Origin of the sequence: Azospirillum baldaniorum (assembly GCF_003119195.2) — a bacterium.
Lineage (GTDB): Bacteria > Pseudomonadota > Alphaproteobacteria > Azospirillales > Azospirillaceae > Azospirillum > Azospirillum baldaniorum.
On the sequence record NZ_CP022253.1, the window covers coordinates 1,745,001 to 1,856,740 of the forward strand.

General features: G+C 66.9%; 109 protein-coding genes, 4 tRNA genes, 2 rRNA genes and 1 pseudogene (2 of these 116 cut by a window edge). 59 read left to right on the forward strand and 57 right to left on the reverse strand.

The genetic code is table 11. The features are described from left to right. The 3 genes from Sp245p_RS08190 to Sp245p_RS08200 all read left to right on the forward strand — a co-directional run. Positions 1-2,643: ribosomal RNA gene (locus tag Sp245p_RS08190) — 23S ribosomal RNA — on the forward strand; it begins 105 nt to the left of the window's first position. A 128-nt stretch (positions 2,644-2,771) separates the two neighbouring features. Beyond that, positions 2,772-2,887, forward strand: a 5S ribosomal RNA gene (rrf, locus tag Sp245p_RS08195). Between the two features lie 244 nt (positions 2,888-3,131). After that, positions 3,132-3,422, forward strand: a complete 291-nt coding sequence (locus tag Sp245p_RS08200) for a YkgJ family cysteine cluster protein (RefSeq protein WP_041811076.1) — start codon at positions 3,132-3,134, stop codon at positions 3,420-3,422. Here the strand turns inward: Sp245p_RS08200 and Sp245p_RS08205 are convergent. Further along, complete coding sequence (locus Sp245p_RS08205; RefSeq protein ID WP_014240497.1) at positions 3,394-4,194, reverse strand: hypothetical protein; 801 nt, start codon at positions 4,192-4,194, stop codon at positions 3,394-3,396. The genes Sp245p_RS08200 and Sp245p_RS08205 overlap by 29 nt on opposite strands. Positions 4,195-4,289: 95 nt before the next feature. On the opposite strand from Sp245p_RS08205, the gene Sp245p_RS08210 reads away from it, so the two are divergent. The 9 genes and pseudogenes from Sp245p_RS08210 (at position 4,290) to Sp245p_RS08250 (ending at position 12,357) form a co-directional block, all read left to right on the forward strand. Then, complete coding sequence (locus tag Sp245p_RS08210) at positions 4,290-5,060, forward strand: SDR family oxidoreductase (RefSeq protein ID WP_014240496.1); 771 nt, start codon at positions 4,290-4,292, stop codon at positions 5,058-5,060. Positions 5,061-5,461: 401 nt separating this feature from the next. Next, entirely contained in the window at positions 5,462-7,456 is a 1,995-nt protein-coding gene (uvrC, locus tag Sp245p_RS08215; RefSeq protein WP_014240494.1) for an excinuclease ABC subunit UvrC, read from the forward strand. Positions 7,457-7,504: 48 nt separating this feature from the next. Beyond that, a complete protein-coding gene (pgsA, locus tag Sp245p_RS08220; RefSeq protein ID WP_109071245.1) occupies positions 7,505-8,116 on the forward strand; it encodes a CDP-diacylglycerol--glycerol-3-phosphate 3-phosphatidyltransferase in 612 nt (203 codons plus the stop codon). A 165-nt stretch (positions 8,117-8,281) separates the two neighbouring features. Beyond that, a complete protein-coding gene (gene mobB, locus Sp245p_RS08225; protein ID WP_014240492.1) occupies positions 8,282-8,809 on the forward strand; it encodes a molybdopterin-guanine dinucleotide biosynthesis protein B in 528 nt (175 codons plus the stop codon). Positions 8,810-8,883: 74 nt separating this feature from the next. Further along, positions 8,884-10,151 (forward strand): annotated as a pseudogene (gene moeA / locus Sp245p_RS08230) (molybdopterin molybdotransferase MoeA). Further along, positions 10,151-10,402, forward strand: a complete 252-nt coding sequence (gene moaD / locus Sp245p_RS08235; RefSeq protein ID WP_014240490.1) for a molybdopterin converting factor subunit 1 — start codon at positions 10,151-10,153, stop codon at positions 10,400-10,402. Before moeA ends, moaD begins: the two are co-directional and overlap by 1 nt. Before the next feature lie 16 nt (positions 10,403-10,418). Then, positions 10,419-10,877 carry a molybdenum cofactor biosynthesis protein MoaE gene (locus tag Sp245p_RS08240; protein WP_014240489.1) on the forward strand — a complete coding sequence of 153 codons (459 nt, stop codon included), beginning with the start codon at positions 10,419-10,421 and terminating at the stop codon, positions 10,875-10,877. A gap of 89 nt (positions 10,878-10,966) precedes the next feature. Beyond that, positions 10,967-11,647: an MORN repeat-containing protein gene (locus tag Sp245p_RS08245; protein WP_014240488.1), complete on the forward strand. Its 681-nt coding sequence runs from the start codon at positions 10,967-10,969 to the stop codon at positions 11,645-11,647. A 74-nt stretch (positions 11,648-11,721) separates the two neighbouring features. Continuing rightward, the gene (locus Sp245p_RS08250; RefSeq protein ID WP_014240487.1) at positions 11,722-12,357 is read left to right on the forward strand and encodes a LysE family translocator; all 636 of its coding nucleotides are present in this window, start codon (positions 11,722-11,724) and stop codon (positions 12,355-12,357) included. 21 nt (positions 12,358-12,378) lie between these two features. Here Sp245p_RS08250 and Sp245p_RS08255 read toward each other — a convergent pair whose 3' ends face one another. Beyond that, a complete protein-coding gene (locus Sp245p_RS08255; protein WP_014240486.1) occupies positions 12,379-13,533 on the reverse strand; it encodes an alpha/beta fold hydrolase in 1,155 nt (384 codons plus the stop codon). A gap of 223 nt (positions 13,534-13,756) precedes the next feature. On the opposite strand from Sp245p_RS08255, the gene Sp245p_RS08260 reads away from it, so the two are divergent. Further along, on the forward strand, positions 13,757-14,227 hold the full coding sequence (locus tag Sp245p_RS08260) for a hypothetical protein (protein ID WP_041811075.1): 471 nt from the start codon (positions 13,757-13,759) through the stop codon (positions 14,225-14,227). On the opposite strand, the gene Sp245p_RS08265 is transcribed toward Sp245p_RS08260, so the two are convergent. Continuing rightward, positions 14,205-14,780: a GNAT family N-acetyltransferase gene (locus tag Sp245p_RS08265; RefSeq protein ID WP_014240484.1), complete on the reverse strand. Its 576-nt coding sequence runs from the start codon at positions 14,778-14,780 to the stop codon at positions 14,205-14,207. The genes Sp245p_RS08260 and Sp245p_RS08265 overlap by 23 nt on opposite strands. Before the next feature lie 321 nt (positions 14,781-15,101). Here Sp245p_RS08265 and Sp245p_RS34855 point away from each other — a divergent pair, with 321 nt between their 5' ends. Beyond that, positions 15,102-15,272 carry a hypothetical protein gene (locus Sp245p_RS34855; RefSeq protein ID WP_014240483.1) on the forward strand — a complete coding sequence of 57 codons (171 nt, stop codon included), beginning with the start codon at positions 15,102-15,104 and terminating at the stop codon, positions 15,270-15,272. Positions 15,273-15,381: 109 nt separating this feature from the next. On the opposite strand, the gene Sp245p_RS08270 is transcribed toward Sp245p_RS34855, so the two are convergent. Further along, complete coding sequence (locus tag Sp245p_RS08270) at positions 15,382-16,728, reverse strand: globin-coupled sensor protein (RefSeq protein ID WP_014240482.1); 1,347 nt, start codon at positions 16,726-16,728, stop codon at positions 15,382-15,384. A gap of 230 nt (positions 16,729-16,958) precedes the next feature. Continuing rightward, positions 16,959-17,849: an RNA polymerase sigma factor RpoH gene (rpoH, locus tag Sp245p_RS08275; RefSeq protein ID WP_014240481.1), complete on the reverse strand. Its 891-nt coding sequence runs from the start codon at positions 17,847-17,849 to the stop codon at positions 16,959-16,961. A 525-nt stretch (positions 17,850-18,374) separates the two neighbouring features. Between rpoH and Sp245p_RS08280 the strand changes: the two genes are divergently transcribed. Then, the gene (locus tag Sp245p_RS08280; RefSeq protein ID WP_109138452.1) at positions 18,375-18,899 is read left to right on the forward strand and encodes a GNAT family N-acetyltransferase; all 525 of its coding nucleotides are present in this window, start codon (positions 18,375-18,377) and stop codon (positions 18,897-18,899) included. 212 nt (positions 18,900-19,111) lie between these two features. Here the strand turns inward: Sp245p_RS08280 and Sp245p_RS08285 are convergent, their stop codons facing one another. Both Sp245p_RS08285 and Sp245p_RS08290 read right to left on the reverse strand, forming a co-directional pair. Then, a complete protein-coding gene (locus Sp245p_RS08285; protein ID WP_014240479.1) occupies positions 19,112-19,522 on the reverse strand; it encodes a Ros/MucR family transcriptional regulator in 411 nt (136 codons plus the stop codon). 68 nt (positions 19,523-19,590) lie between these two features. Beyond that, positions 19,591-19,917, reverse strand: coding sequence for an HU family DNA-binding protein (locus tag Sp245p_RS08290; RefSeq protein WP_275042728.1), 327 nt, complete (start codon positions 19,915-19,917; stop codon positions 19,591-19,593). Between the two features lie 321 nt (positions 19,918-20,238). Between Sp245p_RS08290 and Sp245p_RS08295 the strand changes: the two genes are divergently transcribed. Then, entirely contained in the window at positions 20,239-21,228 is a 990-nt protein-coding gene (locus tag Sp245p_RS08295) for a TerC family protein (RefSeq protein WP_014240477.1), read from the forward strand. Positions 21,229-21,234: 6 nt separating this feature from the next. Here Sp245p_RS08295 and Sp245p_RS08300 read toward each other — a convergent pair whose 3' ends face one another. Further along, positions 21,235-21,702, reverse strand: coding sequence for an HAD family hydrolase (locus tag Sp245p_RS08300; protein ID WP_014240476.1), 468 nt, complete (start codon positions 21,700-21,702; stop codon positions 21,235-21,237). 202 nt (positions 21,703-21,904) lie between these two features. Between Sp245p_RS08300 and Sp245p_RS08305 the strand changes: the two genes are divergently transcribed. Continuing rightward, complete coding sequence (locus Sp245p_RS08305) at positions 21,905-23,011, forward strand: polysaccharide pyruvyl transferase family protein (RefSeq protein ID WP_198421063.1); 1,107 nt, start codon at positions 21,905-21,907, stop codon at positions 23,009-23,011. A gap of 15 nt (positions 23,012-23,026) precedes the next feature. Next, positions 23,027-24,451: an FAD-dependent oxidoreductase gene (locus Sp245p_RS08310; RefSeq protein WP_041811073.1), complete on the forward strand. Its 1,425-nt coding sequence runs from the start codon at positions 23,027-23,029 to the stop codon at positions 24,449-24,451. 13 nt (positions 24,452-24,464) lie between these two features. Here Sp245p_RS08310 and Sp245p_RS08315 read toward each other — a convergent pair whose 3' ends face one another. The 3 genes from Sp245p_RS08315 to Sp245p_RS08325 all read right to left on the reverse strand — a co-directional run bounded on the left by Sp245p_RS08315 (position 24,465) and on the right by Sp245p_RS08325 (position 28,285). Next, positions 24,465-25,691: a ferredoxin reductase family protein gene (locus tag Sp245p_RS08315; protein WP_244439290.1), complete on the reverse strand. Its 1,227-nt coding sequence runs from the start codon at positions 25,689-25,691 to the stop codon at positions 24,465-24,467. Positions 25,692-25,949: 258 nt separating this feature from the next. Further along, entirely contained in the window at positions 25,950-26,969 is a 1,020-nt protein-coding gene (locus Sp245p_RS08320; RefSeq protein ID WP_014240472.1) for a hypothetical protein, read from the reverse strand. Positions 26,970-27,004: 35 nt separating this feature from the next. After that, on the reverse strand, positions 27,005-28,285 hold the full coding sequence (locus Sp245p_RS08325) for an NAD(P)/FAD-dependent oxidoreductase (RefSeq protein ID WP_014240471.1): 1,281 nt from the start codon (positions 28,283-28,285) through the stop codon (positions 27,005-27,007). Between the two features lie 165 nt (positions 28,286-28,450). On the opposite strand from Sp245p_RS08325, the gene Sp245p_RS08330 reads away from it, so the two are divergent. From Sp245p_RS08330 to Sp245p_RS08365, 8 genes are all read left to right on the forward strand, one after another. Beyond that, on the forward strand, positions 28,451-29,794 hold the full coding sequence (locus tag Sp245p_RS08330; RefSeq protein ID WP_014240470.1) for a glutamine synthetase family protein: 1,344 nt from the start codon (positions 28,451-28,453) through the stop codon (positions 29,792-29,794). Between the two features lie 219 nt (positions 29,795-30,013). Further along, on the forward strand, positions 30,014-31,114 hold the full coding sequence (locus tag Sp245p_RS08335) for an extracellular solute-binding protein (protein ID WP_014240469.1): 1,101 nt from the start codon (positions 30,014-30,016) through the stop codon (positions 31,112-31,114). A gap of 99 nt (positions 31,115-31,213) precedes the next feature. Beyond that, complete coding sequence (locus Sp245p_RS08340) at positions 31,214-32,377, forward strand: ABC transporter ATP-binding protein (protein WP_014240468.1); 1,164 nt, start codon at positions 31,214-31,216, stop codon at positions 32,375-32,377. After that, positions 32,374-33,297 (forward strand): ABC transporter permease subunit, encoded by a 924-nt coding sequence (locus Sp245p_RS08345; protein ID WP_014240467.1) that lies wholly within the window; start codon positions 32,374-32,376, stop codon positions 33,295-33,297. The genes Sp245p_RS08340 and Sp245p_RS08345 overlap by 4 nt, the downstream gene beginning before the upstream one ends. Further along, complete coding sequence (locus Sp245p_RS08350; protein WP_014240466.1) at positions 33,294-34,127, forward strand: ABC transporter permease subunit; 834 nt, start codon at positions 33,294-33,296, stop codon at positions 34,125-34,127. Before Sp245p_RS08345 ends, Sp245p_RS08350 begins: the two co-directional genes overlap by 4 nt. A 400-nt stretch (positions 34,128-34,527) precedes the next feature. Further along, positions 34,528-35,544: an agmatine deiminase family protein gene (locus tag Sp245p_RS08355; protein ID WP_014240464.1), complete on the forward strand. Its 1,017-nt coding sequence runs from the start codon at positions 34,528-34,530 to the stop codon at positions 35,542-35,544. A 147-nt stretch (positions 35,545-35,691) separates the two neighbouring features. Further along, positions 35,692-35,961, forward strand: coding sequence for a hypothetical protein (locus Sp245p_RS08360; RefSeq protein WP_041811071.1), 270 nt, complete (start codon positions 35,692-35,694; stop codon positions 35,959-35,961). A 143-nt stretch (positions 35,962-36,104) separates the two neighbouring features. Further along, positions 36,105-36,899, forward strand: coding sequence for a PP2C family protein-serine/threonine phosphatase (locus Sp245p_RS08365; RefSeq protein ID WP_014240462.1), 795 nt, complete (start codon positions 36,105-36,107; stop codon positions 36,897-36,899). 24 nt (positions 36,900-36,923) lie between these two features. Here Sp245p_RS08365 and Sp245p_RS08370 read toward each other — a convergent pair whose 3' ends face one another. After that, positions 36,924-37,598, reverse strand: coding sequence for a DUF4384 domain-containing protein (locus Sp245p_RS08370; RefSeq protein WP_041811069.1), 675 nt, complete (start codon positions 37,596-37,598; stop codon positions 36,924-36,926). A 420-nt stretch (positions 37,599-38,018) separates the two neighbouring features. On the opposite strand from Sp245p_RS08370, the gene Sp245p_RS08375 reads away from it, so the two are divergent. Next, on the forward strand, positions 38,019-39,200 hold the full coding sequence (locus tag Sp245p_RS08375; protein WP_014240460.1) for a lysozyme inhibitor LprI family protein: 1,182 nt from the start codon (positions 38,019-38,021) through the stop codon (positions 39,198-39,200). Between the two features lie 35 nt (positions 39,201-39,235). On the opposite strand, the gene Sp245p_RS08380 is transcribed toward Sp245p_RS08375, so the two are convergent. The 8 genes from Sp245p_RS08380 to Sp245p_RS08415 all read right to left on the reverse strand — a co-directional run bounded on the left by Sp245p_RS08380 (position 39,236) and on the right by Sp245p_RS08415 (position 47,384). Next, positions 39,236-40,036 carry an MBL fold metallo-hydrolase gene (locus Sp245p_RS08380; RefSeq protein WP_014240459.1) on the reverse strand — a complete coding sequence of 267 codons (801 nt, stop codon included), beginning with the start codon at positions 40,034-40,036 and terminating at the stop codon, positions 39,236-39,238. Further along, the gene (locus Sp245p_RS08385) at positions 40,033-40,830 is read right to left on the reverse strand and encodes a TatD family hydrolase (protein ID WP_014240458.1); all 798 of its coding nucleotides are present in this window, start codon (positions 40,828-40,830) and stop codon (positions 40,033-40,035) included. Before Sp245p_RS08385 ends, Sp245p_RS08380 begins: the two co-directional genes overlap by 4 nt. Positions 40,831-40,836: 6 nt before the next feature. Further along, the gene (metG, locus tag Sp245p_RS08390) at positions 40,837-42,387 is read right to left on the reverse strand and encodes a methionine--tRNA ligase (protein WP_014240457.1); all 1,551 of its coding nucleotides are present in this window, start codon (positions 42,385-42,387) and stop codon (positions 40,837-40,839) included. A gap of 76 nt (positions 42,388-42,463) precedes the next feature. Further along, positions 42,464-43,582, reverse strand: coding sequence for a DNA polymerase III subunit delta' (locus tag Sp245p_RS08395; protein ID WP_014240456.1), 1,119 nt, complete (start codon positions 43,580-43,582; stop codon positions 42,464-42,466). A 1-nt stretch (position 43,583) separates the two neighbouring features. Beyond that, complete coding sequence (gene tmk / locus Sp245p_RS08400) at positions 43,584-44,216, reverse strand: dTMP kinase (RefSeq protein ID WP_014240455.1); 633 nt, start codon at positions 44,214-44,216, stop codon at positions 43,584-43,586. A 70-nt stretch (positions 44,217-44,286) separates the two neighbouring features. Further along, positions 44,287-45,453, reverse strand: a complete 1,167-nt coding sequence (locus Sp245p_RS08405) for a D-alanyl-D-alanine carboxypeptidase family protein (protein ID WP_014240454.1) — start codon at positions 45,451-45,453, stop codon at positions 44,287-44,289. Positions 45,454-45,542: 89 nt separating this feature from the next. Continuing rightward, the gene (locus Sp245p_RS08410) at positions 45,543-46,487 is read right to left on the reverse strand and encodes a septal ring lytic transglycosylase RlpA family protein (RefSeq protein ID WP_109138454.1); all 945 of its coding nucleotides are present in this window, start codon (positions 46,485-46,487) and stop codon (positions 45,543-45,545) included. A gap of 72 nt (positions 46,488-46,559) precedes the next feature. Then, positions 46,560-47,384, reverse strand: a complete 825-nt coding sequence (locus Sp245p_RS08415; protein WP_244439397.1) for a YdcF family protein — start codon at positions 47,382-47,384, stop codon at positions 46,560-46,562. A 169-nt stretch (positions 47,385-47,553) separates the two neighbouring features. On the opposite strand from Sp245p_RS08415, the gene Sp245p_RS08420 reads away from it, so the two are divergent. Next, positions 47,554-49,512 (forward strand): methyl-accepting chemotaxis protein, encoded by a 1,959-nt coding sequence (locus Sp245p_RS08420; RefSeq protein ID WP_014240452.1) that lies wholly within the window; start codon positions 47,554-47,556, stop codon positions 49,510-49,512. A 94-nt stretch (positions 49,513-49,606) separates the two neighbouring features. Here Sp245p_RS08420 and Sp245p_RS08425 read toward each other — a convergent pair whose 3' ends face one another. From Sp245p_RS08425 to Sp245p_RS08445, 5 genes are all read right to left on the reverse strand, one after another. Then, entirely contained in the window at positions 49,607-52,258 is a 2,652-nt protein-coding gene (locus tag Sp245p_RS08425; RefSeq protein ID WP_014240451.1) for a valine--tRNA ligase, read from the reverse strand. Positions 52,259-52,314: 56 nt separating this feature from the next. Next, the gene (locus Sp245p_RS36240) at positions 52,315-53,004 is read right to left on the reverse strand and encodes a DUF2497 domain-containing protein (RefSeq protein ID WP_014240449.1); all 690 of its coding nucleotides are present in this window, start codon (positions 53,002-53,004) and stop codon (positions 52,315-52,317) included. Positions 53,005-53,145: 141 nt separating this feature from the next. Further along, entirely contained in the window at positions 53,146-54,504 is a 1,359-nt protein-coding gene (locus tag Sp245p_RS08435; protein WP_236778072.1) for a TolC family outer membrane protein, read from the reverse strand. Between the two features lie 35 nt (positions 54,505-54,539). After that, positions 54,540-54,866, reverse strand: coding sequence for a rhodanese-like domain-containing protein (locus Sp245p_RS08440; RefSeq protein WP_014240448.1), 327 nt, complete (start codon positions 54,864-54,866; stop codon positions 54,540-54,542). 110 nt (positions 54,867-54,976) lie between these two features. Next, a complete protein-coding gene (locus Sp245p_RS08445) occupies positions 54,977-55,633 on the reverse strand; it encodes a protein-L-isoaspartate O-methyltransferase family protein (RefSeq protein ID WP_014240447.1) in 657 nt (218 codons plus the stop codon). 217 nt (positions 55,634-55,850) lie between these two features. On the opposite strand from Sp245p_RS08445, the gene Sp245p_RS08450 reads away from it, so the two are divergent. From Sp245p_RS08450 to Sp245p_RS08460, 3 genes are all read left to right on the forward strand, one after another. Continuing rightward, positions 55,851-55,924, forward strand: a tRNA-Cys gene (locus Sp245p_RS08450). Between the two features lie 219 nt (positions 55,925-56,143). After that, a tRNA-Asn gene (locus Sp245p_RS08455) sits at positions 56,144-56,219 on the forward strand. 210 nt (positions 56,220-56,429) lie between these two features. Beyond that, positions 56,430-56,660 (forward strand): hypothetical protein, encoded by a 231-nt coding sequence (locus tag Sp245p_RS08460; protein WP_014240445.1) that lies wholly within the window; start codon positions 56,430-56,432, stop codon positions 56,658-56,660. Positions 56,661-56,728: 68 nt separating this feature from the next. Here Sp245p_RS08460 and Sp245p_RS08465 read toward each other — a convergent pair whose 3' ends face one another. Together Sp245p_RS08465 and Sp245p_RS34860 are read right to left on the reverse strand one after the other, a co-directional pair. Continuing rightward, entirely contained in the window at positions 56,729-56,968 is a 240-nt protein-coding gene (locus Sp245p_RS08465; RefSeq protein WP_014240444.1) for a hypothetical protein, read from the reverse strand. A 128-nt stretch (positions 56,969-57,096) separates the two neighbouring features. Beyond that, entirely contained in the window at positions 57,097-57,273 is a 177-nt protein-coding gene (locus Sp245p_RS34860) for a hypothetical protein (protein WP_014240443.1), read from the reverse strand. 188 nt (positions 57,274-57,461) lie between these two features. Between Sp245p_RS34860 and Sp245p_RS08470 the strand changes: the two genes are divergently transcribed. From Sp245p_RS08470 to Sp245p_RS08505, 8 genes are all read left to right on the forward strand, one after another. Further along, positions 57,462-58,472, forward strand: a complete 1,011-nt coding sequence (locus Sp245p_RS08470; RefSeq protein WP_014240442.1) for a S1C family serine protease — start codon at positions 57,462-57,464, stop codon at positions 58,470-58,472. A gap of 88 nt (positions 58,473-58,560) precedes the next feature. Further along, positions 58,561-59,169 carry an NUDIX domain-containing protein gene (locus Sp245p_RS08475; protein WP_014240441.1) on the forward strand — a complete coding sequence of 203 codons (609 nt, stop codon included), beginning with the start codon at positions 58,561-58,563 and terminating at the stop codon, positions 59,167-59,169. A 128-nt stretch (positions 59,170-59,297) separates the two neighbouring features. Further along, complete coding sequence (locus Sp245p_RS08480) at positions 59,298-60,302, forward strand: cysteine synthase A (protein WP_014240440.1); 1,005 nt, start codon at positions 59,298-59,300, stop codon at positions 60,300-60,302. A gap of 16 nt (positions 60,303-60,318) precedes the next feature. Next, on the forward strand, positions 60,319-61,026 hold the full coding sequence (locus tag Sp245p_RS08485) for an alanyl-tRNA editing protein (protein ID WP_014240439.1): 708 nt from the start codon (positions 60,319-60,321) through the stop codon (positions 61,024-61,026). Positions 61,027-61,042: 16 nt separating this feature from the next. Then, positions 61,043-61,945 carry a 3-mercaptopyruvate sulfurtransferase gene (sseA, locus tag Sp245p_RS08490; RefSeq protein ID WP_014240438.1) on the forward strand — a complete coding sequence of 301 codons (903 nt, stop codon included), beginning with the start codon at positions 61,043-61,045 and terminating at the stop codon, positions 61,943-61,945. Beyond that, positions 61,942-62,376: a GNAT family acetyltransferase gene (locus Sp245p_RS08495; RefSeq protein ID WP_014240437.1), complete on the forward strand. Its 435-nt coding sequence runs from the start codon at positions 61,942-61,944 to the stop codon at positions 62,374-62,376. Before sseA ends, Sp245p_RS08495 begins: the two co-directional genes overlap by 4 nt. After that, on the forward strand, positions 62,352-62,993 hold the full coding sequence (locus Sp245p_RS08500) for a GNAT family N-acetyltransferase (RefSeq protein WP_041811059.1): 642 nt from the start codon (positions 62,352-62,354) through the stop codon (positions 62,991-62,993). Before Sp245p_RS08495 ends, Sp245p_RS08500 begins: the two co-directional genes overlap by 25 nt. Positions 62,994-63,045: 52 nt before the next feature. Continuing rightward, positions 63,046-63,999 carry a DMT family transporter gene (locus Sp245p_RS08505; protein ID WP_014240435.1) on the forward strand — a complete coding sequence of 318 codons (954 nt, stop codon included), beginning with the start codon at positions 63,046-63,048 and terminating at the stop codon, positions 63,997-63,999. Here the strand turns inward: Sp245p_RS08505 and Sp245p_RS08510 are convergent. The 5 genes from Sp245p_RS08510 to Sp245p_RS08530 all read right to left on the reverse strand — a co-directional run bounded on the left by Sp245p_RS08510 (position 63,935) and on the right by Sp245p_RS08530 (position 69,491). Further along, positions 63,935-65,020: a pyridoxal phosphate-dependent aminotransferase gene (locus Sp245p_RS08510; protein ID WP_041811058.1), complete on the reverse strand. Its 1,086-nt coding sequence runs from the start codon at positions 65,018-65,020 to the stop codon at positions 63,935-63,937. The genes Sp245p_RS08505 and Sp245p_RS08510 overlap by 65 nt on opposite strands. 141 nt (positions 65,021-65,161) lie before the next feature. Further along, on the reverse strand, positions 65,162-65,938 hold the full coding sequence (locus Sp245p_RS08515) for an amino acid ABC transporter ATP-binding protein (RefSeq protein WP_014240433.1): 777 nt from the start codon (positions 65,936-65,938) through the stop codon (positions 65,162-65,164). A 22-nt stretch (positions 65,939-65,960) separates the two neighbouring features. After that, a complete protein-coding gene (locus Sp245p_RS08520; protein ID WP_014240432.1) occupies positions 65,961-67,064 on the reverse strand; it encodes an amino acid ABC transporter permease in 1,104 nt (367 codons plus the stop codon). Between the two features lie 5 nt (positions 67,065-67,069). After that, on the reverse strand, positions 67,070-68,269 hold the full coding sequence (locus Sp245p_RS08525; RefSeq protein ID WP_014240431.1) for an amino acid ABC transporter permease: 1,200 nt from the start codon (positions 68,267-68,269) through the stop codon (positions 67,070-67,072). 199 nt (positions 68,270-68,468) lie between these two features. Next, on the reverse strand, positions 68,469-69,491 hold the full coding sequence (locus tag Sp245p_RS08530; protein ID WP_014240430.1) for an amino acid ABC transporter substrate-binding protein: 1,023 nt from the start codon (positions 69,489-69,491) through the stop codon (positions 68,469-68,471). Between the two features lie 241 nt (positions 69,492-69,732). Between Sp245p_RS08530 and metC the strand changes: the two genes are divergently transcribed. Next, a complete protein-coding gene (gene metC, locus Sp245p_RS08535) occupies positions 69,733-70,911 on the forward strand; it encodes a cystathionine beta-lyase (RefSeq protein WP_041811056.1) in 1,179 nt (392 codons plus the stop codon). A 43-nt stretch (positions 70,912-70,954) separates the two neighbouring features. After that, a complete protein-coding gene (hisI, locus tag Sp245p_RS08540) occupies positions 70,955-71,389 on the forward strand; it encodes a phosphoribosyl-AMP cyclohydrolase (protein ID WP_014240428.1) in 435 nt (144 codons plus the stop codon). Between the two features lie 332 nt (positions 71,390-71,721). Here the strand turns inward: hisI and Sp245p_RS08545 are convergent, their stop codons facing one another. The 4 genes from Sp245p_RS08545 to Sp245p_RS08560 all read right to left on the reverse strand — a co-directional run bounded on the left by Sp245p_RS08545 (position 71,722) and on the right by Sp245p_RS08560 (position 72,920). Continuing rightward, on the reverse strand, positions 71,722-71,964 hold the full coding sequence (locus Sp245p_RS08545) for a DUF6460 domain-containing protein (protein WP_236778071.1): 243 nt from the start codon (positions 71,962-71,964) through the stop codon (positions 71,722-71,724). A 445-nt stretch (positions 71,965-72,409) separates the two neighbouring features. Further along, positions 72,410-72,486: transfer RNA gene (locus Sp245p_RS08550), tRNA-Arg, on the reverse strand. A gap of 10 nt (positions 72,487-72,496) precedes the next feature. Continuing rightward, complete coding sequence (locus Sp245p_RS08555; RefSeq protein WP_014240426.1) at positions 72,497-72,793, reverse strand: ETC complex I subunit; 297 nt, start codon at positions 72,791-72,793, stop codon at positions 72,497-72,499. Between the two features lie 49 nt (positions 72,794-72,842). Continuing rightward, positions 72,843-72,920, reverse strand: a tRNA-Pro gene (locus tag Sp245p_RS08560). Between the two features lie 79 nt (positions 72,921-72,999). Between Sp245p_RS08560 and Sp245p_RS08565 the strand changes: the two genes are divergently transcribed. Beyond that, positions 73,000-73,536: a hypothetical protein gene (locus Sp245p_RS08565; protein WP_014240425.1), complete on the forward strand. Its 537-nt coding sequence runs from the start codon at positions 73,000-73,002 to the stop codon at positions 73,534-73,536. Between the two features lie 124 nt (positions 73,537-73,660). On the opposite strand, the gene Sp245p_RS08570 is transcribed toward Sp245p_RS08565, so the two are convergent. From Sp245p_RS08570 to Sp245p_RS08585, 4 genes are all read right to left on the reverse strand, one after another. Then, complete coding sequence (locus Sp245p_RS08570) at positions 73,661-74,101, reverse strand: DUF192 domain-containing protein (RefSeq protein ID WP_244439287.1); 441 nt, start codon at positions 74,099-74,101, stop codon at positions 73,661-73,663. Between the two features lie 124 nt (positions 74,102-74,225). Next, on the reverse strand, positions 74,226-74,780 hold the full coding sequence (locus Sp245p_RS08575) for a hypothetical protein (RefSeq protein ID WP_014240423.1): 555 nt from the start codon (positions 74,778-74,780) through the stop codon (positions 74,226-74,228). Further along, on the reverse strand, positions 74,777-75,334 hold the full coding sequence (locus tag Sp245p_RS08580; protein ID WP_014240422.1) for a hypothetical protein: 558 nt from the start codon (positions 75,332-75,334) through the stop codon (positions 74,777-74,779). The genes Sp245p_RS08575 and Sp245p_RS08580 overlap by 4 nt, the downstream gene beginning before the upstream one ends. Positions 75,335-75,484: 150 nt before the next feature. Next, positions 75,485-76,648, reverse strand: a complete 1,164-nt coding sequence (locus tag Sp245p_RS08585) for an acetoin utilization protein AcuC (RefSeq protein WP_109138456.1) — start codon at positions 76,646-76,648, stop codon at positions 75,485-75,487. A 128-nt stretch (positions 76,649-76,776) separates the two neighbouring features. Here Sp245p_RS08585 and Sp245p_RS08590 point away from each other — a divergent pair, with 128 nt between their 5' ends. Together Sp245p_RS08590 and Sp245p_RS08595 are read left to right on the forward strand one after the other, a co-directional pair. Further along, complete coding sequence (locus Sp245p_RS08590) at positions 76,777-77,535, forward strand: DUF1194 domain-containing protein (RefSeq protein WP_014240419.1); 759 nt, start codon at positions 76,777-76,779, stop codon at positions 77,533-77,535. Positions 77,536-77,614: 79 nt separating this feature from the next. Further along, the gene (locus Sp245p_RS08595) at positions 77,615-78,439 is read left to right on the forward strand and encodes a universal stress protein (RefSeq protein WP_109138457.1); all 825 of its coding nucleotides are present in this window, start codon (positions 77,615-77,617) and stop codon (positions 78,437-78,439) included. Between the two features lie 62 nt (positions 78,440-78,501). On the opposite strand, the gene Sp245p_RS08600 is transcribed toward Sp245p_RS08595, so the two are convergent. The 4 genes from Sp245p_RS08600 to Sp245p_RS08615 form a co-directional block, all read right to left on the reverse strand. After that, positions 78,502-79,974, reverse strand: coding sequence for a sodium:proton antiporter (locus Sp245p_RS08600; RefSeq protein WP_109138458.1), 1,473 nt, complete (start codon positions 79,972-79,974; stop codon positions 78,502-78,504). 113 nt (positions 79,975-80,087) lie between these two features. Next, positions 80,088-80,468: a DUF1850 domain-containing protein gene (locus Sp245p_RS08605; protein WP_014240418.1), complete on the reverse strand. Its 381-nt coding sequence runs from the start codon at positions 80,466-80,468 to the stop codon at positions 80,088-80,090. Between the two features lie 24 nt (positions 80,469-80,492). Beyond that, on the reverse strand, positions 80,493-82,589 hold the full coding sequence (locus Sp245p_RS08610; RefSeq protein ID WP_014240417.1) for a TRAP transporter permease: 2,097 nt from the start codon (positions 82,587-82,589) through the stop codon (positions 80,493-80,495). Positions 82,590-82,620: 31 nt separating this feature from the next. Then, positions 82,621-83,559 (reverse strand): TAXI family TRAP transporter solute-binding subunit, encoded by a 939-nt coding sequence (locus tag Sp245p_RS08615; protein WP_014240416.1) that lies wholly within the window; start codon positions 83,557-83,559, stop codon positions 82,621-82,623. 318 nt (positions 83,560-83,877) lie between these two features. Here Sp245p_RS08615 and Sp245p_RS08620 point away from each other — a divergent pair, with 318 nt between their 5' ends. The 8 genes from Sp245p_RS08620 to Sp245p_RS08655 all read left to right on the forward strand — a co-directional run bounded on the left by Sp245p_RS08620 (position 83,878) and on the right by Sp245p_RS08655 (position 92,578). Next, positions 83,878-84,375 (forward strand): (2Fe-2S)-binding protein, encoded by a 498-nt coding sequence (locus Sp245p_RS08620; protein WP_041811053.1) that lies wholly within the window; start codon positions 83,878-83,880, stop codon positions 84,373-84,375. Between the two features lie 37 nt (positions 84,376-84,412). After that, positions 84,413-86,803, forward strand: coding sequence for a xanthine dehydrogenase family protein molybdopterin-binding subunit (locus Sp245p_RS08625; protein WP_014240414.1), 2,391 nt, complete (start codon positions 84,413-84,415; stop codon positions 86,801-86,803). A 15-nt stretch (positions 86,804-86,818) separates the two neighbouring features. Further along, on the forward strand, positions 86,819-87,613 hold the full coding sequence (locus Sp245p_RS08630) for an FAD binding domain-containing protein (protein WP_014240413.1): 795 nt from the start codon (positions 86,819-86,821) through the stop codon (positions 87,611-87,613). Positions 87,614-87,783: 170 nt separating this feature from the next. Continuing rightward, positions 87,784-88,707, forward strand: coding sequence for an AAA family ATPase (locus tag Sp245p_RS08635; protein WP_109138459.1), 924 nt, complete (start codon positions 87,784-87,786; stop codon positions 88,705-88,707). A gap of 21 nt (positions 88,708-88,728) precedes the next feature. Next, a complete protein-coding gene (locus Sp245p_RS08640; RefSeq protein ID WP_014240412.1) occupies positions 88,729-89,928 on the forward strand; it encodes a vWA domain-containing protein in 1,200 nt (399 codons plus the stop codon). Beyond that, positions 89,925-90,239, forward strand: coding sequence for an XdhC family protein (locus Sp245p_RS08645; protein WP_014240411.1), 315 nt, complete (start codon positions 89,925-89,927; stop codon positions 90,237-90,239). Before Sp245p_RS08640 ends, Sp245p_RS08645 begins: the two co-directional genes overlap by 4 nt. Next, positions 90,236-90,952, forward strand: coding sequence for an XdhC family protein (locus Sp245p_RS08650; RefSeq protein WP_014240410.1), 717 nt, complete (start codon positions 90,236-90,238; stop codon positions 90,950-90,952). The genes Sp245p_RS08645 and Sp245p_RS08650 overlap by 4 nt, the downstream gene beginning before the upstream one ends. 15 nt (positions 90,953-90,967) lie before the next feature. After that, a complete protein-coding gene (locus Sp245p_RS08655; protein ID WP_014240409.1) occupies positions 90,968-92,578 on the forward strand; it encodes an NTP transferase domain-containing protein in 1,611 nt (536 codons plus the stop codon). 3 nt (positions 92,579-92,581) lie between these two features. Here the strand turns inward: Sp245p_RS08655 and Sp245p_RS08660 are convergent, their stop codons facing one another. Then, positions 92,582-93,295, reverse strand: coding sequence for a type 1 glutamine amidotransferase (locus tag Sp245p_RS08660; protein WP_014240408.1), 714 nt, complete (start codon positions 93,293-93,295; stop codon positions 92,582-92,584). A 155-nt stretch (positions 93,296-93,450) separates the two neighbouring features. Between Sp245p_RS08660 and Sp245p_RS08665 the strand changes: the two genes are divergently transcribed. Then, positions 93,451-94,986 (forward strand): bifunctional metallophosphatase/5'-nucleotidase, encoded by a 1,536-nt coding sequence (locus Sp245p_RS08665; protein ID WP_109138460.1) that lies wholly within the window; start codon positions 93,451-93,453, stop codon positions 94,984-94,986. A 79-nt stretch (positions 94,987-95,065) separates the two neighbouring features. Here the strand turns inward: Sp245p_RS08665 and Sp245p_RS08670 are convergent, their stop codons facing one another. Continuing rightward, entirely contained in the window at positions 95,066-95,632 is a 567-nt protein-coding gene (locus Sp245p_RS08670) for a phasin family protein (protein WP_014240407.1), read from the reverse strand. 365 nt (positions 95,633-95,997) lie between these two features. Here Sp245p_RS08670 and ald point away from each other — a divergent pair, with 365 nt between their 5' ends. After that, the gene (gene ald / locus Sp245p_RS08675; protein WP_014240405.1) at positions 95,998-97,116 is read left to right on the forward strand and encodes an alanine dehydrogenase; all 1,119 of its coding nucleotides are present in this window, start codon (positions 95,998-96,000) and stop codon (positions 97,114-97,116) included. Between the two features lie 51 nt (positions 97,117-97,167). Here the strand turns inward: ald and Sp245p_RS08680 are convergent, their stop codons facing one another. From Sp245p_RS08680 to Sp245p_RS08715, 8 genes are all read right to left on the reverse strand, one after another. Then, complete coding sequence (locus Sp245p_RS08680; protein WP_041811052.1) at positions 97,168-97,845, reverse strand: L-2-amino-thiazoline-4-carboxylic acid hydrolase; 678 nt, start codon at positions 97,843-97,845, stop codon at positions 97,168-97,170. A 39-nt stretch (positions 97,846-97,884) separates the two neighbouring features. Beyond that, the gene (locus tag Sp245p_RS08685) at positions 97,885-98,868 is read right to left on the reverse strand and encodes a branched-chain amino acid ABC transporter permease (protein ID WP_014240402.1); all 984 of its coding nucleotides are present in this window, start codon (positions 98,866-98,868) and stop codon (positions 97,885-97,887) included. Between the two features lie 3 nt (positions 98,869-98,871). Then, on the reverse strand, positions 98,872-99,759 hold the full coding sequence (locus Sp245p_RS08690; RefSeq protein ID WP_109138461.1) for a branched-chain amino acid ABC transporter permease: 888 nt from the start codon (positions 99,757-99,759) through the stop codon (positions 98,872-98,874). Between the two features lie 94 nt (positions 99,760-99,853). Beyond that, entirely contained in the window at positions 99,854-101,068 is a 1,215-nt protein-coding gene (locus Sp245p_RS08695) for an ABC transporter substrate-binding protein (protein WP_038527750.1), read from the reverse strand. 43 nt (positions 101,069-101,111) lie between these two features. Next, positions 101,112-101,834 (reverse strand): ABC transporter ATP-binding protein, encoded by a 723-nt coding sequence (locus Sp245p_RS08700; RefSeq protein WP_038527748.1) that lies wholly within the window; start codon positions 101,832-101,834, stop codon positions 101,112-101,114. Continuing rightward, complete coding sequence (locus Sp245p_RS08705; RefSeq protein ID WP_014240399.1) at positions 101,827-102,582, reverse strand: ABC transporter ATP-binding protein; 756 nt, start codon at positions 102,580-102,582, stop codon at positions 101,827-101,829. Before Sp245p_RS08705 ends, Sp245p_RS08700 begins: the two co-directional genes overlap by 8 nt. A 331-nt stretch (positions 102,583-102,913) precedes the next feature. After that, on the reverse strand, positions 102,914-103,387 hold the full coding sequence (locus tag Sp245p_RS08710) for a MarR family winged helix-turn-helix transcriptional regulator (RefSeq protein WP_014240398.1): 474 nt from the start codon (positions 103,385-103,387) through the stop codon (positions 102,914-102,916). 408 nt (positions 103,388-103,795) lie between these two features. Further along, on the reverse strand, positions 103,796-104,872 hold the full coding sequence (locus Sp245p_RS08715) for an enoyl-CoA hydratase/isomerase family protein (protein ID WP_014240396.1): 1,077 nt from the start codon (positions 104,870-104,872) through the stop codon (positions 103,796-103,798). Between the two features lie 167 nt (positions 104,873-105,039). Between Sp245p_RS08715 and Sp245p_RS08720 the strand changes: the two genes are divergently transcribed. The 5 genes from Sp245p_RS08720 (at position 105,040) to Sp245p_RS08740 (ending at position 109,546) form a co-directional block, all read left to right on the forward strand. Then, a complete protein-coding gene (locus Sp245p_RS08720) occupies positions 105,040-106,020 on the forward strand; it encodes a diacylglycerol/lipid kinase family protein (RefSeq protein WP_014240395.1) in 981 nt (326 codons plus the stop codon). Between the two features lie 25 nt (positions 106,021-106,045). Beyond that, positions 106,046-106,894, forward strand: a complete 849-nt coding sequence (locus Sp245p_RS08725) for a metallophosphoesterase family protein (RefSeq protein WP_014240394.1) — start codon at positions 106,046-106,048, stop codon at positions 106,892-106,894. 63 nt (positions 106,895-106,957) lie between these two features. Continuing rightward, the gene (gene hemB, locus Sp245p_RS08730) at positions 106,958-107,971 is read left to right on the forward strand and encodes a porphobilinogen synthase (protein ID WP_014240393.1); all 1,014 of its coding nucleotides are present in this window, start codon (positions 106,958-106,960) and stop codon (positions 107,969-107,971) included. Positions 107,972-108,062: 91 nt separating this feature from the next. After that, complete coding sequence (locus tag Sp245p_RS08735) at positions 108,063-108,614, forward strand: YbhB/YbcL family Raf kinase inhibitor-like protein (protein ID WP_014240392.1); 552 nt, start codon at positions 108,063-108,065, stop codon at positions 108,612-108,614. Between the two features lie 65 nt (positions 108,615-108,679). Further along, a complete protein-coding gene (locus Sp245p_RS08740) occupies positions 108,680-109,546 on the forward strand; it encodes a helix-turn-helix transcriptional regulator (RefSeq protein ID WP_014240391.1) in 867 nt (288 codons plus the stop codon). Here the strand turns inward: Sp245p_RS08740 and Sp245p_RS08745 are convergent, their stop codons facing one another. The 3 genes from Sp245p_RS08745 to dapA form a co-directional block, all read right to left on the reverse strand. Further along, positions 109,547-110,575, reverse strand: a complete 1,029-nt coding sequence (locus Sp245p_RS08745) for a class I SAM-dependent methyltransferase (RefSeq protein ID WP_109138462.1) — start codon at positions 110,573-110,575, stop codon at positions 109,547-109,549. Between the two features lie 28 nt (positions 110,576-110,603). Beyond that, complete coding sequence (smpB, locus tag Sp245p_RS08750) at positions 110,604-111,050, reverse strand: SsrA-binding protein SmpB (protein ID WP_035673712.1); 447 nt, start codon at positions 111,048-111,050, stop codon at positions 110,604-110,606. A gap of 66 nt (positions 111,051-111,116) precedes the next feature. Next, positions 111,117-111,740, reverse strand: partial view of a 4-hydroxy-tetrahydrodipicolinate synthase gene (gene dapA / locus Sp245p_RS08755; protein WP_014240389.1) — the 3' portion only. 252 nt of this gene lie beyond the right edge of the window; only the last 624 of its 876 coding nucleotides appear in the window; its start codon lies beyond the right edge, outside the window; its stop codon occupies positions 111,117-111,119.

Sequence of the window (111,740 nt, forward strand, 5' to 3'; positions counted from 1 at the left end):
CGTGGATTTCCGAATGGGGCAACCCACCGCGCAAGCGGTATCCCATGCTGAATTCATAGGCATGGGAGGCGAACCCGGCGAACTGAAACATCTAAGTAGCCGGAGGAAAGGACATCAACCGAGACTCCGCTAGTAGTGGCGAGCGAACGCGGACCAGGCCAGTGGTTGGACCGACATAACCGGAAGCGTCTGGAAAGGCGCACCAGAGCGGGTGATAGTCCCGTACGGGTAAACCAGGTTCAATCCTCGAGTAGGGCGGGGCACGTGAAACCCTGTCCGAACATGGGGGGACCACCCTCCAAGCCTAAGTACTCCTCAGTGACCGATAGTGCACCAGTACCGTGAGGGAAAGGTGAAAAGCACCCCGACGAGGGGAGTGAAACAGTTCCTGAAACCGGATGCCTACAAGCAGTCGGAGCGGCCTTGCGCCGTGACGGCGTACCTTTTGTATAATGGGTCAGCGACTTACAGTAAGCAGCGAGCTTAAGGCGATAGCCGGAGGCGCAGCGAAAGCGAGTCTGAACAGGGCGCTTGAGTTGCTTGCTGTAGACCCGAAACCCGGTGATCTAGCCATGGGCAGGTTGAAGGTGCGGTAACACGCACTGGAGGACCGAACTCACGCCTGTTGAAAAAGTCGGAGATGACCTGTGGCTAGGGGTGAAAGGCCAATCAAACCGGGAAATAGCTGGTTCTCCGCGAAAGCTATTTAGGTAGCGCGTCGGGCGATTGCCCACGGGGGTAGAGCACTGGATGGGCTAGGGGGCCTCGCGGCTTACCAAACCTAACCAAACTCCGAATACCGTGGAGCACAGCCCGGCAGACAGACGGTGGGTGCTAAGGTCCATCGTCGAGAGGGAAACAGCCCAGACCGCCAGCTAAGGTCCCCAAATCACGGCTAAGTGGGAAAGGATGTGGGAAGGCCATGACAACCAGGAGGTTGGCTTAGAAGCAGCCATCCTTTAAAGAAAGCGTAATAGCTCACTGGTCTAGTTAAGCCGGCCTGCGCCGAAAATGTATCGGGGCTCAAGCCGTGTACCGAAGCTGCGGATGTGATCTTTAGATCACGTGGTAGCGGAGCGTTCCGTAAGCCTGCGAAGGGTCCCCGCGAGGGTGCCTGGAGGTATCGGAAGTGAGAATGCTGACATGAGTAGCGACAAACAGTGTGAGAAACACTGTCGCCGAAAGTCCAAGGGTTCCTGCGCAAGGTTAATCCACGCAGGGTGAGCCGGCCCCTAAGGCGAGGCCGAAAGGCGTAGTCGATGGGAACCACGTTAATATTCGTGGGCCAGCGGGTGTGTGACGAATGGGAAAGCGTGTCGGGCCTTATCGGATTGGCCCGGCTGGGGACCCGTTCCAGGAAACAGCCCCCGCATCAGACCGTACCCCAAACCGACACAGGTGGACTGGTAGAGTATACCCAGGCGCTTGAGAGAATGGTGTTGAAGGAACTCGGCAAATTGCCCTCGTAACTTCGGAAGAAGAGGGCCCCGTTGTGGCGCAAGCCATGGCGGGGGGCACAGACCAGGGGGTGGCGACTGTTTACTAAAAACACAGGGCTCTGCGAAGCCGTACAAGGCGACGTATAGGGTCTGACGCCTGCCCGGTGCCGGAAGGTTAAGAGGAGGGGTTCACGCTCCGAATTGAAGCCCCGGTAAACGGCGGCCGTAACTATAACGGTCCTAAGGTAGCGAAATTCCTTGTCGGGTAAGTTCCGACCTGCACGAATGGCGTAACGACTTCCCCGCTGTCTCCAACACCAACTCAGCGAAATTGAACTCTCCGTGAAGATGCGGAGTACCCGCGGTCAGACGGAAAGACCCCGTGCACCTTTACTACAGCTTTGCAGTGGTGCTAGGGATCTCATGTGTAGGATAGGTGGGAGGCTAGGAAGCCCGGGCGCCAGCTCGGGTGGAGCCATCCTTGAAATACCACCCTTGAGGTCTCTGGCATCTAACCGCGCTCCGTTCATCCGGAGCCGGGACCCTGCATGGCGGGTAGTTTGACTGGGGCGGTCGCCTCCCAAAGTGTAACGGAGGCGCGCGATGGTGGGCTCAGAGCGGTCGGAAATCGCTCGACGAGTGCAATGGCATAAGCCCGCCTGACTGCAAGACAGACAAGTCGAGCAGAGACGAAAGTCGGCCATAGTGATCCGGTGGTTCCATGTGGACGGGCCATCGCTCAACGGATAAAAGGTACGCCGGGGATAACAGGCTGATGACTCCCAAGAGTCCATATCGACGGAGTCGTTTGGCACCTCGATGTCGGCTCATCACATCCTGGGGCTGGAGCAGGTCCCAAGGGTTCGGCTGTTCGCCGATTAAAGTGGTACGTGAGCTGGGTTTAGAACGTCGTGAGACAGTTCGGTCCCTATCTGCCGTGGGTGTCGGAGTTTTGCGAGGATCTGTCCCTAGTACGAGAGGACCGGGATGGACATACCTCTGGTGCACCGGTTGTCACGCCAGTGGCATGGCCGGGTAGCTAAGTATGGACGGGATAACCGCTGAAAGCATCTAAGCGGGAAACCCACCTCTAAACCAGAACTCCCTTGAGAGCCGTGACAGACCATCACGTCGATAGGAGGCATGTGGACGGGCGGCAACGCCTGAAGCTGAGCCTTACTAATCGCTCGATCGGCTTGATCCTTCCCAGCAGGATGCCCGCGCGCAGCGGCAAGCCCTGGGCGCACGAGCCAACACCGCAAGAATGCAAAACGTCCTCGCTTAACGAAACCTCTGCCGTCCCGTCCGGATGGTTCGCGTGTGCCTTGGTGACCTGGTGGTCATGGCGAGGCTCCCAACACCCGATCCCATTCCGAACTCGGCCGTGAAACGCCTCAGCGCCGATGGTACTGCGTCTTAAGACGTGGGAGAGTAGGTCGCCGCCAGGTCACCACGGCACACGCCAAACCAACACGGACGTGGACGCAGAAGGTTCCACACACACTTGACAATCGGCTTCATGAACGACCAAGCCGGCGCTTTCCCCTGGGGGAAGCGCCGGTTTTTCGTTGTTCCTGTTGTGCCAAAGATGTCGACGCGGGCCCCCTCCCTAACCCTCCCCCGCCACCGCCGGGGGAGGGGACAATAGGACGGGAAGTGGGGAAGGTGGGCGGGGAAGAATGGGAAAATGCTATGCTGAGCGAGGATGGCGTACCGGATTGCGAAAGCTGCGGGGCCTGTTGCGCCTATTCCTGGGAGTGGCCAACCTTCATCGGCGATTGGGATGGCGACGGCATCATGGAGCACCTGAAGGAGGACGGACGCATGCGGTGCAACGGCAATCGCTGTGCGGCGCTGATGGGGACCCTCGGCGAGTCCGTCTTTTGCAGCGTCTATGAGCATCGTCCCCTGGTGTGCCGTGAATTCACGGCGGGGAGCGACGCCTGCCACACCGTCAGGTCCCAGTTGGGATTGCGAGATTGAGCCAAGCGCCGACCCGGTGACGCAGGCTGCGCCGGTGGTCCTCCTCCGGAGCCGGAGCGATGTCCCAGTCCCAGATGCGGTCGGGGTGAGGAAGATCGAACCCCCAAAGCGAGTCCTCGCGCTCCTGAATCACGCCGTCCTCCATCCAGAGACTTTCCGTATCAGTGAAAAGCGTAGCCTGTTCGGCGACGCTGGCAAGCCAGGAACGATGGCTGTGCGCCAGGGATCGGGCGAAGCGTTCCCGCTCGGCCTCCGGCGTGTCCGGTGCCTTGCGGTCGATGGCGTCCAAGGGCAGAAGCGGGAGTTGCGACAGGAGATTGCAGGACAGGGCGAAGGCGAATCGCTCCCCCGGCAGGTCGGGTGGCGACGGCGGGGGAAGTTGTGAGCCATCGGAGAGAGCGGTATCCAGCGGCCCCAACGCTCCGGTAACGTCGAGGGTGAGCAGGCGGACGTTGGCATGGCGTCGCGCCTGCAGACGAGCGCTGTGGGTGTGAACCATGTCGACCAGCACCACCTCTCCGAATCGTTCGGCCAGCAGCGGCAGCGGAACCTCGATCAGCAAGCCGGACCCCGCCACCAGCGCGCGGCCGCCCGGCGGCGACCGCTCGGCGGCCTCCTGGACGAAGCGGCGGCAGGCATCGACGTGGGGAGCCCAGGCCCGCCGCTGGCGCCGGTGGCGCGCGCCGAGGGCCACCGCTTCCGCCAGATAGCCGTAGCGCCGGGCCAAGGGCGGGCAGGGCGTGGTCAGATACTCGAAGGCTTCCCTCAGCATGGCCGCGTCCCGCTCCGCGTGTCTTTCATCGCTCCGGTCCTTGACCCGAAGGGAACCCCCTTGACCGGAACGGGCGGCAGGGTACCTATGGCGGCATGGTGGAGATCAAGAGGAAATCGGCCCTGGTCACCGGGGCGGGAAAGCGGATCGGACGCGCCATCGCGCTCGATCTCGCGGCGCGTGGCTGGCGCGTGGGCGTGCATTTCGGGCATTCCCGCAGCGAGGCCGACGCGGTGGTGACGCAGATCGTCGGGCAGGGCGGCGTCGCCGTCGCGCTTCAGGCCGATCTGGAGCGCGAACTGGATGTTCAGGCGCTGGTGCCCGAGGCGGTTGAACGGCTGGGTCCACTGTCGCTTCTGGTCAACAACGCTTCCCGTTTCGAACGGGATGAGGTGCAGGACGTGACCCGGGAGTCCTGGGACCGGCATATGGAGGCGAATCTTCGTGCTCCCTTTGTGCTGAGCCAGAGGTTCGCGGCGCAGGTGCCGAAGGATTACGAGGGGCTGATCGTCAACGTGATCGATCAGCGGGTGTGGAACCTCACCCCGCATTTCATCTCCTACACCCTGTCGAAGGCCGGGTTGTGGACGCTGACGCAGACCCTGGCCATGGCGCTCGCCCCGCTCATTCGTGTCAACGCGATCGGACCGGGGCCGACGTTGAAGAACGTTCGGCAGACGGAGGAAGAGTTCGCTGCGCAGCGTGACGCGACCCCGCTCAAGCGTGGCCCTTCCCCCGAGGAGATCTGCGCAGCTTTGCGCTTCCTGATCGATGCGCCGTCGGTCACCGGGCAAATGGTCGCGCTCGACGGTGGCGAGCATTTGGGATGGGCGCAGCCGTCCTTGGGATTCGTGCCAACGGAATAGGCGGTTCGGCCAGGGCCCTTCTGGCTGTTCAGCGACCAATCCCATGGACGCGCGGGCACCCCGGCAAGAGGACCGCGCGTTGTACACATCCGGCCCCATCGGCGCAAGGGGCTGTTTGCGCGATCCGGAAATTTAGCGGCACAGCGCCAAAGTGCCGACTTGACTCGAGGCGTCTTTAATAAAAACAATGAGTTACAAGAAATGCCTAATTTTTGGGCATATCTTTGAAACCCCTTGGGCCGCCTTGGTTCCATTGGGGTAACTCGTGGGTTATCGACACACTTATCCACAGGAGTCGTGGATATCCCGATGAGCGACCACCGATGGGGTGAGTCGTTCGTCTTAACCATTCAGGACAGGGGGTGGTTGACCCATCCCCAGGACCCGACGACATTCGAGACATGGCCGACACCGCAGACACCCCCACGGACCTCATCCTTCCGGACACGGACGACGATATGGCCGCCGACGCTCCAGGCGTGGATGCCGACGGCGCGGATGCCCAAGGCGCCGCGGCCGCCACGTCGCGACCACGCCGGCGTCCCGCCGATCTCGCCCGGGGGGCCGAGGTGATCCGTGATCATCTGAAGACCCTGCCGCAGACGCCCGGGGTCTACCGCATGCTGGCGGGCGACGGGGCCGTGCTCTATGTCGGCAAGGCCAAGAACCTGAAGCGGCGGGTGTTCAATTACACCCAGGTCAACCGCCTGCCCGTGCGGCTGCAGCGCATGGTGTCGGAGACGGAGACCATGGAGTTCGTCACGACCCACACCGAGGTCGAGGCGCTGCTCCTCGAATCGAACCTGATCAAGCGGCTGATGCCGCGCTACAACGTGCTGCTGCGGGACGACAAGACCTTCCCGCACATCATGATCACCAAGGACCATGATTATCCGCAGCTGACCAAGCACCGGGGCGCCCGCTCGCGCGATGCCGACTATTTCGGTCCCTTCGCCTCGGCGGGGGCGGTCAACCGGACGATCACCGCGCTCCAGCGCGCCTTCCTGCTGCGCAACTGCGCCGACACGGTCTTCGCCGCGCGCACCCGGCCCTGCCTGCAATACCAGATCAAGCGCTGCACCGCGCCCTGCGTGGAGCGGGTCAGCCCGGCGGAGTACCAGGCGCAGGTCGATCAGGCGCGCGCCTTCCTGTCCGGCAAAAGCCGGGACATCCAAACGGAGTTCGTCGCCAAGATGACCGAGGCGGCGGAGAATCTCGACTACGAGACCGCCGCCCGCTACCGCGACCGTATCCGCGCGCTGACCGCGGTGCAGGCGCACCAGGACATCAACGTCGAAGGGGTGGTCGAGGACGCCGACGTGATCGCCGCCTACGCGGAGGGCGGAATGACCTGCGTGCAGGTGTTCTTCTTCCGCGGCGGGCGCAACTACGGCAACCGCGCCTATTTCCCCAGCCACGACAAGAGTGCCGAGACTCCGGAGGTGCTGGCCGCCTTCATCGCGCAGTTCTACGAGAACAAGGCGGCCCCCGGCCTCGTCCTGGTCAACCACGACCTGCCGGAGCAGGAACTGCTGACCGAGGCCCTGGCGCTGCGCGCCGGCCACCGGGTGGAACTGGCCGCGCCCAAGCGGGGCGACAAGCGGCGCATCGTCGAGCACGCCCTGACCAACGCGCGGGAGGCCCATGGGCGGCGGTTGGCCGAAAGTTCGTCGCAGGCGCGGCTGCTCGACGGGGTGGCGACGGTCTTCGGGCTGGACGGCCCGCCGCAGCGCATCGAGGTCTACGACAACTCCCACGTCCAGGGCGCCCACGCCATCGGCGCCATGATCGTCGCCGGGCCGGAGGGCTTCATCAAGAACGCCTACCGCAAGTTCAACATCAAGACCGAGGGCGCCGCCGGCGACGACTTCGCGATGATGCGCGAGGTCATGGCCCGCCGCTTCGGCCGGGCGATCAAGGAGGACCCGGAACGGACGCAGGGCACCTGGCCCGATCTGGTGCTGATCGACGGCGGCATCGGGCAGCTCAACATGGCGCTGGGCGTGCTGGCCGATCTGGGGATCGACGACGTGACGCTGGTCGGCATCGCCAAGGGGCCGGACCGCGACGCCGGGCGGGAGCGCTTCTTCATGCCGGACCGCGCGCCGTTCCAGTTGGAAATGCGCGATCCCGTGCTCTATTTCCTGCAACGGCTGCGGGACGAGGCGCACCGCTTCGCCATCGGCACCCATCGGGCGAAGCGCACCAAGGCATTGGGGAAATCGATGATCGATGAGATTCCCGGGATTGGACCCGGCCGGAAGAAGGCCCTGCTTCACCATTTCGGGAGCGCCGTCGCCGTCTCCCGCGCCGGACTGGCGGATTTGGAGTCGGTCGAAGGGATCAGCAAGACGGTGGCGAAAAAGATATACGATCATTTCCATTCAGACGGTTAGAATGACGCCGCCCGCCGCGCGTTTCCCCCGATTCCAGAGTTGCGACCGATGCTGACCAGCCTGCCGAACCTGCTCACCCTGTCGCGCATCGCGGTGATCCCCGTCGTGGTCGGGTTGTTCTACGTGCCGGAGGCGTGGGCCGCCTACACGGCCTGCGCCCTGTTCGCCGCGGCCTGCATCACCGACTGGTTCGACGGCTATCTGGCCCGCGCCTGGGAGCAGGAAAGCGTCATCGGCAAGTTCCTCGACCCCATCGCGGACAAGCTGCTGGTCGCCGCGACGCTGATCATGCTGGTCGCCTTCGCCCGGCTGTCCGGGCTGTCGGTGCTGGCCGCCGTGGTCATCCTGCTGCGCGAGGTCCTGGTGTCCGGCCTGCGGGAGTATCTGGCCGGGCTGAACGTCGGGGTGCCGGTCACCTGGATGGCCAAGTGGAAGACGACGATCCAGATGGTGGCGATCGGCTTCCTGATCGTCGGCGATTACGGTCCGGTCCACATCCCGGTCACGCTGATCGGCACGCTGGGCCTGTGGGTGGCGGCGATCCTCACCTTCGTCACCGGCTGGGATTACATGCGCGCCGGGCTGAAGCACATGATGGCCCACCAGCCGGCCAAGCCCCGGAAGGGCGCCCCGGGCAATCCGGCCCGCACGCCGGGCTGAGCCGCGTTTCGGGGCCGAGTCGCTTTTTATCGCAAACGGCTTTCCGGCTGGCGGCAGAGCGGACCACAAATCCGGTTTGTCCGTTCGCATGCCCGTGTGTTTCTGCTATGTGACCGGGGAACGCCCGCACAGCGATGGGCGGCAAGGCGGAGGATAGGGGCTTCCATGAAGATGTTCGGCCTGACGGGGTGGAGCGGCAGCGGCAAGACGACGCTGATCGTTCGCCTGATCCCGGCGCTGATCCGGCGTGGCCTGACCGTTTCGACCATGAAGCACGCGCACAAGGGCTTCGACATCGATCACCCCGGCAAGGACAGCCACAACCATCGCGAGGCCGGCGCCACCGAGGTCCTGGTCAGCTCGCCCCGCCGCTGGGCGCTGATGCACGAGATCCGCAACGACGAGCCGGAACTGTCCCTGGCGGAACTGCTGCCGAAGTTGTCGCCGGTCGACCTGCTGCTGATCGAAGGCTTCAAGCGCGAGCCGCACGAGAAGATCGAGGTGTGGCGCGCCTCGGTGGGCAAGTCGCTGATCGCGCGCGACGATCCGAGCATCGTCGCGATCGCCAGCGACGGGCCGGTGCCGGACGCCGGGGTGCCCGTCTTCGACCTGAACGACGAGGAGGCCATCGCGTCCTTCATCATTGAGCGTTGCGCGCTCGACCGGTGCAGGGCAACGGGGCAGGCTGTCTGAGACGGCGGATGGCCTGAAGCAGGGTGGTCCGGCATAAGGTTGTCGGACGGCGGTGTGCGGGGTGGAGTGGAGCGATGGCTCAGCTTAGCGACGATTGCTTCGCCTTCGGCGGGGAGATGATGGCGGTGGACCGGGCGCTGGAGCTTCTCTCCGGCCGCCTCCATCCCGTCACGGAGACCCATCGGATCGGTCTTGCCGACGCGCTGGGCCATGTGCTGGCCGAGGACGTCGTCGCTCCGTTCAACGTGCCGCCCCACGACAATTCGGCGGTGGACGGCTACGCCGTCTTCTTCGACGACCTGACGCCCGACGCGGCCACACTGCTGCCGGTCACGGCGCGCGTCGCCGCCGGCCATGCGCTGGACCGTCCGGGACGGCGCGGCGAGGCGGTGCGCATCTTCACCGGCGCCCCGATGCCCGAGGGCTTCGACACGGTGCTGATGCAGGAGGACTGCAAGGCCGGGGAGGGCACCGTCGTCATTCCCCCGGCATCCGCCGCGGCGCCAACCGCCGCCGCGCCGGGGAGGACATGGCGCAGGGCAGCACCGTTCTGACCGCCGGACGCCGGCTGCGGGCGGAGGATATCGGCCTGCTCGCCTCGCTGGGGCGGCGGGAGGTGACGGTGCGCACCGCTCTGCGCGTCGCCGTCTTCTCCACCGGGGACGAGGTGCGGGAGCCGGGCGTGCCGCTGGAGCCGGGCTGCATCTACGACGCCAACCGCTTTGCCCTGATCGCCGCGCTGTGCCAGCTCGGCTGCGGCGTGACCGACCTCGGCATCCTGCCCGACCGGCTCGACGCCGTTCGCGGCGCGTTGGAGGCCGCGGCGGGGACGCACGACGTCCTCATCACCTCCGGCGGCATGTCCACCGGGGAGGAGGACCACGTCAAGGCGGCGGTGGAGGCTCTGGGCGGCCTGCATTTCTGGCGGCTGGCGATCAAGCCGGGGCGTCCGGTGGCTCTGGGGACGGTCAAGGGCGCAACCAAGGGGGCGGCCGTCTTCGTCGGCCTGCCGGGCAACCCGGTGGCGGTCATGGTCACCTTCCTGCGCATTGCCCGCCCGATCCTGCTCCGGCTGATGGGGGCGGCCGACGAGGCGCCCGCCTTGTTCCCGCTGCGCGCGGGCTTTACCTACAAGAAGAAGGCGGGGCGGCGCGAGTATGTGCGGGCCACGCTCGCCCGCGCCGCCGACGGGGTTTTGACCGCGGTTAAGCACCCGCGCGACGGGGCGGGCATCCTGTCGTCGATGGTCGAGTCCGACGGGCTCGTCGAACTGCCGGAAGAGATCACCCGCGTCGAGCCGGGGATGATCGTGGATTTCCTGCCTTTCAGTGAGGTTCGGTGATGAAGATCCTCTATTTCGCCTGGCTGCGCACCAAGATCGGCGTGGCGACCGAGACGGTGGACTTGCCGGCGGAGGTCCGGGACGTCGGCGCCCTGGTGGAGTGGCTGAAGACCCGCAGCCCGAAGCACGCCGACGCGCTCGCCAACAGCACGGTGGTCAAGGTCGCGGTGAACCAGGAGCATGTGCCCTATGACCACCCGGTCGGCCCCGGCGACGAGGTGGCCCTGTTCCCGCCGGTGACCGGCGGTTGAGGAAGGAAACTTTGCCGTGACGGTGAAGGTGCAGAGCGAGGATTTCGACGTCGGGGCGGAGCTGGCCGCGATGACCGGCGGCAAGACCGGCATCGGCGGGGTGACCCTGTTCGTCGGGCTGGTGCGCGACATGGCCGGCGGCGAGTCCGTCAGCGCCATGACGCTGGAGCATTATCCCGGCATGACCGAGCGGCAGTTGGAGGCGATCGAGGCGGAAGCGCGGGCGCGTTGGCCGCTGGACGACGCGCTGATCATCCACCGTTACGGGCGGCTGGAACCGGGCGACCGGATCGTGCTGGTCGCCACCGCCAGCGCCCACCGCGAGGCGGCCTTTGAAAGCTGCCACTTTCTGATCGACTGGCTGAAGACCAAGGCGCCCTTCTGGAAGATGGAGGCCACCCCGGAGGGCGAGCGCTGGGTGGAGGCCAAGGAATCCGACGACACGGCGGCGGCCCGCTGGACGAAACCGGCGTGAAGTGAGAGGCAGCGCACAGACGGCGCCCTCCTCACGGTGATTGCATCCGCTCCCGCGCAAGGCTGTGCGTGCATGCGGAGCGTCCGATCATGCGAACCCGGTTCCTGCTCACCGGACTGGTGGCCCTGTCGTTGGGCGTTTTCCTGTCGTGCCCGGTTCAAGGGAAGGAGCGGCAAACGGCGGAGCGGGTTCTGACCGATCCGGTCAGCGGCTGCCGCGTCCGCGATCCTGATCCCAGTCGGGGAAAGTCCGTCCGCTGGACCGGCGCCTGCCGCAACGGTTTCGCCCATGGAGCCGGCGTTCTTGAAACGTTCAATGGCGCGGAACCGGCGGACTGGATCGAGGCGGTCTTCGTCGATGGCTGGGCCGAGGGCCCGGGACGCAGTGGGCGTGAAGATGGGACGATCTTCCAGGGCCGTTTCCGGCATGGCCTCGCCACCGGCCCGGGAACGCTGACACTGCCGGACGGTCACCGCTACGTCGGCGGATTCGCGTTCGGGCGTCCGACCGGGCAGGGGGAGTTCATCGCCTCCATGGGGTTGCGCTACCGTGCGCGGGTCGACCGGGACGGGCGGGTGTGGCCCGGCGCGCTTCTCGGCTCGAAGCCTGCCGAGCCCATCCAGTCGGCCGAGCGGCCGGAACCGCGGGGCAAGGCGGCGCCGGGCAGCCTGGAGGAGTGGCTGCGCACACCGCCGTGGGACTACCGCGATCCGGCTGGCCGCGATCCGGGGCAGCCCAATCGGGACCGGCCCGGTCGGGATCGGCGTTGACCAGCTTTGCACAGGCGGCGTTTGCCAGACGCGCCGCCCCGTGGTGACATCGTGGCCCCCTTCGGATGACGGCGATGAACTGGCAGACCCTCGGATTCTTCTTCGCGACGGCCTTCGTGCTGTCGATGACTCCCGGCCCCAACATGCTGCTGGCGATGAGCCTCGGCCTGCGCTACGGCGTCCGCCGCGCGGCCTGGGGCGGGCTCGGCATGTGCGTGGCGCTGACGACGATGGCCACCCTCTCGGTGCTCGGCCTCGGCGCCCTGCTGGCGGCGTCGGAGCCGGCCTTCCAGGCGGTGAAGTGGGCGGGCGTGGCCTATCTGACCTGGCTCGGCATCGCCGCGTGGCGGGCGCCGGTTCCGGACGGCTCGCCGCGCGTCAGCGGTGCCGCGGCGGCGGAGGAAGCCCCGGCCCATCGCCTGTTCCTGCGTGGGCTGCTGGTCGCCTTCAGCAACCCGAAGGCTCTGGTCTTCATGGCCGCCCTGTTCCCGCAGTTCATCGATCCGGCGACCCCGCTGATGCCGCAGTTGGTGGCGCTGGTGGCGATCATGGTGGTGATCGAGTTCGGTTGGATCATGGCCTATGCCACCGGGGGCAACAGCATCGGCGCCCGGCTGACCAGCGGGTCCGCGGCTCGCACCCTCAACCGCCTGACCGGCGGTTTGATGATCGGCGCCGGCGGGCTGCTGGCGCTCGCCCGCCGCCTGTGATCGTCCACCGTTTATGATTGCTCAGTCCATCCGGCGGAGGGTCGTCTCCAGACGGCCCTTGCCGGAGCGGTCCAGCCACGTGGCGGACAGGCGCCCGTCCGACCGGACGCTGTAGCGCAGCACGTTGCGCCCCTTCTCGTCGAACACCAGCTCGTCGTTCTCGATGCGGCCCTTGCGCTGGGCGCGCTCCATCGGCTGATCGGCCTCCATGCCCGGCCCCAGCACATAGTCGGCGTAGACGGCGTCGCCTTCGACCCGGTCCACCGCCAGCGCGATCTCCCGTCCGTTGATGTAGGCGCCGTACCAGACGCCAAGGAAGGAGCGTGCGCCGGTGCCCGCCGGAGAGGAAGTGCCGCTGCCGGTGCGCGGCTCCGGCGCTGCGGCCCGCATCAGCTCCGCGCTCGGCGTGCGGCCCCAGGATTCGTCGCAGGACGGGTCGCCCCGGCGCGGCGGCGCTTCCGCGAAGCGCAGGATGCAGGATCCGAAGCGCCGGACGAACATGCCGGTCGTCGCGGCCCCGTGGCCGGTCAGCAGGGCCGGCTGATCGACCACGATGTGGTCCAGTCCGCGCGAGGACAGGATGCCGCGCGCCGACTCCCCGCGCCCGCCGGGGTCGAAATCGTCACCATGGAAGAAGAACAGCATCACCCGCGCGCTGTGGACGCCGCGCAGAATCGGCCAGAGCTGCGCGGCGTTGTCGCGGAAGCTGTCGTAGGAGTCGGAGAAGTTTCCAAAGGCCGCGGGGGCGGTGCCGACGACGGCGTCCACCCGGTCGCTCTGCCCGGCGGCCATCAGCGAGATGAAAGCGCCGAAAGACTGGCCGGTCAGCACGACCTTGCGATAGCCACGGTCCTTCAATTGATCGGCGTAGCCCGCCAGCGCGCGGGAACTGTTCGGCAGCGTGTCGCTGACCCGCATGCGGTCCAGACGGAACACGTCCCACCCGGCGTCCTTCATGGTCTTCATGTAGAGCGGCGTGGGGGCGTTCGAATCCTCCACCTCCACGGACCGGCCGTGGCTCCACACCACCGCGCCGCGGGCCATGGTCGGACCGAGCAGGGTGCCGTCGCCATAGGCCGGGTTCAGGTGAATCTGGGCCGCCGCCGTCTGCGCCGTACCGAGCATTGCCAACGCCACCACCAATCCGAGCAGCGCCTGTCCGACTGTCCGCCTCATCCTTCCACGCTCCTGTCTGCGGGCGTGGAAAGGGTCCAGGAATATGGTTAACCCGACCTTTCCAGCAGGGTGGGCCGGCGTTTGTCACGGAGCGTTGTCACAGCCCCCGATCGGTAGGGGTGCCCTGCGTCAGAAGGTCCACGGATTGCAAATGCGAATGACTCGCAAATCACTGGCGGATCGTCTAAGGTCGGTTCCGTCACTTCAGTCGGGAGGGGTCAACATGTGCGATTCGGTGGGCGAGGGGCGGCTGTCCCCCTGGACGGTGTCCGATCTGACGACGGCGGAACGCGCGCTTCTGACCGGTTTCCGGCAATGGTTCCGTCACGGCACCGCCGGCGCGATGGCCGCCATGCGGGCCAGCTTCGGCGTGGCCGGCGTGCCGTCGTCGGCTCTGCTGCCGTTGTTCGCCTTGCTGGGCACTTTTGCCGTGACCAACGCCGGGCGGCCGGCGTTCCGCTGCCCGACCTGCTCGCGGGTCGGGATGGACGAGATGGCGGTGCTGGACGCTCTGGCCGCCATGCAGGCCGGGGAAGGCGACGTGACGACCCAGGTGTTCGACCGCTGGCTTCCCCTGGTCGCCCTGACCATGGCCACCGATTCCGCAAGGGAATTGGCGGACATCCTGGACGGCGCGCGCATCCGTCTGCCGCGACGCCGTCCGGCCCGGCTCATAGCGCTGGCGGCGGAATGACCGGCGCGAAGCCGGCCCCGGTCTGCCAAGCCGCCTGCCGGAACAGCGGCTTGCGCATGATCCATTGATCGATGGGCACCTGGACCAGTTCGCCGGCCGGGGTGCGGTAGGAATAGCGCCCGCGTTCGGTGCCCCGCAGCTCGTAGCCCAGCCGCTCATAGAAGGCGAGGACCCCGGCGTTGTCCCGGTCCACGCCCAGTTCCGCTTCCGAATAGCCATGGTCGAGCGCGGTGCCCTCGGCGGCGGCCATCAGCCGCGTGGCGATGCCCCGGTTGCGGAAGGGTTGGAACACCCGCAACGCCCACAGCGTGGCACGGCGCAGATGCCGCTTGCGCTGGAAGTCGATGCAGATCTGAGCGGCGGGAAAGCCGTTGACCTCCGCCACCAAAAGAGCACCGCTTCCACGCTCCTGAGCCCGGAAAGCCGTGGCCAGGATTTCCCGGTGGGGCGTGTGCAGCCCGAACCATTCGAGATCCGGCAGGTCGGTCCGGCAGGCCGGGCGAATTGTGACGGGCAGGCTGATCACATCCTGCGACGCGGTGGCGGCGTCCATTCCTCCTCCGGACTTCGAAGCATCTGACGGAGTGAACGGACCGACGCAGCGCGGCGTTCCCCACGACCAATGAAAGTCTTACCGGGCAAAGACAGCCTGCCAACCGCACCAGAAAGAAAGAAGTTTAGAGAATTTGTTCTAAAAGTCATCCAAGAACCAAGGTTTGTACAACCTGAAGGATATGACGAACAGCCGGATTGACCGTCTGCGTGGATTCTTGATAAGTCTCTAAACGAATTGGAGCGGAGACACGGCCGTTCGGTGATGAGGGCGCGACTCACGAGCCACGTGAGAGCACCACGAGACAGGGAGGACCGCGCAATGATCAAGATTGTCAATCTGGGGCGCACCGGCCTTTATGTGGCGATGCAGAATGGTGCTTTGACCACGATCGGTGGCCGCAGCCATTGGCGCTCGCTCGATGACATCCGTTCGGCGGCCAACGCAGCAAAGATCAAGGTCAGCGATACGATTCTCCGCACCGTTCTCTGACGTCAACGCCCGGACGGCCTGCACGAGAATGGCCTGCATGAAGGCGTGACGGTCGGTTCGTGAGCCGGCGGCATCGGATGGCGCCGCCGGCCACAGGCCGTTGCAACAATCAGCCAGCCCGGACCCGCGCCAGGAAACGGTCGACTTCGGCCCTCAGATTGTTCGATTGAATGGACAGCTCGTTCGTCGCCGACAGGACGCTGCGCGCCTCCGACCCGGTGTCCGACGCCGAGGAATTGACGCGCACGATGGTTTCGCTGACCTCGCGGGTGCCGATCGACGCCTGCTGAACGTTGCGGGCGATCTCGGTGGTGGCGGCGCCCTGTTCTTCCATGGCCGACGCGATGGAGGTGGAGATGTCGTTGATCCGCGCGATGGTCGTGGAAATCGAGCGGATGGCGAGCACCGCGTCCTGGGTCGCACCCTGAACCGCGCCGATTTGGGAGTTGATCTCCTCCGTCGCCTTGGCGGTCTGGTTGGCGAGACTCTTCACCTCCGACGCCACAACCGCAAAGCCTTTGCCGGCCTCACCGGCGCGGGCCGCCTCGATGGTGGCGTTCAGCGCGAGGAGGTTGGTCTGGCTCGCGATGTCGTGGATCAGCTTCACCACCTGGCCGATGCGGCTGGCGGCGTCGGCCAACCCCTGCACGGTGGTGTTGGTGCGCTCCGCCTGCGACATGGCCTCGCCGGCGATGGCCGCCGACTGGGTCACCTGATGGCTGATCTCGCCGATGGAGGCGGTCAGCTCCTCTGCAGCCGCCGCAACCGTCTGAATGTTGACGGAGGCCTCCTCCGCCGCTGCCGCCACCTGGGTGGACTGCGCGCTGGTCTCCTCGGCGGTGCGGGTCATGTTCTGGGCGGTGCCCTGGAGCTGCTGCGCGGCGGAAGCCACGGCCTGGACCACGCTCTTCACCTCGCGTTCGAAGGAGTCGGCGGTGGTTCCCAGCTCGCGTGAAATGATCGCAGCGGTGTTCAGATCGACATAGACGGAGGTCGCCAGATCCATGTCCAGGAAGACCGCCTTGTTGATCGCCTGCATCAGCTGGGCGAGCTTCTCCGGTTTCTTGCGGTAGACTTGATAGGCGAGATCGATGAGTTTGTTCAGCGTGAAGCAGTAGGCGCCCGTGTACCAGCGCGGCTCCAGGCCGATGCGCTGGTGAGCCTGCCCGATTTTCAGCACCTGCACCATGTAGGCATCGTCGAAGGTGCCGGTGAAGACGTTCTTCAGCCAATGCTGCTTCTGCATGTCGCGTGCCCGGCCGACCACCGTGGGATTGGCGAGCAGCACCGCGACCTGCGGGACCGAGCGCAGGTAGGCGTAGAAATCCTCGAGGATCTGATCGATGCGTTGAGCGAGGTGGGGTTGGAATTCCCGAAGGACGGCCTTCGTGGGTTCGTCGATTCGCAAGAAGGAGATTCGGTCGAGGATGGATTGTGTCTGGGCAGAATGCGACATGGATCGACTTCCCCGCGAAAATAGGACCGCCTCAGATTAGCGCAATTTGTTTTTAATGCAAAGTAACTAACCTGCGCGCGCACTATGGAGGGTTACGTTCGGTGTGGAAACCGGCAGAGTTGTCGCAGGCCCAACAGATCATCAGGCTTTAACGAAATAGAAAACCGGCGGAGCCGTTTGGCATCCGCCGGTATGTTGCAAGCCGTCGTGAAAATATTTGTTCGTCTACATCAGGCTGCCATATGGGCCGGGGCGCGGCGCAGAGCCTGGGCGGCGCTGAGGACAGCCTTCTGCAGTTTTTCAAAGGCCCGGACCTCGATCTGGCGCACCCGCTCGCGCGATACACAGAACTGCTGGCTCAACGACTCCAGGGTGGACGGGTCCTCCTTCAGGCGCCGCTCGAACAGGATGCGGCGTTCACGGTCGTCCAGACGCTCCAGGGCCTGTCCAACCAGCCGGCGGCGCAGCGCCAGTTCGTCGGCTTCGGCGATCACGCTTTCCTGGGTCGGACGATCGTCGGCCAGAAGCTCCAGCCAATTGGTTTCGCCATCACTGGACAGGGCGGCGTCGAGCGAGCTGTCGTTGGACGACAGCCGGCGGTTCATCTCGATCACCTCCTGCTCCGGCACATCCAGCTCGGTCGCGATGGCGGTGACGGTGGAGGGGGACAGGTCGCCCTGTTCCAGCTCCTGCATCTGGCTCTTCAGGCGGCGCAGGTTGAAGAACAGCTTCTTCTGCGCGGCGGTCGTGCCCATCTTCACCAGGGACCAGCTGTGCAGGATGTATTCCTGTATGGCCGCGCGGATCCACCAGGTGGCGTAGGTCGCGAAACGGAAACCGCGTCCCGGATCGAATTTCTGAGCGGCCTGCATCAGGCCCACATTGCCTTCGGCGACGAGGTCGACCAGCGGCAGCCCGTAGCCGCCGAAGCCGCGGGCGATCTTGATGACCAGCCGCAGGTGGCTGCCCACCAGACGCTCCAGCGCATGGCCGTTCCCGCGGTCGCGCCAGGCGACGGCCAGCTCGCGCTCTTCGTCGGGGGCCAGGATGGGGAACCGCTTCGACTCCTCGACATAACGGGTCAGGCTGGCGTTTTCACCAGTCAGGAGTTTCTTGAGCACACCGGCCTCCTCTCTCCAACGCTCCACCGTCTCTTGCCGCGGAACCTTTTCGATGGCCGTTCGCAGACGCCCATCGTTTCGGCATTCTTATTCTGGGGATTTGCCGAAATTATCCAGGAACACGTCAATCAGACATTGATACTGTGCCGCCACCACCAAGTTGGATCAAGCCTTGAAACGGCGGTGCAGCAATATTTTTTGGCGTATATCCGGACTATTCGGTCCTTATGAATGCCAAAAAGATCGGGAGAACTTTTGGGAGATTGGCGAAAATATGACGGCTTTCGTTTGGAATGAAGGCAGATGCCGGTCTCTCCGCTTTGTCATCACTCGGCCGGAGATGGGTATCCATTTCATAAGGCATGGCCATACAGGCTAGTTCGATCGGCCTTTCGACATAGGAGCTTCCTCAGGGAAGGGTGGGGCGGTGCAGGATCGGTCCGCGGCGACGCTTGTGTTCCACGGGCTTGCGGGCGTGCAATTTCGGAGGGAAACTCAGGACGACGCAAAGCGAGAGGCCCCACCATGAACATTCGCAGCAGCCGACTGGACGATCTGGAGCGCATCCAGGCGATCTACGCTCATCATGTCCTGACCGGTGCGGCCAGCTTCGAGGAAGTCCCACCCAGCCTGGAAGAGCTTGCCCGTCGGCGGGACGACGTGCTGGCCCGGGGTATGCCCTATATCGTTGCGGAGATGGGCGGGAGGGTCATAGGCTATGCCTATGCCGGTCCCTACCGGCTGCGCACCGCCTACCGTTACAGCGTCGAGGATTCGATTTATCTCGATCCGGACTGCATGGGGCGCGGTGCCGGCCGGGCTTTGCTCTCGACGGTGATCGACCGCTGTGAGGAGGCTGGGTGCCGCCAGATGATCGCGGTGATCGGCGACAGCGCAAACGCGTCGTCCATCGGTCTGCACCGTAGCCTGGGCTTCGAGCCGGCGGGCCTGCTGAAGGCGGTGGGGTTCAAGTTCGGGCGCTGGGTGGACAGCGTCCTGATGCAGCGCCCGCTCGGCAACGGGGAGGCGTCACCGCCTGACGGGCATTGACGGAACTGGGCGAAACGGCCGGTGATTTGCCCAACGGTCCGGGCTCAGCGAGGAAACGCGGCGGAAGGGCATGGAGGTGTGTCCCACCACACAGCGTTGTCACCCAGGTGCGTCTTGCTCGTTCTGCTGACGCCATCCATCACCGCTGAACGCAAGAACGGGCGCATCCCCAGGATGCGCCCGCCATTGAGTGTACGGTCTGGGGAAGGTGATCAGTCCTGGACCACCCGCTTGCGGCCCAGACCGAGCTTTGTGGCCATCTCCGACCGGGCCTTCGCGTAGTTCGGGGCGACCATCGGATACTCCGCCGGCAGGCCCCACTTGGCGCGGTAATCGTCCGGGGACATGTCGTAGACGGTCTTCAGATGCCGCTTCAGCATCTTCAGCTTTTTCCCGTCTTCCAGGCAGATGATGTATTCCGGCGTCACCGACTTCTTGATCGGCACCACGGGGACCAGCTCGGCCTTGGCCGGCGCGGATTTCTCTTCGCCGAGGCCGTTGAAGGCCGTCTGAACGTTGAGGATGAGCGCCGGCAGGTCGGCGACCGGCACCGTGTTGTTACCGACATAGGCCGCAACGACCTTGGCGGTCAGGGCCTGCAATTCCGATGCTTCGATGGTCATGGCCGCGTTCAGCTCCGTTCCCCTGTGGATCAGCCGTTTGGAACAGCCTTGGATTAGGGCGAGGTCGATCAGACGTTCACCACGTCGCGCAACTGCTTGGCCGGCTTGAACCGCGGCGCCTTGGACGCGGCGATCTGCACCACCTCGCCGGTGCGCGGGTTGCGCCCTTCGCGGGCGGCGCGCTCGGCAACCTCGAAAATGCCGAATCCGGCGAGGCGCACATCCTCACCACGACCGAGCGCCGAGGAAATGCCTTCGAACACCGACTGGACGACCTTCGCCGCATCGGATTTGCGGATGCCGGCGTTGGTCGCGACGGTCTCGATGAGCTCGGCCTGGTTCATGCGAAACTCCTGGTGCGGGTGCGCGTGTGGATTTTTCCGTGTTCTTGGCAGATTGAATCCATCGGCACAAGAGCGATGGCCGGAAAGGCAACCCTAAGTGTTTTGCCAATGATGAGTTCTTGCGTCCCCTGTGGCCCGGATGCATCAAAGCGACCGCCCACCGCGGCACAACGGTGATGAACGAGCGGAAAATGCAGGATGTTTTCCGTCGATAGTTGATCGACTCGCCGGACGCGGGCCTTGAACGCAAAAACAGCAACACCACTTGCGTGGCGTTCGGGTCCGGGCCCCTCTGACGGCTGAGGCGTCAGCCGTGATGTCGGATACCGCTTGAATTCACTGCAGACGCAGCGCAATCAAGTGGGTCTTGTTATGGATTCCCTTATCGACACCGTCTTTCTCGATTTCATGGGAAAGCCGGTGTGGGTCTGGCTGACCTTCGTCGGCCTCGTTCTGGCCCTGCTGGCCTTCGACCTCGGCATCCTCAACCGCCGCGACCGTGAGATCGGCGTCAGGGAAAGCCTCCGTCTCTCCGCCTTCTACATCGCCGTCGCCTTGCTGTTCGGCGGCTGGGTCTGGTGGTCGATGGGCGACACCGCGGCGGCCCAGTACTACACGGGCTTCTTCATCGAAAAGAGCCTGTCGCTCGACAACGTCTTCATCATTTCGCTGATCTTCACCTACTTCGCGGTCCCGCGCGCCTACCAGCACCGCGTGCTGTTCTGGGGCATCCTGGGCGTGATCGTGATGCGCGGCCTGATGATCGCCGCCGGCGCCGCCCTGGTCAGCGAGTTCCATTGGGTGCTCTACGTCTTCGGCGCCTTCCTGCTGATCACCGGCGTGAAGATGCTGTTCGCCGTGGACAAGGAGCCGGACTTCGCCACCAGCCCGGCGCTGCGCTTCCTGAACCGTCATCTGCGGATCACCGACGGCTTCCGCGGCCAGAGGTTCTTCGTGCGCGAGGCGGGGCCGGACGGGCGAACCGCGCTCTACGCCACGCCGCTGTTCCTGGCGCTGATGATGGTCGAGTTCGCCGACCTGATCTTCGCGGTGGACAGCGTGCCGGCGATCTTCGCCATCACCACCGACCCCTACATCATCTACACCAGCAACATCTTCGCCATCCTCGGCCTGCGCGCGCTCTACTTCGCGCTGGCGGCGATGGTCCACCGCTTCCGTTACCTGAAATACGCGCTGGCGCTGGTGCTGGTCTTCATCGGCGGCAAGATCTTCTACACGCAGATCTTCGGCAAGCCGGACCCGCTGGTCTCGCTGGGCGTGACGCTGACCCTGATCGCGGGCGGCGTGGTGGTCTCGCTTCTCAAGACGCGCAGCGAGGGCAAGCGGCTGCCGGCGGAGTAACGCCGATCAGCCGGTGAAGCCCAGGCGCTTCAGGGCGGCGATGCTCTCCTTTGCGCTGGTGTGGAGGATGAAGTCGCCGCCCGCCTGCGTCCAGGGATCGCGGGCCTTTTCGCGGTCGTCCACCAGGACCGTGCCTGGCCCTCCATGGCGGTGCTTGTCGCGGGCCATGCAGGTGATGACCCGCACATGGGGACCCAGCATGTGGGCGACCCAGCGCCGCTTCTGCTCCGGCGCCCAGGAGCCGAGCGGCAGGCCGGTCAGGATGGTCGGGGCGTAAGGTTCGCAGAATCGCCAGAGATCCCGCGCGTCGTGCATGAACTCCAGCGTTCCGAAGAAGTCGGGATGGCGGGACAGTTCCCGCCACATGACCTTCATCGGGATCTCCTCCGGGCGTTTGCCGGTGACCGCCTTCACGCCGCGGTCGAAATCGGCCAGAACGCCGTCGAGGTCGAGAAACAGCTTGGATCTCTGCATCGTCTGCCTTGTCCTGCCGGTCCAACGTCCAGTCCAACCAACGTCCAGCCCATCCAACTCTGGATGAACGCGACCGCAGACTAACGGTCGCACGGAACCTTCGCCAGCCGGTCGGGTTGCACCCGAAGGCATAGGCGCACGGTTCCGGTGCGGCAGGGGGGTACGGATGACGGTCATAGGCATTTCAGGATCTTACGGCGGCTTGAATTTGGGCGACGAGGCGATCCTCACGTCGGCCATCGAGCAATTGCGCGCCGCGGTGCCGGGGGTGGAGGTGGTCGTCTTCTCGCGCAACGCCGCCCACACCCGCGAGAACCACGCGGTGGACCGCGTTCTGAATCCGCGGGAAGCCATGAAGGACGAAATCACGCCGGAGGTCGAGCGGCTCGACCTGCTGCTTCTGGGCGGCGGCGGCATTCTCTACGACAGCGAGGCGCAGACCTACCTGCGCGAGGTCACCATCGCGCAGAGGCTGGGGGTGCCGTCCTACACCTTCGCCATCGGCGTCGGTCCGCTGAAGGATCGGGTGGAGCGCGATGCGGTGCGCGAGGGGCTCGACCGCATGACCGGCATCACCGTCCGCGAACCGAGCGCCAAGCGGCTGATCGAGGAGATCGGCGTGCAGGTCCCCGTGACGGTCACCGCCGATCCGGCGCTGCTGCTGAAGCCGGAGCCCTTCACCGAGGAGATGCTCGCCGAGGCCGGCATCCCGCGCGGCCGCCCGCTGGTCGGCCTGTCGGTGCGCGAGCAGGGCGCCGCGGCGCCGGACCTCACCGATGCGGCCTATCACCAGCTGTTGGCGGAAGCGGCGGACTACATCGTGCAGCGCTTCGGCGCCGATGTGGTGTTCGTGCCGATGGAGCGCGCCGACGTGCGGGAGGCGCACCGCGTCATGGGCCGTATGGCGGTGTCGGAGCGCGCCCATCTGCTGCAATACCGCTACACGCCGCGCCAGATCATCGGGCTGATGGATCATTTCGAAATGGCCGTGGGGATGCGGCTGCATTTCCTGATCTTCGCGGCCATCACCGGCACGCCGCTGATCGCGCTCCCCTACGCCTCCAAGGTGTCGGATTTTCTGTCCTCGATCGGGCTGGAGCCGCGGGCGACGGTGTCCCACACCACCGCCGGAACCTTCCTCGCCGATCTCGACCGCCTGTGGGACCACCGCGCGGAGCAGAAGGGACTGCTGCGCGATAGGATTCCCGTGCTGATGGAGCGTGCCAGCGAGACGGCGCCGCTGGCCCTGCAGACGGTGGCGCCGCGCGCCGAAACGGCGGCCAAAGCAGCGGCCAAAGCAGCGGAATGACGAAAGGAGCCAGTCTTGCCCGTCCTGCCCTGTCCCCCGAACCCTGAATCAGTCACCCTGCCGCCGCGCCGCGCCATGAAGGTCGCGCGCTGCCACGTGCTCGTCGTCGGCGGCGGTCCGGCCGGCATGGGGGCGGCCATCGGCGCCGCCCAGTCGGGGGCCGACACCATCCTGGTGGAGCGTTACGGCTTCCTCGGCGGCAACGCCACGGCCGCCCTCGTCATGCCCTGGATGAGCTTCTACACCCAGCGCGGATCGGTGGCGGTCGTGGACAACACCCGCCTGATGCCGCAGGACCACGGCCCTGGCGAGCCGGTGGTGGGTGGGGCGCTGGCCGTCTTCCTGGGCCGGCTCTACACCAACCAGGGGGCCATTCCGCCCTCGCCGGATACCGGCTTCACCGTTCCCTTCGACCCGGAGGTGCTGAAGGTCACCGCCCAGCAGATCCTCGACGAAGCCGGGGTGAAGGTGCTGCTGCACGCCTTCGCCTCCACCGTTCTCGGCGAGCCGGGCAAGCCCGACGCGGTGGTCTTCGAGACGAAGTCCGGCCCGGTGGTCATCGAGGCCGACGTGATCGTCGATTGCACCGGGGACGGCGACATCGCGGCGCTGGCCGGCTGCGACTATGAGGTCGGGCGGGAGGAGGACGGGCTGACCCAGCCGATGACGCTGATGTTCCGCATGGTCGGCTTCGACCACGACGCCTTCAACGGCTATGTGCGGGAGCATCCGACGCAATGGCGCGGCGTGCACGGGCTGTGGGACCTCGTGTCGAAGGCCACCGCCAACGGCGACCTCGATCTGGCGCGCGAGGACATCCTGTTCTTCGCCACCACCCACCCCGGGGAGATCGCCCTGAACTGCACGCGGGTCACCGGCGCTCTGGGCACCGACGTCTTCGACCTGACCCGCGCGGAGTGGGAGAGCCATCGGCAGGCCGCGCAGATCGCCAATTTCCTGCGCAAATACGCCCCCGGCTTCGCCGACTCCTACACCTGCCAGACCGGCACCGGAATCGGCATCCGCGAGACGCGGCGCATCGTCGGCGACTACGCCATGACCGCGGACGACGTGCTGGGCGCGGCCAAGTTCAAGGACGCCATCGCGCGGGGCACCTACCCGGTGGACATCCACAGCCCGACGGGCCGCGGCACGGTGCTGAAGCGCGTGCCCTCCGGCGAATGGTACGAGGTGCCGATGCGGGCGCTTCTGCCCAAGGGGACGGAGAGGCTGCTGGTGGCCGGACGCTGCATCTCCGGCAGCCACGAGGCCCATTCCTCCTACCGGGTGACGCCCACCTGCATGGCGACGGGGCAGGCCGCCGGGGTCTGCGCGTCGATGGCGGCGCGGCGCGGCGAGCGCACCCGCGACATCCCGGTCGGCGCCATCCAGCGCGAACTGCTGCGCCAGGGGGCTCTGCTGCGCGAACCGGAGGCGTAAGGCTTCCTTGGGGTCAGCGCATCGCGAAGAGTTCCTGGTGGAAGCGCTGGTCCACCGGCAGGCCGTGGGACGCGAAGTCGTGCCGCAGCGCTTGCCCGAAGCCCGTCGGGCCGCAGAACCAGACGCTGGCGTCGCGCCATTCCGGCACCAGCGCACGGATGCGCTCGCCGTCCAGGCGGCCGTCGCGGCTGTCGATCAGGACATGGAGGCGAACCCCCGCCGCCGTCGCGTCGGCGGTGAGCTTCGCGATCGCGTCCCCGTCGTACTCGCTGGTGGTGTGGAAGAAATCGATGGTTTGCCGTGGCCGTTCGACGCTTGCCGCCAGAAACTTCATGCGGGCGATGAAGGGTGTGACGCCGATCCCGCCGCCCACCCAGATCTGGTGTGGGCATGAATCGTCGAAGGTGAAGCAGCCGTAGGGACCTTCCACCGTCACCGCTTGGCCGACCGCCAGCCGTTCCCGCAGCCGCCGGGTGTGGTCGCCAAGCTCCTTGACCACGAAGGTGATCCGGCGCTCGGCGTCGTTCCAGGCCGAGGCGATGGTGTAGGGATGGGCACCCTCCGCCCTGTCCGAGGTGGCGAAGGCGAACTGGCCCGCCTTGTGGCCCGGCCAGCCCTGCGGAACGTCGATGGCGACCTCCAGCGTGCGCACGCCCGGAAAGTAATGGAGGGCGCTGATCGTGCCCGGAACCCGCCGGTCGGCGGCGACCCGGCCGAGGAGCACGACGATGGCAGCCCACGCGCTGGCGGCGAGCAGCGGCGCCATCACCCAGCCGATGGGCGCGCTCCAGTAGACGAAGTCGGTCAGCACGACGGCGTGGAAAACCAGCACGAGATAGGTGATCGCCAGCAGGCGGTGCGTCTTGAAGAACAGCCGGTAGGGGAGGCGTTTGAACAGAGCCAGCGCGATCAGCAGCACCGCCGCGTAGAAGGCCCATTCGCCGAGCCATTCGGCGGTGCCGCGCAGGCTGCGGAGCGACTGTTCGAGGGAACTGTCGGGAATGGCCCGCGGTCCCCGTTGCGGCCGGGCCAGCCACCCCCAGCCCACCGCCCATTTCGGCCCCTGGGCCCACAGCCAATGAACGACCGCCGCGACGAGGCCGGCAATGCCCAGCCATTTGTGCAGACGGTACATCTTGTCGAGACCGCCGAACCACGCCTCCGGCCAGCGCGGCCGCAGCGCCAGGATCGTCGCCATGCCCATGCAGCCGATGGCGATGATTCCGCTGTACTGAACCAATGCAGCGCGAAGACCGAAAAAGCTGTCCGCCGAAAACACGCCGGGTTCAGCGGCAAGCCATAACATCGTGAGAAGGGTTAAAATACCCCATAAAGACAGTTTGATCCTTGTCATGGCGACATCCTCCGTGTCGGCCACCGTCAAGGTGCGGATGGAGGAATGCTTCGCTATCGCCTTTCCGGTGACAAGCCGATTCCGATCATCGCAGCCATTCGAATCTTCGGCCACGACAATGGCGGGGGAGGGCGGCGCATCCGGTTACTTGCGAATCCAGACCTTGGTTTCCATGAAGCGGTTGGCGAGAAAGCGGTAGGTCTGCTTTTGCAACTGCTCGATGGCTGTCGACTTCTCCACCGGCGTGGTGTCCCAGGCCTGGAGGATGTCCTCCCATTCCAGAAGCCGGGCGCGCAGGTCGTCGCGGATCTTGCGGATGAAGGTCACGGTGGTGTCGAAGGACTTCAGCGCGCCGAAGATCTCGCCGGTCTGGGCATCCGCCTGCTCGAAGATGGCATCATAGTCCTTGAGCGGCTTGCCCAGCAGCCCCTGCATGCGCGCGACCTCGTTGCACAGGGTGCGATCGGTCCGGTAGATCTGGGTCAGTCGGGTCAACTTGCCGCTGATGGCGCTGATGGCGTTGAAGCGGTCGCGCAGCGCCTCGATGTAGGACAGCTCCTGAGTCAGATCCTCGATGCGGTCGGTCAGGTACTGCTCGTAATTGTCCTTCAGGTTGAGCTTCGCCGCGATGTCCTTGAAGGCGGCCTTGACGCGCTGCTTGGTCTGCGGGTCCTCGACGATCTGCTCCAACTCGTCGGCCTTCACCACGATCATCTCGCTTCCGGAGATCGAGGAGACGAGCTGCACCGTCAGACGTCCCCGTGCGATGGTCCGGTGCTTCTCCTCAACTGACCAGGAGGCGCGGCCGTCCAGCAACTCCCCGGGAATCTGCTCGCCGGGGCGGATCTGCTTCACATAGGCCAAGCCCTTCTCCACCACATCCAGCAGCTTGGAGTCGCGGCTGTCCTCCTTGATGTCGAAGGATTCCATCAGCGTGTTGAAGGGCAGGGCGGCCTTCAGATCCCCCAGCAGGATGTGGAGCACCGGCTGCTTGGAGGAGGGGTCGATGCAGAAGAAGGCTCCGGACAGGCTGAACACCTTGTGCTCGAAATCGAAATGCGTGTCCCGCATCGGCGCCGCGGGGGCGGCATCGCTTACTGCGGGGGCGGGCGTCGCCTCGGCAGCTTCCGTGCTTCCGGTTTCGGGATCGGGGACATCGGACATGGGCGGGGACCGGAAGCGGGAATGGGACGGGGAGGTTACAGCAGATCGCGCAGCCGGAACCAGAGCATCGCGAGGACAAGCGCCGGTGTGCGGAATCGCCGCCCGCCGGGGAAGGGCAGGTGGGGCACGCGGGCGAACACGTCGAACCGCTCGGCCGTGCCGCGGATCGCCTCCGCCATGACCCGACCGGCCATGCCGGCCAGCGCCACCCCATGTCCGGAATAGCCGTGGGCGAAATAGGTGGTCGGCGTCAGCCGCCCGACCTGCGGCATGCGATTCATGGTGATGGCGACATGGCCGCCCCAGAAATGATCGACCGCCGAGCCGCGGAGCTGCGGAAAGACCGCCAGCATCTTGGACCGCATGGCGATCTTCAGCCCCGGCGCGTCCAGCCCGGAATAGCTGACGCCGCCACCGAACAGCAGCCGGTGGTCGGCGGAACGCCGGAAGTAGTTCAGCACGAAGTTCATGTCGCTGACCGCGATATTGGTCGGCAGCAGGGAGGCCGCGGTCGCCTCGCCCAGCGGCTCGGTGGCGATCATGTAGGTGGCGACCGGCATCACCACGGCCGACAGGCGCGGTGCCAGCGCCCCGAGATAGGCGTTCCCGGCCAGCACGAGGAAGCGCGCCGTCACCCGTCCCATCGCGGTGCTGGCTACGGGACGATCCCCGGTGTCGATGGCGGTGACCCGGCTGTCCTCGAAGATGCGCACGCCGGCCCGGGCGGCGGCGCTGGCGAGGCCCAGCGCGTAGTTCAGCGGGTGCAGATGGCCGCTTCCGTCGTCGGCCAGCCCGCCGACATAGGCGTCGCTGCCCACCACCGCCCGCATGGCCTCGCGGTCGAGCGCGCGGACCTTGTTGTAGCCGTAGTCGTCGCGCATCTCGCGCTCCATCGCGGCCACGTCGTCCATGTGGCGCGGCTTCACCGCCGCGTGGGCGAAGCCCCAGGTGAGGTCGCAGGGAATGGCGTGCCTGGCCACCCGCTCCGCCAGCAGCGCCTTGGATTCCTCGCCGAGGTCCCACAGCCGCCGCGCGTCCTCTTTCCCGACCCAGCGCTCGATGGTGCTCATCGACTTGTTGTAGCCGGTGATGATCTGCCCGCCGTTGCGGCCCGACGCCCCCCAGCCGACGCGGTTGGCTTCCAGCAGAACCACGTCGTAGCCCTGCTCGGCCAATTCCAGCGCGGTCATCAGCCCGGTGTAGCCGCCGCCGACCACGCAGACGTCGCAGGACAGCGAGTCCTCCAGCACCGGGTGCTGCGGGTATGGAGTCGCGGTGTCGGCGTACCACGAGCGGATGTGTGATGATGGCGGCATGATCGCCGAGTTAGGGGAGGGACCCCCGCCCCGTCAATGATTCCAGCGGTCATATGGGCAGGATCTTTGTTCCCCTCTGGCGCGAGGAGGGGGTGCGGGATCATAGTAAGGCGGTCGTTCACAGCAGGGAGGGGCTGCCCACCGTCCGGTGCGGTCCATACGTTCATGGGTTTCATGGAAGACTTCATCAAGAAGAACCGCATCACCGAAGTGGAATGCCTCGTGCCCGACATGTCGGGCATCGCGCGCGGCAAGATCGTGCCCGCCGAGAAGTTCCTGCGCATCCTGCGCGACCGTGGTCTGCGGCTGCCCGAGGCGATCTTCGTCCAGACCGTGACCGGGGAGTATCCGGAGGACGATTCGGTCACCTCGGATGAGAATTCCGACATCTACATGATCCCGGACGAGCGGACGATCCGCTTCGTCCCCTGGTACGAGGAGCCGACCGCCCAGGTCATCACCGACTGCGTGTACGCCGACGGCAGCCCGGTGAACTTCTCGCCCCGCCATGTCCTGAAGCGGGTGCTGTCGCTCTACGAGGAGCGCGGCTGGAAGCCGATGGTGGCCCCGGAACTGGAGTTCTTCCTCGTCCAGGTCAACAAGGACCCCGACTACCCGCTGGTGCCGCCGGTCGGCCGCAACGGGCGCGTGGAGAGCGGACGGCAGGCCTTCGGCATCGACGCGGTGAACGAGTTCGATCCGATCTTCGAGATGGTCTACGACTTCTGCGAGGCGCAGGACATCGACATCGACACCCTGACCCACGAGGCCGGGGCGGCGCAGATCGAGATCAACTTCAACCACGGCGACGCGCTGGAGCTGGCCGACCAGGCCTTCCTGTTCAAGCGCACGGCGCGCGAGGCGGCACTGCGCCATCAGGTCTACGCGACCTTCATGGCCAAGCCGATGCAGAACGAGCCGGGCAGCGCCATGCACATCCACCAGTCGGTGGTCGATGCGGATTCCGGGCGCAACCTGTTCTCCGACGCCAACGGGGCGGACACGCCGCTGTTCATGTCGCACATCGCCGGCCTCCAGAAGTATTTGCCCTACGCGATGCCGCTGCTGGCGCCGAACGTGAACTCCTACCGGCGGCTGGTGCCGAACTCCGACGCGCCGATCAACGTGCATTGGGGTCGCGACAACCGCACCACCGGCCTGCGCGTTCCCGTCTCGCCCGCCGATTCGCGCCGGGTGGAGAACCGGGTGGCCGGCGCCGACGCGAATCCGTACCTCGCCATCGCCGCGTCGCTGGCCTGCGGCTATCTCGGCATGGCCCAGGGGCTGGAGCCGACCGACCCGGTGAAGGGCTCCGCCTACCGGCTCGCCTTCACCCTGCCGCGCCACCAGGGCGACGCGCTCCAGAAGTTCAACGCCTGCAAGCCGCTGAAAGAGGTGCTGGGCGAGAAGTTCCTGGACGCGGTGACCTGCGTGAAGGAGGCCGAGTACGAGGCCTATCACCGGGTGATCAGCTCCTGGGAGCGCGAAAATCTTCTGCTGAACGTTTGAGCATTTTTCCGCCCCCTTCCGCCGCTGCCGCGGAAGGGGGCGTTTGCGTTCCGCAAAACCCGCAAAACCACCCGCAAATCGTTGACAACGAACCCCCCCGTGGGTGCAATAGCGCTCGCGCCGGGGACGCTGCGCGATGCGCGCCGCCCCCCACGTCGAATGGAAAAAAGTCGACCAGTCACGAACTGACGAACGATCCAGAATTCGGGGGCTTTCTGCATGAAACGTTTCGCTCTCAGCGTCATCGGCGCCGTCGCGGCGATCGCCATCGCCGGGCCGGCGCTGGCCCAGGCCAAGAAGCCGGTCAACATCTACATCTGGAACGACTATCTGGGCGAATCGACGCTGGCGGACTTCACCAAGGCCACCGGCTACGACACCAAGGTGGACCTCTACGACAGCCTTGAGTTGCTGGAGCAGAAGGTGCTGGTCGGCAAGTCGGGCTATGACGTGATCGTCCCGACCGCCGAGCCGACCCTGTCGCGCATGATCCAGGCGAAGGTCGTGGCGCCGCTCGACAAGGCGAAGATCCCGAACCTGAAGAACGTCGATCCGAAGGTTCTCAAGCTCCTCGAGAACTCGGACCCCGGCAACAAGTTCGCCGTGCCCTATCTGGGCGGCACGGTCGGCATCGCCATCATCCCGGAGAAGATCAAGGCCGTCGCCCCCGACGTCCCACTCGACAGCTGGGACCTGATCTTCAAGCCGGAGGTGGCGAAGAAGGTCGCGGCCTGCGGCATCACCGTGATGGATTCGGCCATCGACGTGATCCCGTCGGTGCTGAATTACCTCGGCCTCGATCCGAATTCCGAGAAGAAGGAGGATCTGGACAAGGTCGAGAAGACGCTGCTGGCGGTCCGCCCCTACATCAAGCAGTTCGTCACCGGCCAGAACATCAACATCCTGGCGGGCGGCGACGCCTGCGTCGTCATGGCCTACAACGGCGACGCCATCCAGGGTGCCGCCCGCGCCGAGGAAGCCAAGAACGGCGTGAAGGTCGAATACATCACGCCGAAGGAAGGCGTGCAGGTGTGGTGGGACACGCTGGCCATCCCGGCGGATGCGCCGAACAAGGAGGGCGCGCACGCCTACATCAACTTCATCCTGGACCCGGCGAACATCGCGGCGGTGTCCAATACGGTCAGCTACGCCAACGCCGTTCCGGCCTCGCTGGCCTCGGTTGACGAGGGTGTGAAGACCAACCCCGCCGTCTTCCTGCCGGAGAACAGCAGCCTCAAGCTGTTCGCCCTGAAGTCGATCAAGCAGACCACCGACCGCGCCCGCACCCGCGTCTGGACCAAGGTCAAGACCGGCAAGTAAGCGCAGCCGCGAACCGGCACGCACGACACGCGCCCTGGTCGTTTCCCATCGGGAACGGCCGGGGCGTTCCCATGAGAAGAGGACGCCGAGAGGAGCCGCATGGCCGTCCAGCCGATCCGCAAGCCCACGCGCCTGGAACCCTGGCAGGACCCGGGACAGAAGCCCTATGTGCGAATCGAGAAGGTGACCAAGACCTTCGGCGATTTCGTCGCTGTGGACGAGGTCAGCCTGTCGATCTACCGGGGCGAGTTCTTCGCCCTGCTGGGCGGCTCCGGCTCCGGAAAGACGACCCTGCTGCGCATGCTGGCCGGGTTCGAGACGCCGACCGAGGGCAAGATCTTCATCGACGGCGTCGACATGGCCGGAATCCCGCCCTACGAGCGGCCGGTCAACATGATGTTCCAGTCCTACGCCCTGTTCCCGCACATGTCGGTGGAGCAGAACGTCGCCTTCGGCCTGAAGCAGGACGGCGTCGCCAAGGCCGAGATCAAGGAACGGGTAGGGGCGATCCTCGACCTCGTCCAGCTCGGCCAATTCGGCAAGCGCAAGCCGCACCAGCTCTCCGGCGGTCAGCGGCAGCGCGTGGCGCTGGCCCGCTCCCTGGTCAAGCGGCCGAAGCTGCTTCTGCTTGACGAGCCGCTGGGCGCACTGGACAAGCGGCTGCGCGAGCGGACCCAGTTCGAGCTGGTCAACATCCAGGAGAAGCTGGGCGTCACCTTCATCGTGGTCACCCACGACCAGGAGGAGGCGATGACCATGTCCTCGCGAATCGCCGTCATGAACCACGGCGTCATCGCCCAGACCGGCACGCCGACCGAGATCTACGAATACCCGCAGTCCCGCTTCGTCGCCGAATTCATCGGTTCGGTGAACATGTTCGAGGGCAGGGTGGTGGAGGATCAGGCCGACCATGTGCTGATCCGCTCCGAGGACGCCGGCTGCGACCTCTACATCAACCACGCGGTGGCGGTCCCCGCCGGCGCCACGGTGGGCGTTGCCGTCCGTCCGGAGAAGATCGCGCTGAGCAAGGAGCCGCCGGCCAACGCCGCGACCAACGCCGACGGGCGCAACGTCACCAGCGGGATCGTGCGCGAGATCGCCTATCTCGGCGACGTGTCGATCTATCTGGTGGAACTGAAGACGGGAAAGACGGTGCGCGTCACGGCGCCCAACGTAGTGCGGCGCACCGAGATGCCCATCACCTGGGACGACGAGGTGCACCTGAGCTGGCGTCCCTTCGCCGGGGTGGTGCTGACGCAATGATCGACCTTCTGCGCCGGATCGGCCTGTGGGGGCGGGGGGTGGTGGTCGCCATCCCCTACCTGTGGCTTCTGCTGTTCTTCCTGGTGCCCTTCCTGATCGTGTTCGGCATCAGCCTGTCGGAGGCGATGCTGGCGCAGCCGCCCTACGCGCCGCTGATCGACTGGCTGGTGGACGAGGACGCGGGCACGACCAAGCTCCAGATCCTGCTGAACCTGTCCAACTACCTGCGGCTGGGCGGGGACGACCTCTACATCCTGGCCTATCTGAACTCGGTGAAGATCGCGCTGGTCACCACCGTCTGCTGCCTGCTGCTGGGCTACCCCATGGCCTACGCCATCGCCCGGGCGGAGCCGTCCAGGCGCGGGCCGCTGATGATGCTGGTCATCCTGCCCTTCTGGACCAGCTTCCTGATCCGCATCTACGCCTGGATCGGTATCCTGAAGGCCAATGGGGTGGTGGACAACCTGCTGCAATGGACCGGCCTGACGACGGAGCCGTTCGAGCTGCTCTACTCGGACTGGGCCGTCTACATCGGCATGACCTACTGCTATCTGCCCTTCATGGTGCTGCCGCTCTACGCGACTCTGGAGAAGCTCGACCCGACGCTGCTGGAGGCGGCGGCGGACCTCGGCTGCCGGCCCTGGAAGGCGTTCCTGACGGTGACTCTGCCGCTGTCGCTGCCGGGCATCATCGCCGGGTCGCTGCTGGTCTTCATCCCCTCGGTCGGCGAGTTCGTGACTCCGGAGCTGCTGGGCGGTCCGGACACGCTGATGATCGGCCGTGTGCTGTGGAACGAGTTCTTCGCCAACCGCGACTGGCCCGTCGCCTCGGCGGTGGCCATCGCGCTCCTGCTGTTCCTGGTGGTGCCGATCATGGTCTTCCAGCATGTCCAGGGACGCCAGACGGAGGCCGGGCGATGAAGCAGATGGGAAAACTGGCCTGGGCGCTGTGGTTCGGCTACGCCTTCCTCTACGTGCCGATCGCGCTGCTGATCTTCTACTCCTTCAACGAGTCGCGGCTGGTCACGGTGTGGGGCGGCTTCTCCACCAAATGGTACGCGGAGCTGCTGCAGAACGACCAGCTTCTCGGGGCGGCCTGGCTGTCGCTCAAGGTGGCGGCGATGTCGGCCACCGCGTCGGTGGTGCTCGGCACCGTTGCCGGTCTGGCGCTGGCGCGCTTCGGGCGCTTCCGCGGGCGGACGCTGTTCGGCGGCATGATCACCGCGCCGCTGGTCATGCCGGAGGTCATCACTGGCCTGTCGCTTCTGCTGCTGTTCGTGGCGCTGGAGCAGGCCATCGGCTGGCCGGACGGCCGCGGCATGACGACGATCACCATCGCCCACACCACCTTCACCATGGCCTATGTGGCGGTCATCATCCAATCGCGCCTCGTCAGCCTGGACGAGAGCCTGGAGGAGGCGGCGATGGATCTCGGCGCCCGCCCGGCCAAGGTGTTCTTCGTCATCACGCTGCCGATCATCGCGCCGGCCATCGTGTCGGGCTGGCTGCTCGCCTTCACCCTGTCGCTCGACGACGTGGTGGTCGCCAGCTTCGTGTCGGGTCCGGGCTCCACCACGCTGCCGATGGTCATCTTCTCCAGCGTGAAGTTCGGCATCAGCCCGCAGATCAACGCGCTGGCGACGCTGATGATGGTGGTGGTCGCCACCGGCATTTTCATCGCCAGCCTGGTCATGGCGCGGCAGGACCGTCAGCGGAAGCGGGACGAGCAGATGGCGGTGCAGGGCGGCTGAAAAGCCCCCTGTCACCCCCAAACACCGCCTCATAGGGGCTATGCCATCAGGCCGCAGACGGCGGGGTGGCCGTTTGCCGTTGCATTTGCTATTGTATTGGCATCTGCAACAGCGAATGAGGTCGTATCGTGCGCGCGCTCTTATGGTTCCCAATGCTTCGTCTTGGTTTTTCGATGCCTTTTTCGGCGCCCAAGCGCCGTTATTCGGACCGTCCGCCCTCCCGCCGCTGAGCGGTCGAGCGCGCTGCCCTTTCGGGCATTCCAGTGGCCCCTTTGGTGGCCGTTGCCAAATCCTCCGCTCCGTGGTTAGGGTGACCGTGGGTCACGGGTGACGCCGTGACGACCCGCTCCGGCCACGCACAAGAGCCGGACAGTTCAGGGATTTGGCAGGAGATTCAAAGATGACGACACCGGCGGCGGAAGGCTTCACCATGCCGGGCGAATGGGAACGGCACACGCGCTGCTGGATGGCGTGGCCGTGCCGGCCCGAGACGTGGCCCGAGGGGGCCTTCGACGCCGCCGCTGCCGCCTACACCGACGTTGCCCGCGCCATCAGCCGGTTCGAGCCGGTGACCATGGTCTGCGATCCCGCCGACGTCGCCGACTCGTCCCTGGCCTGCGGGCCGGGCGTCGAGATCCTGCCCTTGCCCATCAGCGATTCCTGGATTCGCGACACCGGACCCAGCTTCGTCACCGACGGGAAAGGGCAGGTGGCCGGCGTCCATTGGCGTTTCAACGCCTGGGGCGGCAACTACCCGGACAGCGCCAAGGACCAGCAGGTCGGGCGCCTGATGCTCGAACATCTCGGCCTGCGCCGCTTCGAAGCGCCCCTGGTCATGGAGGGCGGCTCCTTCCATGTGGACGGGGAGGGGACATTGCTGACGACCGAGCAGTGTCTGCTGAATCCGAACCGCAACCCGAATCTCGGCAAGGCGGAGATCGAGGCGCTTCTCAAGGAGCATCTCGGCATCTCCAGCGTGATATGGCTGGGCGAGGGCTATCAGGACGACGAGACGGACGGTCACATCGACGAGATCGCCCTGTTCGTGAAGCCCGGCGTCGTCATGGCGATCACCACCGACGATCCCGGCGATGCCAACTTCAAGGCGTTCCAGGACAATCTGGACCGGCTGAAGCGCGCCCGCGACGCCCAGGGCCGGGAGTTGGAGGTCATCCCGGTCCGCCAGCCGGCGCGGCGCGACGAGAACGGCGTGCGGCTGACCCTGTCCTACACGAATCTCTACATCGCCAATGGCGGCATCGTCATGCCGGCCTTTGAGGATTCGGCGGACGACGAGGCTTTTCGCATCGTCCGCCGGGCCTTCCCGGACCGCGAGGTGGTGCAGGTTCCGGCGCTGGACATCGTGCGCGGCGGCGGCGGCATCCACTGCATCACCCAACAGCAGCCGGCGGTCTGATCCGGCGCATTCACTGGTTAGCGGAAAGGCGAGGGCACGTGCAGCCTTCGCTTTTTAATCGGTCACTGAGTCGATTCGGATCTTGAATCGGTGGGTGCGCGGGCGCATCTTCTTAACATGCAGTTAAACCCGCTCAATATGCCTCCGATGGCAAAGCCTCAGCCGCCGATCACACCGGCGATGCAGATGGCCATGTCTCCGGCGGTTCAGGCGGCGCAGCAGACCACCCCAACCGTTCGCACCCAGACGGTCCAGGCGACCCAGGCGGTCGGCAAGCTGGACCAGACACGGGACACGCGCAACGCCACCCAGTCGGGGCAGGCGATCGACCCGCAGACGGCGGCCGTCCAGGCACGGACCAACGGCGCCGGCTACGGTGGCAAGAAGCGGGGCACGCTCCTGGACGTGAGCGTCTGAGGCATTTTCACGCGTCCTTTCCCGCTGTTCAATTCGCAACCTCTCCGCCATTATCATAGGCAAAGCCGAGGCGGTTTTTCGCGTTGCCGAAGGCTGTTTCCAGGAAGCTGGTTCGGCTGTAACGCGCTGGAGCCGTTCGCGTGATGCATTCCGTCCTGATCGAGATGATCGCCGCTGGACAAACGGATGTTGGCCGTGTCCGCTCGCGCAACGAGGATTCCTTCCACCTCGATCCGGCGCGCGGCTTGGCGGTGATTTGCGACGGCATGGGTGGACACGCCGGCGGCGACATCGCCAGCCGCACCGCGGTGGATGCAGTGGCCGCGGTCATTGCGTCCCACGACCGCACCCACGACGGCCGGACACCATCCTTGGCGGAGGAGGACAGGGCGGCGGTGGACGCCGTAACGACGGTCCGCTCCGCGGTGGTGACCGCCAACCGTCGGATCAACACCCTGAACCGTCAGCGCGGCTTCGCCGAGGGGCGGGGCATGGGCACCACGCTGGTGGGGCTTTGGCGAGTGCCGGGAACCGGGCGTGTGGTGGTGTTCCATGCCGGAGACAGCCGGTTGTATCGTCTGCGCGACGGAGAATTGCGCCTGCTGACGCGTGATCACAGCCTTTACCAAGTCTGGCTCGACAACGGGCGCCGCGGGCAGGCTCCCCATCGCAACATCATCGTCCGCGCGCTCGGCACCGGGGAGCAGGTCGAGCCTGACATCGCCGTCCACGATCTGCAGCCCGATGATCTCTACCTTCTGTGTTCGGATGGGTTGACCGGCATCGTGCCGGAAGGCTTGATTCAGCGGATTCTCACCCAACAACCGCCTCCCGCCGCCGAGGACGCCTGCGCCAGGCTGATCGATCTCGCAAACGGGGCGGGCGGGCCGGACAACATCACCCTCATCCTCGCCCGATTCGTCCTTCTCCCGGCCTGAATACAGGGTGCACAGCCAAGTCTGTCAGGGCGCCTTGGTTTTCAGGAAACGCGCCGTGGCCACCGTGGTCGGAGCGGCGGAGTCCAGCGCCTGCTTCAATGCGGGCAGATAGGACGCTGCCGTTTCGGCTTCAGGGCGGGGAGACGGGAACAGCGGTGCGGGGCTGGCGATCACAACGATCAACTCGTGACCGTATGGCGGTCCGATGCTCCAGAAACGCCCGCCGGCGCCGCGCTCACCCAGCCGGCGAACCGCACCGGGCTCCACACGACCGCTGACCTCCAAGGGGTTGGGCAACAGATGGATCACGTCGCCGTCCGACGTGAAATAATCCACTTGCAGATGCGCTGGGAAATCAGGGGTTGCGATGTCGAACATCAGGTCTTGGCCGCCCTTGAACGGCATTCCGGCAGCCTCCTTGAAACGGATCGACAAGGGTGTCGCCGAGCCGGCGTTGGCGGACCGGAGTGGGCCGATCAAGGTCAGAGGCTCGCACAGGGCAGGGGACGCGCGCTCGACGTCGACAGCGGCCCGCTGCCCGGTGAGGAGATCCTGGGCGAGCAACGCGAGGCTGTCCGGATCGGTATCGCCCGCGGTCAAGCCGGAGATCGCCACCCTCTGGTCCATGCCGATGGCGACATCCAGTTCGGCGCAATGAAACTCCGCCAAGGCGGTCCGCAGCGCCGACAGATCGGGCACGGTGGGAACAGGCAGAACGTCAGGATCGGAAGGTGGATGGGCGGAGACGGGCTCACTGTCCGCTGAGCCATCGGACGCCGCGCCGCCATGGTTCGGCCAAGCGGTCGCAGCGCCCCCGACAACGGCGATAAGCAGCGCCGTGGCGCATCGGTGCCGCCATGTCGTCGGGGTGTGGGAGGCCTTCACCGAATCCTGACCGTTGGCTATAAACTGGGATTTATGTAGCGCGCATTTTGGGCATCGCCAAGGGCGGAGGGGTTGTCACTCTCAGGGAAAGGTCGATCATATAATCTGTATTATGGAAAATATGATCACAAGGAAGCGAGCAGGGCGCCAATCCGTCCCTTCCGGCCTTCCGGTCGATGGATTATCGTCGCGGCTCGTTTCTGCATCCAATTCCATCGATGAAGGCTGCGCCTTATGCCTCGTTCCTCGTGGCTTTTCGGCCCCGCGTTGTCGCTCTGTCTGCTTCCGTTCGCCGCCGTGGCCCAGACGCCACCCGATTGCGCCAAACCATCCGGCCGTGCCGAGCGCACCATCTGCGCCAGCGCCGACTTGAAGGTCGTCGCCGAGGATATGGCGACGCTGCTGCGCGACACCTTGGGGAACACATCCATTGATGACAACCGGGATGCCATTGAGCGAGCGCAGAAAGCGTTCCTGACTGAACGTGACGCCGCTTGCGCCGACAAGTCCACCATTCCGGCCTGTCGAGCCCTGTATGAAAAACGCACCGCCGACCTTGCCGCTCAGAATTCAGCGGCGCAGAAGAAGCTGGCCACGGTCGTCGCCGGCATTCCAAAGGACGCCAAGGCCGCTGCCGCGGCGCTCCAGCGCTACAGCGGCGCGCCAGCAAAGGCATGGCTGGTCTATCTCCATCAGAGCGGCGCGGTGGCGGTGCCTGACAAGGACGCCACGGTGCGCCGGCTGGTGGACGAGATCTTGAACCAAGGTCTCCCTAAAGATCCCTATCTCCTTGAAGAGATGGCGAATCTCGGGGACGTCCCCAGCGCGCCGCTGAGCACGTCGCTGCTCTTCCTGCGTCACGTCATGTCGACCACGGAGATGGACGCGCCGTGCTTCCTGTTCACCAAACATGGGCAGCCGGCCTTCGAAGCCTTCGGCGCCTTCTGGGGCAACGCGCGCGACGAGACGCCCGGTCTGTGCAGCCCGCCCTCCTCCCTGTTCGATCTGCCGGAATGGAAGGCCGTCTCCACACACATGGACCCGGCCATCGAGCCGGCCTTGGTGGAACGCGGCAGCATCCGCCATGGCTATGAACGCCAGTTCGAGGTGGACGATCTTCAAGCGACGCTGGTGCCCAGCACGCTTCTTGAAGCGCCCATGTCCGCAGAAGCCAAGAAGATGGCCGAGCAGCGCGGCCGGGCCGTGGCCGCTTTTCGATCCTGGAGCGATTTCGACGTCTGGCCGGAGAAGGAATACCGCGCAGCGGTGAACGCTCTGCCGGCAGCCATCACTGCAACGTCAAAGCTTTACAGAGAAAAGTTCAAGCTGAATCCCCAGACGGCGGATCAGGCAGCCAGGGCGGCCGCGGACCGCTTCATTGCCGGGCGGCTGGGCCTCATCATGCCGGACGACTGACCGTCGCCCTGCCCCATCCCGTCACCAACCGACGGTCAAAGCTCGATGACGAGCCCGTCATAGGCGGGCTCGACACCGGGGGGAAGCAGCCGGCGGAGCGTGTCGTAATCCATGGTCTGGTCCATGTGCGTCAGGTAGGCCCGCTTGGGGCGCACCCGCGCGATCCATTCCAGCGTCAGGGCGAGATGGGCATGGACCGGGTGTGGCGGCTCGATCCGAGCGCAGTCGACCACCCACACCTCGACGCCTTCCAACGCCGTGAAGGCATCTTCATCCAATTTCACAACGTCGGTCGAATAGGCAAATTTATCAAAGCGATAGCCAAGGGTCTTCAGATAGCCGTGATCCTGCTCGAAGGGCACGATCCGGCGACCGCGCACCTCGAACGGGCCTTCCACGGCGCGAGGCGTCAACACCGGTCGGTAAAAGGGATCGCCGGGGCGCAGAGGCTCGAAGCAATAGCCGAAACGCCGCTCCAACTCGGCCAGATCATCGGCGCTGCCAAAGGCGTCGATGGGCGCGTGCATGGCGCGGCAGAGTTCCCGCAGCTCGTCGATGCCATGGGAATGGTCGGCGTGCTGGTGCGTCCACAGCACGGCGTCGAGCCGACGCACATCGGCGTTGAGAAGCTGCTGACGCAGGTCCGGCGAGGTGTCGACCAGGACGCTGACGCCACCGCCCTGCCCGGCCCTCTCCTGCTCCCACTCCACCAGGATGGATGGGCGCATCCGCTGGTTCCTGGGGTTCGCCGGGTCACATGAGCCCCAGCCGAGACCGATCACGGGGACGCCCCGCGATCCGCCGCAGCCAAGGATCGTGACCCGCTGGCCGGTCATGCGGCGGCCTGCCGGCCCGTGCCGGCGCGGGGGAACAGGCGGAAGAAGTTCTCGGTGGAGATTCGGGCCATGTCCGCCGTGTCCACGCCCTTGACCTCAGCGACGCAGGCCGCGGTGTGGGCGACGTAGGCGGGTTCGTTGCGCTTGCCGCGGAAGGGCACCGGCGCCAGATAGGGCGCGTCCGTCTCCACCAGAATCCGATCCAGCGGAACGTCCTTCACGATGGCGCGGAGATCCTCCGACTTCTTGAAGGTGACGATCCCGGACAGGGAGATATAGAAACCGAAATCCAGAGCCTCTTCAGCGAGTTGCCGCCCGGAGCTAAAGCAATGCAGCAAGCCGTTGACCGGCTGGCCGGCGGCTTCCTCGCGGACGATCCGCATGGTGTCGTCGTCGGCGTCGCGGGTGTGCACGATCAGCGGCAGGCCGGTCTCCAGGCTGGCCCGAATGTGCCGGCGGAAGCACTCCTGCTGAACGTCGCGCGGGCTCTTGTCGTAGAAGTAATCGAGCCCGGTCTCGCCCAGCCCGATCACCTTCGGGTGCTTCGACAATTCGACGAGGCGCTCGACGGTCACGCCGACGATCTCCTCCGCCGCCTGATGCGGATGGACGCCGAGCGAGCACAGAACGTCGTCGTACCGTTCGGCGACCGCCAGGATGCGGTCGAAGCGCGACAGGTAAGTGCAGATGGTCACCATCCGCCCCACCCCCGCCTGCCGGGCGCGGTCGACGACCTCGTCCAACTCCTCGGCGAAATCGGGAAAGTCGAGATGGCAGTGGCTATCGACCAGCATCGTTCGTCAGCTCTTCGCTTCGTCCACGTAGCGCGGAAACACGCCCTGCGGCGTGGGCAGCGGCGTGCCGGCGACCAGCGCCCCACCCGCCCCCAGCCGATCGAACCCTCGAGCCTCCGGCCCCTGCGCCAGCTGGTCCAGAATCTTCGCCGAGGCTTCCGGCATGATCGGCTGGGTCAGGATGGCGAGATGGCGGATGGTCTCGGCCAGCACGTACAGCACCGTGGCCATGCGCGCCGGATCGGTCTTCTTCAGCGCCCAGGGCGCCTGTTCGTCCACATAACGGTTGCCGTCGCCGATCACCGCCCAGATGGCGTCCAGTGCCTTATGGAAGGACTGCGACTGGATTTCCGCCCGGACGATCGGCAGCAGGTTGCGGGCGGCGCCGAGCAGGGCGTCGTCGGCCTCGGTGAAGGAGCCCGGTTGCGGCACGGCGGCCCCGCAGTTCTTGCCGATCATCGACAGGGAACGCTGCACGAGGTTCCCGTAATCGTTGGCGAGGTTGCCGTTGATCCGCTGCACCATCTGCTTGTGCGAGAAGTCGCCGTCGTTGCCGAAGGGCACCTCGCGCAGCAGGAAGTAGCGGGTCTGGTCCAGGCCATAGGTGTTGACCAACGTCTCCGGCGCGATGACGTTGCCCAGCGACTTCGACATCTTCTGGCCTTCGATGGTCCACCAGCCGTGCGCGAAGACGCGCTTGGGCGGGGCCAGCTTGGCGGCCATCAGGAAGGCCGGCCAGTAGACGGCGTGGAAGCGCAGGATGTCCTTGCCGACCATGTGCAGGTTGGCGGGCCAGTATTTGGCGTACTCGCCGCCCTCGTCCGGGAAGCCGACCGCGGTGATGTAGTTGGCCAGGGCGTCCAGCCAGACATACATGATGTGGTCGGGATTGCCGGGCACCGGAATGCCCCACTTGAAGGTGGTGCGGCTGACCGACAGATCCTTCAGCCCGGACTTCACGAAGGCCATAACCTCTTTGCGCTTGCCGGCGGGGGCGATGAAGTCCGGGTTCTGCTCGTAGAACTCCAGCAGGCGGTCCTGCCACGCCGACAGGCGGAAGAAGTAGGACGGTTCCTCCACCCACTCGCACTCGGCGCCGGTCGGGGCGATCTTCTTGCCCGACGGCGACGTGGTCAGCTCGTCCTCGCCGTAGAATGCCTCGTCGCGCACCGAGTACCAGCCGGCGTAGCTGCCGAGATAGATCTCGCCGGCCGATTCCAGGCGGCGCCACAGCTCCTGAACCGACGCGATGTGGCGCGGCTCGGTGGTGCGGATGAAATCGTCGTTGGAGAAGTTCATCAGCGAGACGAGGTCGCGGAAATTCTTCGACACGCGGTCGGTGAACTCCTGCGGCGCGATGCCGGCGTTCATGGCGGATTTCTCCACCTTCTGGCCGTGCTCGTCGGTGCCGGTGAGGAACTTCACGTCATAGCCGTCCAGCCGCATGAAGCGGGCCAGCACGTCGCAGGCGAGCGTGGTGTACGCATGCCCGATGTGGGGCACGTCGTTCACGTAGTAGATCGGAGTCGTCAGGTAGAAGGTCTTCGACCCGGTCATGGCAGAGGCTCTCCCGAGAATGCGCCGGCCCGGCGCGTTGCCGGCCCGGATGGGCGTGGTGTGTGTGTCGTCCGTGTTAAGTAGCAGCCGCTTCCAGCGTCGCCAAGGCGTTCAGGACCACCTGTTTGCGGTCGAGATTGGCGGATTCCGCACGGGCGAAATGGCGTTGGACCTTTTCCCACACCTCCACCCAACGTTCAAGGCCGCGGGCGTTGGCCAGACGGGTCATCAGGGCGGCCTCCCCGGCCACCACCTCCGCCGGCCAAGCGCCCCGGGCCAGCGACCGGACGAAGCGGGCCAGCCACCAGACGAGCAGGTCTGTGGCCGTCTCGTACAGCCCGTCGTCCTGCTTGCGGGTCAGCTTGTCGCCGAAGGCGTGGGCGGCGGTGATGTCCAGCCGCGGCAGGGTGCCGAGCAGCCCGATCAGTTCCCGGTAGAGATCGAGCCCGCCGGCCTCGGCCAGCCCGATGGCCCGCCCGATGCTGCCCTCCGCCAGCCGGGCGAGCGCCGCCCGGTCCTCACCGCCCAGGTCCGGACGATGCTGGGACAACAGGTTGAGGACCGTTTCCTCAGGAAGTGGTTGAAGCGTCAGCTTGCGGCAGCGGGAGCGGATGGTCGGCAGCATGCCGCCGGGGTTGTCGCTGACCAGAAGCAGCAGGGCGCCCGGCGGCGGCTCTTCCAGAATCTTGAGAATGGCGTTCAAGCCACTGAGATTCATGCGGTCAGCGCCGTCGATCACGGCCACGCGCCAGCCACCCTCGGCGGCGGTCTTGCGCAGGAAGGGGCCGATCTTGCGCACGTCGTCCACGGCGATATCGCGCTTCAGCCGGTCGCGCTTCTCGTCGCGTTGGCGCTCCACGGTCAGCAGGTCGGCGTGGCCGCCCGAGGCGACGCGGCGGAAGACCGGGGCGTCCGGGGGCAGCGTCAGCGAGGCGGGCGGCGGCGGCGCGCCGAACAGGCCGGCGTCCGGCGGCTCGAGCCCCTGGGACAGGACGAAGCGGGCGAAGCGGAAGGCCAGCGTCGCCTTGCCGATCCCCGGCGGGCCGCCGATCAACCAGGCGTGCGGCAGGCGCCCGGAGTTCCAGGCGTCGAGCAGCAGGCGCTCGGCGTCGTCATGGCCGGTCAGCTCCGGATTGCGGCGCGGGGCGAGGGCATCCTCCTCCGCGACCGGTTCGGGCGCGCGGGCGCGGCTCACCTCAGGAGGCTCCCAGTCGGCGGGTCACATGGTCCAGGATGGCCGCCTGCACCGCTTCGACGGGGTGGCCGGCATCGACAACCACGCAACGCTCCGGCTCCCGCGCGGCGATGTCGAGGAAGCCGTCGCGCAGACGGTGGTGGAAGGCGACGTCCATGCGCTCGTAGCGATCCTCCCCGCCGCGACGGGCGGCGGCGCGGGCCAGCCCCTCCTCCACCGGCAGGTCGAGGATCAGCGTCAGATCGGGCCGGAAGTCGCCCAGGGCGGTGGTCTGCAGCGTGGCGACCAGATCGCGCCCCAGCCCCAGCCCATAACCCTGATAGGCCATGGTGCTGTCGAAGAAGCGGTCGCAGATGACCCAGTGCCCGGCCTCCAAAGCCGGCCAGACGGTGCGCTCCAGATGGTCGCGGCGGGCGGCGGTGTGCAGCAGCGCCTCGGTCACCGGACCCCAGCGCCCGGTCTCGCCGGACACCAGAAGGCCACGGATCTCCTCGGCCCCCGGCGAACCGCCGGGCTCGCGGGTCAGCACCACCCGCTTCCCCCAACCGATCAGCGCGTTGGCGAGCAGGCGGATCTGGGTGGTCTTGCCCGCCCCTTCACCGCCCTCCAGCGTGATGAACCGCCCGCGCGTCATGGTCTGCTCCCGATGGTGATGAGGCCCGCCGCGTTCCGGATTCCGGCGGTGACGGGCCGGCTTACACCAATCAGCTCGCCCCGAAAATGAGGAACTTCGCCGCCGCCAGGGCGCGGCCCACGAAGCCCAGCTTCTCCACGTCCTGGGCGGCGACCACCGGGAACTCCTTGCCCGGGAAGCCCGGCGCGGAGACGACCACCTTGCCCACCACGTCGCCCTTCTTCACCGGCGCGGCGACCGGGGCGTTGCTGACCAGCGACACCTTCATGCCGCTGCGGTCGGCGCGGGCCATGGTGACCTTCATGTCCTCCGGCACGGTGACCGGAACGGTGTCCTGCGCGCCCAGCCAGAGCGGCACCTGATCGACCGTCTCGCCCGCCTTGAACAGGGCGTAGGTGGCGAATTCGCGGAAGCCCCACTCGATCAGCCGGGCCGATTCGTCGGCGCGGGCCTGCATGTTCGGCAGGCCGTTGACCACCAGGATGAGACGGCGCCCTTCCCGCTCGGCCGAGGCGGTCAGGCCGTAGCCGCCGGCCTCGGTGTGGCCGGTCTTCATGCCGTCGACGTCCATGCCGCGGTAGAGCAGCGGGTTGCGGTTGCCCTGGTTGATGCCGTGGTACTTGAACTCCCGGATCGAGTAATAATGGTAGTATTCCGGGAAATCCTTGATCAGATGCTCGGCCAGGATCGCGAGATCGCGGGCGGTCATGTAGTGGTTCGGGTCGGGCCAGCCCGTCGCGTTGGTCAGGTTGGTGTCCTTCAGACCCAATTCGCGGGCGCGCTTGTTCATGCGCTCGGCAAAGGCCGATTCGGAGCCGGCGAGACCTTCGGCAAAGACGATGCAGGCGTCGTTGCCCGACTGCACGATCACGCCCTTGATGAGGTCGTCGACCTTGATGTTGTTGTGCAGCTCCACGAACATCTTGGAGCCCTGCATCCGCCACGCGCGCTCCGACACCGGCAGCGTGCTCTCCAGAGTCAGCCGGCCTTCCTTGATCGCGTCGAAGACCATGTACATCGTCATGATCTTGCTCATCGAGGACGGCGCCATGCGCTGATCCGGGCTCTTCTCGAACAGCACGGTGTTCGAGGTGATATCGACCAGGATCGCCTGCTTGGCGATGGTTTCGATGCTGGCGGCGTGAGCCACCGGCCCCACCCCCGCCGCGAACAGCGCGACCGCAAGGCCCATGGCGAAACGGGTGCGGGCAACGCGGGTGCGGACGACAGCGACCATGACAACTCCCTTCGAAACGCGGACTGGACAAGACGTGAAACGGAACGAGGCCCGGTGCCGGGCCAAGCTTGGACTGGGCTCGCGGGTGATCAATCAACCACGATTTTGGCGTCGGTAAGGCCGGCTTGGAGGATCTGGCTCAAAACGGCGTCGGCGGAGTCCACGCTGGCCAGAGGCCCCACCCTCACCCGCTGCAGCCGCTGCCGGCCGGCGACCGTCTGGGTGACCTGCGCCTGTTGGCCGAGCGAGGCCAGACGGGCGCGCACGCGGGTGACGTTGTCCGGACTGCCGAAGGCGCCGACCTGCACGTAGATCTGCTCGTGGGGCTTCACCGGCAGTTCGGCGACCACCGGGGCCGGAACGAAGCGGCCGTCCACCATGTCGCCGGCCACCGTCGTGGGCGGCGGCACCGGGGCGCGGCTGACCGCGGCGGGGGTCGGACGGGCGGCGCCGCTGACCTCCACCGTGCCGCGCGGGGCGGCCTTCGGCGGCGGGCCGTCCAACTCCGCCAGCATCGGGGCCGGCGTGCCCTGGCGGGCCGCGGCGGCGACCGCGCGGCTTTCCTCCGCCAGAATCTGCACGCGCACCTTGGCCGTGCCCGTGCCTTCGAACCCAAGCAATTGCGCGCCGCGCCGCGACATGTCGATGATTCGCCCATTGGCGTAGGGGCCGCGGTCGTTGATGCGAACAACCAGCGACCGGCCGTTGTCGAGATTGGTGACGCGCACGAGGCTTGGCATGGGCAAGGTCTTGTGCGCGGCTGTCAGCTCATTTTGGTCGTAAACCTCGCCGTTGGCGGTGACCTTTTGGTGGAATCCCGGCCCATACCAGGAGGCGATCCCGGTTTCGCTGTAGGAGTAATCCTCGGCGGGATAGTACCAGACGCCGTTGACCTGATAGGGCTTGCCGACCTTGTAGACGCCGCTGCGCGGCAGTCCGGACGGGGATGCCGCGGGCGGCACGGACGCGCAGGCGGCGAGAGTCAGCGCTCCTGCGAGCACGACCGCCCCCCTCAGCATATGCGCGCGTCGCATGGCCCCACCCCGCTAAATCTGGTGGCGCCACTCTAGCCGAGTTACCTCTCCGCGCCAACCGCGCAACGCCCGTCAGGAGCCCCCCTGCGCTGCATCGCGGTCCTGGGCGGGCCCCGGAAACAGCGTGTCGGTCCGCCCCATCAGGCGGTAGGCGACGAGGCCGATCCATTCGCGGACCGGGTCCTGAAGCGCGTCGATCTGCTTGTCGAACTCGAACCGGAAGAAGGGGCGTCCACCGAAGCGCGTGCGGTAATCCACCGGATGGGGAATCACCTCCCAGCCGATGCGCCGGAAGATGCCGACCGACCGCGGCATGTGCATGGCCGAGGTCACGAGAACCCATTGCTCGCCCGCCTTCGGCTGGACGAGCCGCTGGCTGAACAGGGCGTTTTCCCAGGTATTCCGGGACTCGTTCTCATAGGTCACGTGGTCCGGGTCGATTCCGACCTGCCGAAGCGCGCCGCGGACCGCGAGGTCCTCCCGCAGTTCCAGGGCATCCTGCCCGGCCAGCCGTCCCGAGCCGCCGGAGAAGACCGCGTGCGCCTGGGGATAGCGACGGATCAGTTCGGCAAAGGCGAGAACGCGCTCCGCCGCGTCGTTGAGGGACGGTTCCCCCCGGTCGCGGGTGATCGGGGGATTCACCGCCCCACCCAGCATGATGATTCCGTCCACCCGCCCCGGCAGGTCGGGACGGGGAAAACGCTCTTCCAGTGGCAGCGCCACCCAGGAAGCGATCGGCGTGACCATGACGATGACGAAGCCGACGGTCACCGCCACGACCAGCCGCCGCCCCCAATGGGCCAGACGGCGGGTGAACAGCAGCGCCGTCCCGGCGGTGAGGATCAGCACGAGCAGATTGCCCGGCGAGACCAGGAGCCACAGCAGCTTCGACAGCACGAAGGACAACAGCCGACCTCCCCTTTCGATTTTCGGTGGTTTCTAGATACGGATGTTCACCCCCGATGCCCAGGGGGCGACGGCACGGTAACGAATCCGCCATCAATCCGTAACAGCGGCGTCTTCGGCGGCGGGTAAGGTCCGCGGTGCAACCAAGGATTTCCCGCATATGCTGTCGAACATTTCCATCGGCACGCGAATCGCGCTGCTGGTCGCCGCGTCCGTGGTCACCTTGGGCCTGCTGGGCGGGACGGTCACCGTCGGTGCCCAGCGCATGTTCGAGGCGACCGCCGAACTGGACCAGTTCCGCGACGCCTATGAGCACACGGCGGCCATCGAGCGCCGGGCCAGCCGCCTGCGCTTCCAGGCGTTGCGCTTCGTGGCCGATCGGGACGAGGCGGCGGCCGAGGCCTTCGCGAAGAACGCGGAGGAGGCCTCGCGCCTGCTGGACAACCTCAAGGAACGCGGCGCGGAGCGCCTGCCGCAGGAGGAACTGGACCATCTGTCGCAGGGCATCGGCACGCTGAAGGAGCGCTTCTCGTCGGTGGTCGCGCGGGCCAAGGAACTGGGGCTGTCCGACGACAGCGGTCTGCGCGGCGTCCTGCGCTCTTCGGCCCGCGCCATCGAGGATGAGCTGAAGCAGTGGCCGAACGCCGACAAGCTGACCGGCCGCATGGAATCCATGCGGAAGATGGAGAAGGACTTCATCATCTACAGCGACGAATCGCTGCTGTCCGGCCATCGCAAGGCCTTCAACGAATTCACCTTCTTCCTCGCCGATTCGGGCCTGGACGCGGCCACCCAGACCAGGCTGGAGAAGCAGGCCCGCACCTACCGCACCGACCTTGGCCGCTTCGTGGATGCCACCAAGGCGTTCCGGGCCGAGGTGCAGACCTTCAACGACGCCTTCCAGGCCATGGTACCGCGTTTCGAGGCGCTGCTGGAGTCGGCCAACGCCGGCATGGCCGGTGCGGTGGAGACGCAGAACCGGGTGCGCGGCGAGGTGATCGCCAACGTGCTCCAGGTCGGCTCCGTCCTGCTGGTCGGTTTCGCGATCATCAGCCTGCTCGTCGCCCGCAGCATCACCCGGCCGCTGCGCCTGATCGAAGGCGTGATGGAACGGCTGGCCGGCGGCGACCGGACGGCCACCGTGCCGGAGACCGGGCGGCGCGACGAGATCGGTGCGATGGCCCGCGCGGTCAGTGTGTTCAAGGAGAATCTTCAGCGCACGCATGAGCTGGAGCAGGAGTCCCGCCGGGCCGAACGGCGGGCGGAGGAGGAGCGGGAAAGCGCGCTGCGCGCCATCGCTCACGATTTCGATTCGGCCTTCGGGCGCGTGCTGCACACGGTCAGCCACGCCGCCGACCAGATCCGCAACGGCGCCCACATCCTGCGCGACACCGCGGAGAAGATGAAGGAGCAGGCGCTCGACACCTCGGAGAAGGCGGAGCAGACCTCCGAGGTGGTCGGCATCGTCAACAACGTGTCGCGCACCCTCTCCGCCTCCATCGGCGAGATCGGCGGGCGGGTGACCACCTCCAGCACGGCGATCCGCCGCGCCGTGGATCACGCCCGGCAGAGCGACTCGGCGGTGGCGGCGCTGGCCGACAGCTCGCAGCGGATCGGGGAGATCGTCCGGCTGATCAACGACATCGCCGGGCAGACGAACCTGCTGGCCCTGAACGCCACCATCGAGGCCGCCCGCGCCGGAGAGGCCGGCAAAGGCTTCGCCGTCGTCGCGTCGGAGGTGAAGGTTTTGGCCAACCAGACGGCCAAGGCGACCGAGGACATCGCCGGTCAGGTCGGCGCCATCCAGGAGGCCACCGGTTCCGTCGTCGAGGCGATCCGGGCCATCCGGACCACCGTGGAGGAGGTTGCCCACCTGTCGGAGGACGTGTCCGCCGCCGTGCGCGACCAGCTTGAGCAGACCGAGGAGATCGTCGGTGCGGTGGGCCGGGCCAACGACAACACCCACGAGGTGACCGAGAGCGTCAGCACCATGGCGATCACCGCCGCGGAAACCGGCAAGTCGGCCATCGAAATGATCTACTCCGCCGCCCAGCTGGCCGACGAACTCCGGCAGCTTGAAGCCGACGCCGACCGCTTCGTGTCCTCGATCAGGATCTGAGGCAGCAAGCGGTCAGGCACTCTTCAGACAAAGAGAAAGGGCAGGAGCCGAAGCCCCTGCCCTTTCTCGCTTTTTGGGGTCTGGATGACCGGCCTTACGCGGCCAGCATCTCCAGCGCCTTCTGCAGCTTGTCGCGGGCCTGCTCCGCGGTGTCGCGGCGGTCGCGCTGCTCTTCGATCACCTCTTCCGGCGCCTTGGCGACGAACTGCTCGTTCGACAGCTTGGCGTCGATCTTCTTGATCTCGCCGGACAGCTTCTCGATCTCCTTGGTCAGGCGCGCCCGCTCCTTGTCGAGGTCGACGATGCCTTCCAGCGGCAGGATCAGCGTGGCCTCGTCCAGCACCGCCTGGACGGCGCTCTTGGGCACAGGGCCGGACAGCGGCTCGACGCTGGCCAGACGGGCCATGCGCAGGATCAGGTCGCGATGCGTGTCCAGCCGCTTCAAGCTCTCCGGACCGGCGTCCTTCAGCTTCAGCTCGATCTGCGCCGCCGGCGGCACGTTCATTTCCGACCGCATGGAGCGGACCGAGGAGATCGCCCGCACCACCCAATCCATCTCGTCACGGGCGGCCGGGTCGATCAGTTCCGCGCCATGCTCCGGCCAGCGGGCGGAGATCAGGCGGTTCGCCCGGTCTTCCGAAAGCTGCTCCCACAGCTCCTCCGTGATGAAGGGCATCAGCGGGTGGAGCATGTGCAGGATCTCGTCCAGCACCCAGGCGGTGGTCGCCCGCGTCTCGGCGATGGCGGCCTCGTCCGTGCCGCTCAGGATCGGCTTGGTGAACTCCAGGTACCAGTCGCAGAAGGTGCCCCAGGTGAAGGCATAGGCGGTGTTGGCGGCCTCGTTGAACTTGTAGGCCTCGATGGACTCGCCGACCTTCTTCGCCGCCTCCGCCAGGGCGCTGACGATCCAGCGGTTGACCGTCTGGGTCAGCCCGACCGGCTTGAAGCCGGGGACCGGGGCCACCCCGTTCATCTGGGTGTAGCGTGCGGCGTTCCACAGCTTCGTCGCGAAGTTGCGGTAGCCCTCGACGCGGCTGACCGCCAGCTTGATGTCGCGCCCCTGGGCGGCCATGGCCGTCAGGGTGAAGCGCAGGGCATCGGTGCCGTACTGGTCGATCAGTTCCAGCGGGTCGATGACGTTGCCCTTGGACTTCGACATCTTCTGGCCCTTCTCGTCGCGGACCAGGGCATGGATGTAGACCGTCCGGAAAGGCACGTCCTTCATGAAGTGCAGGCCCATCATCATCATCCGGGCGACCCAGAAGAAGATGATGTCGAAGCCCGTCACCAGCACGTCGGTCGGGTAGTAACGCGCCAGCTCCGGCGTCTCGTCCGGCCAGCCCAGCGTGGAGAAGGGCCACAGGGCCGACGAGAACCAGGTGTCCAGGACGTCCTGGTCGCGGGTCAGCGCCACGTCCTCGCCGTAATGGGCCTTGGCCGCGGCGATGGCCGCCTCCTCCGTCTCCTCGACGAAGAAATGGCCATCCGGGCCGTACCAGGCGGGGATCTGATGGCCCCACCAGATCTGGCGGCTGATGCACCAGGGCTGGATGTTGCGCATCCATTCGAAATAGGTGTTCTCCCATTGCTTGGGAACGAACACGGTCTTGCCGGTCTCCACGGCCTCGATGGCCGGCTTGGCGAGCGTGGCGGCGTCGACGTACCACTGGTCGGTCAGCCAGGGCTCGATGGCGACGCCGGAGCGGTCGCCGTGCGGCACCATGTGGGTGTGCGGTTCGATCTTCTCCAACAGGCCCAGCGCCTCCAACTCGGCCACGACCTTCTTGCGCGCCTCGTAGCGGTCGAGTCCGCGGTAGGCCTCGGGGACCTCGTCGCCGGTGATGCGGGCGTCGCGGTCCATGATGTTGATGGCCGCGAGGTTGTTGCGTCGTCCGACCTCGAAGTCGTTGAAGTCGTGGGCCGGGGTGATCTTCACGGCACCCGAGCCGGTCTCCGGGTCAGCGTACTCGTCGCCGACGATGGGGATCAGGCGGCCGACCAACGGCAGGACGACGTTCTTGCCGATCAGGTCCTTGTAGCGCTCATCCTCCGGATGCACGGCGACGCCGGTGTCGCCCAGCATCGTCTCGGGACGCGTGGTGGCGACCACGATGAAGCGGTCGGCCTCGCCTTCGATCGGATAGCGGAAGTGCCAGAGGTTGCCCTTGATCTCCTTCTGCTCGACCTCGAGGTCGGAAATGGCGGTGTGCAGCTTGGGGTCCCAGTTGACCAGCCGCTTGTCCTTGTAGATCAGGCCCTGTTTGTGCAGCTCCACGAACACCTTGCGGACGGCGCGGCTCAGCCCCTCGTCCATGGTGAAGCGTTCGCGCGGCCAGTCGGGCGAGGCGCCCAGCCGGCGCAGCTGGCGGGTGATGGTGCCGCCCGATTCGGCCTTCCACTCCCACACCTTGTCGATGAAGGCGTCGCGGCCGAAGTCGTGGCGCGTCTTGCCTTCCTTGGCGAGGTTCCGTTCCACGACCATCTGGGTCGCGATACCGGCGTGGTCGGTGCCCGGCTGCCACAGCGCGTCGCGCCCGCGCATCCGGTTGTAGCGGGTCAGAACGTCCTGGAGCGTGAAGGTCAGCGCGTGGCCCATGTGCAGGCTGCCGGTCACGTTCGGCGGCGGCATCATGATGGTGTAGGGCTTGCCGTTCGACTCGGTCTTCGCCGCGAACGCGCCCGTCTCTTCCCACAGCCGGTAGTGCTTTTCCTCGACCTCGGCGGGCCGGTACGTCTTTTCCAACATCACCAGGAACTTTCGCTTACGAATTCAAACGGAATGCGTGGCGGGCGTGACGCCGCTCAGAATTTTTGGGAGCGCCGGATCATCCGGTCGATTTCCTGCTGCACCAGCCGTTCGACGATGGTCGGCAGATTCTCGTCCAGCCACTCCTTCAGCAGCGGCTTCAACAGCTCGCGGACGACTTCCTCCACGGTGCGGACGCCGACGGGCATCGGGCCGATGGACAGGTCGTCGCCGAGCTGGCGCGCCAGATGCGTGAAATGGTGGGACGATTCCTCGGCCACCCGGCGGGAGATCAGCCCGTCGTCGAGACCCGACGGACGAATGCGCGGCCGCGGCGGGGGCGGTTCGTCGTCATCGAAATCATCGAAGGCCGGCGCCGGACGCTTCGCGGCGGGACGCGGCGGCGGAGGCGGCGGTTCGGGGTCCGGCGCATGATACGCCGGTTCCGGGTCGGCCATGCCACCGAAGGCCGGCTCGTCGCGCCACGGATCAGGCTCCGGCTCGTCGGGCTCGTCCCTCCCCTCGTCCCGGAGCATCTGCGTGAGTTCCAGAACGTCGTCGTCGTCATCCTCCATGGGGGGAGGCGGCGGAGGGGGCGGAGGAGGTGGCGGCGGGGGTGGAGGTGGTGGGGGCGGCGGAGGGGGCGCCGCTTCCGCCTTCGCGGGTTCGCCGTCCTCCGAGATGATGCGGCGGATGGAGGCGAGGATCTCCTCCATCGACGGTTCTTGCTGGCCTTTATCGCTCATCGTGGCAAACCCGGGGACGTCATCCTGACGCGGACACTAGGGCAGGACTGGGTAAAAAGCCACCAGACAAAAACGGCCCGCCGAGGCGGGCCGTTTCGATCATCCGGGGACGATCACCCTGGAAGGTGCGTTCAAGTGCGATCACTCCGGCACGCCGGTTCCGATCCACTTGTTCCGCACCTGCTTGTAGTGCGTATCGGCGTCGTAATACTGGACCGGCAGGTTGAGCTGCCGCGCCGTCAACTGGCCGATGGCGCCGAGGACGGTGAAGGCCTGGACCATCTCGGTCCGCTGGGCGCGGACGAGGTTGACGCGGGCGTTGAGCAGTTCCTGCTCTTGGTTCAGCACGTCGAGCACGGTGCGCGACCCGACCTGGGCTTCCTGCCGCACGCCTTCCAGCGCGATCTCGGCGGCCCGGATCTGGGAGTTGTAGGACTCGATGCTCGCCCGCGCGGCCTGCAGGCCCTGCCACGCGCTGATCGCCGCCTCGACCGCTTGGCGGCGGGTGTCGTCGATCTGCAGACGGGCCTGATTCGCCGTGTGCTTCGCCTCGCGGGTCAGCGCTTCCGGCAGGCCGGCCTGATAGAGCGGGATGGTGATCTGCGCGGTGAGCTGAGCGCCGTCCTGCCGCTTGATGTCGATGCCCGACGAACGGCCGGCGTCGATGGTGCGGTTGGCCTGCGCCGACAGGTTGGCCGACGGGAGCAGGCGGCCGAACTGCTGGTCCACCGCCTCGCGCTGCGCCGCCTCGGTGTAAGTTGCCGACAGCACCGACGGGTTGTTGGAGCGGGCCATCTCGACGACCTCGTCGAGCGTCCCCGGCAGCTTGAACTTCGGCTTCGGCGCCTTCAGCTTGCCGGGCATCGAGCCGACGACGCGCTCATAGGTCGCGCGCGACGCCTGGAGCGTGCCTTCGGCGGAGATGCGCGCGGCGATGGAGGCGGCCAGGCGCGATTCGGACTGGCTGACGTCGGTGCGGGTGTATTCGCCGACGCGGAAGCGGTCGCGGGCGGCGTCGAGCTGGCGGCGGAGGACCTGCTCGTTGTTCGCCTGAAGCTCCAGCACCGCCTGGTTCTGCACGACGTCCAGATAGGCCGCCGCGGCGTTCAGCAGGATCTGCTGCTCGTTGGCGAGCACGGTGGCGCGCTGGGCTTCGACGGTGCGTTCGGCACGGCGGACGGCCGGACCTACGGTCGCGTCATAGAGCGGCTGGGTGGCGGTGACGCCGACGCTTTTGGCGTTGTTCTCGGAACCGGTTTCGCCGCCTTGAAAGGTGCTGTTGGTGGCGTTGCGGGTGATGCCCGCCGTCGCCCGCACCGTCGGACGGTAGCCGGAGAGGGCCTGCGGGACGCTTTCGTCCACGGCGCGCTGGCGGGCGCGCTGGGCGGCGAGCGCCGGGTTGTTGGAATAGGCCTGCGCTAGCGCGTCTTCGAGGGATTGGGCCGACGCGGTGTCGATGCCCCCGACGAAGGCGACCCCCAGCGTGAGGGCGGTCGCCATCAAGTGGCGCGCGAAACGGCTTCGCACAGTCATGTTCAATAGACCTTCATGTTCGGGTCGATTCGGCGCGCCCAGGCATCCACCCCGCCATTCAGATTGGTGGCGCGGGAAAATCCCTGGGAACGCAACCACATGGTCACCTGCGCACTGCGCCCGCCGTGGTGACAGACGACCACGATGTCGCGGTCCCGCGGCAACTCCCCGACGCGGGCGGGCAGCGCCCCCATCGGAATGTGGAGGCTGTCGGGAAGGGCGCAGATCGCCACCTCCCCCGGTTCCCGTACGTCGAGCACCAACGGATCGCCACCCGATGTCCGGATGCGGTCCAGATCTTCGACGTCCATGTCAAACGGCGCCGGCATGCCTTGATTCTCCGCTGCGGGCCGCAGGACCGCGGCCGGTGAAAGGCAAGGTGACAGGCTGGGGGGCGGGTCGACAGGGGCCGAGGCCCCTGGGATCACTCACTCTGCGATCAGAATACGAATTTCGGCTTGGCTTCGAAACCGGGCAGCGGGTGCGTGTGCGCCTCGAACAGCGTGCGGGCCGAGGTAACGCCGCCGCTGCGCTGGAAGAGCTTCACCTCGCCCACCCCACGGTCGCCCATGACGGCGCTCACCAGACGCCCGCCCTCGGCCAGCTGGGCCAGGATGCCGTCCGGCACCTCCGACACCAAGCCTTCGATCACGATCACGTCGTAAGGGGCCTGCTGCGGATAGCCCTCGGCGAGGGGCGCCGCGATGATGACGGCGTTGTCGGCACCGACGGCGGTCAGCGCCTCCGTGGCCTGCCCGGCCAGCTCGGCGTCGGACTCGATGCCGACGACGGTCGCGGCGAGGCGGGCCAGCACGGCGGTCGAGTAGCCGGAGCCGCTGCCGATGTCGAGCACGACGTCGGTCGCGTCGATGCCCACTTCCTGGAGCATGCGGGCGAAGACCATCGGCTCCATCAGATAGCGGCCTTTGCCGATGGCGAGATCCTCGTCCACATAGGCAATGCCGCGCGCCGCCTTCGGCACGAACTGTTCACGGGGAATGTCGAGCATGGCGTCGACCAGACGCTGGTCGGTCACCTTGTTCGGTCGGATCTGCCCTTCGACCATGTTGAGGCGGGCGGCGGCGTATTCGGACATGGCGGTCGCTTACAATCTGGTGGACGGAGCGCGGCGCCAAGCCGTGGTGCGCGGCCTCGCTGCCTTGTCGCGTATATATCTTCAAAGTCCCACGAACACAACGCCGCACCGGTTCGGCGGAAAACGCCACAAAGGCGCTTGACCACCCCCGTGAACAGCAGTATACGTCCGCTCCCACGCCGCGGCGCTCCCGCTAGGGGGTGCCGGACGCAAGGATGGCGCGGTGGCAGAGTGGTGATGCAGCGGACTGCAAATCCGTGTACGTGGGTTCGATTCCCGCCCGTGCCTCCATCCTTGATGCGGCTGAGACAGCAGCAAAATCAAAGCGTTCGATAAGCATCGTGCCTGTGCGGCCCGGTGCTTTTCCGCGTTTTGGCGTTGCGCTTCTCCGGCCCCCTGCCCTGCCCCAGCCGTCTTTTTTTGCCATCAAAAGACTTGGCAAGCGTCGGAGGGTCGGCTATATAGCCGCCCACGCCGGACGTTGCGCCTCGCAAGGGCCGGTCAGACTGATCCCGGTTAGCTCAGTCGGTAGAGCAGCGGACTGTTAATCCGCGTGTCGCTGGTTCGAGTCCAGCACCGGGAGCCACTTCGATGAAAAGGCCGAGTCCTCGCGGACTCGGCCTTTTCTCATAGCGGTCACTCATATCGTCCCTTAGCCGCCACCGCTTCCGGCATCATCCGAAGGAACGAGCGTTCCGACCGAAGGCTTGATGCCGCCGCAACGCTTCCGGCGCTACAATTCCACCGGACACCCACACGAGTCGGGATTGCGCCTGTTCAGCGGTGGAGGCGACCCATGACCATTCTCCCCCTCAACTTTCGACCCTTCACACCAAAGGCGGCTCCCCCTCGGCCCGACGGCCGGCAGGAAGACGGTGGCTGGGTCGCCGCGGTGGCGATCATCGCCCTCGCCATGGCTGTGGCCGTCGCCCTGCTCGGCGTCGATTGGCACCGGATGCTGGTCCACGGCGATGCGGTGCTGCCGGAAAACCAGCGGTCCATGGTGGTTGCACCGATGCCCCGGTGAAATGCCGCGTTTGGGCCGAAAACCCGATGGCCGGTCGCCCCCCCGCGACTGTCGATCGAGGCGGCTTTCTATCGAGGTTGCGGATCGTCGTAGATCAGGCGGTTGTCCGCCGCCTCGCCGGCGGGATCACCGATGTCGCGTTTCCATTCGCCGCACCAATCGGTGGACAGGGTGATCGGAAAGCGCCCCTCCGTATCGCGCGGCGTCACCTGCGGCGGAAAGCGGCGGCACAGGCCCTTCGGTCCCCTCTGGCGGATGCCCTGCCCTTCCCAGAACAGGCAGGTGTAGCAATTGTCGATTCGCTTCATCGTGGGGACGCGCTCCTTCCTTCAACGACGGCGCCCCGGGGCGGCGATCCGGCCCGGGAGCGGCGGCAGTGTCGGCCAGCCGCCCCCTCCGCGTCGATGAAGAAATGCGCGCCGGTGTCGGTGGCGCGTCACTCGTGCCGCGGCTTGCCTTTGCGCATGTCATCGGAGTGCTGGACGTAGAAGGCCTTGATCTCCGCATCCAGTTCGAGCTTCCGGCGCTCGCCGGGCGAACCGGCGGGCTCGTCGGCGAGACGCTGAAATTCCGCCACCGCCTGTTCGAGTTCGCGTTCGCTGTTGATGGGCATCGTCCCGTCCTTCGTGGTGTCGCTGGTACGGGTAACGCTGCGCGGCGGGCGGAGGTTTCACGGCCCCGACGAGGGGGCTCCGGCCGATTCGGAAATCCCCTTGATGGTTGCGTGCCGACGCTCATGTTTAATCCGGGGATCGAGCAGTCCGGCGTCCGCCCGACTCGACTCCGGCAAGGGAGGGAAGCATGACGGGTCGCTGGCGCCGCATCCCCTGGACGATGACCTTCGTGACGGCCTTCCTTGCGCTGTTTGTTGCCATCACCGCGGCACGGGCGGATCAACTCGACGCGGCGAAGCTTGCGGGAGCCCTGGTCCGCATCTCCGCCACCATCCTGCCCGACAGCCAGAGCGCCCGCTCGCTCGGTACGGAGCGCGAGGGCACCGGCGTCGTCATCGACGGGTCCGGGCTGATCCTCACCATCGGCTACACGATTCTGGAGGCGTCGCAGCTTCAGGTCACCACCGGCGAAGGGCGCGGCTATCCCGCCGAGTTCGTGGCGTACGATCAGGCCAGCGGATTCGGCTTGCTGCGCGCCGGCATGGGCTTCAGCGCCGCGCCCGTCCGGCTCGGCGACTCCGACGCGATCAAGGAGGGGGAGCGCGCCATGGTGCTCACCCGTCAGGGTTCCACCGGGGTGCAGCCGGTGCTGATCGCCGCGAAACGCGAGTTCGCTGGCTATTGGGAGTATCTGCTGGACGAGGCGATCTTCACCACGCCGCCGATCATGGGCTTCAACGGCGCCGCCCTGATCGATCGCAAGGGTGAACTGGTCGGGATCGGCTCGCTGATCGTGCGCGACGCGGTGCCGGCCCATGGCGGCGTTCCCGGCAACATGTTCGTTCCTGTCTCCGCCCTGAAACCGATTCTGGCCGATCTCCTGGCCTTCGGGCGGCGGCAGGAGCCGGCGCGGCCCTGGCTCGGCGTCACGCTGCGCGAGGAGCAGGGCCGCCTGATGGTCGAACGGGTCACCCCGCAGAGTCCCGCGGCGACGGTTGGAATCCAACCGGGCGACATGATTGTCGGGGTCGCCGGCCAGCGGCCGAAAGGATTGGCGGACTTCTACCGCAAGGTCTGGGGTCTCGGTCCCGCCGGCGTCACCGTGCCGCTGGAACTGCTGCGCGGCCCCAAGCTGGAGCCGGTCGCCGTGCCGTCCGCCGACCGCTACAGCACGCTGAAGCTGAACCCGACCTTCTGAGGGAGAATCCCCGGTCGTCTCGCCCCGGACGGGCGGATGCGCTACATCCTTGGGCCGTGAACGCATCGCAAGGCAGGGAGTCCCGCCCGTGGATCATCCGGACATCGAGGTCCAAGAGAAGAAGAGAGCCTACAGCGGCTATCTCAAGGTCGACGTCTACCGCCTGCGCCACAGGAAGTTCGACGGCTCCTGGACCGGCGTCCTGCCGCCGCGGGAGGTCTGCGTGCGCGGCGAGGCCGTTGGCGTGCTGCTCTACGACCCGGACCGCGACAGCGTGGTGCTGATCGAACAGTTCCGGGTCGGATCGGCTTCCGCGGGCGGGTTGGCGTGGCTCACGGAAATCGTCGCCGGTCTTCTGGACGACGGCGAGACACCGGAGCAGGTGGCGCGGCGCGAGGCCTTGGAGGAGGCTGGCTGCACCGTCCAGGACATCGAGACGATCTGCGACTATTACCCAAGCCCGGGCGCCTACGACGAGCATGTCACCGTGTTCTGCGGGCGGGTGGACAGCCGGGGCCTCGCCGCGACGGGCGGCTGCGCGGATGAACACGAGGACATCCGCATCATGGTCGTCCCGGCCGACGAGGCGATCCGGCTCCTCGACGAAAACAAGCTCAACAACTCCATCGCCATCATCGCGCTGGGCTGGTTCGCGCGGAACCGCGACCGGCTGCGCGGCCAGTGGATTGGAAAATAGAGGGGATTGGAAAATAGAAAGAACGAATTGATCTCGTTCAATGCTGCATTTCACAAGCCGACCTTGAATTCCCTGGTGCGCAATCCGATAGTGTTGCCCGGTTCATCATTCGATTCGGGAGACAGTTCGTGGACATCCGCACCGGCTTCATCGGCTCCATCGGCAACACGCCGCTGATTCGGCTGGAAGGGCCGTCGAAGGCCACAGGATGCGAGATCCTGGGCAAGGCGGAGTTCCTCAACCCCGGCGGCTCGGTGAAGGACCGCGCGGCCCTGGCCATCGTCCGCGACGCCGAACGCCGGGGCCTGCTGCGCCCCGGCGGCACCATCGTCGAGGGTACGGCGGGCAACACCGGCATCGGGCTGGCGCTGGTCGGCAACGCACTCGGCTACCGCACCGTCATCGTGATGCCCGAGACGCAGAGCCAGGAGAAGAAGGACATGCTGCGCCTGATCGGCGCCGACCTTCGCCTGGTGCCGGCGGTGCCCTACTCCAACCCCGACAACTATGTCCGCTATTCAGGCCGGCTGGCCGAGGAATTGGCGAAGACCGAGCCGAACGGCGCCGTCTGGGCCAATCAGTTCGACAATGTGGCGAACCGCGAGGGCCACCGCCTGACCACCGGTCCGGAAATCTGGACCCAGACCGAGGGGCGGATCGACGCCTTCACCTGCGCGGTGGGGAGCGGCGGCACGCTGGCCGGCGTCGGGCTGGCTCTGAAGGAGCGCAACCCGGACGTCCGCATCGTTCTGGCCGACCCGATGGGCGCCTCCCTCTACCATCACTACGCCCATGGGACGCTGAAGGCCGAGGGCAGCTCGATCACCGAAGGCATCGGCCAGGGCCGAATCACCGCCAACCTGGAGGGCGCTCCGGTCGATCAGGCGCTGCAGATCACCGACGAGGAAGCCCTGCCGGTCATCTTCGACCTGATCAAGTCGCAGGGTCTGGTGCTGGGCGGCTCGTCGGGCATCAACATCGCGGCGGCCATCCGCATCGCCAAGGAGATGGGGCCGGGCCACACCATCGTGACGATTCTCTGCGACGGAGGGCAGCGCTACCAATCGAAACTCTTCAATCCGGCGTTCCTGCGTGAGAAGAATCTGCCTGTGCCCGATTGGCTGGATTCGTAAACGCACCCGAGGTTCCATGGAGCTGATCTTCCGCGAGGACGCTTACGCCACCTCCTGCACCGCCACCGTGACATCCGCGGACGAGCGGGGCATCCGTTTGGACCGGACGGTCTTCTACCCCAACGGCGGCGGCCAGCCCGGCGACACCGGGCTGCTGCGCGTCGCCGGTGCCACGCTGCGCATCGTCGACACGGTGAAGGGCGACGGGCCGGACGACGTCATCCATGTGCCCGAGCCCGGCGCGTCCCTGCCCGCTCCCGGCACCCCGGTGGAAGCCGAGATCGACTGGGACCGCCGGCACCGCCACATGCGGATGCACACGGCGCTGCACCTCGTCTGCGCGGTCCTGCCCGGCGCCTCGATCACCGGCGCCCAGGTCGGGACGGAGCGCAGCCGGGTCGATTTCAATGTCCCGACCGAGGGGCTCGACAAGGAGGCCATCGCGGCGGCCCTGAACCGGCTGGTCGCCGCGGACACGCCGGTCGGCTCGCTGTGGATCACCGACGCGGAGCTGGACGCCAACCCCGAGCTGATCCGCACCCTGACGGTCAAGCCGCCGCGCGGCCATGGCCGCGTCCGGCTGGTGGACATCGCCGGGGTTGACCGCCAGCCCTGCGGCGGCACCCATGTGAAGCGGCTGGGCGAGATCGGCGCGCTCGACGTCGTGAAGATCGAGAACAAGGGCAAGCAGAACCGGCGCGTGATCGTCGCGCTGCGCGATTGAACGGGGAGCATTTCTCATGACCGATTCGCACAATACGCTCACCCTCCCCGGCCCGATCGTTCCGACGGGCTGGCTGGCCGAACGGCTGGGCCAGCCGGGCCTGCGCGTCCTCGACGCCTCCTGGTTCATGCCCGGCTCCGGCCGTGACCCGGGCGCCGAGTTCCTGGAGCGCCACATCCCCGGCGCCGTGCGCATCGACATCGACGAGGTGGCGCAGCCGGACACCCACCCCCTGCCGCACATGGTGCCGGACGAGGCGACCTTCGCGGCCAAGGTCGGGGCGCTCGGTGTCGGCAGCGGCGACACGGTGATCGTCTATGACAGCGCCGGCATGGCCACCGCCGCCGCGCGCGTCTGGTGGATGTTCCGTCTGTTCGGGCACGGCCGCGTCGCCGTTTTGGACGGCGGCCTGCCGAAATGGATCGCGGAGGGCCAGCCTCTGGAATCCGGTCCGGCCGACCCGACCCCAGCGGCGTTCACGGCGGCACTGCGACCCAGCCTGCTCCGCCGGGCCGACGAGGTTCTCGCCAACATCGACTCGCGGGTCGATCAGGTGGTGGACGCCCGGGCCGCCAACCGCTACGAGGGCGCCGTCGTCGAACCCTGGCCGGGCCGCCGCAGCGGGCGCATCCCCGGCAGCCTGAACCTGCCCTTCAACGAGCTGGTCGACGCGGACACCAAGACCCTGCTGCCGCCGGAAGCCATTGCGGAGCGGGCGAAGGGCGCCGGGCTCGACCTGGAGCGTCCCATCGTCGCCTCCTGCGGCAGCGGCGTGACCGCCTGCGTGCTCGCGCTTGGGCTGGCCGCGGCCGGCAAGGAGGATGTGGCCGTCTATGACGGGTCCTGGGCGGAATGGGGCCTGCGCTCCGATCTGCCGCTGGAAACCGGCCCCCTCGAAAACAAGCCGGTGAAAGGATGAGCGACACCCTGAGCATCCGCCACTACGAGGCGGCGGACCGCGACGACGTGGTGGCGCTGTGGACCGCCTGCAACCTCGTGGTGCCGTGGAACGACCCGGTGGCCGACATCGCGCTCGCCGTGTCGAAGCCGAACGCCACGATTCTGATTGGCCGCGAGGACGAGCGGACCGTGGCGTCCGTCATGGTGGGGCATGATGGGCACCGCGGCTGGCTCTACTATCTGGCGGTCGATCCCGCCTGCCGCGGGCACGGGCACGGTCGGGCGATGGTCCGGGCGGCGGAGGGCTGGCTTGTGGAGGCCGGCATGCCCAAGGCGCAACTCATGGTGCGCGCAACGAACCACGCCGTGGTGGCGTTCTATGAGCGGCTGGGCTATGCCACCGGTCCCGTTACCGTGATGCAGAAATGGCTGAAGACCGATTCTCCCTGACGCCGCCTCCCCGGACGTCCCTGCCGCAGTCCCAGATCATGGCGCCGGTGCCGCCCGGCTGCCTCTCCGTCATCGTCACCTATCTGGAGATGACGGCCCCGCCGGCCCACGCGCCCCTGCCCCGCCCGGCGGGTGACGTGGCGCTGGTGCGGGCCAACCCGCCGACCGCCTCCTACTACCGCTATCTCTACGACACGGTGGGCGAGCCCTGGCTGTGGCACGAGCGGCGGCGCATGCCGATGCCGGAGTTGGGGCGCGTCGTCACCGACCCACGGGTCGAAATCTGGGTTCTCTACGTCAACGGCACGCCGGCCGGCTACGCCGAAATCGACCGGCGGGAGGACGACACCGATCTGGCCTATTTCGGGCTGATCCCGGACTTCATCGGCCTGAAGCTCGGCCCCTGGCTGCTCGACACGGCGATCCGGCTGGCCTGGCAGGGCGGGACGACGCGGCTTCTCGTCAACACCTGCACCTTCGACCATCCAAAGGCGCTGCCGCTCTACCAGTCGATGGGCTTCGTGCCCATCCGGCATGTGACCCGCGAGATCCGTGATCCCCGCCTCCTCGGCTGGCTGCCGCGGACCTCGGCCCCGCACATTCCGATCAACGAGTGACGGGCCGACCCGGCCCGCTCTCCGCCGCTCCGAACGCCAGGACACCGACGCCATGACGAAGGGCATTCTGTTCGCGTTCCTGGCCTTCGCCTTCTTCGCCTGGGGCGATGCGCTGGTGAAGGCGATCGGGCACGGGCTGGACCCCTTCGAGGTCACCTTCTTCGCCTACATCCTGCCATTGCTGCTCTCCCCGGTCTTCATGACCAGGGGCGACCGGCTCGGCGACCTGCTGCGCTGGAACCGGCCCTGGCTGATGACGGTGCGGCTGGTCTTCGTCGCGGCCTCCACGCCGCTCAGCGTCATGTCGTTCCGCAGCCTTCCCTTCGCGGAGGCCTTCGCGATGATCTTCCTGATGCCCAGCCTGGTGACGCTGCTGGCGATCGTCGTGCTGAAGGAGCCGGTGCGCTGGCGCCGGCGGCTGGCCATCGGGGCGGCCTTCATCGGCGTTCTGATCGTCGCCCGCCCCGGCTTCCGCGAATTGCTGCCCGGCCATTTCGCGGCGCTGGGCTGCGCCTTCAGCTCCGCCGTCGTGGTCATCACCGGGCGGATGATCGGGCATGCGGAGAAACGCTTCACCTTGATCGGGACGGTGTTCCTGTCGACCGCCGTCGCGTCCGGCCTGCTGATGCTTCCCGGTTTCGAGTGGCCGACGCGGGAGCAGTGGATACTGACGGTGGGCTTCGCCACCACGACCTTCGCCGCCCAGGCCCTGTTCACCCTGGCCGCCGCCTTTGCCCCGGCCGACCGGGTGGGGGCGGCCCAGTACAGCCAGATCCTGTGGGCGCTGGCCATCGGGGCGATCTTCTTCGACGAGTGGCCGGACCTGCTCTCGCTGGTCGGCATCGTGATCGTCGTCGGCTCCGGACTGTTCATCTTCGCCCGCGAGCACGCCCAGCATCCGGACCCGATGCCTGAACCGGCTCCCGGCGAGGAGCCGGAGGTCAGCTCAGAATCTCTCCCAGAGCCGCGACCAGAGCCCGGTTTTCGTCCTCCCGCCCGACCGTGATGCGCAGGCAGTCGGCCAGCCCGTAATCCTGGGTGGGCTTCACCAGGATGCCGCGGCGCGCCAAATGGTCCAGCACCGCCTGGACACCAAGCGACGGGTCGGTCGGGATGCGCGCCAGGATGAAGTTGCAGACGCTGGGATACACGCGCACGCCGAGCTGCTCCAGCTCGTGGCTCAGCCAGGGCAGCCATGAGCTGTTGTGCGCGAAGGTCGCCTCCTCATGCTCGGTGTCGCCGACGGCGGCCTCCGCCGCGGCCTGGGCGGCGATCCCGACGTTGAAGGGGCCGCGCGTCTGGTTGACCGCCTCGATCACCCCCGCCGGGCCGTAGGCCCAGCCGACGCGCAGCCCGGCCAGCCCGTGCAGCTTGGAGAAGGTGCGCACCATCAGCACGTTGTCGGAGTTCTCGACGATCTCCGTGCCGTCGCTGTAGTTGTCGCGGCGGCAGTAATCGGCGTAGGCCGAGTCCAGAACGAGCAGCGTGTGCGATGGCAGGCCGGCGCGCAGCCGCAGGACCATCTCCGACGGGATGTAGGTGCCGGTGGGGTTGTTCGGGTTGGCGAGGAAGCAGAGCTTGGTCTTCTCGTTCGCCCGGTCGATCATCGCCTCGACATCGACGACCAGATCGCGCTCCGCCGCGATCACCGGAGTCGCACCGGCGGCGCGGATCGCCTTCATGAAGCCGCGGTAGCCGTGCTCGTGGCACAGCACCTCGTCCCCCGGCCCGGTGAAAGCCTGGGTGACGAGGTGGATCATCTCGTCGGAGCCGTTGGCGCAGGTGATGTGGCCGGCGTCCAGATCGTAGCGCCGGGCGATGGCGTGGCGCAGGCGGTCTTGCGACCAGTCGGGATAGCGGTGGATTTGCGCCGCCATGTGGCGGTAAGCGGTGAGCGCCTTCTTGCCGGGTCCCAGCGGATTGACCGTCAGCGACAGATCGACCCAGGCGGCGCCGTCCTCCGGTGGTCGGGCGGGACGGTAGGGCTTGATCTGGCCAATTCCGGGACGGGGACTCAGCAGCTCCATCAGGCAGGCTCCGTTGTGCATAGCGGCAGACAGCACGAACGGACTGCATTCAACCCGAAACCGGCGCAACCCGCCAGCGTTCCTTGCGGGTTGCGCTGGTTTACCGCGCCGGATCAAGCCGTTCCGGCGCGGTTATGGGCATCAGTGGTTCAGGATCTGGCTGAGGAACAGCTTCGTCCGGTCCGACTGCGGGTGGTTGAAGAACTCGTTGGGCGTGTTCTGCTCAACGATCTCACCGCGGTCCATGAAGATGACGCGGTCGGCGACCGACTTGGCGAAGCCCATCTCGTGCGTGACGCAGAGCATGGTCATGCCGTCCTCGGCCAGACCGATCATGACGTCCAGAACCTCCTTGACCATCTCGGGGTCCAGCGCGGAGGTCGGCTCGTCGAACAGCATGACCTTCGGGCTCATGCACAGCGAGCGGGCGATCGCCACGCGCTGCTGCTGCCCGCCGGAAAGCTGGCCAGGGTACTTGTGCGCCTGCTCGGCGATGCGCACCCGCTTCAGGTAACGCATCGCCATCTCCTCCGCCTCGGCCTTCGGCTTCTTGCGGACCCAGATGGGGGCGAGCGTGCAATTCTCCAGCACGGTCAGGTGCGGGAACAGGTTGAAGTGCTGGAATACCATGCCGACTTCGCGGCGGACCAGTTCGATGTTCTTCAGGTTGCCGGTCAGTTCGATACCGTCGACGACGATGGAGCCCTTCTGGTGCTCCTCAAGCCGGTTCAGGCAGCGGATCATGGTCGACTTGCCGGAACCCGAGGGGCCGCAGATGACAATCCGCTCCCCCTTGGCGACCGACAGGTCGATGTTCTTCAGGACGTGGAACTCGCCGTACCACTTGTGCACGCCCTGGCACTGGATGATCGGCTCCCCCTGGGCGAAGGTGCGCGCGGCGCCGGCGGTTTGGGCCATGGTCATCTCTTTTCCCCTTCCCTCAGCGACGGTGACCGCGACGCAGGTCGCGTTCGAGCTTTTGGCTGTATTTGGACATCGAGTAGCAGAACACCCAGTAGATCACGCCGATGAACAGGTAGGCCTCGCGGTAGAAGCCGCGCCAAGCCGGGTCGGACAGCGCCGCCTTGGCCGTGCCCAGCAGGTCGTAGAGGCCGATGATGATGACCAGCGACGTGTCCTTGAAGAAGCTGATGAAGGTGTTCACCAGCGGCGGGATGGAGATGGCGAGCGCCTGCGGCAGGATGATCTTGCCCATCGCCTGCCAGTAGTTCAGGCCGAGCGCGTCCGCCGCCTCGTACTGGCCCTTCGGGATGGCCTGGAGGCCGCCGCGGATCGCTTCCGCCATGTAGGCGGCGGCGAACATGATGAAGGCGATCTGGGCGCGCAGCAGCTTGTCGAAGTTCACGCCGGTCGGCAGGAACAGCGGGAACATCACCGACGCCATGAACAGCAGGCTGATCAGCGGCACGCCGCGGATCAGCTCGATGTAGGTCACCGAGATGACGCGGATGGCCGGAAGCTGCGACCGCCGCCCCAGCGCCAGCAGGACCGACGCCGGAAAGGCCACGGACAGGCCGACCACCGACAGCATCAGCGTCAGCGGCAGGCCGCCCCACAGCGTGTTCTCGACATAGGTCAGGCCCAGAACGCCGCCCCACATCAGCACGCCCACCGCGGTCAGGCCGGCGATCCAGACGAGGGCCAGCCAGGGCTTCCAGAAGCGGCGGTCGCAGCTCGCCAGCACCAGCGCGATGATGATCACGATGGTGATCAGCGGCCGCCACTGCTCGTCGTACGGGAAGGTGCCGAACATGACGAAGCGCAGCTTCTCGCTGACGAAGGTCCAGCAGGCGCCACCCTCCTGCCGGCACACCTGGGGCGGCGTGCCGAAGCTGTTGGCGCTGAAGATCAGCCAGTCGAGAAGCGGCGGGATCGCCTTGAACAGCAGCCAGGCGATCAGGATGGTCAGGAGCGCGTTGTACCAGGTGTTGAACAGGTTGTTGCGCAGCCACGCCACGGGGCCGACGGTGTTGGCCGGCGGACGCTCGTCGGGAATGCTTCCGGTATGGACGTTGTCTGTCATGGCCGTCAGCGCTCCACCAGCGCGATGCGCTTGTTGTACCAGTTCATGAAGATCGAGATGCCCAGGCTGATGACCAGATAGGTGCCCATGATCATCGCCACGCCCTCGATCGCCTGACCGGTCTGGTTCAGCGTCGTGTTGGCGATCGACACCAGATCCGGGTAGCCGATGGCGAGCGCCAGGGAGCTGTTCTTGGTCAGGTTCAGATACTGGCTGGTCAGCGGCGGCACGATCACCCGCAGGGCCTGCGGCAGGACGACGAGCCGGAGCGTCTTGCCGCTGTCGATGCCGAGCGCCCTTGCGGCTTCCGTCTGGCCCCAGTTGACCGCCAGGATGCCGCTGCGCACCACCTCGGCGATGAAGGCCGCGGTGTAGACGACCAGCCCGACCAGGATCGCGAAGAACTCCGGAGTGAGGACCACGCCGCCGACGAAGTTGAAGCCCTGCAGCTTCGGAACGTCCAGCGCCGTCGGCGCGCCGCCGGCGATGTAGGCGATCAGCGGCAGGCCGATCAGCAGGCTGAGGCTCGCCGTTCCGATCGGGAAGGGCTGTCCCGTCCGCTCCTGCCGGGCCTTGGCCCAGCGTCGCAGGAAGATCACGCCGATCACCGCGATGGCGAGCGCGAAGCCCATCGTGCCCCACACCGGGTCGGCGGAGGGCACCGGCACGAACAGGCCGCGCTGCGACAGGAACACGCCGGGAATCGGGTTCAGCGCCTGCCGCACCGGCGGCATGCTTTCCGAGACCAGCGCGTACCAGAAGAAGAGCTGGAGCAGCGGCGGGATGTTGCGGACGATCTCCACATAGGTGGAGGCCAGCTTGGCGATCAGCCAGTTGCTCGACAGGCGGGCGACGCCGATCAGCGTGCCCAGCACGGTCGCCAGCACGACGCCGATGATCGACACCTTCAGCGTGTTCAGCACGCCGACCAGGAAGGCCCGGCCGTAGCTGTCCCGCGGATGATAGTCGATCAGGCTCTCACCGATGCCGAAGGAGGCCTCGCGGTCGAGGAATCCGAACCCCGTCGCGATGGACCGCTTCGACAGGTTGTCGAGCGTGTTGTGGATAAGGAACCAGCCGACCGCGATGACGATGCCGACCACCAGAACCTGGTAGAACACGGCACGGACCGTCGGGTCGCTGAGGGAAAATGAAACACCGCCAGGCGCGCTTGGGCGCGCGGTGTCCCGGGTCTCGCTGGCCACGGTTCTCTCCCCTCACCAGCATGGCATAAGGGCGTCGGCCGCCTCCCGAACGTCCGCCGCAACTTGCGCCACGTATATCGTCTCCCAAACGGGCCTGCGGCACGGGCCTTGATTCTTGTCGCCCTGCAACCGCCCTGCCCGTCGTCAAAAAAGGAAGGACCGCGGGCCTCCCTGTGGTCCGCGGTCCCCCTTTCCGTCCTTAGCGGATCGGCATCGCGTACTGCAGACCGCCGTTGGTCCACAGCGCGTTCAGACCGCGCTCCAGCTTCAGCGGGGTCTTCGTGCCGACGTTGCGCTCGAAGATCTCACCGTAGTTGCCCATGGTCTTGATGATGTTGTAGGCCCACTTCTCGTCCAGGCCCAGCGCCTTGCCCATGCCCGGCGAGGTGCCGAGGATGCGCTGGATCTCCGGGTTCTTGCTGTTCACGAACTCGTCGACGTTCTTGGACGTGATGCCCATCTCTTCGGCCTGGATCGTGGCGTAGACGGTCCACTTCACCACATCGAACCACTGGTCGTCACCATGGCGGACGGCGGGGGCCAGCGGCTCTTTGGAGATGATCTCCGGGAGGATGATGTGGTCGTCCGGAACCGGGGCCACGCCAGCGCGGGTACCGGCCAGGCCGGAGGCGTCGGTCGTCAGCACGTCGCAGCGGCCGGCGAAGTAGGCGGCGTTCACCTCGTCGTTCGACTCGATGACGACCGGGTTGTAGGACATGTTGTTGGTGCGGAAATAGTCCGCCAGGTTCAGTTCGGTCGTGGTGCCGGCCTGGACGCAGACGGTGGCGCCGTTCAGCTCCTTGGCGCTCTTCACGCCGAGCTTCTTGTTCACCATGAAGCCCTGGCCGTCATAATAGGTGACCGGGGCGAAGTTCAGGCCGACCGAGGTGTCGCGGGTCAGCGTGACGGTGGTGTTGCGCGACAGCAGATCGACCTCGCCCGACTGGATGGCGGGGAAGCGCTGCTGGGCCGACAGCGGGGTGAACTTGACCTTGTTGGGGTCGTTGAACAGCGCAACCGCGACCGCGCGGCAGTAATCGACATCGAGACCGGTCCAGTTGCCCGAGCTGTCGGGGTTGCCGAAGCCCGGAAGGCCGGCGTTCACGCCGCACTGGACGAAGCCGCGGCCCTTGACGGCGTCCAGCGTCGGACCGGCCTGGGCACCGGTGACGGCGCCGAACACCACGGCCGCGGCAGCAGCGGCGAGGATTCCCGATTTCATATTAAGCTCCACCCTGTTCTTGCGTTTTTACGCTTAGGTTCATGCATTGCGCGCCCCGCATGGCGGACACGCGCGTGTGACAAGAGTGCACCAACAGCAACCGGCTTGTCGAATCATCCTTAAGCCGTGCATTTGGCTTGGTTATCCCTTACAGAGGCTTGGGGAAAAGAAATCTTTGGCGGTCGGGTCCGTCTTGGAAAGTCAGGATACGACCACCGTCACTGTTGTTGCGGGAAGACCCATGAAAGACGCACGAAAAGATACGGTCCTCGGACACGCCGGGCGCAGCCCGCGCGAGAATCACGGAATTGTGAATCCGCCGGTCTACCATTGTTCGACCGTGCTCTTCCCGACGCTGGAGGATCTGGAAGCGGGCGACCACGCTCCTTTCGACCGCATCAACTATGGGCGCATCGGGACTCCGACCACTCTGGCCTTCGAGCAGGCCATCACGGAGCTTGAGGGCGCCTACCGCTCCGTCAACACCGGCTCGGGCCTGAACGCCATCGCAACGGCGCTCTTCGCCTTCACCAAGACAGGCGACCATGTGCTGATCACCGACAGCGCTTATGGTCCGACCCGCCGATTTGCCAACGACACACTGGTCCCCTACGGCGTGGAGGTCGAGTATTTCGATCCCACCATCGGCGCCGGCATCACCAGGTTGCTGAAGCCGAACACCAGCGTGGTGTTCCTCGAATCGCCGGGCTCCTTGACCTTCGAGGTGCAGGACGTCCCGGCCATCGCCGCCGCGGCCAAGACGGTGGGCGCCACGGTCATGATCGACAACACCTGGGCCACCCCCCTCTTCTTCCAGCCGCTGCGGCATGGGGTGGACGTGTCGATCCACTCGGCCACCAAATACATCGTCGGCCACGCCGACGCGATGCTGGGCGTGATCTCCTGCGCCAACGAGGCGCAGTGGCTGGCCGTGAAAAAGGCCGCCACGCGGACGGGCACCTGCGCCGGCCCGGACGACATCTATCTGGGGCTGCGCGGCCTGCGCACCCTGTCCGTCCGTTTGAAACAGCACGAGGCAAGCGCGCTCGCTCTGGCCGAGTGGCTGTCGAAGCAGCCCGAGGTCACGCGCATCCTGCATCCGGCCTTCCCGGACTGCCCAGGCCATGAATTGTGGAAGCGCGACATCGGACGCTCCTCCGGCCTGTTCTCCATCGTCATGAACACCGTGCCGAAGCCGGCCCTGTCGGCGATGCTGAACTCCCTGGAGCTGTTCGGGCTGGGTTACAGCTGGGGCGGGTTCGAGAGCCTGATCCTGCCGGCGCGCCCTGCCGCCATCCGCACGGCGACCCGCTGGACCGATCCCGGCACCATGCTGCGCCTGCACGCCGGGCTGGAGGATGTGGACGATCTCATCCGCGATCTGGACGGCGCCTTCGCCCGCCTGAGGGCTGCCCTGTAACGGGCGTGTCCCGACGAGCGCACACACACGAGGATGGAACATCATGACGGACGCCACCGCGCCCGGGGGGCCAATCGAGCCCTCGTTCGATGACGTGATCGCCGTTATCGCCTTCAACGCCGACGGGCTGGTTCCCGCCATCGCCCAGGCCGAGGGGACTGGCGAAATCCTGATGATGGCCTGGATGAACCGCGACGCGGTTCTGGAAACGCTGCGCACGGGGCGCGTCTGCTATTGGTCGCGGTCCCGCAAGGGGCTGTGGCGCAAGGGCGAAACCTCCGGCCAGATGCAGCGGCTGAAGGATTTCCGCGTCGATTGCGACGGCGACACCCTGCTGTTGATCGTGGAACAGGACGGCGTGGCCTGCCACACCGGGCGGCGCAGCTGCTTCTACCGCGCGCTGCGGGATGGGAAACTGGAAATTGTTCAGGATGTTGAGACCGATCCTTCGGTTCTCTACGGACACACGCATAAGTAAGACGCTAAACCTTCGCTGCAATGCGAAAAGTGTTTGATCTATGTCAACGTAGCCCGGGGCGGGAAGAGGTAGAAAGCTCTTGTCTCTAACCCTCCCTGTATTCGCCTATGCCGGGGGTTCCAATGGAACCCCCGGCTATTTTTTTGTCCAAAGTCAAAGTCTGCCCAGTTGCAGCGGATCGATAAAATTATCGCAGATTGATACAGATCAACGAAGCGGGTGGCCCGAACGGTTAAACAGTCCTTGTCTCTAACCCTCCCTGTATTCACTTAACCGGAGATCCACTGGATCTCCGGTTTTTTCTTTTGCAGGTGGCGGAGATTGGGATTGCGTTACGGGCGGTGCCGCGTGCGGGTCCAGCGCATGACCGCTCCGATGACGGACAGCGGAACGACGATCACCGCTCCGATCAGGATGTAGGGCAACGCCCAATGGAACATGTCCGCGGCGAGCCGGGCGATGTCCTGGATGGTGGCCCAACTGTTGGTCAGGATGCTGGCGGGATTGATGTCCAGAAAGGACAGAACCAACCCGACCACGAAGCACAGCAAAAGCGTTCTGACGACCCAACCCACCAAGACATCACCTCGTACTGACGCCGAACGGCGTGGGATTGATCAAGCGCCCCGTGAAACGCCACCGGCACGGAGACCGTTCCTTGCGGTAGATGGTTACGGCGGTGGCGCATGAGAACGCCTTAGCCCCGCCTCACGCAGACGCTTTCGAGTTATCCCCATTTTCTGTGGATAACTTTGTGGATGAGTCTCCAAGCCTGTTGGGGTGGCGTTAACTTGTCTCCATGCCCTTAAATTGGGCGTGGTCATCGCGACGCGAAACCATTGGATACACTGCACATCGTCGGCGTTATACCGCAACCATAGGCTTCGCATCGCCTTTGCCTGCGGCAATAGGAATTGGGGATAACTGTGTTGACCGTTTTGGGAATCGGCAGAGGGTCCGCTGACGATGACCAGCGGACCGCCCAGAACGGTGATGGAGGAATGGCGCTGCGGAGAAAGGTGGCGACCCCAGCAGGATTCGAACCTGCGACCTATCGCTTAGAAGGCGATTGCTCTATCCAACTGAGCTATGGGGCCCCGGTCCGGATCAGAAGCGCGGACGGTCCATACGGAAGTTGTCGGCATAGTTGCGCGGACGGACGCGGCGCACCGGCGCGTCCTGGACCGTGTAGTCCCAGCCCTTGCGCTGGGCGAAGGCAACCGCCTCCTCCGACGTCTCGAAACCGATGCGCACCTGGTTCAGCGTGTCGCCGGAGCTGATCCAGCCCATCAGCGGCTCCGGACGGCGCGGGGTTTCGATCTCGTACTCGAGCAACCAACGATGCGTCTTGGCACGCCCGGACTGAGTGGCCGCTTTGCTCGGCTGGTAGATCCGGACCTTCATGACGCGGCATCTCCTCTGATACGTGCGTGGTGCATCGTTCGAATTTCGTTGGTCGGGGCGCCCGGATTCGAACCGGGGGCCTCCAGTACCCAAAACTGGCGCGCTGACCAGACTGCGCTACGCCCCGACGTCGCGCAGTGGAATACACGAACCCTGCGCGGACGGCAAGACGCTGCCGCATCTATCCCGCAGGGTGGACCTTCCGTATGATGCCGCCCCTTTCGACCGCGTCGGCCACCCCTTCCGTGAACACCTCCTCCCCGCCCCGTCTCGCCGTCTTCGTGTCCGGGCTGGACGACACCCCGGCCGGACGCGCCGCCGTGGCTCTGTCCGATGCCCTGCGGCGGCGGGGGTATGGGCTCGACGTCATGGCCCCAATGGGGGGAGGATCGTTGCGGGCGGCCCTACACCCCGGCATCGGCCAGATCGACCTCGCCAAGCGCCACACCGGCACTTCCGTCCTCGCTCTCGCGCGGATCGTCGCGGAGCGGCGGCCGGCCGGCCTGATCGGGGTGGGAGGGGACGCCGGACTCGTCGCCCTCGGCGCCGTCCGGCTGGCGCGGCAGGGCACACCCGCGGCGGTGCTGGAGGACCAGCCACCGTCCGACGACGGGGTGCGGCGCGTCTTGCGGGTGTGGCTGCACCCCCATGCCTGCATCGTGGTGAGCGGCGCCACCACGCCCCCCGAGGAGGCCGCCCGGCTGGTGCTGACCGCCTTCGGGTTGCCCGGTGAGGCTCGTTAAAGCGGATTGCGATCCGCTTTGGACCGCGACGGCGGCCCGGTCGCACATGCGACCGGAGCCCGCCGGCGAATGAGGCGATATGAGTCTAAAGCGGACGAAAGTTCGCTTTAGCGCCGCGGCGCCGTCACTTCGCGGTGCCGAAGGCCGCGTGCGCCACCCGGTCGCCCGGACGGATCCCCAGACGCGCGCTCATGCCGCCGTTGATTTCCAGAATGCCCTTCACCGGACCGGCGGAGTTCACCGCGTCCAGCGATTGCGGGACGGCGTTGGCGTGGATGTTCACGATCCGGCCGTCCGTGCCGATGAAGATCATGTCGAGCGGGATCAGCGTGTTCTTCATCCAGAAGCTGGCCGGCTGCGGGCGGTCGTAGATGAACAGCATGCCGGAGTCGGCGGCCATCTTCTCACGGAACATCAGCCCCTGCGCCTGTTGCGCCGGGGTTTCCGCCAATTCCACGTCGAAGCGGTACTTGCCGCCGCCCGCCGTCTCGACGGTCAGGGAGGAGCGCGCGAAGCTCTCCAACGCCGCCGCCGGCAAGGCCGACAGCAGAATCGCGGCCCCCATCAGAAGCCCGCCCAAAAGGCCACGCACAGCCCGTCCGATCATCGCGACCAACCCATTCCTTGACGTTCAGAGCTTGGACGATGCCGCCGTGATGTGCGGCTGTCCAGCGGCCTCTTCGACGGCGTTACGCCGCCGTCCGGTCGGTGGCGGTGGTGTAGATGTCCTTGGTCAATGGCTTGACCTGCTTGATCTGATAGCCGGGTCGGGCGCTGAAGCGGCGGATGGCGCGCTCCCCGGCCTCCCGGTCGCTCTCGGCCCAGACGAGATAATCGCGCCCGCGCGCCCATTCGACGGCCAGCGGGTGCAGGGCGTCGATCTCGCCGATCTGTGTGTTGACGACCGTCACCAGCCACTCCTTGTCGTTGGGGTTGCGCCGGTCGGTCAGGATCAGGAGCTGGGGCCGCTGCTTGGTCTGCGCCTCGGACAGGCGCCGCTGGATGTCCGACTGTTTGCGGCGCGCCTCGACCGTGTCGGCCATGCACTCGTCGATCTCCGTGACGAGGTTCTCCTCCTCGCGCTGGAGCCGGCGGATCGTCGCTTCCAGCTTGCTGGTGGAGTCCTTGGCGGCGCGCATCCGGCTGCGGCTCTGCGCCACCTGAGCATCGACCGCCAGCAGCACGTTGCCCAGCCACGCACCGATGGCGATGATCCCCAGGATGATGAGGAAGTTGATCATCATGACGCGGGCGCCCTGATCCGGCCGGGGTTGGGGCGGCCCTGAGTCTTCTGGAACGTCTTGGTGAAGCCCATCTTGAAGGGGAACGCCACCTCGACGAGCTGCTTGGCCTCCTCCGCGTTGGACGCCCAGACCTCCGCCACGTTGGCGCAGCGCCAGATCGGGTTGACCTGGGACTTGTCCCCGCCGGAGGACGCCTTCTCTTGGGCGAGGTTCACCAGGAACTTCGACAGACCGGCCTTGGGGTCGCCCACCTCATGCACGAACACGGGCGGCTGGAGGGCGATTTCCGCGATCGCCCGCTCCATCTTGCGGTTTTCGGTTTCGGCGCGGTGCTTCTCGGCGGACGCTTGGTTGCGCCGCTGCACCTTGCCGTTCACCCGGTCCTGAAGCTCGTGAATCTCCGAATGCAGGACGTAGATGCGGTTCTCAAGCTGGTCGATGCCGGCGGAGCGATGAAGAAAGTCGGGCAGGAAACGCTTCAGCATCATGGCGACCGGCACCGCGGCCAGCATCATCGCGGCGATGGTCAGCAGGAGCAAGGTGGTGTTGGACATCGGCGGCCTGCCCCTCTCCCTCTCCGGCTCCCGGTATGGCGTGAATCATCGAATTGGCCAGCGGACAGCGCGAGTCGCGCGAATCAGGCTGTCCGATTCGTCCCGATACGTCAACTGCGTGACATACGTGAATGAAAAACTTTCCAAAGATTATCCAGTACGGACCATCTTCGTGATTGCCGCAGCGGCAACGCGACGCACCTCGTCGCGCAGCGGACCGGGACGCGGCGCGTCGGCGAGCGTTGTGAACCAATGCTCCGGCGGGTTGCGCCCGGCGGCGCGCGACCAGGACAGCGACCGCAGAACGCCCTCCGCCTCGGGCGTCGGCGGCACCGCCGGGTCGATGCCGTTCAGCACCGCCCAGATTCCCGCCCAGCAGCGCCCGACGGACCAGGGATTGTAGCCCCCGCCTCCGACCACCATCAGGCGCGGCGCCAGCCCCATCAGAGCGCGCACCGCCCGCCACAGCGCGCCGTTCGACAGCTCCAGCCGGCTCAGCGGGTCCTCGGCCAGCGCGTCGGCTCCGGTCTGGATGACCAGCGCCTGGGGGTGGAAGGCCCGTCCCATCGGCAGGATCACCGTTTCCAGAAGGTAATCCATCTCCGTGTCGTTAAACGCTGGCGGGACCGGCAGGTTGACGGCCATGGCGTCCGGGCGATCCTCCGCCTTGCCGGTGAAGGGCCAGCGCCCGTCCTCGTGGACCGACAGGGTCAGCACGCGGTCGTCGTCGGCGAAGGCATCCTCCACTCCGTCGCCGTGGTGGGCGTCGAGATCCACATAGAGCACCCGGTCGATCCCGGAATCGAGCAGGGCCAGGATGCCCAGGACCGGGGCGTTGAGGTAGCAGAAGCCGCTGGCCCGCCCCGGACGGGCGTGGTGGGTGCCGCTGGCCGGGCTGTAGACGATGCCGGCGGGCTGCTCCGCCAACAGGCGCCCGGCCAGGATGGCCGCACCGGTGCTGATCGCGGGGCGGCGGTACATTTCCGGAAAGACGGGATTTTCCAGCCGTCCGAGGTTGTAGCGCTCCCCTGTTTCGGCATCCACCCCCTGGTCCGCCTCCGCGCGGTGGAGGGCGGCGATGTAGTCCGGGCTGTGGAAGCGCCCCAGTTCCTCCGGTGTCGCCAGCGGGCTGTCGCGGTAGACCGCGTCGGGCAGCCAGCCCATGGCGCGGCTGAGGTCGATGGCGGTGGACACCCGCGGGATGGCCAGCGGGTGCTTCGCGCCGTAGCTGGAGCCCCGGTAGATCTCGCTGCCGAGAAACAGCGGGCGGGCGGGAAACGCTGGCGGCAGTTCGTTCGGAAAATCGGTCGGCATGGGGTGGAGAGGTGGAGCGGCGACGCCCGTCCGTCAACGTCTCGTGCACAGGGGCCCCTTGCCGTGGCCGCGCGGCGATCTCTTTTCTTGAGGGGTATGGGCGAAAACATCCGCGGGGGAGGCACGGCATGGACGGTGCGTGGCGTCTGGCGGGGGTGGCCGTCGCGATTCTTGTGGCCGGCGGAACGGGAGCGCCGGCCCTGGCCGACACGCCGGTCGATCTGGAACTGGTGCTGGCCGTAGACGTGTCCGGCAGCGTGGACGCGGAGGAAGGCCGTCTCCAGCGCGAGGGCTACGTCGCCGCCCTCACCGACCCGAAAATACAAGCGGCGATCCGTGGCGGTCCCTTCGGGCGCATCGCCGTCACCTATGTCGAATGGGCCGGCGACAGCTTCCAGCGCATCACCGTGCCCTGGACCTTGCTGAGCGACCACGGCAGCGTCGAAGCCTTCGCCTCATCCATCGCCGAATCGCCCACGCTGAGCGCGCAGTGGACCTCGATCAGCGCGGCCATCGACTTCAGCGCCCGCCTGTTCAACGACAACGGATTCGAAGGGACGCGGCGGGTCATCGACGTGTCGGGCGACGGGGTCAACAACCGCGGCCGTCCCGTGCAATGGGCGCGCGACGAGGCGGTCGCCGCCGGGATCACCATCAACGGCCTGCCGATCCTCAACGACCGGCCCAATCCCTGGGGCGGGGCGGCGCCGACGAATCTCGACGGCTATTACGAGGAGCATGTGATCGGCGGGCCCGGCGCCTTCCTGGTGCCCGCGGTCAGCTTCGAAGCCTTCGCCGACGCCATCCTGAGCAAGCTGCTGCTGGAAATCTCCGGCCTCACCCCCGACCACGGCGCGGGCGCTCGCACCGGCCTCGCCAGCCGCTAGCCGGATCGTTGCCAGATTGGCTCAACAAACATTACCTATGAAGGGCCGGTCATCCGGTTCGAAACCTGCGAGCGAGACCATGCCGATCAAGACGATCCTGCTGCACATGTCGAACGACGACCGCCATTCCCAGCGGCTGGAGGCCGCGGTCGGTCTGGCCAGGCGCTTTTCCGCCTTCGTCGAGGTGCTGTTCGTCGCCACGCCGGTGTCCATGCCCGCCGCGGTGACCGGCCGTGCCGCGTCCTACGCCTACATCGCGGAGGCCACGGCCATCGCCCACGAGAAGGCCGAACAGATCGAGCAGGAGGTTCGGCAGGCGCTGAAGGACTGCTCCTACTCCTGGACGATCGAGGAAGGCGACCATGTCGAGTTGCTGGCCGCCCGCGCCGTCTACGCCGACCTCGCCGTGGTGACGCAGAGCCATGACGACGAGCGCGGCGACCGGGTGGCGCTCCAGGTGCCGGACCGGTTGCCGCTGACCAGCCCCTGCCCCACGCTGGTCCTGCCCTACGCCGCGCCGTCCGCCGCGGCGATCGGGCGCCATGTGGTGGTGGCCTGGAAGAACACGCGGGAGGCCGGGCGCGCCGTGCGCAACGCCCTGCCGTTCCTGAAGGAGGCGGAAAAGGTCACGGTGGTCACCATCGACCCGCCGGGCCATGCGCTGGACAGCGGGCACGATCTGATGATCTGGCTGGAGCGCCACGGCGTGCGCAGTCAGCATCAGGCCAATATCTTCCAGGGCGGCGATGTGGGCGACGTCCTGATCAGCGCTTGCCGCGAGTTGGGCGGCGATCTCCTGGTGATGGGGTCCTATGGCCATTCCCGCCTGCGGGAGATGGTGCTGGGCGGCGCCACCCGAACGGTTCTGGCGAAGCTGGAAGTGCCGGTGCTGATGTCGCACTGACAGGGAAACGCCGGGCGGCGACGGGCCGCCCGGCGGATTGGACCTGCGGATCGGGCCTGGAGCTAGAGGAAGAACACCCAGGTCACCAGGACGAACAGCGGCACCAGGATGCCGCAGGACCACAGCATGTAGCCGAAGAAGCTCGGCATCGCCACGCCGCGCTCTTCCGCGATGGCCTTGACCATGAAGTTGGGCGCGTTGCCGATGTAGGTGTTGGCGCCCATGAACACCGCACCCGCCGAAATGGCCGCCAGCGTCACCGCCAGATCGCCCATCAACACCTGCGCGTCGCCGCCCGCGGTGTTGAAGAAGATCAGGTAGGTCGGCGCGTTGTCGAGGAAGCTCGACAGGATGCCCGCCGCCCAGAAATAGGCCGCGGGGACCGGCTGGCCGTCCTGGTTCACCGCCGCGATGATGGCGCCCAGCGCGCCGTCCGTGCCCGCCCGCAGAATGGCGATGGCCGGGATGATGGTCAGGAAGATCGCGGCGAACAGCTTCGCCACCTCCAGGATCGGCCCCCAGGTGAAGGCGTTCAGGCGGCGGCTGTGAGCACTGGTCAGCTTCAGCGACAGGCCGGTGATGCCGATAAGCAGCAGGTTGCTGACGATCGTCTCCAGCGGCACCTGGATGTGGTAGATCTCCACCCCCACCCCCGGATGCCAGACGCCGCTGAGCAGCACCGCACCGACGATGGCGACAAGCAGGAGCAGGTTGACCGCCCCCTCGATCCGCACCGGCTCCCGCTCATGCACACCCTCGATCAGTGGGTGCTTTCCTGGGTCCTTGGTGTGGAGATAGAGGTCCACCACGAAGTAGATCGCCAGCAGGCAGCCGGACACCAGAACCATCGGCCAGAACAGGTGGACCGTCGGCCAGAAGAAGCTGACCCCCTTCAGGAAGCCCAGGAACAGCGGCGGATCGCCCAGCGGCGTCAGGGAGCCGCCAACGTTCGACACCAGGAAGATGAAGAAGACGACGGTGTGAACCTTGTGCCGCCGATGCTCGTTGGCGCGGATGAGCGGGCGGATCAGCAGCATCGAGGCGCCGGTGGTCCCCATCAGGCTCGCCAGCAGCGTGCCCAGCCCCAGCCCCAGCGTGTTCGCCAGCGGCGTTCCCACCAGGGTACCGGCGATCCGCACGCCGCCCGCCACCGTGAACAAGGCGGTGAGCAGCACGATGAAGGGGATGTATTCGAGAAGCAGCGTGTGCAGCAGCTCGTAGGTGGCGAGACCGGCCCCGAAGGTCAGCGCGAAGGGCAGCAGGAAGGCGATGGCCCAGCCCGCGGCGACCTTGCCGAAATGATGGTGCCAGAAGGACGGCGCCAGCAGCGGCATCAGGGCGATGGACAGCAGAATCCCGACGAAGGGAATCACCCAGAAGACGTTGAGGTCGCGCCCGTCGAGATGCGGGGCACCAACCGCCTCCGCCGCCAGGGCCAGCCCCGGCAGTCCGGCGGCGGTGAGGCCCGCCAGGGCAGACAGGGGAACGGTTAGGGAACGGGCGGGGCGATGTCGGGTCGGTCGGGCGTCGGTCATCACACGCATTCATCTGTAATATCAGTTGCGGGAGTATGCGACCCCGAACGGCTTAAGCCAAGCCGGAACGGCCCTTCCAAATCCCCCTACCCGCCGTGCGACAATGACGCAGCTTACGGGCAAGGCTTGATTTCCAGGGGGCTCGGGACCGGTCCGTCGATCCAGCCGTGAAGCAGACGGCAGTCCCCGCCCGCGCACAGCTCGTGGTCGGGCGTGAAGGAGGACGCGGCCAGGACCAGCCGTTCCAGCGGCGGCACCGTCGGCACCCAGACCCACCAGCCGTCGGCCAAGCGGGACTCGGCGGGCGGCTCCATCCCGGCGCCGGTGCCCCTCACATGGGCCTCGGTCAGGACGAGACGTCCACCCTCGATGCGCCAGTCCTCCCGCCATTCGGTCTTTTCCACCGAATGGGTCCAGGACAGGGTGAAGGCGGGACCCGGCAGGGCGGCCAGAACCGCCCCACCGAGCGCCGACAGGCATAACGCCACGCTCATGCCGCCACCATCATGCCGCCTCCATCATGCCGGGGCGCTGGTCCGCCCCAGGCGGCGCAGGCGATGGCGCTGCCACAGCAGGAAGGCCGCCGTCATGACGAAGCCGGCCTCGTCCGTCACGGGCAGGGACAGGACGAACAGGAAAGCCGCCGCCGCCGCGAACACCCGTTCCGCCCAGTTCATCGGCGTCCAGAAATAGCCGATGGTCGCCGCGCCCCACAGGCCGATGGAAATCAGCGCCTTGAACAGGACGTAGGCCACGGCCAGCGGGTCGTCGGTCTGGAGCATCAGCGCCGGGTCGTACACCGCCATGAAGGGCACGACGTAGCCCGCCATGGCGACGCGCGTGGCGATCCAGCCGATCTCCATGTGCCCGGCCCGGCAGATGGACGAGGCGGCCAGCGCCGCCAGGGCCACCGGCGGGGTCAGGTCGGCCATGATGCCGAAGTAGAAGACGAACATGTGCGAGACGATCAGCGGCACGCCCATCTGCAGAAGGGCCGGCGCCGCGATGGCCGCGGTGATGATGTAGTTCGCCGTGGTCGGCAGGCCGGTGCCGAGGACGATGCAGGCCAGCATGGTCAGCAGCAGCGCGATCAGCAGATTGCCGCCCGACAGATCCATGATGGTGGAGGCGAAGCTGGAGGCCAGTCCGGTCAGCGTCAGGATGCCGATCAGCACGCCCACCAGCGCGCAGGCCACGCCCACCCCCACGGCGTTCTTGGCGCCGTCGGCGAGGCTCTGCACCAGCAGCGCCAGCGTCTCCCGCCCGCCCTTCAGCGCCAGACAGGGCAGGACCAGCAGTCCGACGATGGCGAAGGCCAGATGCTCCGTCCGAAGCCCCATCCGCCACAGCGCCGCGGCGATCAGGCCGAGGACGACCCAGAAGCCGACGCGCAGGGCCGTCGGCCCGATGAAGCCGACAATCCGCGTGCCGAGGATCAGCGCGACGGTCAGGGCGATGCCGATCACCCCAGCGAAGAGCGGCGTGAAGCCGGAGAACAGCAGATAGACCAGCGCCGCCAGCGGCAGGATCAGGTACCAGCTTTCCTTCAGCGCGCCGAGGACGCTGGGGCACTGGTCCTTCGGCAGGCCGACGAGGTTGTGCTTGCCGGCCTCCAGATGGACCATCCAGAAGGCGCTGCCGAAATAGAGGATGGCCGGGATCGCCGCGGCGATGGCGATGTCGCTGAAGGGGACGCCGATGGTCTCCGCCATGATGAAGGCGGCCGCCCCCATGACCGGCGGCATGATCTGCCCACCCATGCTGGCCGTCGCCTCGACCGCCCCGGCGAAGGCCGGGCGGTAGCCGAAGCGCATCATCAGGGGGATGGTGAACTGGCCGGTGGTCAGCACGTTCGCCACGCCCGAGCCGTTGATCGTCCCCATGAAGCCGGAGGAAATGACCGCCACCTTCGCCGGCCCGCCCTTGGCGTGGCCGACGAGCCCCAGCGACACGTCGTTGAACAGCTTGATCATGCCGGCGCGCTCCAGGAAGGCGCCGAACAGGATGAACAGGAAGATGAAGGTCGCCGACACGAAGGTGGGCGTGCCGTAGATGCCCTCGGTCGAGAGGTACAGGTTGTCGATCACTTGGTCGACGTCGTAGCCGCGGTGGGCCAGCCCGAAGGGCAGATGCCGCCCGAACAGCGCGTAGGGGATGAAGACGCCGCACATGATCGGCAGCGCCCACCCCATGATGCGCCGCGCCGCCTCGAACACCAGCGCGATGGTCAGCGCGCCGACGATCAGGTCCGTGGTGTTCGGGTCGCCCGCCCGCTGGATGAGATCGACCTCGAAAACGTAATGGTAGAGGCCCAGTGCGAACGCGCCCAGGCCGAGCAGCCAGTCGTACCAGGGAACGCTGCGCCGTTCCGCCTCCTGCCGGAAGCCGAACAGGGTGAAGGTCATCAGCAGCAGGAAGCCGACATGGACCGACCGGACGACCATGCTGGACAGCGGGTTGAAGGCCGCCGTCCAGATCTGGAACAGCGAGAAGGCGACGGCGATGGCGAAGACGGCCTTGCCCGCCACGCCTTCGAAGGCCACGACCGTGGAGGGGTTCTCACGGTCGATGGCCTGGCGGATTTTGTTGTCCGCCTCTTGGGGGGATGCGCTCATCGCACGGGGGTTCCGGGACGACGCGGCACGCTTACATCAGGCCCTTTTCCTTGTAGAACTTTTCCGCCCCCGGATGCAGCGGCACCGGCGACTGGATGGTCGTGGCGTCCAGCTTGATCTGCTTGGCGGCGGCGTGGGCCGCACCCATCGCGTCGAGATTCTCGAACATCGCCTTGGTCATCGCGTAGACCGCGTCGTCCGACACGCCGGCGTGGGTGACCAGCAGGTTGCGCACCGCCGCGGTCGGCACCGGCTCGCTCTGGCCGCTGTAGCTGTTGGCCGGGATGGTCTCCGCGATGTAGGCGGGGTCGCCGACCTTCTGGATCACGTCGGCCGGGATCGACACGATGGTGATGTCCTGCGAGGTCGCCAGATCCTTGATTGCCGCCACGCCGAGGCCCGCGGAGATCAGCGTCGCGTCGAGCTGCCGGTTCTTGATCAGGTCCACCGATTCGGCGAAGGGCAGATACTCGGTCTTGGCGAAGTCCTTGTAGCCCAGCCCGGCGGCGGCGAAGATCGCGCGGGCGTTCAGCTCCGTCCCCGACTTCGGCGCACCCACCGACACGCGCTTGCCCTTCAGGTCGGCCAGCGTCTTCACGCCGGAATCCTTGCTCGCCACGATCTGGATGTAGTTGGGGTAGATGGCGGCGACGGTGCGCAGCTTGGTCAGTTTGGTCTTGAAGCCGGCCTCTTCGTCGCCCTTCCAGGCGCCGCTCAGCGAATCGCCGAGCGAGAAGGCGATCTCGCCGCGCTCCGACTGGAGGAGGTTCAGGTTCTCCACCGACGCCTTGGTCGCCTGGACCGTGACCTTCGCCCCCGGGATGGCCTTGCCGTAGATGCCCGACAGCGCGACGCCCAGCGGGTAATAGACGCCGCTGGTGCCGCCGGTCAGGACGGTGACGAACTGCTCGGCCTGGGCCGGCAGCGCGGTGAGCATGCAGACGCCGACCGCGGCCAGGAAACGCTTCATACTTCTGCCCTCCCAAAAGGCTGTCCGTTGCGGATCGTTCGTAAGACGCTTTGGTTTGCGTCGGATTGTTGGCTATCCTAACTTGTGGTCGGTGGGTCCGCCAGTCCGTAGGAACCGATAGACACGCGGCGGTTCGGCACAAGCACTCTCCCTTCGGAGGAGGCCGAACGGCGTCTTGACCGGATAGGACGACGACCCCCTATCCTTGTTCCGGTTGGTCCTGCACCACACTTTATCCCGCAGATTTGGAAGAGCCGTCGAAAGAAGCGTCGCGAAGGTCGGGGCAACAGAACGTCACCAACATTGGGAGGACAGCGGATGCCGTGTACCGTTTCCATGACCGTCAACGGAAAGGCGGTCTCGCGCGAGGTGGAGGAGCGGACCCTGCTGGTCACCTTCCTCCGTGATCAGCTCGGCCTGACCGGCACCCATGTCGGCTGCGACACCAGCCAGTGCGGCGCCTGCGTCGTCCACATCGACGGGCGGTCGGTGAAGTCCTGTACCATGCTGGCGGCCCAGGCCGACGGCGCCGCGGTCACCACAATCGAGGGGCTGGCGGCGGCCGACGGCACGCTGCACCCGATGCAGGCGGCCTTCCGCGAGCATCACGGCCTGCAATGCGGCTTCTGCACGCCGGGCATGGTGATGAGCGCCGTCGATCTGGTGACGGCCAACCCCTCCCCCAGCGAGCACGACGTCCGCGAGGGTCTGGAGGGCAACATCTGTCGCTGCACTGGCTACCACAACATCGTCAAGGCGGTGATGGCCGGGGCGGAGGCGATGCAAGGCGGCACGATGAAGGCCGCCGCCGAATAACGGGCGGAAGCAAGGCTCACATGGGAGGAACACCAAGATGGCGAACCCCACCGGCATCGGCGCTTCCGTGCGCCGGCGCGAGGACGCGCGCTTCCTGACTGGGCGCGGCACCTACACCGACGACATCAACCGGCCCGGCCAGACCCACGCGGTCTTCGTCCGGTCCCCCTACGCCCACGCCCGCATCACCGGCATCGACGCGGCCGAGGCCATGCGGGCCCCCGGCGTGATCGCCGTGCTGACCGGCGCCGACATGGAGGCCGACAAGGTCGGCAGCCTGCCCTGCGGCTGGCAGATCCATTCCAAGGACGGCTCCCCGATGAAGGAGCCGCCGCACTTCCCGATCGCCCGCGACCGCGCGCGCTACGTCGGCGACGCCGTCGCCGTGGTCATCGCCGAGACGCGCGAGCAGGCGAAGGACGCCGCCGAACTGGTCATGGTCGATTACGAGGAACTGCCGGCGGCGGTCACCTCGCTGAAGGCGCTGGAGGGCGGCGCGCCGCTGGTCCACGACGACGTCGGCGGCAACCTCTGCTTCGACTGGCACCTCGGCGACGCGGCGGCGGTGGACGCGGCCTTTTCGCAGGCTGCCCACGTGGCGAAGCTCGATCTGGTCAACCAGCGGCTCGTCCCCAACGCCATGGAGCCACGGGCGGCGCTCGGTGAGTACGACCGGGCGACCGGCGAGCACACGCTGACCACCACCAGCCAGAATCCGCACGTCATCCGCCTGCTGATGGGCGCCTTCGTCCTGGGCATCCCGGAGCACAAGCTGCGCGTCGTCGCCCCCGACGTCGGCGGCGGCTTCGGCTCCAAGATCTTCCATTACGGCGAGGAGGCCGTCGTCACCTGGGCGGCGAAGAAGGTCGGACGCCCGGTGAAGTGGACCGCCGAACGCTCGGAGAGCTTCCTGACCGACGCCCACGGCCGCGACCATGTCAGCCATGCCGAGCTGGCGATGGACAAGGACGGCAACTTCCTGGCGCTGCGCGTCGCGACCATCGCCAACATGGGCGCCTATCTGTCGACCTTCGCGCCGTCGATCCCGACCTACCTCTACGCCACGCTGCTGGCCGGCCAGTACAAGACCCCGGCGATCTACGCCGAGGTGAAAGCGGTCTTCACCAACACCGTGCCGGTGGACGCCTACCGCGGCGCCGGGCGTCCGGAGGCCTGTTACCTGATCGAGCGGCTGGTCGAGGTCGCCGCCGCCGAGACGGGCATCGACAAGGCGGAGTTGCGCCGCCGCAACTTCGTGCCGGCCAGCGCCATGCCCTACCAGACCCCGGTGGCGCTCCAGTACGACACCGGCGACTTCGCCAAGAACCTCGACATCGCCCTGCCGCTGGTCGACTACGACGGCTTCGCGGCGCGCAAGGCCGAATCCGCCCGGCGCGGCAAGCTGCGCGGCATCGGCTTCGCCACCTACATCGAGGCCTGCGGCATCGCGCCGAGCAACGTCGCCGGAGCGCTGGGCGCGCGGGCCGGGCTCTACGAATCGGCGGAGGTGCGTTTCCATCCGACCGGCTCGGTTACGGTCTTCACCGGCTCCCACAGCCATGGGCAGGGGCACGAGACGACCTTCGCGCAGCTCGTCTCCGAGCGCTTCGGCGTGCCCATCGAGAATGTGGAGATCGTCCACGGCGATACCAGCAAGATCCCCTTCGGCATGGGCACCTACGGCTCCCGCTCGCTGGCGGTCGGCGGGTCGGCCATCGTCAAGGCGATGGACAAGGTGGAACGCAAGGCCAAGAAGATCGCCGCCCACATGCTGGAGGCCGCCGAGGCCGACATCGAGGTGAAAGACGGGCGCTTCGTGGTGGCCGGGACCGACAAGGCTTTGACCATCGGCGACATCGCCCTGCAGGCCTACGTCCCGCACAACTTCCCGCTCGACGAGCTGGAGCCGGGGCTGGACGAACAGGCCTTCTACGACCCGAAGAACTTCACCTACCCCAACGGCTGCCACGTCTGCGAGGTGGAGATCGACCCTGACACCGGCGTGGTGCAGGTGGTCAACTTCGCCGCGGTGGACGATTTCGGGCGCGTCATCAACCCGCTGATCGTCGAAGGGCAGGTCCATGGCGGGCTGGTCCAGGGCATCGGGCAGGCGCTCTACGAGAACTGCGTCTATGACGAGGACTCGGGCCAGCTCATCACCGGCTCCTACATGGACTATTGCATGCCGCGGGCGGACGACGTGCCGTCCTTCACGGTGCGCTACCACGAGGACCAGCCCTGCACCCACAACCCGCTGGGCGTGAAGGGCTGCGGCGAGGCCGGGACCATCGGAGCGTCGGCCGCCGTGATGAACGCGGTGGTGCACGCCCTGTCCGAATACGGCGTCACGCATCTCGACATGCCGGCGACCCCGGAGCGGGTCTGGCAGGCGATCCGGCGCCACACCCCCGCCCAGGCGGCCGAGTAAGAGGGAGGAGACATCATGTACGCCTTCACCTATCACCGCCCCAAGAGCGTCGCCGACGCCGTCGCCCTGCTCGGCCAGTTCGAGGACCCGAAGCTGCTGGGCGGCGGGCAGACGCTCCTGCCGACGCTCAAGCAGCGTCTGGCCCGGCCGAGCGACCTGATCGACCTCGGCCAGATTCCGGAGCTTCAGGGCATCCGGGAGGAGGCCGGCGGCCTGACCGTCGGCGCCTTCACCCGCCACGCCCAGGTCGCTCATTCCGACACGGTGCAGCGGGTCATCCCAGCGCTGGCCAGCCTCGCCGAGGGCATCGGCGACCGGCAGGTGCGCAACATGGGCACGCTCGGCGGGTCGATCTGCAACGCCGATCCCTCCGCCGACTACCCCGCTGCGGCCGTCGCGCTGAAGGCCACGGTGCGGACCGACCGGCGGGAGATCGCCGGCGACGACTTCTTCACCGGCATGTTCGAGACGGCGCTGGAGCCCGGCGAGATCGTCACCGCCGTGCATTTCCAGAAACCGGACAAGGCCGCCTACGCCAAGTTCCGCAACCCGGCCAGCCGCTACGCCATCGTCGGCGTGTTCGTGGCCGTGTTCGGCAGCGAGGTCCGCGTGGCGGTGACCGGCGCGGGTCCGTCGGTCTTCCGGGCCGACGACATGGAGGCGGCGCTGGCCCAGGACTTCCGCGCCGACGCCCTCAACGGCGCGTCGGTGTCGGCGGACGGGCTGAACGCCGACATCCACGCCAGCGCCGACTACCGCGCCCATCTGGTGCGGGTGATGGCAAGGCGCGCGGTCGAGGCGTGTGGATAAAAGCCCCATCACCTTGAAAGTCCCCTCTCCCCTCCGGGGAGAGGGTTAGGGTGAGGGGGTTGCGCTTGTGCCGGACATACCGCCATGCGCAACCCCCTCACCGGCCCTCCGGGCCACCCTCTCCCCAGAGGGGAGAGGGTTACCGCACCCTGCAAGGCGCCCTGCCCACCATGCCCAACACCCTCCCCGCTTCCGTCGATGACACGCTGGACCTGCTGCGGCGGGGGAACTACGTCGCCGACCGCTCGTTGGCGACGGCGCTGTACCTTGCGCTGAAGCTGCGGCGTCCGCTGTTTCTGGAGGGCGAGGCCGGGGTCGGCAAGACCGAGATTGCCAAGGTGCTGTCCGCCACGCTGGGCCGGCGCCTGCTGCGGCTGCAATGCTACGAGGGGCTGGACGTCGCCGCGGCGGTCTATGAGTGGAACTACGCCCGGCAGATGATGGAGATCCGGCTGGCCGAGGCGTCGGGCGACCGCGACCGGGACGCGCTCGCCGCCGACCTCTTTTCCGAACGCTTCCTCATCAAGCGGCCGCTGCTCCAGGCGCTGGAGCCCGATCCGGCCGGGGCGCCAGTCCTGCTGATCGACGAGCTGGACCGCACCGACGAGCCGTTCGAAGCCTATCTGCTCGAAATCCTCTCCGACTTCCAGGTCTCGATCCCCGAGTTCGGCACCGTCACCGCGCCGGAGCCGCCCATCGTCATCCTGACCTCCAACCGCACCCGCGAGATTCACGACGCGCTGAAGCGGCGCTGCTTCTACCACTGGGTCGATTACCCCAACGCCGAGCGCGAGCGCGCCATCCTGGCGGTGAAGGCACCGAACGCCGACGCCCGGCTGGCCGCCCAGGTCGTCGGCGTCGTGCAAAGCCTGCGCGGGATGGACCTCTACAAGGCGCCGGGCGTGGCCGAGACGCTGGACTGGGCGCAGGCCCTGGTCGAACTGAACCAGCTGGAGCTGGAGCCCTCCGTCATCAACGACACGCTGGGCACGCTGCTGAAGTACCAGGACGACATCGCCCGCATCCAGGGCAGCGAGGCCGCGCGCATCCTGGCCCAGGTCAAGACGGAACTCGCCGCCTCCGCGGCCCGGTAAAATTGAAAGCGGTGAGCGACCATGCAGGGCGGCCTCGCCATCAACCTGATGCATTTCGCCCGCGCGCTGCGGGCGGCGGGGCTGCCGGTCGGGCCGGGCAAGCTGCTTCAGGCCGTCGAGGCGGTCGAGGCGGTGGGGATCGGCAACCGGGCGGACTTCTACTGGGCGCTGCACGCCGTCTTCGTGAACCGGCGCGACCAGCGCGAGGTCTTCGACCAGGCCTTCCACGTCTTCTGGCGCAACCCGGACATCCTGAAGCGGATGATGGGGCTGATGCTGCCGACCATCCGCACGGAGGCGTCGGACCGCCAGGACCCGCTGTCCCGCCGCGTCGCCGACGCGCTGCGCGGCACCGCGCCGGAGGCCGAGGGGCCGGAGAAATCAGAGATCGAGGTTGACGCCGCCTTCACCGTTTCGGCCCAGGAACGGTTGCAGGAGAAGGATTTCGAGAAAATGTCCGCGGCGGAGATGGCCGAGGCCAAACGGATGCTCGCCCGCATCGCCCTGCCGGTCGCCGAGGTGACGACCCGCCGCCATCGCCCCGACCCGCTGGGGCCACGCGTGGACCCGCGGGCGACGCTGCGGCGGATGCTGCGCTCCGGCGGCGATCTCGCCGATCTGGCGCGGCGCAGCCGCCGCACGCGGCCGCCGCCGCTGGTCGTGCTGTGCGACATCTCCGGCTCCATGACGCGCTATTCGCGGATGCTGCTGCATTTCATGCACGCGGTCAGCAACGACCGCGACCGGGTGCACAGCTTCGTCTTCGGCACCCGCCTGACCAACATCACCCGCCATCTGCGGCACAAGGATGTGGACGTGGCGCTGGACGCCGTGTCGGCAGCGGTGGCGGACTGGTCGGGAGGAACGCGCATCGGGACGGCGCTGCACGCCTTCAACCGGACCTGGGCGCGCCGGGTCCTCGGCCAGGGGGCGGTGGTTCTGCTCATCACCGACGGGCTGGACCGGGATGCCGGCGAGGGGCTTGCGGTGGAGGCCGAACGGCTGCACAAAAGCTGCCGCCGTCTGGTCTGGCTGAACCCGCTCTTGCGGTGGGAGGGGTTCGCACCAAAATCCAGCGGTATCCGGGCCCTGTTGCCGCATGTGGACGACTTCCGCCCGGTCCACAACCTGAACAGTCTGGCCGGGCTCGCCGACGCGCTGAACCGCGACGGGCCGCGACGGGCCGAAAGCCTGCGCAAGTGGCTGAAGGAGGCCGCATGAAGGACGATATTCTGGAGCAGGCCGCGGTCTGGCGCGCGGAAGGCCGCAAGGTGGCCCTGGCGACGGTGGTCGCCACCTGGGGATCCTCCCCCCGCCCGGTGGGCAGCCAGATGGCGGTGGACGACGCCGGTTCGATGATCGGCTCGGTCTCCGGCGGCTGCATCGAGGGGGCCGTCGTGCATGAGGCGCGCAAGACCATGGAGGATGGCGAGCCCCGGATGATCTCGTTCGGGGTCAGCAACGAAATGGCCTGGGAGGTCGGGCTGGCCTGCGGCGGCCGGGTGCAGGTCTATGTCGAGGCCGTGGAATGAAGCGCGACATCACCGAACGCCTGCTGGCCGCCCGCAAGGCCGGGCGTCCCGTGGCCCTGGTCACCGACCTCGGCACCGGTCTGCAGACTCTCGTCTATGAGGACGCCATCCACGGCGGCTTCGGGCTGGAGGACGACCTTCTGGAGGAGGTGCGGGAGCGGCTGCGCCAGGATCGTTCCGGCCTCGTCAGCGATCTGGAGGACGAGGAGGACGGCGTCCAGCTGTTCGTCCAGACCCACAACCCGCCGCTGCGCCTGCTGGTGGTCGGCGCCGTGCACATCGCCCAGGCGTTGGCCCCCCTCGCCGCGCTGACCGGCTACGCCGTCACGGTGATCGACCCGCGTGGCTCCTTCGCCACGGAATCGCGCTTCCCCGGCGTTGCCCTGCACGATTCCTGGCCGGACGAGGCGCTGTCCGCGCTGACGATCGACAACCGCACCGCCGTGGTGACCCTGACCCACGACCCCAAGCTGGACGACCCGGCGCTGCTGGTGGCGCTGCGCTCCCCGGCCTTCTACGTCGGGTCGCTCGGCAGCAAGCGCACCCACGCCAAGCGGCTGGAGCGGCTGAAGGAGCAGGGCGTGACCGACGCGGAACTGGCGCGCATCCACGCCCCGGTCGGGCTGGACATCGGCGCCGTGACCCCGGCGGAGATCGCCCTGTCGGTCATGGCCCAGATCACCGCCGTGCGGCGCAAGGCCGGCGCGGCCTGACAGGAGTTCATCACCATGTTTTTCGGCCCGCTGCCCCTGCGGGAGCTGGAGGGCGCCATCCTGGCGCATTCGGTCCGCCGCGGCTCCGTCAGCTTCAAGAAGGGCCGCGTCCTCAGCGCCGAGGACGTGACCGCGCTGCGCGACGCCGGCCTCACCACGGTGACCGTCGCCAAGCCCGGCCCTGACGATGTGGGCGAGGACGCAGCGGCGGCCCGCATCGCCGCCGCCCTGAAGGGGCAGGAGATCACCGTCGGCGCCGCCTTCACCGGCCGCGTCAACCTGTTCGCGGAATCGCGCGGCCTGTTCGTTCCGGATGTCGAACGGATCAACGCGCTGAACCTCATCGACGAAAGCGTAACGGTCGCCACCCTGCCCGCCTTCGCGCCGGTCGAGCCCGGCCAGATGGTCGCTACGGTCAAGATCATCCCCTTCGCCGCCCCCCGCGGCGCCGTGGAGGGGGCGGAGGTCGAGGCGTCCGCCGGGATGCCGGCGCTGCGCGTCGCCCCCTTCCGTCCGCTGACCGCCGCGCTGATCCAGACCCGCCTGCCCGGCGTGAAGGACAGCGTCCTCGACAAGACCGTGGCCGTGACGCGGCAACGTCTGGAGGCGATGGGCGGACGGCTGGTCCGCGATTCGCGCTGCTACCACGGCGAGGCGGCGCTGGCCGACGCCATCGCGGCGGCGGGACGCGTCGATCTGCTGCTGGTCGCCGGGGCCTCGGCCATCACCGACCGGCGCGACGTGCTGCCCGCGGGCATCGAGCGGGCGGGCGGCGTGATCGAGCATTTCGGCATGCCGGTCGACCCCGGCAATCTGCTGCTGATCGCGCATATCGGGGAGACGCCGGTGCTCGGCCTGCCCGGCTGCGCCCGGTCGCCCAAGCTGAACGGCTTCGATTGGGTGCTCCAGCGCATCGCCGCCAACATTCCAGTGACGCGGGCCGACGTGATGCGGATGGGCGTCGGCGGCCTGCTGGCCGAGATTCCCAGCCGGCCCCTGCCCCGTTCCGGCACCGTCGCGGTGGAGCCGCCGCGCGCGCCGCGCATCGCCGCGCTGGTTCTGGCCGCCGGACGGTCGAGCCGGATGGGCGGCAGCAACAAGCTGCTCGCCGATGTCGGGGGTGAGCCTCTGGTCGTCCGCACGGTCGAAGCGGTGCTGGCCTCGCAGGCCAAGCCGGTGGTGGTGGTGACCGGCCACATGGCGGAGGCGGTGTCCGCCCCGCTGGCCGGGCGGCCGCTGACCATCGTCCACAACCCGTCCTTCGCCGACGGGCTCAGCGCTTCGCTGCGCGCCGGGCTGGCCGCCCTGCCGGCGGATGTCGACGGGGTGGTGGTGTGCCTCGGCGACATGCCACGGGTCACGCCGCAGGCCATCGACCGGCTGATCGCCGCCTACGGCCCGCTGGAGGGCCGGACCGTCTGCGTCCCGACCGTCCATGGCAAGCGCGGCAACCCGGTCCTGTGGGACCGCGGCTTCTTCGCGGAGATGGCGAAGCTCTCCGGCGACGCCGGGGCCAAGGCCCTGCTGGCCACCCACGCCGATCAGGTCGTCGAGGTGCCGGTGGAGGACGGCGGCATCCTCTACGACGTGGACACGCCGGAACTGCTGGCGGAGCTTCGCGGGTAAAGCTCAGACCGCCCGTTCGATCACCAGATCCAGCCAGCGGCGGGAGATCGTCCGAGCGACCGTCTCGGCGGCGGGCAGGTGCCGCTCCAGCGCGGCGTCCAGCCCGTCGAGGACGGCCCGGTTGCGCTCCCGCGAGTCGACGCCGAACTTCTCCGCCCAGCCGCGGACGATGGCGGCGTCGGCCTCCGGGTGGAACTGGAAGGCGTAGAGGCTGCGGCCGAGCCGGAAGGCCTGACGCATGCAGGCTTCGCTCCAGGCCAACGGGACGGCACCTTCGGGAAATTCGAAGGTGTCGTAGTGCCACTGCACCATGTGCAGCTCCGGCGCCAGCCCGCCGAGCAGCGGATCGTCCGAAGCGGCATTGAACAGCCGGATCGCGCCCACGCCGATCTCCGCCACCGAATGGCGGTAGACGCGGGCACCGAAGGCGCGGGCGGCCAACTGCGCGCCCAGGCAGATGCCCATCACCGGGCGCTCCTCCGCCGCGAAGGCGCGGATCAGGTCCATGACCTGTGGAAAGTGCGGCCCCTGCGCGTCGTTCCAGGCGTCCTGCGGGCCGCCGAGGACCAGCAGCCCGTGATAGCCCTCCGGCGTGGCGGGCAGCGCCTCCCCCTCGTCCGCGGCGACGGTGACCAGCGTCGCGCCGAACTCGGTCAGCGCGTCCCCAACAAGTCCGGCGGGGGCGTTTCGGTTGTTCTGAACGACCAGGATGCGCATGGAGGGGCCACGTCGGTGAAAGCGGATGCCCCGTTCATGAGCGGCGGAAGCGGCGAAATCAAGCGGTGCAAGGCGGCTATGCGCCGCGCCGCGGGACGGCGTACAGTGCGATGACGCGAAGGAAGCCTTTCAACTTCCCCAGGGAGACGAGATCGATGCTGACCCGGATTCGCACGTTGGCGGGGGCCGCCGCCCTTGCCGGCACTCTGCTGGTCCCCGCGACCCTGCTGTTCCCGACCTCCGCCGCCGCGCAGAACGGCACGGTGACCTTCCTGCACTTCAACGACATCTACGAAATTTCCCCGGTGAAGGGCCGCGGCGGCTTCGCCCCCCTGATGACGGTGCTGAAGACGGAGCGGGAACGCAGCGCCGGAACGCTGACGACGGTGGGCGGCGATTTCCTGTCCCCCTCCCTGCTCTCCGGGACGACGCGGGGCGCGCAGATGCCCGACCTGTTCAACGCCATGGGCGTGGACGTCGTCGGTTTCGGGAATCACGAGTTCGACTTCGGCACGGAGGTGCTGAAGGCCCGCATCGCCGAATCGAAGTTCCCCTGGGTCGGCACCAACATCGCCGGACCGGACGGCCAACCGTTTCCCGGTTCGGTCGCCACCTGGACGAAGACGGTCGGCGACGTCAAGGTCGGCTTCCTCGGCGTCCTGACGCCGGAGACCGCGCATCTGTCCAGCGGCGGGGCGGAGGCCACCTTCACCAACGTGCAGGCCGCCGCGGCCCTGGCGGTGAAGGCGCTGCGCGACGCGGGGGCGAACATCGTCGTGGCGCTGACCCACCAGACCATCACGGAGGACCGTGAACTGGCCATCAAGGTGAAGGGCATCGACCTCGTGCTGGGCGGCCACGACCACGACCCGATCAGCTTCTACGAGGGATCGACCCTGATCCTGAAGGCCGGGGCGGACGGTCATTATCTTGGCGTCATCGATCTGGCGGTCAGCACCAAAGCCACGGACAAGGGACCGGCCACCACCGTCACGCCCGCCAGCTGGCGTTTCGTCACCACCGCCGGGGTGGCCCCGGACGCCGAGGTCGGGGCCTTGGTCAAGCGCTACATCGACCAGCTCGACGCCACGCTGGCCGGGGTGATCGGGCGGACGGAAACCGACCTGGACAGCCGCAAGGACGTCGTCCGTTCGCAGGAGACGACGATGGGCAACCTGATCGCCGACGCGCTGCGCGACGGGCTGAAGGCCGATGTCGCCATCACCAACGGCGGCGGCATCCGCGCCGACACGCTGCACCCGGCGGGCAGTTCGTTGACCCGCAAGGACATCTTCGCGGAGATGCCCTTCGGCAATGTCGCCGTGCTGACGCTGCTGTCCGGCGCCGACGTGCTGGCCGCGCTGGAGCATGGCGTGTCGAAGGTGGAGGACAAGGCCGGGCGCTTCCCCCAGGTGTCGGGCCTGACCTTCACCTATGACCCGAAACTGCCGTCGGGCACACGCGTGACCGGCGTGACGGTGAACGGCCAGCCGCTCGACCCCGCCCGGACCTACCGCGTGGCGACCAACGACTACATGCTGAAGGGCGGCGACGGCTACGCCGCGCTGACCCGCGGTCGGACGGTGGTGGACGCCTCCGGCGCCGTGCTGATGGCGACGATGGTCATGGATTACGTGGAGACGAAGAAGACGGTCGCCCCGAAGGTCGAAGGCCGCATCGTCGCGAAGTGACCGGAGCGCGCGCAAAAAAGAACGCCCCTGGACCGGCTGGTCCGGGGGCGCAAGGCCAGGATGGATCGTTGGTGAAGCGTCAGGCGCTGCGGCGCACGTGGCGCGCGGCCCCTTCGGCCCGCGCGTTCAGTCGCCGCACCGCGTCGTTCGCGGTTTTCGCCGACAGCTCCGACACCTTGACGCTGCGATTCAGCAGAAGTTCCATCTCGTCTTTGACCATGCTGCTCTGCGCGGCGTAGAGGTCCTGGACCGACCGGCTGCGCATCATCGCATTGATGCCTTCGGCGTTGCGGGCCATGGCCTCCTGGGCGAAGCCCATCCATTCGCGCATGATGGACTGCATCCCGTCCATCAGCACGGACCCGCACTGCGTCATGACGTCCATGTTCTCGCGGGCTTGCTGGGCGACCTCGCCTTGGGCTTGTGCGGACAGGCCCATCATGCGGTTGAGTTGATCGGTGGTCTGGCCAGCGACTTGGCCAGCCACCTGGGTCGCCTTTCCCATCATGTCGCTGGCCGTATCGGCGCCGCGCTGGGTCGTTTCCGCGGCGGTTTCCGCCATGCGGCGGGTGGTGTCCTCGGCAACATTCCGGCCTTTGGCGGCGGTGTCGCGCGCGATGGTCTGCGCGTCCTTCTCTGAAGCCATCTGCCTTGCTCCTGGTTTCGTTCCGTCCGAATCGGACGCTCCCCCCATTTTTCTTGAGTGTCGCGATTTTTGTGCAGTGCGACACAAGCAACCATATACCATGGTGGCGAAGAATAGTTCCACAACTCTAAAAACTAACCTTACCTACTTTTTTGCGGATACAGAGAAGTCTCCACCATGATTTATTGCATTGAGTTTTGCATCAAATTTCATGGAGTGTTTTAATTGATCCAAAGAAAATCACCAAGCGGCACCACAAGTGAGATGCGGATGGCCGGAGCACACCCCAAATTCTGAGGTAAGAAATCCTGAGCCGGCGCGCTGCCCGTCCTGGTCCGGCACCGGCCCACCCGCGGAGGATGCCCATGCTCATCGGCGTGCCGACGGAAATCAAAAACCATGAGTACCGCGTCGGGCTGACCCCGGCCTCGGTTCGTGAACTGACGCATCACGGGCACAGCGTGCTGGTGCAGGCGGGAGCCGGCGCCGCCATTGGGCTGGACGACGAGCACTATGAAGCCGCCGGGGCGGAGATCGTGCCGGACGCCGCAACCGTCTTCGCCCGCGCGGAGATGGTGGTGAAGGTGAAGGAGCCCCAGCCGCAGGAATGCGCGATGCTGCGCCGGGGGCAGATCCTGTTCACCTATCTGCACCTCGCTCCCGACCCGAAGCAGACCAAGCTGTTGCTGGACTCCGGCGCCGTCGCCATCGCCTACGAGACGGTGACGGATTCCCGCGGCGGCCTGCCGCTCCTGGCGCCGATGAGCGAGGTGGCCGGCCGCATGTCGGTCCAGGCCGGCGCCCATTGCCTGGAGAAGGCGCAGGGCGGGCGCGGCGTCCTGCTCGGCGGCGTGCCCGGCGTTCCGGCGGCCAAGGTGGTGGTGCTGGGCGGCGGCGTGGTCGGCACCAACGCCGCCCGCATGGCCATGGGGCTGGAGGCGAAGGTGATCGTCATCGACAAATCCCTGCCCCGCCTGAAGGAGTTGGATCTGCAGTTCGGCGCGAAGCTTCAGACGCTCTATTCGACGGTCGACACGATCGAGGAGCATGTGCTCGACGCCGACCTCGTCATCGGTGCGGTCCTCGTGCCGGGGGCCGAGGCGCCGAAGCTGGTGACCAGGGCGATGGTGGAGCGGATGCGGCGGGGTGCCGTGGTGGTGGACGTCGCCATCGACCAAGGCGGCTGCTTCGAGACCTCGCACCCGACCACCCACGCCGAGCCGACCTATCTGGTGGACGGGGTGGTCCATTACTGCGTCGCCAACATGCCGGGGGCGGTCGCGCGCACCTCGACCTTCGCGTTGAACAACGCCACCCTGCCCTTCACGCTGGCGCTCGCCGACCGGGGCTACCGCGCGGCGCTGGCGCGCGACCCGCACCTGCGGGCGGGGCTGAACATCCACGCCGGGGCGGTCACCTGCAAGGCGGTGGCCGATGCCCAGGGGCTGGGTTACCAGCCGGCGGAGGAAGCGCTGCGGCTTTGAATGCCGTTCCCGGAGGGGGCGACCGCGATCGCCCCCTTCGAAAGCGGGCACTCAGGCCGACCGGAGCCGTGAGAAGCGGAAATCGCAGTGGCTGGCGCCGCCGGCCAGGGTTTGCGTTCTTTCCAGATGGATGCCGCGTGTCGCGTAGGCGTCGAAATCAAGACCGCAGATGTTCGGCAGAAGGTCCTTGTCACCATGGCGGGCCGCGAATTTGCAGAAACCGCAGGCTTTGTAGTTGATGCCGAACTCGAAACGATCTCCTGGACCCGGCTCGACGAAGTCGTAGACGAAATCTTCGGGAAACTGCTCCTGATGGCTTTTCTCCGCCTGTTCACGGAGAAACGCCTGATTCTCCGGTGACATGAATTGACGCCCCGCGGCGAGGCGTTCCGCTTCGGGCACGGTGAGCAGCTGGGCCTTGTAGGTGTCCCGCTCGATGTCGCCGATCACGGACAGCGGCACGCCGTGCCGCCGGAGCACCCGGCTGATCGCCATGAAGCCGAGGAGACGCATGAAGAAGTCGCTCATGCGACTCTCCGCGCCCCCGACATAGGGCATTTGCGTGAGCACGATGGCGAACTCGTCCATCACCTCCCGCTTGATTCCATCAATGCTGGAGGGATGAACGTGCTCGCCCAACATCGCTTCGGCAAGGTCGAGGCGATGGCGCATGGCGGCCTCCATCGCGCCGCGATGATCCTCATAAAATGGATGGACCGTCTCAACCATTCGGCGCTCCCAAATGAACAACGGCAATTTTCTTCTGACTCACGGGCGTTTTCCGCCGAAGCGGGCGGCGATCTCTCCGACGATGCCGCGGCGGAACAGCAGCACGCAGGCGACGAAGATGACGCCGATCACCACCGGCACCGGCAGGTTGCTCGCCGCCAGATAATTCTCCAGCGTCACCACCAGCGCCGCCCCGACCACCGGGCCGAACAGCGTCCCGATGCCGCCCAGCAGGGTCATCAGCACCACCGCGCCGGACATCTGCCACTGCACATCGGTCAGGGTGGCGAGTTGGAAGACGATCGCCTTGGTGCCCCCGGCCAATCCGGCCAGCGTGGCGGACAGGACGAAGGCCATCAGCTTGTAATGGTCGGTGCGGTAGCCGAGCGAGATGGCGCGCGGCTCGTTCTCGCGGATCGCTTTCAAGACTTGCCCGAAGGGCGAATGGACGGTGCGCCAGATCACCGCAAAGCCGAAGAGGAAGACCGCCAGCACCGTGTAGTACATCGCCATCGACTGGCTGAGGTCGATCACCCCGAACAGATGCCCGCGCGGTACCGCCTGGATGCCGTCCTCGCCGCCGGTGAACTTGAGCTGGAGCGCCATGAAGAAGACCATCTGCGACAGCGCCAGCGTGATCATGGCGAAGTAGATCCCCTGCCTGCGGATCGCCAGCGCACCGAAGGCCAGACCGAGCGTCGCGGCGAAGGCCGTTCCCAGCAGGATGCCGAGTTCCGGCGGCAGCCCCCAGACCTTCACCGTGTGGGCGGTGATGTAGGCCGCCCCGCCGAAGAAGGCGGCGTGGCCGAAGCTGAGCAGACCGGCAAAGCCGATCAGCAGGTTGAAGGCGCAGGCGAACAACGCGAAGCACAGCACCTTCATCACGAAGACGGGGTACAGCACGTAGGGCGCGGCGATCAGGACCAGCAGCAGCACGGCCAGGGCCAGCAGGCCCGGCATGGCCGGTCGTCCGGTGGCGGGGGCCGCGGTTTCGCGGCGGACGGCGTGGATTTCGGTCGCCATGGGTCACCTCTCCCGCCCGAACAGGCCGGCGGGCTTGATCAACAGCACCACGGCCATGATGACGAAGACGACGATGTTGGACGCCTCCGGATAGAACACCTTCGTCAGACCTTCCAACAGGCCCAGACCATATCCGGTCAGCACCGCCCCCAGAATCGACCCCATGCCGCCGATCACCACCACGGCGAAGACGACGATGATCAGGTTGGAGCCCATCAGCGGCGACACCTGATAGATCGGGGCGGCCAGCACGCCGGCCACCCCGGCCAGTGCCACGCCGAACCCGTAGGTGGCCGTGATCATCAGCGGCACATTGATGCCGAAGGCCTGGACCAGAACCGGATTCTCGGTGGCGGCGCGCAGGTAGGCGCCGAGCTTCGTCCGCTCGATGGCGTACCAGGTGGCGAGGCAGACGACCAGCGAGGCGACGACGACCCAGCCGCGGTAGTTGGGCAGGAACATGAAGCCCAGATTCTGACCGCCGCGCAGCAGGTCGGGGATCGGGTAGGGCTGGCCCGACACGCCGTAGAAGTGGCGGAAGGCGCCCTCCACGATCAGCGCGAGGCCGAAGGTCAGCAACAGCCCGTAGAGATGGTCGAGCTTGTAGAGGCGGCTGAGCAGCGTCTTTTCCAGCACCACGCCGAAGGCGCCGACAACCAGCGGCGCCAGAAGCAGCGCCCACCAGTAGCCGATCCCCGCCGTGGTCAGCAGCAGCCACGCCACGAAGGCCCCCAGCATGTAGAGCGCGCCGTGGGCGAAGTTGATGACGTTGAGCATGCCGAAGATGACCGCCAGCCCGAGGCTGAGCAGCGCGTAGAAGGATCCGTTGATCAGCCCCAGCAGAAGCTGCCCGAACAGCGCCTGCGGCGGGATGCCGAAGATGGTGGACATTGTGGTTCGCCTCCGGCCGTTCTGCGCGGCGGGTGACCGCCCCGGCGCCCGTCCCCGCACGCGGCGGCGGACGGAACGCCGGGGCGGGCGGGGATCAGCCCGGCAGCTTGCAGCCGCTCTCCGCCATGGTGGCGAAGGCCTCGTCGCCGGGGATGGTGCGGATGATCTCGTAATAATCCCACGGCCCCTTGGACTCGCTGGGCTTCTTCACGCGGGCCAGATACATGTCGTGGACCATGCGCCCGTTCGGCAGGATCTTGCCGTTCTTGGCGAACATGTCGTTGACCGGCATCTCCTTCATCTTGGCGGCCACGGTCGGCCCGTCGTCGGTCCCAGCCGCCTCGATGGCCTTCAGGTAGTGCTTCACCGAGGAGTAGCTGCCGGCCTGCACCATGGTCGGCATCTTACCGGTCTTCGCCTTGTACTTCTCCGACCAGGCGCGCTTCTCGTCGTCCATGTCCCAGTAGAAGCCGGTGGTCAGGACGAGGTCCTGGGCGACCTGGAGCCCCAGAGCGTGCACATCCGACAGGAAGATCAGCAGCCCGGCCAGCTTCTGTTGCCCGCTCTGCGTCAGGCCGAACTCCGACGCCTGCTTGATCGAGGTGATGGTGTCGCCGCCGGCGTTGGCGAGGCCGATGACCTGCGCGCCCGACGACTGCGCCTGCAGCAGGAAGGAGGAGAAGTCCGCCGTGTTCAGCGGCGCGCGGACCGCCCCCACGACCGTGCCGCCGGCCTTCTTCACCTGTGCGGCCGTGTCGGTTTCAAGCTGGTGGCCGAAGGCGTAGTCGGCGGTCAGGAAGAACCAGCTCTTGCCGCCCTCCTTCACGATGGCCTGACCGGTGCCGACGGCCAGAGCGCGGGTGTCGTAGGCCCAGTGGAAGCCGGTGGGCGAGCAGGCGTCGCCGGTCAGGCGCGAGGTCGCCGGCCCCTGCATCAGGAAGATCGTCTTCTTCTCGCGCGTCACCTCCTGCACCGCCAGGGCGACGCCGGAGTTCGGCACGTCGACGATGACGTCCACCCCGTCGCGGTCGATCCATTCGCGGGAGAGGTTGGAGCCGATGTCCGGTTTGTTCTGGTGGTCGGCGGCGATCACTTCGATGGGCTTGCCCAGGATCTTGCCGCCCACCTCCTCGACCGCCATGCGGACGGCGACCACCGAGCCCTCGCCGCCCAAATCGGCATAGAGGCCGGAGCGGTCGTTGAGGACGCCGATCTTCACAACGTCGCCGGAGATCTTGCCCTGCTGGGCCTGCGCGGAACCGACGGCCAGCGCGGCGAGCGCCGCTCCGGCAAGCAGACGTGCAATCATTCCATTCCTCCCCGTTCGAATTCGAGCGTTTCTGCTTGTTGATTCAGACACCCAGATACGTGTGCAGCTTCTCCATGTTGGCGGCGAGCTGGTTGTTCGGGATCATGTCCATCACGCGGCCTTCCTCCATCATGTAATGGCGGTCGGCGATGGTGGCGGCGAAGCGGAAGTTCTGCTCGACCAGCAGGACGGTGAAGCCGCGCTGCTTCAGCTTGCGGACGGCCACCCCGATCTGCTCGATGATCACCGGGGCCAGCCCTTCCGTCGGCTCGTCGAGAAGGATCATGGTGGCGCCGGTGCGCAGGATGCGCGCGATGGCCAGCATCTGCTGCTCCCCGCCCGACAGGCGGGTGCCCTGGGTCGAGCCCCGGCCCTGAAGGTTGGGGAACAGCTCGTAAATCTGCTGGACCGTCATGCCGCCATCCTTCACGACGGGTGGCAGCGTCAGGTTTTCCTCGACGTTGAGCGAGGCGAAGATCCCGCGCTCCTCCGGCACATAGCCGATGCCGAGGCGCGGGATCTTGTGCGGCGCCATGCCGATCAGTTCCTGCCCCTGAAATCGGATGGAGCCGGTGCGCTTGCCGACGATGCCCATGATCGAGCGCATGGTGGTCGTCTTGCCGGCGCCGTTGCGGCCCAGCAGGGTCACCACCTCACCCTGGCGGACCTCCAGGTTCACCCCGTGCAGGACGTGGCTTTCGCCGTAGAAGGCCTGGAGATCGGAAACCTCCAGCATCGCGGTCCTCACCGTTGCGCCGTCAGGCATGACCGCTCCCCATATAGGCTTCCCGCACCTTCGGATGGCGCGACACCTCGGCGTAGGGGCCTTCGGCCAGGACCTCGCCGCGGGCCAGCACGGTGATCCAGTCCGACAGGTTGGAAACCACGGACAGGTTGTGCTCCACCATCAGGATCGTGCGGTTGGCCGAGACCCGCTTGATCAGCGCGGCGATGCGGTCGATGTCCTCGTGCCCCATGCCGGCCATCGGCTCGTCCAGCAGCAGCATCTCCGGCTCCAGGGCCAGCGTCGTGGCGATCTCCAGCGCCCGCTTGCGACCATAGGGAAGCTCCGCCGCCGGCCGGTGGGCGTAGCCAGCCAGCCCGACATCCTCCAGCAGTTCCATCGCCCGCCCGTTCAGCCGGTCGAGCACCGATTCCGATGTCCAGAAGTGGAAGGAGTTGCCGAGCGGCCGTTGCAGCCCGACGCGCACATTCTCCAGAACCGACAGATGCGGGAACACCGCAGAAATCTGGAAGGAGCGGATGATGCCCAGGCGCGCCACGTCCGCCGGCTTTACCGCCGTGATGTCGCGCCCGTTGAACAGGATGTTTCCGGTGCTGGGTTGAAGAAACTTGGTGAGCAGATTGAAAACGGTCGTTTTTCCGGCCCCGTTGGGACCGATCAGCGCATGGATGGACCCCCGTTTCACCCGCAGGCTGACGTCGCGGACGGCGACGAAGCCCCGGAATTCCTTGGTCAGTCCGCGCGTCTCCAGAATGACGTCACTTGCCATATCCTCCCCATTCCCTGTTTTCAGCAGCCTTCCGCGAGACCGCCTGTTGTTTGGTTCAGGTTATCAGCAATCTGTCACACGTACAGCTTACGGAAAGAACTTAATCCCGTCCATCCGGAAGCATCGAAGACGTGACAAAGCATGACCGGACGGCAAAACCGCCGGCAAAAAGGATCTATGGGAGGCCGAAACGCGGGCATGAAAAAAGCGGCCACGCAGGGCCGCACACCGACTCGCGGCACGCCCCCGGACCCGAGGCCGGAGGCGTGCCTTTCTCTTTCGACGCAGGAGCCGGAAACCGCGGTACCGATACGACTCAGGCAGCCGCGGATCAGGCCGCCGAGGTCAGCGGAAAGCCGCTGTAGTCGAGCGACGCGGACCAGAAGCGTTCGAGCTTGCGCAGGGTCTCGTTCGCCTTGACCAGTTCCTCGTCGCTGAAGCCGGCCTTCTCCAGAGCCGTCAGATGGCGCTCGAACATGCGGCTGATCTTCTCGCGCAGATCGAGGCCCTTCTCCGACAGGCGGACGCGCACCGACCGGCGGTCGTGCGGCGAACGCTCCTGCCCGAGATAGCCGTTCTCGACCATCTTCTTCACGTTGTAGGACACGTTGGAGCCGAGATAATAGCCGCGCGCCGTAAGCTCGCCGACGGTCATCTCGTCTTCGCCGATGTTGTAGAGGATCAGGCTCTGGACGTTGTTGATGTCCTGGATACCGAGCCGGTCAAGCTCGGTCTTCAGCACCTCGAGAAAGTGGCGGTGAAGCCGTTCGATCAAGAGGATGCTTTCATAATAGGGTTTGCGCACCGCGGTCTCCTTTGGCTCGTACCGGACATGGGCCGACCTGTGGCCTTTCCGGGGTCCTTAAGCGGAGATTAACCGATCATTGTCCGGCAATCACCTCAATAATGCCCCAAAAGCACAGCCCGGGTTGTAGAACAGCCTGGCCCTGCGGAATATCCCCGTCCTGCCGCGCCAAGCCCCGTCGCGTGCCAGGATTGCCTGGAATCCAGGCACCCCGGCGGCGTTCCCGCCCGGCGAACCGGGCGGCAAGCCGACCCGTCCCATCCAACCCCCGACAACAACCGTCAGGCAACAACAACGGTCAGGTTTGAGACAAGTCCCGCAAGGATTTCCCCGATACTAACGCAGAAACGCGCGGAATGTGCCTGCATCCGTGCACGTTCAGAGTGCAATAAAGGGGAGCGGGCCTCTTCATTCGGTAAAGCGCAAATCCCCGCCAACGGGTTCGGCGAAGTAACCGGCCACCTCTTCAGCCGTCACGTCGGCCAGAGAGGCCGGCGACCAGCGCGGATTCCGATCCTTGTCGACCAGCGCCGCGCGGATGCCTTCGTAGACATCATGGCGGGCGAGGAAGGCGAGGCTGAGGCGAAGCTCCTGGATCATGCAGCCGTCGAAGTCCAGCTTGGCGCCGCGGCGCAGCGCCTCCAGCGTCACCTTCAGGCTGGTCGGCGACACCCGCTTCAGCGTGGCGAGCTGGCCGGCGGCCCACTCCGTGCCCTCGGCCTCCAGGGCGGCGACGATGGCCTCCACCTCGTTGTGGGCGTAGCAGCGGTCGATGGCCGCGCGGTTGGCGGCGACCGGTGGTTCGCCGGCTTCCTCGCGATGGCGCGCAACCGCCTCGTCGGCCGGCACGCCGTCGGCCAACTCGGCGATCAGGGACTCCAGCTTGGCGCTGGGCACGAAGGCGTCGGCGGCGCCGACCTCGATCATGTCGGCCGCCTTCAACCGGTCACCGGTCAGGCCCAGCCAGATGCCGACCTGTCCGGGCAGGCGCGGCAGGAAATAGGTGCCGCCGACGTCCGGATAGAGCCCGATGCCCGTCTCCGGCATGGCGAACATCGTCCGCTCGGTCACGATCCGGTGCGACCCGTGCACCGACAGGCCGACGCCGCCGCCCATGCTGATGCCGTCAATCAGCGCGACATAGGGCTTGGGGCAGGTGTGGATCAGGCGGTTGAGGACGTACTCCTCGCTGAAGAAGGCGCGGATGGACGCGCCGTCGTCCTGCCCCGCCTTGGCGGCCTTGCCCGTCTCGTACAGGTTCACCACGTCGCCGCCGGCGCAGAAGGCTTTCTCCCCCGCGCCCTGCACGACGATGGCCTTGACCTCGGGATCGGCGATCCAGGCGCGCAGCTGCGGATCGAACAGGCGGATCATGCCCAGCGTCAGGGCGTTCAGCGCCTTCGGGCGGTTCAGCGTCACCAGCCCGATGGAGCCGCGGCGTTCGAAAAGGATCTCGGCGAACTGGATCTCGGCAGGGTCGCTCATGGTTCCGGTCGTTTCCATTTGTTCGTTTGTGGGGCGAATTGATCGGTTTCGGGCGATGATACGGGCGGCGGGCGGCGTGTCAAACCGCGGTTTCGCAGCGCAGCGTCGCGGAACACCGCCCCCGCCTCAGCCGTTGCCGCACCCACAGTCATGAGCGGGACAGTTCCATGATGGCAGCCTCAGCAGCGCAAGCGTCACGTCAGGAGGGAGCGGGCCGCAAGACGGCCATCATCCTCAACCGGTCCGCGGGAACGCTGGCCGGACAGCCGATCGACGATACGGTGGCGGCGATCCGCAGCGCCTTCGAGCGGCACGGGGCGGAGGTGTCGCTGACCGCGGTGGAGCCGGCCGACTGCGCGTCGGAAATCCGCAAGGCGATCGACTCCGACGCGGAGCTGGTCATCGTGGGCGGTGGCGACGGGACCATCCACACCGCGGTCAACATGATCCTGCCCACCGGCAAGATCCTGGGCATCCTGCCGCTCGGCACCATGAACCTGCTGGCGCGCGATCTGAAGACGCCGCTGGACCTCGACGAGGCGTACGAGGCCCTGGCCGCCGGCGAGGTGAGCAGCATCGACGTGGCGGAGGTGAACGGCGAGGTCTACCTGAACAGCTCCGTCCTCGGCTTCTACCCGCAGGTGGTTCAGGAGCGCGAGGAGAAGCGCAAGCGGCACCGCCTGCTGAAATGGCCGGCGATGGCGCTCGCCATGGTCCGCACCTTCCGCCGCCTGCCCCTGCTCGACGTGCGGATCGATTGGGGCGAGGGGCCGCGCCGCGTGCGCACCCCGATTCTGGTGGTCTCCAACAACCCCTTCGACGGCGAGGCGGGCAGCATGCTCCTGCGCCGTGCCCGGCTCGATTCCGGCAAGCTCGGCGTCTATGTGGCGCGGCAGCGCGACCCCTGGGGGCTGCTGCGGCTGATGGGGCGCACCATGCTCGGAACTTGGCAGCATGATGAGGAGTTGGAAACGCTGACGGCCACGCAACTGACGGTGCACAGCCGGCGGCGGCGGCTGAAGATGGTCAACGACGGTGAAATCCTGCAAATGGAGCCGCCGCTGAACTACCGCATCCGTCACAAGGCGCTGAAGGTCCTGCTGCCCAAGGCGGCGCCCGAAGGCGACGGCACGGCGGACGGCGCGTGACGCGAATGACTGCCGGGGAGGTGTCGTGAAGAAGCTCGCCCACATCTCGGACCTGCATTTCGGGCGGATCGACCCGCTGGTGGTCGACGGCCTGCTGGCCGACCTGACGGCGGCGCGGCCCGACCTGATCGTCATCTCCGGCGATCTGGTCCAGCGCGCCAAGGCCCGCCATTTCCTGGAGGCGCGGGCCTTCCTGGAGAAGCTGCCCTTCCCCTATCTGGTCGTGCCGGGCAACCACGACATCCCGGTCTACAACGTGGTGCGCCGCTTCCTCGACCCGTTCGGCAACTACAAGCGCTACATCACCACCGACCTCAGCCCCTTCCACATCGATTCGGAAATCGCCGTTCTGGGGATCAACACGGCGCGCTCGGTCATCACGGATTTTTCCGAAGGGCGCATGAACAAGGCGCAGATCAAGCGCGTGCGCGAGGTCTTCTGCGAGGTGCCGGACACCGTCTTCAAGGTGCTGTTCACCCACCACCCCTTCCTGCCGCCGCCCGACGCGCCGAAGACGAAGCTGGTCGGGCGGCACAAGCTGGCCCTGCCGGCGCTGGAAAGCTGCGGGGTGGACCTGCTGCTGGCCGGGCACCTGCACCGCGCCTATTCCGGCGACATCATGACCCACCACACCCAGGTGGCGCGCTCCATCCTGGTCGCCCAGGCCTCCACCGCGACCTCCACGCGGCTGCGCAACGAGGCCAACGCCTACAACCTCATCGCCATCGAACCGCCGCGCGTCACCTTCGAGGTGCGGTCCTGGGAGGGGGCGGCCTTCACCGGCGGCCTCGTCTCGCAATGGCGCAAGGACGGGCACCGCTGGGTCATGGAGATGCAGGACTCGGGATTCAGACCTGTGAGCGGTGCGGCTTGAGTCGCGGCGGCCATGCGGCGTAGGATCGCGCCGCAAGTTTTAAGAGCACATCAGGTCCCCCGCATGTCCGCTTCGCATTTCCGGTCCCCGGCGTCCTTCCCGCGCACCCGGCTGCGCCGCAACCGCGCCGACGCCTGGACCCGCCGCCTCGTCGCCGAAAACCGCCTGACCGTGGACGACCTGATCTGGCCGGTCTTCGTCATCGAGGGGCAGAACCAGCGGGTGCCGGTGGCCTCCATGCCCGGCGTGGAGCGTCTGACCATCGACCTGCTGACCGAGGCGGTGGCCGCGGCCGGCGACCTCGGCATCCCCTGCGTCGCCCTGTTCCCGGTGGTCGGCGCCGAGGGCAAGTCGGAGGACGCGGCGGAGGCCTACCGCCCCGACAACCTGATGAACCGCGCCATCCGCGCGCTGAAGGCCGCGGTGCCGCATGTCGGCATCCTGGGCGACGTGGCGCTGGACCCCTACACCACCCACGGCCACGACGGGCTGATGCGCGACGGCTACATCCAGAACGACGAGACGGTCGAGGTGCTGGCCCGGCAGGCGCTGTCGCAAGCCGACGCCGGCGTGGACATCGTCGCCCCGTCGGACATGATGGACGGCCGCATCGGCCTGATCCGCGACCGGCTGGACAGCCATGGGCACGAGCTGGTGCGGCTGTGCTCCTACGCCGCCAAATACGCCTCGGCCTTCTACGGCCCCTTCCGCGACGCGGTGAATTCCGGAGGCTTCCTGAAGGGCGACAAGAAGACCTACCAGATGAACCCCGCCAACACCGACGAGGCCCTGCACGAGGTCGCCCTCGACCTCCAGGAGGGTGCGGATATGGTGATGGTGAAGCCCGGCCTGCCCTATCTCGACGTCATCCGCCGGGTGAAGGACACCTTCGCCGTTCCGACCTTCGCCTATCACGTCTCCGGCGAATACGCGATGCTGCGCGCCGCCGCGCAGAACGGCTGGCTGGATTACGACAAGGCGTTGCTGGAGACCCTGACCGGCTTCAAGCGCGCCGGCTGCGACGCCATTTTGACCTACGGCGCCGTCGATGCGGCGCGGCGGCTGCAAGAAGGCTGAGCCGTTCGGGCTCGTCTTTGAGCTGTTCGGGCGCACGGGTGTGCGGACGCTTTTATAGCATGTGGCCATCGCCGACCGATGGAGTTTCCCCATGCACAATCGCTCCGCTCTCCTGCTCGCCGCCATCCTTGCCATGGGCGCCGCCCCGGCCACCGCTTTCGAGCTGACCAGCCCCGACATCAAGGACGGGGCGCCTCTGGGCGAGCGGCATGTCTTCGCCGGCTTCGGCTGCACAGGGGAAAATGTCTCGCCTGCGTTGGCCTGGAAGGACGCACCGGCCGGCACGCGCAGCTTCGCTGTCACCGCCTACGACCCCGATGCGCCGACAGGCAGCGGCTGGTGGCATTGGATCGTCTTCAACCTTCCCGCCACCACCCTGCGGCTCTCGGCCGGGGCTGGAAATCCGAACACGGGATTGCTTCCGGCCGGAGCGTTGCAAAGCCGCTCCGACTTCGGCACGCCGGGCTACGGCGGTGCCTGTCCGCCGGTCGGCGACGCACCGCACCGCTACGTCTTCACCGTCCACGCATTGAAGACGGACAGCCTTCCGCTCGACGCGAACTCGTCGGGCGCCATGGTCGGCTTTCTACTGAACGCCAACCGCCTGGAAAAGGCCACACTGACCGCGCGTTACGGTCGATGAGCGTGCAGATGGGGCGCTGCGGACCTTGCCCGCGCGTCCCGGCGCCTCCTAGACTGGACGCCGCCATGACACCGGACCTCCTTCCTGCATTGTCCCGCTACGCCGCCCGCGACCTCCGACCGGGCTCCGGCGATCGCCCGCACCGTCCCGAACTGTGGGCGTTCGTGGCGCGCGACCGCGAACGCATCACGGACATCCGCATAGAACGCACGGCCTTGATCGTGGTGATCGACGGTGCCAAGGAGGTCACCGACACCCGCGGCACCCACCATTTTCCGAAGGGTTCGGCGATGCTTCTGCCGCCCGGCTGGATCGGCACGGTGGTGAACGCCCCGAGCGAGGCGACCGGGCATTACCGCGCCCTGATCCTGGAATTTCCGGGGGACATGGTCCGGCGGCTTCTCGACGCACATCCCACCGCACGGGTCGGCAACCGGCAACATCCGCACGACTTTCGCGTGGCCCTGACCCCCGCTCTGGCCAGCGCGGTGGAGCATGCCGCCGCCGGCTTGGCCGTGGGTTCCACGCTCAGCCCACGCCTCGTCGAGCACCGCTGCATGGAAGTTCTGCTGGCCCTTCTGGACGACTGTGTGTGGTGGCTCGGGCACGGAATGCCCGGTGGCACGGCCGACGCGGTCCGCCAATTGGTCCGCGCCTATCCCGACCAGCCTTGGACAGCCAGGAGCGTCGCTGTCGAGATGGGTCTCAGCACGGGAACCTTGCGCCGACGCCTTGCCGATGAAGACGCCTCCGTACGGCGCATCCTGACGGAGGAGCGTGTCGCTCACGCCCGTCGGTTGCTGGAAAGCGACGGGCTGTCCGTGCAGCAAGCGGCGGAGGCGGTTGGCTACACCTCCCGCTCCCACTTCGCCCGACGGGTTCGGGCCGTTACGGGCGCGAACCCGTCGGACCTGCGTGGCGATGGTCGCTGATTACTTCGGCGTGCCTTTCCACACCTGGAACTGCGGCGTTTCCAGCAGCAGATCGGCGTGGCCGAAGGCCGTCTTGAACAGCTTGCCTACCCCCGCCGTCCGCTGGGTCACCGCGATCAGCGAGCCGCGCAGCTTCAGATACTGCTTGGTGCCGGCGACCAGCGCCTCCAGCATTCCGAAATCCTCGTCCTTGCCGCGGTGGAGCGGCGGGTTCGAGACGATCAGCCCGAAGCGTTCCCGCGCACCGAGCCCAGCCAGCCCGTCGCTCAGCACGCATTCCGCGTCCGGCACGTTCTGGCGGGCGGCGTGCAGAGCTACCGCGTCGATGTCCAGCAGGGTCAGCCGGGCGTCCGGCGTGCGCTCCCGCACCGCCCGCGCGATCACCCCGGCGCCGCAGCCGAAGTCCAGGACGGCGGTGCCAGCCGCGATCTCCGGCAGGACCTGGAGCAGGCATTCCGTGCCGGTGTCGAGACGGCCATGGGCGAACAGGCCGGGGTAGGACACCAGATCCAGCGCCCCGTCGCGCCCCGGCAACGGCAGGGCCACGGTCTCCCGCCAATCCTCCAGATTGCCCTTGGCCGAATCGCTGGTCCGGCGGGTTTCCAGCAGACGGGCGCGGCGCTTGATGGTCAGCGTCTCCACGCCTTCCGCCAGCCCGTCAAAGCGCTTCGGTGCGGAGGTGATGCCCTCGTCGTTGCTGCCGGCGATCCACAGCGGCGCCCCCGCCGGCAGGCGGGCTGCCAGGGCGTGCAGCGCCATCTCGAAGGCGGCCCAGCCGCGCGGCAGGCGCAGGACCGCGCCATCGAAGGCGCCGTCCGCCGGCCAGGGCGTGGCCGGCTTGCCGTCCAGCCCCAGGCGGTGCCAGGAGACGACCTCCGCCCCGCCGTCGGCCAAGGCCTCTTCCATGGCGCCGTCGGTGTCGCCGGCCACCAGGATGCGGCCCTGCGGGCGGCGGTCGGCCAGGGCCTCCGCGGCGACGCCGGCCACGGTGGAATCGCGGTCGGTCGCGCGGTTGGACAATCGGCTCACAAGCTCTTTCCCTTTATCCCCTGGTTCCTCAACCCTTGTCGCGCATCAGGCGCGCCTTGTCGCGCTGCCACGACCGTTCCTTCTCGGACTCGCGCTTGTCGTGCTTCTTCTTGCCAGTGGCGAGGCCGACCTCGACCTTGGCGATGCCGCGGTCGTTGAAGTAGACGGTCATCGGGATCAGCGTGATCCCCTTCTGCTTGATGGCGCCCATGAGCTTGCTCAGCTCGCGGCGGTGCACCAGCATCTTGCGCGGGCGCTTGGTCTCGTGCTGAAGCCAGCGTCCCGCCTGCCCGTATTCAGGGATGTAGGCGTTGAACAGGTACAGTTCCCCGTTCTTGAGGCCGGCGTACGCCTCGTTGATGCTGGCACGGCCGCCGCGCAACGACTTCACCTCGGTGCCGGTCAGGATCAGACCGGCCTCCAGGGTGTCTTCGATGAAATAGTCGAAGCGTGCGCGGCGGTTCTGTGCCGCCATGCGCCTTGGTTCGGGCTCGCGGGCGGCCACGTATCCTCCTTCCCTGGGGCGGGATGCTGCCGTCCCTTAGGACAGCAGCCCGGCCTTCTTCATCGCGTCGCGGACGGTGGTCCGCGTGCTCTCCGACGCGGCGACCAGCGGCAGGCGAACCTCGTCCGAGGACTTGCCGAGCAGGCTGGCGGCGTATTTCACCGGGGCCGGGCTCGTCTCCACGAACATGGAATCGTGCAGCGGGGTCAGCAGGTCGCGGTACTTGTAGGCGGTGGCGAGATCGCCCTTCCGCCAGGCGTCCTGCATCGCGGCGCACTGGGCCGGCGCGATGTTCGCCGTCACCGAGATGCAGCCGACGCCGCCCTGCGCGTTGAAGGCCAGCGCCGTCGCGTCCTCGCCCGAAAGCTGGATGAAGTCGGGACCGACGTCCTGCAGCAGGCGGACCGGGCGGGCCAGATCCGCCGTGGCGTCCTTCACGCCGATGATGTTCGGCAGCTTGGCGAGGCGGGCCATCGTTGCCACCGACATATCCACGACACTGCGGCCGGGAATGTTGTAGATAACGATCGGCAAATCCGCCGCGTCATGGATCGCTTTGAAATGCTGGTACAGACCTTCTTGCGTCGGCTTGTTGTAATAGGGCGTGACGACCAGCGCCGCGGCGGCGCCGGCCTTCTTGGCGTGCTGGGTCAGCGAGAT

Bases quoted from the DNA above. Each gene is read 5' to 3' on its own strand.
- Sp245p_RS08200 (WP_041811076.1), top strand. From the start codon at position 3,132: ATGCTGAGCGAGGATGGCGTACCGGATTGCGAAAGCTGCGGGGCCTGT.
- Sp245p_RS08205 (WP_014240497.1), bottom strand. From the start codon at position 4,194: ATGCTGAGGGAAGCCTTCGAGTATCTGACCACGCCCTGCCCGCCCTTG.
- Sp245p_RS08210 (WP_014240496.1), top strand. From the start codon at position 4,290: ATGGTGGAGATCAAGAGGAAATCGGCCCTGGTCACCGGGGCGGGAAAG.
- uvrC (WP_014240494.1), top strand. From the start codon at position 5,462: ATGGCCGACACCGCAGACACCCCCACGGACCTCATCCTTCCGGACACG.
- pgsA (WP_109071245.1), top strand. From the start codon at position 7,505: ATGCTGACCAGCCTGCCGAACCTGCTCACCCTGTCGCGCATCGCGGTG.
- mobB (WP_014240492.1), top strand. From the start codon at position 8,282: ATGAAGATGTTCGGCCTGACGGGGTGGAGCGGCAGCGGCAAGACGACG.
- moaD (WP_014240490.1), top strand. From the start codon at position 10,151: ATGAAGATCCTCTATTTCGCCTGGCTGCGCACCAAGATCGGCGTGGCG.
- Sp245p_RS08245 (WP_014240488.1), top strand. From the start codon at position 10,967: ATGCGAACCCGGTTCCTGCTCACCGGACTGGTGGCCCTGTCGTTGGGC.
- Sp245p_RS08250 (WP_014240487.1), top strand. From the start codon at position 11,722: ATGAACTGGCAGACCCTCGGATTCTTCTTCGCGACGGCCTTCGTGCTG.
- Sp245p_RS08255 (WP_014240486.1), bottom strand. From the start codon at position 13,533: ATGAGGCGGACAGTCGGACAGGCGCTGCTCGGATTGGTGGTGGCGTTG.
- Sp245p_RS08260 (WP_041811075.1), top strand. From the start codon at position 13,757: ATGTGCGATTCGGTGGGCGAGGGGCGGCTGTCCCCCTGGACGGTGTCC.
- Sp245p_RS08265 (WP_014240484.1), bottom strand. From the start codon at position 14,780: ATGGACGCCGCCACCGCGTCGCAGGATGTGATCAGCCTGCCCGTCACA.
- Sp245p_RS34855 (WP_014240483.1), top strand. From the start codon at position 15,102: ATGATCAAGATTGTCAATCTGGGGCGCACCGGCCTTTATGTGGCGATG.
- Sp245p_RS08270 (WP_014240482.1), bottom strand. From the start codon at position 16,728: ATGTCGCATTCTGCCCAGACACAATCCATCCTCGACCGAATCTCCTTC.
- Sp245p_RS08280 (WP_109138452.1), top strand. From the start codon at position 18,375: ATGAACATTCGCAGCAGCCGACTGGACGATCTGGAGCGCATCCAGGCG.
- Sp245p_RS08285 (WP_014240479.1), bottom strand. From the start codon at position 19,522: ATGACCATCGAAGCATCGGAATTGCAGGCCCTGACCGCCAAGGTCGTT.
- Sp245p_RS08295 (WP_014240477.1), top strand. From the start codon at position 20,239: ATGGATTCCCTTATCGACACCGTCTTTCTCGATTTCATGGGAAAGCCG.
- Sp245p_RS08300 (WP_014240476.1), bottom strand. From the start codon at position 21,702: ATGCAGAGATCCAAGCTGTTTCTCGACCTCGACGGCGTTCTGGCCGAT.
- Sp245p_RS08320 (WP_014240472.1), bottom strand. From the start codon at position 26,969: ATGTCCGATGTCCCCGATCCCGAAACCGGAAGCACGGAAGCTGCCGAG.
- Sp245p_RS08325 (WP_014240471.1), bottom strand. From the start codon at position 28,285: ATGCCGCCATCATCACACATCCGCTCGTGGTACGCCGACACCGCGACT.
- Sp245p_RS08330 (WP_014240470.1), top strand. From the start codon at position 28,451: ATGGGTTTCATGGAAGACTTCATCAAGAAGAACCGCATCACCGAAGTG.
- Sp245p_RS08335 (WP_014240469.1), top strand. From the start codon at position 30,014: ATGAAACGTTTCGCTCTCAGCGTCATCGGCGCCGTCGCGGCGATCGCC.
- Sp245p_RS08340 (WP_014240468.1), top strand. From the start codon at position 31,214: ATGGCCGTCCAGCCGATCCGCAAGCCCACGCGCCTGGAACCCTGGCAG.
- Sp245p_RS08345 (WP_014240467.1), top strand. From the start codon at position 32,374: ATGATCGACCTTCTGCGCCGGATCGGCCTGTGGGGGCGGGGGGTGGTG.
- Sp245p_RS08350 (WP_014240466.1), top strand. From the start codon at position 33,294: ATGAAGCAGATGGGAAAACTGGCCTGGGCGCTGTGGTTCGGCTACGCC.
- Sp245p_RS08355 (WP_014240464.1), top strand. From the start codon at position 34,528: ATGACGACACCGGCGGCGGAAGGCTTCACCATGCCGGGCGAATGGGAA.
- Sp245p_RS08360 (WP_041811071.1), top strand. From the start codon at position 35,692: ATGGCAAAGCCTCAGCCGCCGATCACACCGGCGATGCAGATGGCCATG.
- Sp245p_RS08365 (WP_014240462.1), top strand. From the start codon at position 36,105: ATGCATTCCGTCCTGATCGAGATGATCGCCGCTGGACAAACGGATGTT.
- Sp245p_RS08375 (WP_014240460.1), top strand. From the start codon at position 38,019: ATGCCTCGTTCCTCGTGGCTTTTCGGCCCCGCGTTGTCGCTCTGTCTG.
- Sp245p_RS08380 (WP_014240459.1), bottom strand. From the start codon at position 40,036: ATGACCGGCCAGCGGGTCACGATCCTTGGCTGCGGCGGATCGCGGGGC.
- Sp245p_RS08385 (WP_014240458.1), bottom strand. From the start codon at position 40,830: ATGCTGGTCGATAGCCACTGCCATCTCGACTTTCCCGATTTCGCCGAG.
- metG (WP_014240457.1), bottom strand. From the start codon at position 42,387: ATGACCGGGTCGAAGACCTTCTACCTGACGACTCCGATCTACTACGTG.
- tmk (WP_014240455.1), bottom strand. From the start codon at position 44,216: ATGACGCGCGGGCGGTTCATCACGCTGGAGGGCGGTGAAGGGGCGGGC.
- Sp245p_RS08405 (WP_014240454.1), bottom strand. From the start codon at position 45,453: ATGGTCGCTGTCGTCCGCACCCGCGTTGCCCGCACCCGTTTCGCCATG.
- Sp245p_RS08410 (WP_109138454.1), bottom strand. From the start codon at position 46,487: ATGCGACGCGCGCATATGCTGAGGGGGGCGGTCGTGCTCGCAGGAGCG.
- Sp245p_RS08420 (WP_014240452.1), top strand. From the start codon at position 47,554: ATGCTGTCGAACATTTCCATCGGCACGCGAATCGCGCTGCTGGTCGCC.
- Sp245p_RS08425 (WP_014240451.1), bottom strand. From the start codon at position 52,258: ATGTTGGAAAAGACGTACCGGCCCGCCGAGGTCGAGGAAAAGCACTAC.
- Sp245p_RS36240 (WP_014240449.1), bottom strand. From the start codon at position 53,004: ATGAGCGATAAAGGCCAGCAAGAACCGTCGATGGAGGAGATCCTCGCC.
- Sp245p_RS08435 (WP_236778072.1), bottom strand. From the start codon at position 54,504: ATGGCGACCGCCCTCACGCTGGGGGTCGCCTTCGTCGGGGGCATCGAC.
- Sp245p_RS08440 (WP_014240448.1), bottom strand. From the start codon at position 54,866: ATGCCGGCGCCGTTTGACATGGACGTCGAAGATCTGGACCGCATCCGG.
- Sp245p_RS08445 (WP_014240447.1), bottom strand. From the start codon at position 55,633: ATGTCCGAATACGCCGCCGCCCGCCTCAACATGGTCGAAGGGCAGATC.
- Sp245p_RS08460 (WP_014240445.1), top strand. From the start codon at position 56,430: ATGACCATTCTCCCCCTCAACTTTCGACCCTTCACACCAAAGGCGGCT.
- Sp245p_RS08465 (WP_014240444.1), bottom strand. From the start codon at position 56,968: ATGAAGCGAATCGACAATTGCTACACCTGCCTGTTCTGGGAAGGGCAG.
- Sp245p_RS34860 (WP_014240443.1), bottom strand. From the start codon at position 57,273: ATGCCCATCAACAGCGAACGCGAACTCGAACAGGCGGTGGCGGAATTT.
- Sp245p_RS08470 (WP_014240442.1), top strand. From the start codon at position 57,462: ATGACGGGTCGCTGGCGCCGCATCCCCTGGACGATGACCTTCGTGACG.
- Sp245p_RS08485 (WP_014240439.1), top strand. From the start codon at position 60,319: ATGGAGCTGATCTTCCGCGAGGACGCTTACGCCACCTCCTGCACCGCC.
- sseA (WP_014240438.1), top strand. From the start codon at position 61,043: ATGACCGATTCGCACAATACGCTCACCCTCCCCGGCCCGATCGTTCCG.
- Sp245p_RS08495 (WP_014240437.1), top strand. From the start codon at position 61,942: ATGAGCGACACCCTGAGCATCCGCCACTACGAGGCGGCGGACCGCGAC.
- Sp245p_RS08500 (WP_041811059.1), top strand. From the start codon at position 62,352: ATGGCTGAAGACCGATTCTCCCTGACGCCGCCTCCCCGGACGTCCCTG.
- Sp245p_RS08505 (WP_014240435.1), top strand. From the start codon at position 63,046: ATGACGAAGGGCATTCTGTTCGCGTTCCTGGCCTTCGCCTTCTTCGCC.
- Sp245p_RS08510 (WP_041811058.1), bottom strand. From the start codon at position 65,020: ATGGAGCTGCTGAGTCCCCGTCCCGGAATTGGCCAGATCAAGCCCTAC.
- Sp245p_RS08515 (WP_014240433.1), bottom strand. From the start codon at position 65,938: ATGGCCCAAACCGCCGGCGCCGCGCGCACCTTCGCCCAGGGGGAGCCG.
- Sp245p_RS08520 (WP_014240432.1), bottom strand. From the start codon at position 67,064: ATGACAGACAACGTCCATACCGGAAGCATTCCCGACGAGCGTCCGCCG.
- Sp245p_RS08530 (WP_014240430.1), bottom strand. From the start codon at position 69,491: ATGAAATCGGGAATCCTCGCCGCTGCTGCCGCGGCCGTGGTGTTCGGC.
- metC (WP_041811056.1), top strand. From the start codon at position 69,733: ATGAAAGACGCACGAAAAGATACGGTCCTCGGACACGCCGGGCGCAGC.
- hisI (WP_014240428.1), top strand. From the start codon at position 70,955: ATGACGGACGCCACCGCGCCCGGGGGGCCAATCGAGCCCTCGTTCGAT.
- Sp245p_RS08555 (WP_014240426.1), bottom strand. From the start codon at position 72,793: ATGAAGGTCCGGATCTACCAGCCGAGCAAAGCGGCCACTCAGTCCGGG.
- Sp245p_RS08565 (WP_014240425.1), top strand. From the start codon at position 73,000: ATGATGCCGCCCCTTTCGACCGCGTCGGCCACCCCTTCCGTGAACACC.
- Sp245p_RS08570 (WP_244439287.1), bottom strand. From the start codon at position 74,101: ATGGGGGCCGCGATTCTGCTGTCGGCCTTGCCGGCGGCGGCGTTGGAG.
- Sp245p_RS08575 (WP_014240423.1), bottom strand. From the start codon at position 74,780: ATGATGATCAACTTCCTCATCATCCTGGGGATCATCGCCATCGGTGCG.
- Sp245p_RS08580 (WP_014240422.1), bottom strand. From the start codon at position 75,334: ATGTCCAACACCACCTTGCTCCTGCTGACCATCGCCGCGATGATGCTG.
- Sp245p_RS08585 (WP_109138456.1), bottom strand. From the start codon at position 76,648: ATGCCGACCGATTTTCCGAACGAACTGCCGCCAGCGTTTCCCGCCCGC.
- Sp245p_RS08590 (WP_014240419.1), top strand. From the start codon at position 76,777: ATGGACGGTGCGTGGCGTCTGGCGGGGGTGGCCGTCGCGATTCTTGTG.
- Sp245p_RS08595 (WP_109138457.1), top strand. From the start codon at position 77,615: ATGCCGATCAAGACGATCCTGCTGCACATGTCGAACGACGACCGCCAT.
- Sp245p_RS08600 (WP_109138458.1), bottom strand. From the start codon at position 79,974: ATGACCGACGCCCGACCGACCCGACATCGCCCCGCCCGTTCCCTAACC.
- Sp245p_RS08605 (WP_014240418.1), bottom strand. From the start codon at position 80,468: ATGAGCGTGGCGTTATGCCTGTCGGCGCTCGGTGGGGCGGTTCTGGCC.
- Sp245p_RS08610 (WP_014240417.1), bottom strand. From the start codon at position 82,589: ATGAGCGCATCCCCCCAAGAGGCGGACAACAAAATCCGCCAGGCCATC.
- Sp245p_RS08615 (WP_014240416.1), bottom strand. From the start codon at position 83,559: ATGAAGCGTTTCCTGGCCGCGGTCGGCGTCTGCATGCTCACCGCGCTG.
- Sp245p_RS08620 (WP_041811053.1), top strand. From the start codon at position 83,878: ATGCCGTGTACCGTTTCCATGACCGTCAACGGAAAGGCGGTCTCGCGC.
- Sp245p_RS08625 (WP_014240414.1), top strand. From the start codon at position 84,413: ATGGCGAACCCCACCGGCATCGGCGCTTCCGTGCGCCGGCGCGAGGAC.
- Sp245p_RS08630 (WP_014240413.1), top strand. From the start codon at position 86,819: ATGTACGCCTTCACCTATCACCGCCCCAAGAGCGTCGCCGACGCCGTC.
- Sp245p_RS08635 (WP_109138459.1), top strand. From the start codon at position 87,784: ATGCCCAACACCCTCCCCGCTTCCGTCGATGACACGCTGGACCTGCTG.
- Sp245p_RS08640 (WP_014240412.1), top strand. From the start codon at position 88,729: ATGCAGGGCGGCCTCGCCATCAACCTGATGCATTTCGCCCGCGCGCTG.
- Sp245p_RS08645 (WP_014240411.1), top strand. From the start codon at position 89,925: ATGAAGGACGATATTCTGGAGCAGGCCGCGGTCTGGCGCGCGGAAGGC.
- Sp245p_RS08650 (WP_014240410.1), top strand. From the start codon at position 90,236: ATGAAGCGCGACATCACCGAACGCCTGCTGGCCGCCCGCAAGGCCGGG.
- Sp245p_RS08655 (WP_014240409.1), top strand. From the start codon at position 90,968: ATGTTTTTCGGCCCGCTGCCCCTGCGGGAGCTGGAGGGCGCCATCCTG.
- Sp245p_RS08660 (WP_014240408.1), bottom strand. From the start codon at position 93,295: ATGCGCATCCTGGTCGTTCAGAACAACCGAAACGCCCCCGCCGGACTT.
- Sp245p_RS08665 (WP_109138460.1), top strand. From the start codon at position 93,451: ATGCTGACCCGGATTCGCACGTTGGCGGGGGCCGCCGCCCTTGCCGGC.
- Sp245p_RS08670 (WP_014240407.1), bottom strand. From the start codon at position 95,632: ATGGCTTCAGAGAAGGACGCGCAGACCATCGCGCGCGACACCGCCGCC.
- ald (WP_014240405.1), top strand. From the start codon at position 95,998: ATGCTCATCGGCGTGCCGACGGAAATCAAAAACCATGAGTACCGCGTC.
- Sp245p_RS08680 (WP_041811052.1), bottom strand. From the start codon at position 97,845: ATGGTTGAGACGGTCCATCCATTTTATGAGGATCATCGCGGCGCGATG.
- Sp245p_RS08685 (WP_014240402.1), bottom strand. From the start codon at position 98,868: ATGGCGACCGAAATCCACGCCGTCCGCCGCGAAACCGCGGCCCCCGCC.
- Sp245p_RS08690 (WP_109138461.1), bottom strand. From the start codon at position 99,759: ATGTCCACCATCTTCGGCATCCCGCCGCAGGCGCTGTTCGGGCAGCTT.
- Sp245p_RS08695 (WP_038527750.1), bottom strand. From the start codon at position 101,068: ATGATTGCACGTCTGCTTGCCGGAGCGGCGCTCGCCGCGCTGGCCGTC.
- Sp245p_RS08700 (WP_038527748.1), bottom strand. From the start codon at position 101,834: ATGCCTGACGGCGCAACGGTGAGGACCGCGATGCTGGAGGTTTCCGAT.
- Sp245p_RS08705 (WP_014240399.1), bottom strand. From the start codon at position 102,582: ATGGCAAGTGACGTCATTCTGGAGACGCGCGGACTGACCAAGGAATTC.
- Sp245p_RS08715 (WP_014240396.1), bottom strand. From the start codon at position 104,872: ATGAGCGACCCTGCCGAGATCCAGTTCGCCGAGATCCTTTTCGAACGC.
- Sp245p_RS08720 (WP_014240395.1), top strand. From the start codon at position 105,040: ATGATGGCAGCCTCAGCAGCGCAAGCGTCACGTCAGGAGGGAGCGGGC.
- hemB (WP_014240393.1), top strand. From the start codon at position 106,958: ATGTCCGCTTCGCATTTCCGGTCCCCGGCGTCCTTCCCGCGCACCCGG.
- Sp245p_RS08735 (WP_014240392.1), top strand. From the start codon at position 108,063: ATGCACAATCGCTCCGCTCTCCTGCTCGCCGCCATCCTTGCCATGGGC.
- Sp245p_RS08740 (WP_014240391.1), top strand. From the start codon at position 108,680: ATGACACCGGACCTCCTTCCTGCATTGTCCCGCTACGCCGCCCGCGAC.
- smpB (WP_035673712.1), bottom strand. From the start codon at position 111,050: ATGGCGGCACAGAACCGCCGCGCACGCTTCGACTATTTCATCGAAGAC.